107 protein-coding genes, 1 other RNA gene and 2 pseudogenes (2 of these 110 running past the window's edge) are annotated in these 115343 nt (G+C 46.3%); 94 read left to right on the top strand and 16 right to left on the bottom strand.

The genetic code is table 11. From position 1 onward, the window contains the following. On the top strand, positions 1–642 hold the 3' end of the coding sequence (locus tag AC6I2O_RS12055) for a glycoside hydrolase family 13 protein (RefSeq protein ID WP_497742763.1). It extends 990 nt beyond the left edge of the window; the window shows 642 of its 1632 coding nt (coding positions 991–1632); its start codon lies beyond the left edge, outside the window; the stop codon is at positions 640–642. 70 nt (positions 643–712) lie between these two features. On the opposite strand, the gene AC6I2O_RS12050 is transcribed toward AC6I2O_RS12055, so the two are convergent. Further along, a complete protein-coding gene (locus AC6I2O_RS12050; protein WP_497742762.1) occupies positions 713–1747 on the bottom strand; it encodes a 3-deoxy-7-phosphoheptulonate synthase in 1035 nt (344 codons plus the stop codon). A 286-nt stretch (positions 1748–2033) separates the two neighbouring features. On the opposite strand from AC6I2O_RS12050, the gene AC6I2O_RS12045 reads away from it, so the two are divergent. The 21 genes from AC6I2O_RS12045 to AC6I2O_RS11945 all read left to right on the top strand — a co-directional run bounded on the left by AC6I2O_RS12045 (position 2034) and on the right by AC6I2O_RS11945 (position 24344). After that, positions 2034–2549: a precorrin-2 dehydrogenase/sirohydrochlorin ferrochelatase family protein gene (locus AC6I2O_RS12045; RefSeq protein ID WP_497742761.1), complete on the top strand. Its 516-nt coding sequence runs from the start codon at positions 2034–2036 to the stop codon at positions 2547–2549. Positions 2550–2602: 53 nt separating this feature from the next. Further along, positions 2603–3106, top strand: coding sequence for a ribonuclease HI (rnhA, locus tag AC6I2O_RS12040; protein ID WP_120391714.1), 504 nt, complete (start codon positions 2603–2605; stop codon positions 3104–3106). Positions 3107–3223: 117 nt separating this feature from the next. After that, positions 3224–3370: a vanadium nitrogenase gene (locus AC6I2O_RS12035; protein ID WP_497742760.1), complete on the top strand. Its 147-nt coding sequence runs from the start codon at positions 3224–3226 to the stop codon at positions 3368–3370. A 126-nt stretch (positions 3371–3496) separates the two neighbouring features. After that, on the top strand, positions 3497–6139 hold the full coding sequence (gene alaS / locus AC6I2O_RS12030; RefSeq protein ID WP_497742759.1) for an alanine--tRNA ligase: 2643 nt from the start codon (positions 3497–3499) through the stop codon (positions 6137–6139). A gap of 145 nt (positions 6140–6284) precedes the next feature. Then, positions 6285–6461, top strand: coding sequence for a 30S ribosomal protein S21 (gene rpsU, locus AC6I2O_RS12025; RefSeq protein ID WP_006864570.1), 177 nt, complete (start codon positions 6285–6287; stop codon positions 6459–6461). A gap of 93 nt (positions 6462–6554) precedes the next feature. Beyond that, on the top strand, positions 6555–8090 hold the full coding sequence (gene cls / locus AC6I2O_RS12020; RefSeq protein ID WP_120391712.1) for a cardiolipin synthase: 1536 nt from the start codon (positions 6555–6557) through the stop codon (positions 8088–8090). A 63-nt stretch (positions 8091–8153) separates the two neighbouring features. Then, positions 8154–9416, top strand: a complete 1263-nt coding sequence (locus tag AC6I2O_RS12015) for a D-alanyl-D-alanine carboxypeptidase family protein (RefSeq protein WP_120391711.1) — start codon at positions 8154–8156, stop codon at positions 9414–9416. A gap of 173 nt (positions 9417–9589) precedes the next feature. Further along, positions 9590–10387, top strand: a complete 798-nt coding sequence (locus AC6I2O_RS12010; protein WP_147412264.1) for a metallophosphoesterase — start codon at positions 9590–9592, stop codon at positions 10385–10387. Positions 10388–10580: 193 nt separating this feature from the next. Continuing rightward, positions 10581–11363 carry a segregation and condensation protein A gene (locus AC6I2O_RS12005; protein ID WP_120391709.1) on the top strand — a complete coding sequence of 261 codons (783 nt, stop codon included), beginning with the start codon at positions 10581–10583 and terminating at the stop codon, positions 11361–11363. A 93-nt stretch (positions 11364–11456) separates the two neighbouring features. Next, positions 11457–12026 (top strand): SMC-Scp complex subunit ScpB, encoded by a 570-nt coding sequence (gene scpB, locus AC6I2O_RS12000; protein ID WP_497742758.1) that lies wholly within the window; start codon positions 11457–11459, stop codon positions 12024–12026. 218 nt (positions 12027–12244) lie between these two features. Continuing rightward, positions 12245–13477: a cytosine permease gene (gene codB, locus AC6I2O_RS11995; RefSeq protein WP_497742757.1), complete on the top strand. Its 1233-nt coding sequence runs from the start codon at positions 12245–12247 to the stop codon at positions 13475–13477. A 69-nt stretch (positions 13478–13546) separates the two neighbouring features. Beyond that, complete coding sequence (locus tag AC6I2O_RS11990) at positions 13547–14515, top strand: nitrilase-related carbon-nitrogen hydrolase (protein WP_120391706.1); 969 nt, start codon at positions 13547–13549, stop codon at positions 14513–14515. Continuing rightward, the gene (locus tag AC6I2O_RS11985) at positions 14515–14739 is read left to right on the top strand and encodes a DUF5789 family protein (RefSeq protein ID WP_120391705.1); all 225 of its coding nucleotides are present in this window, start codon (positions 14515–14517) and stop codon (positions 14737–14739) included. The genes AC6I2O_RS11990 and AC6I2O_RS11985 overlap by 1 nt, the downstream gene beginning before the upstream one ends. 28 nt (positions 14740–14767) lie before the next feature. Then, entirely contained in the window at positions 14768–16006 is a 1239-nt protein-coding gene (codA, locus tag AC6I2O_RS11980) for a cytosine deaminase (RefSeq protein ID WP_120391704.1), read from the top strand. A gap of 24 nt (positions 16007–16030) precedes the next feature. After that, positions 16031–17383 (top strand): MATE family efflux transporter, encoded by a 1353-nt coding sequence (locus AC6I2O_RS11975; RefSeq protein WP_120391703.1) that lies wholly within the window; start codon positions 16031–16033, stop codon positions 17381–17383. A gap of 65 nt (positions 17384–17448) precedes the next feature. After that, on the top strand, positions 17449–18693 hold the full coding sequence (locus tag AC6I2O_RS11970; protein ID WP_497742756.1) for a D-alanyl-D-alanine carboxypeptidase family protein: 1245 nt from the start codon (positions 17449–17451) through the stop codon (positions 18691–18693). Positions 18694–18811: 118 nt separating this feature from the next. Beyond that, a complete protein-coding gene (locus AC6I2O_RS11965; RefSeq protein ID WP_120391702.1) occupies positions 18812–20248 on the top strand; it encodes an acyl-CoA carboxylase subunit beta in 1437 nt (478 codons plus the stop codon). Positions 20249–20262: 14 nt separating this feature from the next. Next, the gene (locus AC6I2O_RS11960) at positions 20263–21147 is read left to right on the top strand and encodes an OadG family protein (RefSeq protein WP_497742755.1); all 885 of its coding nucleotides are present in this window, start codon (positions 20263–20265) and stop codon (positions 21145–21147) included. A gap of 18 nt (positions 21148–21165) precedes the next feature. Next, entirely contained in the window at positions 21166–21528 is a 363-nt protein-coding gene (locus AC6I2O_RS11955) for a biotin/lipoyl-binding carrier protein (RefSeq protein ID WP_497742754.1), read from the top strand. Between the two features lie 40 nt (positions 21529–21568). Further along, on the top strand, positions 21569–22726 hold the full coding sequence (locus AC6I2O_RS11950; protein ID WP_497742753.1) for a sodium ion-translocating decarboxylase subunit beta: 1158 nt from the start codon (positions 21569–21571) through the stop codon (positions 22724–22726). 205 nt (positions 22727–22931) lie between these two features. Next, the gene (locus AC6I2O_RS11945) at positions 22932–24344 is read left to right on the top strand and encodes an oxaloacetate decarboxylase subunit alpha (protein ID WP_120391699.1); all 1413 of its coding nucleotides are present in this window, start codon (positions 22932–22934) and stop codon (positions 24342–24344) included. Positions 24345–24517: 173 nt separating this feature from the next. Here the strand turns inward: AC6I2O_RS11945 and AC6I2O_RS11940 are convergent, their stop codons facing one another. Continuing rightward, entirely contained in the window at positions 24518–25405 is an 888-nt protein-coding gene (locus tag AC6I2O_RS11940) for a YitT family protein (RefSeq protein WP_497742752.1), read from the bottom strand. A 253-nt stretch (positions 25406–25658) separates the two neighbouring features. Between AC6I2O_RS11940 and AC6I2O_RS11935 the strand changes: the two genes are divergently transcribed. The 20 genes from AC6I2O_RS11935 to smpB all read left to right on the top strand — a co-directional run bounded on the left by AC6I2O_RS11935 (position 25659) and on the right by smpB (position 45824). Beyond that, a complete protein-coding gene (locus tag AC6I2O_RS11935) occupies positions 25659–25862 on the top strand; it encodes a PLDc N-terminal domain-containing protein (RefSeq protein ID WP_120392299.1) in 204 nt (67 codons plus the stop codon). A 1-nt stretch (position 25863) separates the two neighbouring features. Beyond that, positions 25864–26760, top strand: a complete 897-nt coding sequence (locus AC6I2O_RS11930; RefSeq protein ID WP_497742751.1) for an ABC transporter ATP-binding protein — start codon at positions 25864–25866, stop codon at positions 26758–26760. Next, on the top strand, positions 26757–27518 hold the full coding sequence (locus tag AC6I2O_RS11925; RefSeq protein ID WP_497742750.1) for an ABC transporter permease: 762 nt from the start codon (positions 26757–26759) through the stop codon (positions 27516–27518). The genes AC6I2O_RS11930 and AC6I2O_RS11925 overlap by 4 nt, the downstream gene beginning before the upstream one ends. A 179-nt stretch (positions 27519–27697) precedes the next feature. Then, positions 27698–28372: a thiamine diphosphokinase gene (locus AC6I2O_RS11920; protein WP_497742749.1), complete on the top strand. Its 675-nt coding sequence runs from the start codon at positions 27698–27700 to the stop codon at positions 28370–28372. A 106-nt stretch (positions 28373–28478) separates the two neighbouring features. Then, positions 28479–29183, top strand: a complete 705-nt coding sequence (locus AC6I2O_RS11915; protein WP_120392295.1) for a response regulator transcription factor — start codon at positions 28479–28481, stop codon at positions 29181–29183. Then, positions 29167–30885, top strand: coding sequence for a sensor histidine kinase (locus tag AC6I2O_RS11910; RefSeq protein ID WP_497742748.1), 1719 nt, complete (start codon positions 29167–29169; stop codon positions 30883–30885). Before AC6I2O_RS11915 ends, AC6I2O_RS11910 begins: the two co-directional genes overlap by 17 nt. Positions 30886–30991: 106 nt before the next feature. Further along, a complete protein-coding gene (locus tag AC6I2O_RS11905; RefSeq protein ID WP_147412287.1) occupies positions 30992–32173 on the top strand; it encodes a hypothetical protein in 1182 nt (393 codons plus the stop codon). Positions 32174–32306: 133 nt separating this feature from the next. Further along, on the top strand, positions 32307–32846 hold the full coding sequence (locus tag AC6I2O_RS11900; RefSeq protein ID WP_497742747.1) for a hypothetical protein: 540 nt from the start codon (positions 32307–32309) through the stop codon (positions 32844–32846). An 87-nt stretch (positions 32847–32933) separates the two neighbouring features. Continuing rightward, the gene (locus AC6I2O_RS11895; RefSeq protein ID WP_497742746.1) at positions 32934–33350 is read left to right on the top strand and encodes a hypothetical protein; all 417 of its coding nucleotides are present in this window, start codon (positions 32934–32936) and stop codon (positions 33348–33350) included. A 345-nt stretch (positions 33351–33695) separates the two neighbouring features. Beyond that, positions 33696–34433 carry a basic amino acid ABC transporter substrate-binding protein gene (locus tag AC6I2O_RS11890; protein ID WP_497742979.1) on the top strand — a complete coding sequence of 246 codons (738 nt, stop codon included), beginning with the start codon at positions 33696–33698 and terminating at the stop codon, positions 34431–34433. Between the two features lie 125 nt (positions 34434–34558). Continuing rightward, entirely contained in the window at positions 34559–35254 is a 696-nt protein-coding gene (locus tag AC6I2O_RS11885) for an amino acid ABC transporter permease (RefSeq protein ID WP_120392331.1), read from the top strand. Continuing rightward, positions 35241–35984, top strand: a complete 744-nt coding sequence (locus AC6I2O_RS11880) for an amino acid ABC transporter ATP-binding protein (RefSeq protein WP_497742745.1) — start codon at positions 35241–35243, stop codon at positions 35982–35984. Before AC6I2O_RS11885 ends, AC6I2O_RS11880 begins: the two co-directional genes overlap by 14 nt. Before the next feature lie 200 nt (positions 35985–36184). Further along, positions 36185–37561, top strand: coding sequence for a GH25 family lysozyme (locus AC6I2O_RS11875; protein WP_120392289.1), 1377 nt, complete (start codon positions 36185–36187; stop codon positions 37559–37561). Beyond that, positions 37543–37764 (top strand): hypothetical protein, encoded by a 222-nt coding sequence (locus AC6I2O_RS11870; RefSeq protein WP_120392288.1) that lies wholly within the window; start codon positions 37543–37545, stop codon positions 37762–37764. The genes AC6I2O_RS11875 and AC6I2O_RS11870 overlap by 19 nt, the downstream gene beginning before the upstream one ends. A gap of 2 nt (positions 37765–37766) precedes the next feature. Next, a complete protein-coding gene (gpmI, locus tag AC6I2O_RS11865) occupies positions 37767–39308 on the top strand; it encodes a 2,3-bisphosphoglycerate-independent phosphoglycerate mutase (RefSeq protein WP_120392287.1) in 1542 nt (513 codons plus the stop codon). 285 nt (positions 39309–39593) lie between these two features. After that, the gene (locus tag AC6I2O_RS11860; RefSeq protein ID WP_120392285.1) at positions 39594–41045 is read left to right on the top strand and encodes a S1C family serine protease; all 1452 of its coding nucleotides are present in this window, start codon (positions 39594–39596) and stop codon (positions 41043–41045) included. A 300-nt stretch (positions 41046–41345) separates the two neighbouring features. After that, positions 41346–42674: a phosphopyruvate hydratase gene (gene eno, locus AC6I2O_RS11855; protein WP_120392284.1), complete on the top strand. Its 1329-nt coding sequence runs from the start codon at positions 41346–41348 to the stop codon at positions 42672–42674. Between the two features lie 57 nt (positions 42675–42731). After that, positions 42732–42959, top strand: coding sequence for a preprotein translocase subunit SecG (gene secG / locus AC6I2O_RS11850; protein ID WP_120392283.1), 228 nt, complete (start codon positions 42732–42734; stop codon positions 42957–42959). 134 nt (positions 42960–43093) lie between these two features. Then, positions 43094–45286, top strand: a complete 2193-nt coding sequence (gene rnr / locus AC6I2O_RS11845) for a ribonuclease R (protein WP_120392282.1) — start codon at positions 43094–43096, stop codon at positions 45284–45286. Positions 45287–45356: 70 nt separating this feature from the next. Further along, a complete protein-coding gene (smpB, locus tag AC6I2O_RS11840; protein WP_120392281.1) occupies positions 45357–45824 on the top strand; it encodes an SsrA-binding protein SmpB in 468 nt (155 codons plus the stop codon). 141 nt (positions 45825–45965) lie between these two features. Here the strand turns inward: smpB and ssrA are convergent. Further along, positions 45966–46305, bottom strand: a transfer-messenger RNA (tmRNA) gene (ssrA, locus tag AC6I2O_RS11835). A gap of 130 nt (positions 46306–46435) precedes the next feature. On the opposite strand from ssrA, the gene AC6I2O_RS11830 reads away from it, so the two are divergent. The 20 genes from AC6I2O_RS11830 to AC6I2O_RS11735 all read left to right on the top strand — a co-directional run bounded on the left by AC6I2O_RS11830 (position 46436) and on the right by AC6I2O_RS11735 (position 69939). After that, positions 46436–47419 carry an ABC transporter substrate-binding protein gene (locus tag AC6I2O_RS11830; protein WP_497742744.1) on the top strand — a complete coding sequence of 328 codons (984 nt, stop codon included), beginning with the start codon at positions 46436–46438 and terminating at the stop codon, positions 47417–47419. Next, positions 47391–48125 (top strand): ABC transporter permease, encoded by a 735-nt coding sequence (locus AC6I2O_RS11825; RefSeq protein WP_120392280.1) that lies wholly within the window; start codon positions 47391–47393, stop codon positions 48123–48125. Before AC6I2O_RS11830 ends, AC6I2O_RS11825 begins: the two co-directional genes overlap by 29 nt. 106 nt (positions 48126–48231) lie before the next feature. Next, on the top strand, positions 48232–49734 hold the full coding sequence (locus AC6I2O_RS11820; protein ID WP_497742743.1) for an ABC transporter substrate-binding protein: 1503 nt from the start codon (positions 48232–48234) through the stop codon (positions 49732–49734). 42 nt (positions 49735–49776) lie between these two features. After that, positions 49777–50712: an ABC transporter permease gene (locus AC6I2O_RS11815; RefSeq protein WP_497742742.1), complete on the top strand. Its 936-nt coding sequence runs from the start codon at positions 49777–49779 to the stop codon at positions 50710–50712. Positions 50713–50726: 14 nt separating this feature from the next. Next, positions 50727–51584, top strand: a complete 858-nt coding sequence (locus tag AC6I2O_RS11810) for an ABC transporter permease (RefSeq protein ID WP_497742741.1) — start codon at positions 50727–50729, stop codon at positions 51582–51584. A 16-nt stretch (positions 51585–51600) separates the two neighbouring features. Beyond that, the gene (locus AC6I2O_RS11805) at positions 51601–52713 is read left to right on the top strand and encodes an ABC transporter ATP-binding protein (RefSeq protein ID WP_497742740.1); all 1113 of its coding nucleotides are present in this window, start codon (positions 51601–51603) and stop codon (positions 52711–52713) included. Further along, on the top strand, positions 52703–53668 hold the full coding sequence (locus AC6I2O_RS11800) for an ABC transporter ATP-binding protein (protein ID WP_120392276.1): 966 nt from the start codon (positions 52703–52705) through the stop codon (positions 53666–53668). Before AC6I2O_RS11805 ends, AC6I2O_RS11800 begins: the two co-directional genes overlap by 11 nt. 311 nt (positions 53669–53979) lie before the next feature. Beyond that, the gene (locus AC6I2O_RS11795; RefSeq protein WP_120392275.1) at positions 53980–54660 is read left to right on the top strand and encodes a response regulator transcription factor; all 681 of its coding nucleotides are present in this window, start codon (positions 53980–53982) and stop codon (positions 54658–54660) included. Positions 54661–54666: 6 nt separating this feature from the next. After that, entirely contained in the window at positions 54667–56184 is a 1518-nt protein-coding gene (locus AC6I2O_RS11790) for a sensor histidine kinase (protein ID WP_497742739.1), read from the top strand. Between the two features lie 29 nt (positions 56185–56213). Then, a complete protein-coding gene (locus AC6I2O_RS11785; RefSeq protein WP_497742738.1) occupies positions 56214–57542 on the top strand; it encodes a BaiN/RdsA family NAD(P)/FAD-dependent oxidoreductase in 1329 nt (442 codons plus the stop codon). An 86-nt stretch (positions 57543–57628) separates the two neighbouring features. Further along, entirely contained in the window at positions 57629–58312 is a 684-nt protein-coding gene (gene cmk / locus AC6I2O_RS11780) for a (d)CMP kinase (RefSeq protein WP_120392272.1), read from the top strand. 45 nt (positions 58313–58357) lie between these two features. Next, complete coding sequence (gene ispH, locus AC6I2O_RS11775) at positions 58358–59206, top strand: 4-hydroxy-3-methylbut-2-enyl diphosphate reductase (protein ID WP_120392271.1); 849 nt, start codon at positions 58358–58360, stop codon at positions 59204–59206. Then, the gene (rpsA, locus tag AC6I2O_RS11770) at positions 59194–60297 is read left to right on the top strand and encodes a 30S ribosomal protein S1 (RefSeq protein WP_120392270.1); all 1104 of its coding nucleotides are present in this window, start codon (positions 59194–59196) and stop codon (positions 60295–60297) included. Before ispH ends, rpsA begins: the two co-directional genes overlap by 13 nt. 375 nt (positions 60298–60672) lie before the next feature. Continuing rightward, entirely contained in the window at positions 60673–62598 is a 1926-nt protein-coding gene (locus AC6I2O_RS11765) for a hypothetical protein (protein ID WP_497742737.1), read from the top strand. Positions 62599–62630: 32 nt separating this feature from the next. After that, positions 62631–64568, top strand: coding sequence for an alpha/beta hydrolase family protein (locus tag AC6I2O_RS11760; protein WP_497742736.1), 1938 nt, complete (start codon positions 62631–62633; stop codon positions 64566–64568). 42 nt (positions 64569–64610) lie between these two features. Further along, positions 64611–66155 carry a prolyl oligopeptidase family serine peptidase gene (locus AC6I2O_RS11755; RefSeq protein WP_497742735.1) on the top strand — a complete coding sequence of 515 codons (1545 nt, stop codon included), beginning with the start codon at positions 64611–64613 and terminating at the stop codon, positions 66153–66155. 16 nt (positions 66156–66171) lie between these two features. Further along, positions 66172–66543: a hypothetical protein gene (locus tag AC6I2O_RS11750; RefSeq protein WP_497742734.1), complete on the top strand. Its 372-nt coding sequence runs from the start codon at positions 66172–66174 to the stop codon at positions 66541–66543. Between the two features lie 319 nt (positions 66544–66862). Next, positions 66863–67339 (top strand): MarR family winged helix-turn-helix transcriptional regulator, encoded by a 477-nt coding sequence (locus tag AC6I2O_RS11745; RefSeq protein ID WP_497742732.1) that lies wholly within the window; start codon positions 66863–66865, stop codon positions 67337–67339. Next, positions 67314–68651 (top strand): MATE family efflux transporter, encoded by a 1338-nt coding sequence (locus AC6I2O_RS11740; protein ID WP_497742730.1) that lies wholly within the window; start codon positions 67314–67316, stop codon positions 68649–68651. The genes AC6I2O_RS11745 and AC6I2O_RS11740 overlap by 26 nt, the downstream gene beginning before the upstream one ends. A 175-nt stretch (positions 68652–68826) precedes the next feature. Continuing rightward, entirely contained in the window at positions 68827–69939 is a 1113-nt protein-coding gene (locus tag AC6I2O_RS11735; RefSeq protein ID WP_497742729.1) for an aldo/keto reductase, read from the top strand. Between the two features lie 153 nt (positions 69940–70092). Here AC6I2O_RS11735 and AC6I2O_RS11730 read toward each other — a convergent pair whose 3' ends face one another. The 7 genes and pseudogenes from AC6I2O_RS11730 to AC6I2O_RS11700 form a co-directional block, all read right to left on the bottom strand. Beyond that, positions 70093–70884, bottom strand: a complete 792-nt coding sequence (locus AC6I2O_RS11730; RefSeq protein WP_497742728.1) for an RnfABCDGE type electron transport complex subunit B — start codon at positions 70882–70884, stop codon at positions 70093–70095. A gap of 14 nt (positions 70885–70898) precedes the next feature. After that, complete coding sequence (locus AC6I2O_RS11725) at positions 70899–71480, bottom strand: electron transport complex protein RnfA (RefSeq protein ID WP_120392262.1); 582 nt, start codon at positions 71478–71480, stop codon at positions 70899–70901. Further along, positions 71477–72157, bottom strand: coding sequence for an electron transport complex subunit RsxE (gene rsxE, locus AC6I2O_RS11720; RefSeq protein WP_120392261.1), 681 nt, complete (start codon positions 72155–72157; stop codon positions 71477–71479). The genes AC6I2O_RS11725 and rsxE overlap by 4 nt, the downstream gene beginning before the upstream one ends. A gap of 11 nt (positions 72158–72168) precedes the next feature. After that, a complete protein-coding gene (locus tag AC6I2O_RS11715) occupies positions 72169–72522 on the bottom strand; it encodes an FMN-binding protein (protein WP_497742978.1) in 354 nt (117 codons plus the stop codon). A gap of 261 nt (positions 72523–72783) precedes the next feature. Next, a pseudogene (locus AC6I2O_RS11710) lies at positions 72784–73710 on the bottom strand (RnfABCDGE type electron transport complex subunit D); the annotation flags it as partial. Positions 73711–73723: 13 nt separating this feature from the next. Then, positions 73724–75058 (bottom strand): electron transport complex subunit RsxC, encoded by a 1335-nt coding sequence (gene rsxC, locus AC6I2O_RS11705; RefSeq protein WP_120392260.1) that lies wholly within the window; start codon positions 75056–75058, stop codon positions 73724–73726. Between the two features lie 3 nt (positions 75059–75061). Beyond that, the gene (locus AC6I2O_RS11700) at positions 75062–75823 is read right to left on the bottom strand and encodes an FMN-binding protein (RefSeq protein WP_120392259.1); all 762 of its coding nucleotides are present in this window, start codon (positions 75821–75823) and stop codon (positions 75062–75064) included. Between the two features lie 400 nt (positions 75824–76223). Here AC6I2O_RS11700 and AC6I2O_RS11695 point away from each other — a divergent pair, with 400 nt between their 5' ends. Further along, positions 76224–76892: a helix-turn-helix domain-containing protein gene (locus AC6I2O_RS11695; protein WP_120392258.1), complete on the top strand. Its 669-nt coding sequence runs from the start codon at positions 76224–76226 to the stop codon at positions 76890–76892. A gap of 62 nt (positions 76893–76954) precedes the next feature. On the opposite strand, the gene AC6I2O_RS11690 is transcribed toward AC6I2O_RS11695, so the two are convergent. Together AC6I2O_RS11690 and AC6I2O_RS11685 are read right to left on the bottom strand one after the other, a co-directional pair. Then, positions 76955–78097, bottom strand: coding sequence for a ribonuclease H-like domain-containing protein (locus AC6I2O_RS11690; RefSeq protein WP_120392257.1), 1143 nt, complete (start codon positions 78095–78097; stop codon positions 76955–76957). A 17-nt stretch (positions 78098–78114) separates the two neighbouring features. Further along, entirely contained in the window at positions 78115–79185 is a 1071-nt protein-coding gene (locus AC6I2O_RS11685) for an FAD:protein FMN transferase (RefSeq protein WP_497742727.1), read from the bottom strand. Between the two features lie 162 nt (positions 79186–79347). Between AC6I2O_RS11685 and galE the strand changes: the two genes are divergently transcribed. Next, positions 79348–80364, top strand: coding sequence for a UDP-glucose 4-epimerase GalE (galE, locus tag AC6I2O_RS11680; protein WP_497742726.1), 1017 nt, complete (start codon positions 79348–79350; stop codon positions 80362–80364). A gap of 52 nt (positions 80365–80416) precedes the next feature. Next, positions 80417–80563 carry a hypothetical protein gene (locus AC6I2O_RS11675; protein WP_497742725.1) on the top strand — a complete coding sequence of 49 codons (147 nt, stop codon included), beginning with the start codon at positions 80417–80419 and terminating at the stop codon, positions 80561–80563. A gap of 68 nt (positions 80564–80631) precedes the next feature. Here the strand turns inward: AC6I2O_RS11675 and AC6I2O_RS11670 are convergent, their stop codons facing one another. Then, complete coding sequence (locus tag AC6I2O_RS11670) at positions 80632–81147, bottom strand: DUF6512 family protein (protein WP_497742724.1); 516 nt, start codon at positions 81145–81147, stop codon at positions 80632–80634. 227 nt (positions 81148–81374) lie between these two features. On the opposite strand from AC6I2O_RS11670, the gene AC6I2O_RS11665 reads away from it, so the two are divergent. The 20 genes and pseudogenes from AC6I2O_RS11665 (at position 81375) to AC6I2O_RS11570 (ending at position 104363) form a co-directional block, all read left to right on the top strand. Then, positions 81375–82067 (top strand): iron-sulfur cluster assembly scaffold protein, encoded by a 693-nt coding sequence (locus tag AC6I2O_RS11665; RefSeq protein WP_120392253.1) that lies wholly within the window; start codon positions 81375–81377, stop codon positions 82065–82067. Positions 82068–82085: 18 nt separating this feature from the next. Continuing rightward, a complete protein-coding gene (locus AC6I2O_RS11660) occupies positions 82086–83096 on the top strand; it encodes a GGGtGRT protein (protein WP_120392252.1) in 1011 nt (336 codons plus the stop codon). A 609-nt stretch (positions 83097–83705) separates the two neighbouring features. Then, complete coding sequence (locus tag AC6I2O_RS11655) at positions 83706–83930, top strand: helix-turn-helix domain-containing protein (protein ID WP_120392251.1); 225 nt, start codon at positions 83706–83708, stop codon at positions 83928–83930. A 78-nt stretch (positions 83931–84008) separates the two neighbouring features. After that, complete coding sequence (locus AC6I2O_RS11650; protein ID WP_497742722.1) at positions 84009–85280, top strand: AAA family ATPase; 1272 nt, start codon at positions 84009–84011, stop codon at positions 85278–85280. A gap of 18 nt (positions 85281–85298) precedes the next feature. Beyond that, complete coding sequence (locus tag AC6I2O_RS11645) at positions 85299–86042, top strand: retron system putative HNH endonuclease (RefSeq protein WP_497742721.1); 744 nt, start codon at positions 85299–85301, stop codon at positions 86040–86042. Between the two features lie 38 nt (positions 86043–86080). After that, positions 86081–86547, top strand: a pseudogene (locus tag AC6I2O_RS11640) (TOTE conflict system archaeo-eukaryotic primase domain-containing protein); the annotation flags it as partial. Positions 86548–87023: 476 nt separating this feature from the next. Then, entirely contained in the window at positions 87024–87221 is a 198-nt protein-coding gene (locus AC6I2O_RS11635; protein ID WP_497742720.1) for a hypothetical protein, read from the top strand. 19 nt (positions 87222–87240) lie between these two features. Further along, positions 87241–88317: an immune inhibitor A domain-containing protein gene (locus AC6I2O_RS11630; protein ID WP_120392247.1), complete on the top strand. Its 1077-nt coding sequence runs from the start codon at positions 87241–87243 to the stop codon at positions 88315–88317. 11 nt (positions 88318–88328) lie between these two features. Next, positions 88329–88997 (top strand): Ig-like domain-containing domain, encoded by a 669-nt coding sequence (locus tag AC6I2O_RS11625; RefSeq protein ID WP_497742719.1) that lies wholly within the window; start codon positions 88329–88331, stop codon positions 88995–88997. A gap of 51 nt (positions 88998–89048) precedes the next feature. Next, the gene (locus AC6I2O_RS11620) at positions 89049–89762 is read left to right on the top strand and encodes a hypothetical protein (protein ID WP_497742718.1); all 714 of its coding nucleotides are present in this window, start codon (positions 89049–89051) and stop codon (positions 89760–89762) included. A 2-nt stretch (positions 89763–89764) separates the two neighbouring features. Beyond that, the gene (locus AC6I2O_RS11615; protein WP_497742717.1) at positions 89765–90889 is read left to right on the top strand and encodes a hypothetical protein; all 1125 of its coding nucleotides are present in this window, start codon (positions 89765–89767) and stop codon (positions 90887–90889) included. A gap of 35 nt (positions 90890–90924) precedes the next feature. Further along, positions 90925–91602, top strand: coding sequence for a hypothetical protein (locus tag AC6I2O_RS11610; RefSeq protein WP_147412285.1), 678 nt, complete (start codon positions 90925–90927; stop codon positions 91600–91602). Further along, entirely contained in the window at positions 91592–93499 is a 1908-nt protein-coding gene (locus AC6I2O_RS11605) for an ABC transporter substrate-binding protein (RefSeq protein WP_497742716.1), read from the top strand. The genes AC6I2O_RS11610 and AC6I2O_RS11605 overlap by 11 nt, the downstream gene beginning before the upstream one ends. A 3-nt stretch (positions 93500–93502) precedes the next feature. Next, complete coding sequence (locus tag AC6I2O_RS11600; RefSeq protein ID WP_120392241.1) at positions 93503–94501, top strand: ABC transporter permease; 999 nt, start codon at positions 93503–93505, stop codon at positions 94499–94501. Then, positions 94498–95484: an ABC transporter permease gene (locus tag AC6I2O_RS11595; protein WP_497742715.1), complete on the top strand. Its 987-nt coding sequence runs from the start codon at positions 94498–94500 to the stop codon at positions 95482–95484. The genes AC6I2O_RS11600 and AC6I2O_RS11595 overlap by 4 nt, the downstream gene beginning before the upstream one ends. Continuing rightward, positions 95477–96460 (top strand): ABC transporter ATP-binding protein, encoded by a 984-nt coding sequence (locus AC6I2O_RS11590; RefSeq protein WP_120392239.1) that lies wholly within the window; start codon positions 95477–95479, stop codon positions 96458–96460. Before AC6I2O_RS11595 ends, AC6I2O_RS11590 begins: the two co-directional genes overlap by 8 nt. After that, positions 96450–97427, top strand: coding sequence for an ABC transporter ATP-binding protein (locus AC6I2O_RS11585; protein WP_120392238.1), 978 nt, complete (start codon positions 96450–96452; stop codon positions 97425–97427). Before AC6I2O_RS11590 ends, AC6I2O_RS11585 begins: the two co-directional genes overlap by 11 nt. An 84-nt stretch (positions 97428–97511) precedes the next feature. Continuing rightward, a complete protein-coding gene (locus AC6I2O_RS11580; protein ID WP_497742714.1) occupies positions 97512–100883 on the top strand; it encodes a lipocalin-like domain-containing protein in 3372 nt (1123 codons plus the stop codon). Positions 100884–100965: 82 nt separating this feature from the next. Continuing rightward, positions 100966–102708, top strand: coding sequence for an ABC transporter ATP-binding protein/permease (locus AC6I2O_RS11575; protein WP_497742713.1), 1743 nt, complete (start codon positions 100966–100968; stop codon positions 102706–102708). Next, positions 102705–104363 carry an amino acid ABC transporter ATP-binding/permease protein gene (locus AC6I2O_RS11570; protein WP_497742712.1) on the top strand — a complete coding sequence of 553 codons (1659 nt, stop codon included), beginning with the start codon at positions 102705–102707 and terminating at the stop codon, positions 104361–104363. The genes AC6I2O_RS11575 and AC6I2O_RS11570 overlap by 4 nt, the downstream gene beginning before the upstream one ends. 47 nt (positions 104364–104410) lie before the next feature. Here the strand turns inward: AC6I2O_RS11570 and AC6I2O_RS11565 are convergent, their stop codons facing one another. Genes AC6I2O_RS11565 through AC6I2O_RS11555 form a run of 3 tightly spaced genes read right to left on the bottom strand, consistent with a single transcriptional unit; the run spans position 104411 to position 108351 of the window. Beyond that, on the bottom strand, positions 104411–105157 hold the full coding sequence (locus tag AC6I2O_RS11565; RefSeq protein WP_497742711.1) for a response regulator transcription factor: 747 nt from the start codon (positions 105155–105157) through the stop codon (positions 104411–104413). Beyond that, positions 105154–106647, bottom strand: coding sequence for a DUF3502 domain-containing protein (locus AC6I2O_RS11560; protein ID WP_497742710.1), 1494 nt, complete (start codon positions 106645–106647; stop codon positions 105154–105156). The genes AC6I2O_RS11565 and AC6I2O_RS11560 overlap by 4 nt, the downstream gene beginning before the upstream one ends. 57 nt (positions 106648–106704) lie before the next feature. After that, the gene (locus tag AC6I2O_RS11555) at positions 106705–108351 is read right to left on the bottom strand and encodes a sensor histidine kinase (RefSeq protein ID WP_497742977.1); all 1647 of its coding nucleotides are present in this window, start codon (positions 108349–108351) and stop codon (positions 106705–106707) included. A 173-nt stretch (positions 108352–108524) separates the two neighbouring features. Between AC6I2O_RS11555 and tatB the strand changes: the two genes are divergently transcribed. The 9 genes from tatB to AC6I2O_RS11510 all read left to right on the top strand — a co-directional run. After that, a complete protein-coding gene (gene tatB / locus AC6I2O_RS11550) occupies positions 108525–109034 on the top strand; it encodes a Sec-independent protein translocase protein TatB (protein WP_497742708.1) in 510 nt (169 codons plus the stop codon). 40 nt (positions 109035–109074) lie between these two features. Then, positions 109075–109254 (top strand): twin-arginine translocase TatA/TatE family subunit, encoded by a 180-nt coding sequence (gene tatA / locus AC6I2O_RS11545; RefSeq protein WP_497742707.1) that lies wholly within the window; start codon positions 109075–109077, stop codon positions 109252–109254. Positions 109255–109271: 17 nt separating this feature from the next. After that, the gene (tatC, locus tag AC6I2O_RS11540) at positions 109272–110024 is read left to right on the top strand and encodes a twin-arginine translocase subunit TatC (protein WP_120392230.1); all 753 of its coding nucleotides are present in this window, start codon (positions 109272–109274) and stop codon (positions 110022–110024) included. Between the two features lie 154 nt (positions 110025–110178). Next, positions 110179–111441, top strand: coding sequence for an MBL fold metallo-hydrolase (locus AC6I2O_RS11535; protein ID WP_120392229.1), 1263 nt, complete (start codon positions 110179–110181; stop codon positions 111439–111441). Between the two features lie 111 nt (positions 111442–111552). After that, positions 111553–113157, top strand: coding sequence for an MBL fold metallo-hydrolase (locus AC6I2O_RS11530; protein WP_497742706.1), 1605 nt, complete (start codon positions 111553–111555; stop codon positions 113155–113157). A 196-nt stretch (positions 113158–113353) separates the two neighbouring features. Beyond that, the gene (locus tag AC6I2O_RS11525; RefSeq protein WP_497742705.1) at positions 113354–113575 is read left to right on the top strand and encodes a spore coat associated protein CotJA; all 222 of its coding nucleotides are present in this window, start codon (positions 113354–113356) and stop codon (positions 113573–113575) included. Further along, positions 113575–114138 (top strand): spore coat protein CotJB, encoded by a 564-nt coding sequence (locus tag AC6I2O_RS11520; protein WP_497742704.1) that lies wholly within the window; start codon positions 113575–113577, stop codon positions 114136–114138. Before AC6I2O_RS11525 ends, AC6I2O_RS11520 begins: the two co-directional genes overlap by 1 nt. Further along, positions 114138–114767: a manganese catalase family protein gene (locus AC6I2O_RS11515; RefSeq protein ID WP_497742703.1), complete on the top strand. Its 630-nt coding sequence runs from the start codon at positions 114138–114140 to the stop codon at positions 114765–114767. The genes AC6I2O_RS11520 and AC6I2O_RS11515 overlap by 1 nt, the downstream gene beginning before the upstream one ends. A 146-nt stretch (positions 114768–114913) precedes the next feature. After that, on the top strand, positions 114914–115343 hold the beginning of the coding sequence (locus AC6I2O_RS11510) for an FtsW/RodA/SpoVE family cell cycle protein (RefSeq protein WP_497742702.1). 806 nt of this gene lie beyond the right edge of the window; the window shows 430 of its 1236 coding nt (coding positions 1–430); the start codon lies at positions 114914–114916; its stop codon lies beyond the right edge, outside the window.

Raw genomic sequence — 115343 nt, 5'->3', positions numbered from 1 at the left:
CGTGTCGCATCCGCAAAGATGCTTGCCACACTTCTTCATGGGATGAAGGGAACGCCTTATATTTATCAGGGTGAAGAAATTGGCATGACGAATATGCCGTTTCATAGTTTTACAGAGTTCCAGGACATCGAGAGTCTCAATATGATACAGGAACGTCTGGAAAAGGGATATCTTCCGGAGGAGATTATGAAGTCCCTTCGGGCAAAATCACGGGATAATGCCAGAACACCGATGCAGTGGAACAGCGGATTGCAGGCAGGCTTTACAGAGGGACAGCCCTGGTGTCCGGTAAATCCAAATTACAGAGAAATCAATGCAGCGCGGGCGCTGGGGGATCAAGATTCAATCTTTTATTATTATCAAAAGCTGATCAATCTGCGTAAGACAGAGGATATTTTGATTTACGGAAGCTATGAGTTGCTTTTACCGGAAGACGAGAACATCTATGCCTATATGAGAGCATGGCAGGGAAAGAAATGGCTGATTGTCTGTAATTTTTACAAAGAGCCGGTTCCTTTTTCTTATGAAGGGACAGGAAGAACAATTTTGTCAAACTACAAGGAGAACAGCAGAACGATTCAAAATCTGAACAACAGGAATCTTCGTCCATACGAAGCCGCAATATATGAGCTGGAAATGTAAAATCTTTGTGGACAGGCAAAAGATTGACAGGAAAACGGCAAGGCTGCAGCATTAATGCAGCAGCCTTATGTCAGCATTCTTTATAGATATCATAAATCAGCTTCTTTGATTTTTCCCATCCAAGGCACGGATCGGTAATAGACTTGCCGTAAATGTGGGACTCTGCGCCGATTTTCTGGCAGCCGTCTTCAATATAGCTTTCAATCATAAATCCTTTGACCAGACTTTTCAGTTCCGGATTGTAGTTTCTGCTGTGCAGAACTTCTTTTGCAATTCGTATCTGCTCGAGATACTGCTTGCCGGAATTGGAATGATTTGTGTCGATGATCGCCGCAGGGTTCTTCAGGCCGCGCTGTTTATACATTTCAAGGAGGAGCTGCAAATCCTCATAATGGTAGTTCGGAATCGAATTACCGTGTTTGTTTGTCGCACCTCGAAGGACGACATGCGCCAGTTCATTTCCGTCTGTGTTGACATCCCAGCCGCGGTAAATAAAATTGTGCTTTGCCTGCGCAGCGACAACGGAATTCAGCATAACGGAGAGATCTCCGCTCGTCGGGTTTTTCATACCGGCGGGAACATCCATGCCGCTGACGGTCATACGATGATGCTGATCCTCGACAGAGCGTGCGCCGATTGCCACGTAGGAGAGCAGATCGTCGAGGTAGCGCCAGTTTTCCGGATAGAGCATTTCATCGGCGGCGGTAAGGCCTGTCTCTTCGATTGCCATTGCGTGTAGCTTGCGCATGGCGACAATGCCGGCGAAAACGTCCGGTTTCTTTTCAGGATCTGGCTGATGCATAAGCCCTTTGTAGCCTTCGCCTGTGGTGCGCGGTTTGTTTGTGTAGATTCTGGGAATCAGAATGATCCGGTCGCCGACCTGATCCTGTATCTTTGCAAGACGCTGCATGTAATCCATAACGGCATCTACATTATCCGCAGAGCAGGGACCGATGATCAGGAGAAATTTATCGGATTTTCCGGTAAACACGTCCCGAATCTGGGCGTCCCTTTCTTTTTTGATAGAAATAACCTTCTCCGGAAGGGGGTACTGCTTTTTAACTTCTGCCGGAATCGGCAGTTTTTTTACGAAATTGATTGCCATAATTGCATCCACCTCTGCTGTAAATAAATGGCGGCAGGGAGCAGATCTGATGTCTGTTATCTGTCCGCCGACTTCAGTATAGTATAAACTGTAGAAAATTGCAAAGTAATTTCTAAGGTATTTGAAAAGCAACCGCAGTTCAGCGTGTAGAAGGCAGGAGAGCAGGCGTCTGTACTTTTGGGTTTCCATTTTAAAAACCGTGTGGTACAATAAGATCGCCGGTGCGGGATTACAAATTTCAGAGCCTCGCACTGGGTATGATTTTACAAAAGAATGGAGCAGCAAAATGAAAAAGCACTATTTTCCGATGTTTATTGATCTTTCAGATAAAAAAGTGGTGGTGGCGGGAGCTGGGACGATTGCAAAACGGCGTATTCGTTCGCTGATTGAGTTTACCGATCATCTGGTAGTGATTGCACCGGAAGTCAACAAAGAATTAAAAGATCTTGAGGCTGAGGGAAAGCTTACGATTCTGCGGAAGCGTTACGAAAGGGAAGATATTTATGACGCATCCATGGTAATCGCGGCCACGAATGACAAAAAGCTGAATCATGAAATCTATACAGCCTGCAAGTGCCTGGGGATTCCGGTCAATGTCTGTTCGGACAAGACGAAATGTGACTTTTATTTTCCTTCCCTGGCTTTGGGTGATGATTTTGTGGCAGGTATCAGTACGAGTGGCCGGGATAACAAAAAATCCCGCGCAGCTGTTCGAAAATTTCAGGAGTCTCCTGGTCTGAGAAACCCTGCAGAAGCTGCCGATAAGACGAAAGGGCAGGACATTGCGGATCAGGATGAATGATACAGGATTGTTAGACTCAGATTAGCATGAACATGCGGAAAGGAAAAAAGACTATGTTCGTAAAAATATTTACAGACGGTGCTGCACGCGGCAATCCGGATGGCCCGGGGGGCTATGGAACGGTTCTTCAGTATACAGATTCACAGGGAAAGCTTCACGAGAGAGAATTTTCCCAGGGATATAAAAAGACAACGAACAACCGTATGGAGCTGATGGCAGCGATTGTTGGCCTGGAAGCCTTGAATCGACCGTGCGAGGTGGAGCTCTATTCGGATTCCAAATATCTGACCGATGCGTTTAACCAGCACTGGATTGAGGGCTGGATTCGAAAGGGTTGGAAGCGCGGCAAAAACGAGCCGGTTAAAAATACAGATCTCTGGAAACGACTGCTGGCGGCAAAAGAGCCGCACACAGTTCGGTTTATCTGGGTGAAGGGGCACGACGGACATCCCGAAAACGAGCGCTGCGACACACTGGCTACTTCTGCCGCTGATAAAGGGCCGGAATTCCTGCTGGATGATACGGAGGGGCTGTACGGAAGGATGGAAAACAGTTGAAAACATTGATATCGTGTGCTATGATAACAGGTATCGTCAGTTGAAGAAAATAATTTTTGGCAGGTGAAAGCCGGCTTAACACTGCGGTTTTACAGAGCAGAGAAAGGAAGAGGGAGAATGGCGGCATTTATAGGAGAATTTATAGTTGAACTGGTAAAATTGCTTATTCTGGCAGGTGTTTCTCTTGCAGCAATTTTCTGCGGGAAAAAACTGCGTGACCGTAAAGATGCAAAGACTGCTTCCGGTACAGATAGCAAGAATTAGTGCAGTACACCAAAAGGATTTGCAGAATTTTGCAAGGAAAGCAATAAGTTTTAAACAAATATTGCATGATATAATTATGATATGAAATGAAGAAATAAGAATGAAAGAAACGTTGGAGGAACGATCGTGAAGAAATACGGGGTGAATGAGTTACGAAAAATGTATCTCGACTTTTTCAAAAGCAAAGATCATCTGGTGATGAACAGCTTTTCTCTGGTGCCGCACAACGACAACAGTTTGCTTCTGATCAATGCAGGTATGGCGCCGCTGAAGCCATATTTTACTGGGGCGGAGATTCCGCCAAAGCGTCGCGTGGCTACGTGCCAGAAGTGTATTCGTACCGGAGATATCGAAAATGTCGGAAAAACAGCGCGCCACGGCACGTTTTTTGAGATGCTGGGCAATTTCTCTTTTGGGGATTACTTCAAAAAAGAGGCAATCAGCTGGTCCTGGGAGTTTCTGACAGAGGTTGTGGGACTTGATCCGGAGCGTCTGTATCCGTCTGTTTATCTTGAGGATGACGAGGCGTGGAATATCTGGCATGAGCAGGTAGGAATTCCAGAGGAGCGCATTTTCCGTTTTGGGAAAGAGGACAACTTCTGGGAGCATGGCGCGGGACCGTGCGGACCGTGTTCCGAGATTTATTATGACCGTGGAGAAAAGTATGGCTGCGGAAAGCCGGGATGTACAGTAGGATGTGACTGTGACCGGTATATTGAGGTCTGGAATAATGTATTTACCCAGTTTGAGAACGATGGGGAAGGTAATTATGAGTTGTTGAAGCAGAAAAATATTGATACCGGTATGGGTCTGGAGCGTCTGGCTGTTGTTGTGCAGGATGTGGATTCCATTTTTGATGTGGATACGATGCAGAACCTGAGGGATAAGGTTTGTGAATTTGCGCATACTGTATACAAGACAGACGAAAAAAAGGATGTTTCGATTCGTCTGATTGTAGACCATATCCGTTCGTCAACGTTCATGATTTCAGATGGGATCATGCCGACAAACGAAGGCCGCGGCTATGTGCTGCGCCGTCTGATCCGCCGTGCAGCGCGCCACGGACGTATGCTTGGCATTCAGGGCAGCTTTTTGCCGAAGCTGAGCGAGACGGTGATCGAAGGTTCCAAAGACGGTTATCCGGAGCTTGAGGAAAAGAAAGATTTTATTTTCAAGGTTCTGGCACAGGAAGAGGAGAAATTCAGCCGTACGATCGACCAGGGTCTGAGCATTCTCTCCGAAATGGAAGCGGAGCTTGCAAAGAAGGGGCAGAAAGTTCTGGAAGGCAGAGACGCGTTTGTATTGTATGACACCTATGGATTCCCGCTTGACCTGACAAGAGAAATCCTGGAAGAAAAGGGTTATACTATTGATGAGGACGGCTTCAAAGCCTGTATGGAAAACCAGCGTCAGATGGCCCGCAAGGCGAGAGGTACAACGAACTATATGGGCGCAGATGCCACAGTATATGACCAGATACCGGCAGATGTGACAACAGAGTTTACGGGGTACAATTCCCTTACGGATGAATCAGAGATTACGGTTCTTACCACGCAGACTGAGCTGACAGAAGCACTCACAGAGGGCATTCGCGGTACGGTGATTACACGGAAGACCCCCTTTTATGCGACGATGGGCGGGCAGGAAGGCGACAAGGGCGTGATTTCCTGTGAATCCGGCAAGTTTATTGTTGAGGATACCATCCACCTGCTTGGCGGTAAATACGGACATGTAGGCTATATGGCAGAGGGAATGATAAAGACCGGAGATCTTGTGACTCTGACGGTAGATGCGCAGGGAAGAAAGAACACCTGCAAGAACCACAGCGCAACACATCTGCTTCAGAAAGCCTTAAAAACAGTGCTTGGTTCCCACGTAGAGCAGAAGGGTTCTCTGGTGAACCCGGACAGGCTTCGTTTTGACTTTGCTCATTTCCAGGCCATGACTCCGGAGGAGATTGCGCAGACAGAAGAGATTGTGAACCGTGAGATTGCGGCCGGGCTGAAGGTTCAGACAGATATCATGGGGATTGCAGAGGCGAAAAAGACAGGCGCAATGGCTCTGTTCGGCGAAAAATACGGCGATGAGGTGCGGGTTGTATCCATGGGCGATTTTTCCAAGGAGCTGTGCGGCGGTACTCATGTGGGAAATACCGCAGATATCGCGGTGTTTAAGATTGTTTCTGAGTCCGGAATCGCAGCTGGTACCCGCCGTATTGAAGCGCTGACCGGCGACGGAGTGTTTGGATATTATAAGACGGCAGAGCAGGAACTTCATGAGGCTGCGAAGCTTCTGAAAACAACGCCGTCCGGCATTCTTGAAAAGATTTCTGCACTGCAGGCGGAGCTGAAGGCTGTGATGAGCGAAAATGAGTCGCTGAAGAGCAAGCTGGCCAAGGATGCGCTTGGCGACGTCATGGATCAGGTTTGTGAGATTGAAGGCGTGAAGCTGCTTGCATCGAAGCTGGAGGGCGTGGATATGAATGGCCTTCGTGATCTGGGCGATCAGCTTCGCGAGAAGCTCGGAGAGGGCGTTGTACTTCTGGCAGCTGTAAATGACGGCAAGGTTAATCTGATGGCAGCAGCCACGCCGGGAGCGATGGAGCGCGGCGCCCATGCCGGCAATCTGATCAAAGGAATTGCAGCGCTTGTTGGCGGCGGCGGCGGCGGACGTCCAAATATGGCGCAGGCAGGCGGCAAAAATCCGGATGGTATTGACGCAGCGCTGGAAAAGGCAAAAGAAGTTTTGAAGGATCAGATCAGCCGTTAAAAAGTTTTCATCTTTTTTAAGTAAATTCTGGAAAAAGAGTTGACGAAAACAGAAATTATGGTATACTACTTAATAGTGCAATTAAAATACCCAGACAGTTGTATTGTGCACAATCTGCAACTGGAGGGAGGTTAGGTGTGAGACAATGTCAAATGTTATCGTAAAAGAAAACGAGACTCTGGACAGCGCTCTTCGCCGTTTCAAAAGAAACTGCGCGAAAGCTGGTATCCAGCAGGAGATTCGTAAAAGAGAGCATTATGAGAAGCCGAGCGTAAGACGCAAGAAAAAGTCTGAAGCGGCTCGTAAGCGTAAATTCAATTAATGTGCAGTAAAATCCCTGGTCATTTTCTATGGTCAGGGATTTTTTCAAACTATAAGCGTACGTTTGTTGGGAATGGCAGGAGAGGTGAGTTGGATGAAGAAACCATCAAAGCGTTTATTGGGAAGGATTGTTTCAGTTGCGATTGCCGTTTTGCTACAGGTGATCTGGATTATTTTTGCAGTTCTCGTATTGAAGAATCGTTTTCCGTTTATCGCTTCCCTGATTGAATTTATCAGTCTGGTGGCGATTCTGTGGCTTGTGAGTAAAGACATCAATCCGGCTTACAAACTGGCCTGGACGATTCTGATACTGGCTGTTCCTGTGGCTGGAGCGGTTATTTATCTGCTGTTTGGAAAATCAAGGCTAGGCAGAGATATGCAGGATAAGCTCGATGAATCCTTTCATGAGGCAGCCGGGTATCTGGTACAGGATGCTGAGGTAAAGCAGAGCCTTGAAAATGAGAGCAAGGCAGCGCATTGTCAGTCCTCCTACATCTATAATAATGCCGGATTTCCAGTTTATCGTAAGACGAAAACACAATATTTTCGTGTTGGTCAGGAACTTTATTCTACGCTGCTGCAAAAACTGAAATATGCAGAGCATTACATTTTCATGGAATATTTTATCATTGACGACGGAGAGATGTGGCAGGGAATCCTTGATATCCTTGCAGAAAAGGCGCGTCTGGGTCTGGATGTGCGGCTCATTTATGATGACTGGGGCTGTGCCAGCACGATGCCGCAGGAGTTTCAGCTGTCGCTGCAGCGGCGTGGCATTCGCTGTGAGGTGTTCAATCCGCTTGTGCCAATTCCGTCTGTGCTTCTGAATAACCGTGACCACCGGAAGATCACGGTCATTGATGGCTATATCGGATTTACCGGAGGCATCAATCTGGCAGATGAATACATCAACCGGAAGGAGCGTTTTGGCTACTGGAAGGATACGGGTATTATGCTGGAAGGGGAAGCGGTCTGGAGCTTCACGGTCATGTTTTTGCAGATGTGGAGTGTTCTGGCGCGTGAAAAGATCCAGTTTAAAAAGTATCTGCCTCACGAATGGCACGAGCAGGATTTTGAGGATGACGGATTTGTACAGCCTTATGGCGATACCCCGCTGGATCATGAGACTGTCGGAGAATCAGTCTATCTGAACATCATCAACCGCGCGAAAAAGTACGTTTATATTTTTACACCGTATCTGATTACGGATAATGAAGTGACAACGGCGCTTTGCCTGGCTGCAAAAAGCGGCGTGGATGTGCGGATTGTTACCCCTGGGATTCCGGATAAGAAGCTTGTATTTTTGCTGACAAGATCATATTACGACAAGCTGCTTGACTGCGGTGTCCGCATCTTTGAATATAAGCCGGGATTTCTGCACGCGAAGTCGTTTGTCTGTGACGACCGGATTGCGACGGTCGGAACGATCAATATGGACTACAGGAGTCTGTATCTGCATTTTGAATGCGGAGTCTGGATGTATCATTCCGATGCAGTGATGCAGATTAAAGAGGATGCATTGAATATTTTGGGAGAATGCCGCGAGATCAAGGCAGACGATTGCAAAAACAAGCATGTCGCCATACGGATCGGGCAGAGTATTCTGCGGCTTTTTGCTCCGCTTCTGTAGTTTTGCAGAATATTTTGACCGGATGCTAATATAGTGTTAGTAAAGGGTTGACAGGCGGTAGCTATGAGAAAGTGGATTGCAGGTTTTTTGGCAGTATTAGTTTTGATCGGATCGGGCGCAGATGTGCGTGCAGTCGGATCAACAGAGTATGTAGCGGCTGGCATGCGTGCGGCCGTGGCAGGAGAGTATTTATCAGCCCATCAGGCAGAGCGGATTCAGGAAGAGGCCGCGGTACCTGACGGGCTGTCACAGCTTCAGACGCCTCATGCGTGTGTTCTGGAAGTATCCACCGGAAAGGTATTGTATGAGAAGGATGCAGATGTGAAGGTACATCCGGCCAGCGTTACAAAGGTGATGACAGTGCTGCTGATTTTTGAGGCGCTGGAGCAGGGGAAGCTGGCCTTGACGGATGAGGTTGTGACGAGCGCGCACGCGAAATCTATGGGTGGGTCGCAGGTGTTCCTGGAAGAGGGCGAGGTACAGACGGTTGAGACAATGCTGAAATGTATCATTATAGCTTCCGGAAACGATGCAGCGGTGGCAATGGCGGAGAAGCTTGGCGGAACGGAGGAAGCCTTTGTCGGAAAGATGAACGAGGAAGCCGGACGGCTTGGCATGGCAAATACGCATTTTGTGGACTGCTGCGGACTGACGGATTCGACGGATCACTATACAACGGCCCGGGATGTGGCGCTGATGTCGCGAGAGCTTTTGCAGCGCTTTCCGCAGGTGACGGAATATTCGACCGTGTGGATGGAAGACATAACGCATGTGACAGCGAGAGGGAGCAGTACGTTTACATTAACCAATACGAACAAACTGCTGCGGGCTTACAACGGCTGTGACGGATTGAAGACGGGGAGCACGAGCATGGCAAAATACTGTCTGAGTGCGACTGCGAAACGGGATGGCATTCGTCTGGTTGCTGCGGTCATGACATCACCGGATTCGAAAGTAAGATTTCGAGAGGCGGGACAGCTTCTGGATTATGGTTTTTCAAAGTGTTCGATGTATTACGATGAGAATATGGAGAAACTTGCACCGATAGAGGTAAAAGGGTCTCTGGAAAAGGAAGTTCCGGTGAAATATCAGAATGAATTTTCTTATCTGAGTACGGAAGGAGAGGATTTTTCCGCGATTGAAAAATCCATTCAGTGGAACGAAGAAATTGCGGCGCCGTTGTCTGCGGGCGATGAAGTGGGGGCGTACGTCTATACGCTGAATGGCAAGGAGATCGGACGTGTGCCAATTGTCATGGAGCAGGACGTAAAGAAGGCCGGATATCCGGATTATTTACAGGAACTGTGGAGCGGCTGGATGCTGTAAAGGTTTCAGTTAAAAAAGAAAAAGATTTGCATGAGACGTGAAATATGATATGATACTATGTATGTGATGAATTTAGGTGCGTCAGATGCAGTTGACGGTATGCCAGTTCCGTGTGGGGACAGGGATTGGGACTGCAACTGTAGGCTGACGCCAGGAAAGGACACGTGCATTCCATGTCAAATTTCAAGGTGACACGATACCGGGTGCGTATAGGAAATGAGAACAGAGTTCTGGAACGGCCTTTTTCGGCAGTTTTTTTGAGTGATCTTCACAATGTGAGTTATGGAGAAAACAATCGCCTTTTGCTGCAGGAGATTCGGAATGAGAATCCAGCACTGGTTCTGGTTGCGGGAGATATGCTGACGGCCGGACGGGAGACGCAGATGGACGCGGCCGTTTCTCTGATGAACGAACTTACCAAGCGCTATCAGGTTTACTATGCGAACGGGAATCATGAACACAGGATGAAAGAAAAGCCGGAGAAATACGGCGCTTCTTATGAGCGATACTCGAATACGATAAAGAGCCTGGGGGTTCATCTGCTGGAAAATGGCAGTGAACGGTTGGAGATACAGAGAATGGCTTTGCGGATCTGGGGACTGGAGCTTGATCAGACTTATTTTCGCAGAGGCGGCCGTTCAGTTCTGACCGCTTCTAGGATTGATGAGATGCTTGGCAGGCCGGAGGAAGGCTGCTTTCACATATTGTTGGCCCATCATCCGGCTTATTTTGATGCGTATGCGTCCTGGGGAGCTGATCTGACGCTTTCCGGACATTTACACGGAGGCATGATTCGTCTGCCTTTTGTGGGAGGGCTTGTCAGCCCGCAGATGCGGCTGTTTCCCAAATATGACAAAGGGCTGTATACAAAAAAGGGAAAGAAGCTGATCGTAAGCGCAGGGCTTGGGAATCATACCGTAAATATACGGATCAACAATCCTCCGGAACTGGTGGTAATTGACTTTGTGTAAAGCTACGAGCAGTGCCATTCACGGGAAAAGAGGTGCGAGGGATGCTTGCATACATCGCACCTTTTATCCTGTGAATGATTCGGCGACAGCCGACAGCGAAAAACGTCGTTTTGAGCTGAGCACTGCGGAACAGAGCCTGGGCAAAACCATTTTGCCGGTGCACTGAAAAATACATACAGAGAGGAATCCATATATGGGCATACCGGTGAAGCTGCAGGTCTTTGAGGGACCTTTGGACCTGCTTTTGCACCTTATTGAAAAAAATAAAGTAAATATATACGATATTCCGATCGTGGAGATCACAGAGCAGTATATGGAATATATCAAGGAAATGCAGTCCGAAAATCTCGACGTGATGAGCGAGTTTCTCGTTATGGCAGCTACGCTGCTGGATATCAAGTCGCGGATGCTGCTGCCGCCGGAGGTGACAGAAGAAGGCGAAGAGATTGACCCGCGTGCGGAACTGGTTCAGAAACTTCTGGAATATAAAATGTATAAATATATGTCGTATGAGCTTCGGGAGCGGCAGGAGGATGCAGCCTTTCATCTTTTTAAGGAACCGACGATTCCGGATGCGGTAAAGGCTTTTCGGGAACCGGTTGATATCGGTAAGCTGCTCGACGGCGTGACGCTTCAGAAGCTGCATGCGCTGTTTCGGGATATTCTGCGACGGCAGGATGACCGTGTGGACCGGGTGCGCAGCAGCTTTGGAAACATCCGCAGAGAAGAGTTTGACTTAAGTGAGACGATGCATTTTGTAGAGCATTATATAGTGGAGCATGCAAACTGCAGATTCCGGGAGATTCTGACACTGCGAAGCGGAAAAATGTACATGATTGTGACCTTTTTGACGCTTTTGGAGCTTATGAAAGAAGGAAAGGTTGAGGTAGAGCAGCCGGAGACCTTTGCAGATATTTCAATCCGATACACGGGAAAAGAAGGCGAGACGAGCGAGTTGTCCGGGGATTATGACTGATGCAGTTACCGTACATCGGTAAACTGTGCGGACAGAGTTTGCAATGGCAGAATTTGGTATATGAAGTTGAAACTGAGAAACGGAGAAACTAGCGTGGACAGAAGAAAAGCTGAGGCTGCGATTGAGGCCATTCTTTTTGCAATGGGAGAAGCAGTTGAGATTGAGAAAATAGCAAAGGCAATTGAACAGGATAAAGAGACGACACGGAAAATCATTTATCATATGATGGAAGGCTACCGTGAGGAAGGACGAGGAATCCAGATTATGGAGCTGGAAGATTCCTATCAGTTGTGTACAAAAAGTGAGATGTACGAATATCTCATCCGGGTGGCAAAGCAGCCACGTAAAATTGTACTCAGCGATGTGGTTATGGAGACCCTCTCGATTATCGCGTACAAGCAGCCGATCACGAAGCTAGAGATTGAAAAAATCCGTGGTGTCAAATGTGATCATGCGGTCAATAAGCTTGTGGAGTACGAGCTTGTTACGGAGCTTGGAAGACTGGATGCGCCGGGAAGACCGATTCTGTTTGGAACCACAGAGGCATTTCTCAGACATTTCGGTGTGAATTCACTGGAGGATCTTCCGGAGATCAATCCTGTGCAGGTGGAAGACTTTAAGGCAGAGGCAGAGGAAGAAATTCAAATGAAACTTGATGTGTAGTGTTCGTACGAGGAAGGGAGAGAAAACGCGGGATTTCACTGACATATTCTGACAATAAAATGGATTTTTCGACTTAATATTTTATAAAAAGAAATGTTTTGACAAATAAAAGGTTTGTGAATATAATAACTCTGATAAACAAAGGTGTTGGCATGCGCTGCTGACACCTTTGTTGCGAAGAACTGAAAACAAAAAGCATAAGAAAAAGGAGAGAGACAGTGGGAAAAGAAGCTTCTAACAAGAAAGACATTGATTTTGCGCTTCAGGCGGTGCCGAGCGATCAGAGAAAAAACTTTGGCTCTATGTTTGTAATTATGATGGGCTTTACTTTTTTCTCAGCCAGCATGAGTGTGGGTGGACAGCTTGGCGTGGGATTGAATTTATCAAGTTTTATATGGGCCATGATTCTAGGTAATGCCATTCTGAGTGTTTATACGGGGTTACTCGGCTACATAGGATGCAAGACGGGATTGACGCTTGACCTTATGGCGAGACGTTCTTTCGGAAAGAAGGGTTCTTATTTGCCGTCAGCTTTGATTTCATTTACGCAGATGGGCTGGTTTGGCGTAGGTCTTGCAATGTTTTCCATTCCAGTGGCGGAGCTTACAAAGTTGCCGGTTTGGTTATTCATTCTCATTGCCGGTGTTCTGATGACGAGTTCTGCATACTTCGGAATTAAATCACTGGAGCTTGTGAGCTGGATTGCGGTTCCGTTGATTGCAGTGCTTGGGTTTGTATCTGTTGGCATGGGGATTTCGGAAGTTGGCGGAATTGGACAGGTATTTCGTGAAAATCCGGATACGCCGATTACGTTTGCAACAGCTTTGACTCTGGTTATTGGTTCTTTTGTAAGCGGCGGTACGACGACACCGAACTATACGAGATTTTCCAAAACGAATAAAATTGCAGTTATTTCTACGATTATCGCATTCTTTATCGGAAATTCACTGATGTTTGTTTTTGGAGCAGTTGGCGGAGCGGTAACAAATACTCCGGATATATTCTATATTATGATTGCACAGGGACTGACAATTCCGGCTATCGTGATTCTGGGACTGAATATCTGGACAACGGCAGACAATGGTCTGTATTCCTGCGGACTTGGTCTGTCCAATATTACAAAGCTTCCGAAGCAGCCGATGGTTCTGGTGAGCGGTCTGATCGGAACAATTGCTTCCGTATGGCTGTACAACAATTTCGTTTCATGGCTCAACTTCCTAGGCGCGGCGATTCCACCGGTAGGCGGTGTTGCAATCGTTGGCTATTTCCTGCATAAGGCAGAGTACGAGAAGAAGGATGAATCACAGCTTCCGGAGGTAAAGTGGCATGCCGTTCTTGCCGTAGTGGCAGGTGCAGCAGTCGGGCTGTACGCACCGGGTATTTCTGCATTGAATTCGATTCTTGTTTCCTGTATTGTTTATGCAGTTGCGGATAAATTTTTGCAGAAATAATACAGATTTGAATCTGAGCGGGTTTGGGCAAATTGGGGATAAAATGTAGAAAAGGCAGATGGAGGAGAAATGGACAGAGGTAATGTATTTTCTCTGAATGGAAAAATTGAGACAGAGTGTCTGAGCGTGGTCGGTGCACAGTATGCGCCGATCGGCGCTGTTTCTATGACAGATGTGGACCGTAATCTGAATACGCTTCTGAATTTTATGGATCGGGCATCCGGTGCTTTTCCGGGAACAGATCTGATCGTGGCGCCGGAAGCATGTTTACAGGGATTTCCACAGTCCGGCTGGGAGAACGCGCTGCTGACACTTGAAGCGCAGCAGGTAAAAGCGCTCTGCGAGAAATGTGCGGAACTGGAAATGTGGGGTGTGTTTGCATTTTTATTGAAATCAGAGCTGCCCGGTGCGTTTACAAACACAGCAGTGCTGGTGGATGACAAAGGGAAAATTCGGCATACATACGATAAAATGAATCCGTGGATTCCGTTTGAGACTTCGCTTCCAGGCGAGTCATGTACTGTTTGTGACGGGCCGAAGGGCGCAAAGATCGGACTAATTATCTGTGCGGACGGCGATTATCCGGAGATATGGAGAGAGGCAGCTGTAAACGGCGCCAATGTAATCATAAGGCCCACACACTATATGGACCCGTGGCAGAACGCGTGGGAGATTACCAATAAGGCAGGGGCTTATTTCAATCAGGTTTACGTAGTGGCAGTCAATGCGTCCGGCACGGCAGAAAATGAGAATTACTCCTGCTTTGGAAGAAGTATGATTCTCGGACCGGACGGAAATATTATCTGCGAGGGCGGAAATGGAGTTCCGTCCATGATTAAGGCGAACCTGTATCCTGGTATTATCGACGCAATGAGAAAGCAGGCAGTGCACTCAGCGCCGATGTATTCGTACGATCATCGTGGTGCGAGTAGCAGGAAATATGCCGGAACGGGCAGAGGGACAGAGGATTACCGGTCTTATGCCGGAACAGACCAGGAAGTTGGCAGCGGTCAGATTGATACAAAGGGGGAGCAGTGATGGAAGAAAGACCATTTAAGGGAATGATTCATCTGCTTCACAAACGGATGAACGGAATCACGTATCCTGCGACAAAGCAGGAGATTATCGAGCAGATCGGGGCTGAGAGGGTGAAGGTCGATGCTGTGACGGAAATGACCGTACAGGAGATCCTTGAGCCGGTCAAAATGGAACAATACGAATGCGCAGCGCAGTTTTACTGCGCTTTGCTTGGAAGTCTTTGAGTTTGGAAGCCTTTGAGAGGAGAATGTTATGCTGATTAAAAATATCCATATTGATGGAAAGGAAATGGCAAATGACATTCGCATTACGGATGGAAAATTTACCGAGATAGGAGAAAATCTGAACGCGGGGCCGGGCGAGGAACTTGTGGATGGAACGGATTGTATGCTACTTCCTCCGATGATCGAGTCGCACGTACATCTTGATACGTGCCTGACAGCGGGCGATCCGGCTTGGAATATGTCCGGAACGCTGTTTGAGGGGATTGAGTGCTGGGCAAAACGTAAGGAAAAGCTGAGCAAAGAGGATGTCAAGGAGCGTGCCAGGAGGGCATTGCGCATGCAGGCGGCAAACGGCGTTCAGTATGTGCGGACGCATGTTGATATTACCGATCCGACGCTGACGGCTCTGGAGGCCATGACAGAGCTGCGGGAAGAAGTAAAAGATTTTATGACGATTCAGATCGTGGCATTTCCGCAGGAGGGTATTTTAAGTTATCCGAACGGGAAAGAGCTTCTGGTGAAGGCTGTTGAAATGGGAGCGGATTGTGTCGGTGCGATTCCACATTTTGAATTTACACGAGAATACGGCGTGGAGTCTGTAAATTTTGCACTGGAGCTTGCTGCGAAGTATGACAGACTGGTGGACGTTCACTGTGATGAAATTGATGACGAAGCTTCCAGAGGTCTCGAAACAGTGGCGTGCCGTGCACTGGAGCTTGGTCTGTTTGATAAGGTAACGGCAAGCCATACAACGGCGATGCATTCTTACAACAATGCATACGTAAACCGGCTGATGCGTCTGCTGAAGATGAGCCGGATCAATTTTGTTTCCAATCCGCTGGTCAATACGCATTTGCAGGGACGCTGTGATACGTATCCGAAGCGCAGAGGTGTGACGCGTGTGAAAGAGCTTCTGGCAGAAGGGCTGAATGTTTCCTTTGGCCATGATGACGTATTTGACCCGTGGTACCCGCTTGGTACCGGTAATCCGAGAGACGTCGTGTTCCTGGGACTTCATGTCTGCCAGATGATGGGGTATGAAGAAATACTGGATTCCTACAAGCTGGTCACATACAATGCGGCCAGGACGCTTCATCTCGGAGACAGTTATGGAATCCGGGAAGGGAACGATGCGGATTGTATTATCCTGAATGCAAAGAATTTTTATCAGGCGCTGAATGAGAAGAGCAGCGTTTTATATTCTTATAAGAAGGGAAAGCTTCTGTACCGGGAGACACCTGCAAAAGGGGAGCTCCTGTTTTCATAAAGTTTATAAAGACAGGTGTAAGAAATGGAAAGAAATTTGACATCAGGCAGCGTATGGAAAAATATTAGTTACTTTTCACTGCCGTATCTGCTGGCATACTTTTTGCAGACATTGTACGGAATGGCTGATCTTTATATGATTGGCCGTTTTGGAACAGTGGCGCAGACGACGGCTGTTTCGATCGGCAGTCAGGTGATGCACATGCTGACCGTAATGATCGTCGGACTAGCAATGGGCTCTACCGTAACGATCGGAAAAGCTGTTGGAGCAAAGCATCCGGAGCGTGCCGCGTCGGCTGTTGGAAATACAGTTACACTGTTTCTGGGGATTTCTGTCGTGATTACGGCAGGACTGCTTTTTCTGGTTCAGCCTATTGTTACGGTCATGTCGACGCCGCCTGAGGCGGCAGACGGAACGGCAGCTTACCTGACCATCTGCTTTATCGGTATTCCATTTATTACTGCCTATAATATTATCAGCTCCGTTTTTCGGGGGATGGGCGATTCCAAAAGTCCGATGTATTTCGTTGCGGTTGCCTGTGTGGCAAACGTTGTGCTGGATTATCTCTTTATCGGCGTGCTGGGGCTTGGCCCTGCTGGGGCGGCGCTTGGTACTGCTCTGTCGCAGACGATCAGTGTGTTAACGGCTCTCTTTGTGATTTTCAGAAGAAAAACCGGTCTGAGTCTGAAAAAGGAACATTTTCGTCTGCAAAGAAAATCAGCAGGAGCAATGCTGCGCATCGGTATTCCAGTAGCGTTGCAGGATGGGTTTATTCAGATTGCCTTTATTGTGATTACAGTCATTGCAAATCGGAGAGGACTCAGTGATGCTGCGGCAGTTGGAATTGTGGAGAAGGTGATCGGAATTTTGTTTCTGGTACCTTCTACGATGCTCTCTACAGTTTCTGCGCTCTGCGCACAGAATATTGGCGCAGGGAAACATGACCGGGCAGCGTCGGTTCTGCGCTACGCGCTTTGCATCTCTGTGGGCTTTGGACTCACAGCTTCTGTTTTGGTACAGTTTATCAGCGGGGCAGTGGTTGACTGCTTTACGGACGACGCACAGGTGATTTTGCTGGGAGGTCAGTATCTGCGCGGGTATGTCTGGGACTGTATGTTTGCGGGAATGCATTTTTGTTTCAGCGGATATTTCTGCGCGTATGGGAGAGCTGGAATTTCGTTTCTGCATAATTTCCTTTCCATTGTCTGTGCCCGGATTCCGGGAGCGTATCTTGCGTCGAACTATTTTTCGGATACGTTATTTCCGATGGGACTTGCGGCTCCCGCAGGCTCTCTGCTTTCTGTTGTGATCTGTACCGTAGCTTTTTTGCGACTGAGGCGGCAGCGTCCGGCAAAGGCGTGTTTTGAAAATGAGTGATAGGCGCCGCATCTGATGCATACAATGTTGGAGAACTACCGGACAACAGGAAAGGTGACGGATGTATGAAAAAGAGACGCGTATTTTATACAGTGGTTAGTCTGATCTTGAGTTTTCTTCTGATGAGTACAGGATCAGAGGCAGGTACAGGCAGCACGGATTTGATGGTTTACACAACTGCTTCGGCAGACACAAAAGAGGATACTTTAGGTCTTTACGCCCGCGGCGCCGTTTTGATGGATGGTGACAGCGGGCGTGTTCTTTATGGAAAAGAGGCAGATACGCCGCTTGCAATGGCGAGCACTACAAAGATTATGACCTGTATTGTGGCACTTGAAAAGATGCCCGGAGATACCGTGTGCACTGTGTCCGGGAATGCATCTGCACAGCCGCAGGTAAAGCTTGGCATGGTAAAGGATGATACGTTTTACCTGAAGGATCTGCTGTATTCCCTGATGTTGGAATCACACAATGACACGGCAGTGTGTATCGCAGAAAATGTCAGCGGAAGCGTGGAAGCTTTTGCCGCGTGTATGAATGAAAAGGCCAGGGAGATCGGATGCGAAAATACGTATTACATTACCCCGAACGGACTGGATGCCGAGAATGAGGGAGGGGCGCATCATACGACTGCCCGTGAACTTGCGTTGATTATGCGGTACTGTCTGACGGGGTCTCCGAAAGCAGAGGAATTTTTGGAAATCACGGGTACGCGTTCCCATGCTTTTACAAATATAAAAGGAAACAGAAATTATTCTTGTACAAACCACAATGCGCTTCTGACGATTCTGGACGGGGCGATTTCTGGAAAGACCGGCTTTACCGGGAAGGCAGGATATTGCTATGTGGGAGCGCTGGAAAAGGAAGGAAAGTTGTTGATTGTTTCACTTCTTGCCTGCGGATGGCCAAACCACAAGGGTTATAAATGGGTCGATACGAAAAAACTGATGAGCTATGGATTGGAAAATTACGAAAAGAAACAGGTTCTGGATGCAAGCCTGGTAACGGAATCGGTTCCTGTTGAAAATGGGCAGAAGGACTTTGTAAATACGCGTCAGATTGTGGAGGAGGACTTGGAGATACTGATGAAAAAGGAGGAGGGCATACGGACCGAGCTCGAGCTTGCTCCATCCGTTACAGCGCCGGTAAAAAAAGGGCAGCAGGTCGGAAATGTACACTATTTTCTGGAGGATACAGAGGTGGCAGTGTGTCCGGTAACTGCTTCGGAGGATGTATACGTACGGGACTATTTATACATTCTGGAACAAGTTGGAAACGCATTTTTCCTGCGTGTTTCCTTAGCTGACTGAGCCCTTCTGACCGTGTGAAATTTCTGACGAAAAAGCTTGCTTTTTTCAGGGAAACACGCTACTATAGAATCGGCAGAAATTGGTTAACATTATTAATAGAGCAATGGAGGGCTGAAGAATGAGTAATACAGCACAAAGCTTAGCAGGCAAAAGAATTGCTTCTTTGCTTGATGAGAACAGTTTTGTTGAAATCGGCGGATATGTAACTGCCAGAAGTACTGATTTCAACATGCAGCAAAAAGAGACACCGGGAGACGGCGTTGTGACCGGATATGGTGTGATTGACGGACACCTGGTATACGTATATAGTCAGGATGCGTCTGTACTTGGCGGTACGATTGGCGAGATGCACGCAAAGAAGATTACAGGACTTTATGACCTGGCTCTGAAGATGGGCGCTCCGGTAATCGGCTTACTGGACTGTGCAGGCCTGAGACTTCAGGAAGCAACAGACGCACTGAATGCATTTGGTGAGATCTATCTGAAGCAGACAATGGCATCCGGTGTGATTCCGCAGATTACCGCAGTATTTGGCAGATGTGGCGGCGGCCTTGCACTGGTACCGGCACTGACAGATTTTACTTTCATGGAAGGCAAGAAAGCAGAGCTTTTTGTTAATTCTCCGAATGCGCTTGACGGCAATTCAAAAGAGAAATGCAACACAGCTTCCGCACAGTTTCAGAGTGAAGAAGCAGGTCTTGTTGATTTCGTGGGCACAGAGGATGAGATCATGGGCCAGATCCGTGAACTCGTATGTATGCTTCCGGCAAACAACGAGGATGACCAGTCTTATGAAGAGTGTACAGACGATCTGAACCGCGTAAGTGCAGATCTTGCAAACGCAGCAGGCGACACGAGCATTCTTCTGTCCAATATTGCAGACGACAATAATTTCGTAGAAGTAAAATCTGCCTATGCACAGGATATGGTTACCGGTTTTCTCCGTTTGAACGGAACAACCGTTGGTGTTGTTGCAAATCGTACAGAGGTATACGGTGAAGATGGTACACTGGTGAAATCCTTTGACTGTGTGCTGAGCGCACAAGGCGCAGCCAAGGCAGCAGAGTTTGTAAATTTCTGTGATGCGTTTGAAATTCCGGTACTTTCTCTGACAAATGTTGCAGGCTTCAAGGCATGTAAATGCTCTGAGAAGAAAATTGCAAAGGCAGCAGCAAAACTGACTTACGCATTTGCCAATGCAACAGTTCCGAAGGTAAACGTTATCATCGGAAAGGCATTCGGTAGCGCATATGTTGCTATGAACAGTAAGGCAATCGGAGCTGACATGACGTTTGCATGGAGTCAGGCTCAGATTGGTATGATGGATGCACAGCTTGCAGCCAAGATCATGTATGCAGATGCGGATGCAAAGGTTATCAACGAAAAGGCAGCTGAATATGCAGCACTTCAGTCAAGTGCTCTGGCAGCAGCAAAGAGAGGATATGTAGATAACATCATCGAAGCAGAAGATACGAGAAAATACGTAATCGGTGCTTTTGAGATGTTGTTCACAAAGAGAGATGATCGCCCGGCCAAAAAGCACGGAACAGTTTAAGCGAGGTGAATCACATGAAGCGTAGATTAAGTGCAGTATTACTTGCATTCGGACTTACCGTGTCTGCTTTTTCCATGGGCGTATATGCGGCAGAGGCAGAGACGAAAGCTACGGAGCAGGTAACAGAAGCAGTGACCGAAGCAGTGACCGAAGCGTCATCCGAGGCTGCACAGAACGAAGGTGCAGAGCAGTCGTCAGATGCACAGACGGAAGGAACGCAGCAATCAGAAGCAGACGGACAGGCTCAGATGACACAGGAGGATGCTGTAAAAGCACTTTTGGCTAATCAGCTTGTTGCAGTCAGCGCGTTGACAGACGAGCAGCTGGATCAGATGTTGGAAGGTTCCGATCTGTCAGGAGCTGCGATTGCAGCTAACTGGAAATCTGTAAAAGAAGAGCTCGGCGCGTTTGTTGAAGTGACGGATGCAGAGCTGAACGCAGAGGGAACAGAAATTACCGGACATGCAAAATATGAAAAAATCGGTGAAGGCACAGAAGTTGTTGTTACGTTTGCCGTAAATCCGGAAACACAGAGCACCACACTGAACTGGGATATCCAGTATCCGATGGGCGTCCTGATGCAGCGTGCTGCGATGAATACCGTGATGGGTATCGGAATCGTGTTCCTGACCCTGTTATTCCTCAGCTGGCTGATCGGACAGATGCATTTGATTCCGGATATGATCGAAAAAATGTCCAAGAAAAATGCACCGGCAGCACCGGCTCAGGCTCCGGCAGCAGTACCGGCAGCACCGGTTGTTGAGGAAGACTATACAGATGACCTTGAGCTGGTTGCTGTTATTACGGCAGCGATTGCAGCATCAGAGAATACATCCAGCGATGGATTTGTAGTCCGTTCTATTAGAAAATCAAATAAAAGAAATTGGCAGAGAGCATAAGTACAGGAGGAAAGATTCATGAAAACTTATACAATTACAGTAAACGGCAATGTATATGATGTAACAGTAGAAGAGGGCGCTGGTTCAGGCGCACCGGCAGCAGCTCCGAAGGCAGCACCGAAAGCGGCTCCGAAAGCAGCTCCGGTAAAGGCAGCAGGCGGCGCAGGCGCAGTAAAAGTAGCAGCTTCCGTACCGGGCAAGGTATTTAAGGTAGAAGCAAGCGTTGGACAGGCAGTAAAATCCGGTGATCCGATCGTAATTCTGGAAGCTATGAAGATGGAAATCCCGGTTGTTGCTCCGCAGGACGGTACCGTTGCTAGCATCGACGTAACCGTAGGTCAGGCAATTGAGTCAGGAGACGTTCTTGCTACCATGAACTAAGCCGCGACTTGTCTGAGAATACGAACTGGGAGGTAATAAAATGTCTTACATTACAAATACGTTGTCCAACCTGCTGGATCAGACGGCGTTCCTGAATCTGACATGGGGCAACTATGTCATGATTGCAGTGGCGTGTGTGTTCCTGTACTTGGCAATTAAGCATGGCTTTGAACCTCTGCTGCTCGTTCCGATTGCATTTGGTATGCTGCTTGTAAATATCTATCCGGATATTATGGCACAGCCGTATGTCGATGCGAACGGCATTGAGCATGCAGGCGGTCTTCTCCACTATTTCTATCTGATGGACGAGTGGAGTATTCTTCCGTCCCTGATTTTTATGGGTGTCGGCGCGATGACAGACTTTGGTCCGCTGATCGCAAATCCGAAGAGCTTCCTGCTCGGTGCAGCAGCGCAGCTCGGTATCTATATGGCATATTTCCTTGCAATTTTCCTTGGATTCAATGGAAAGGCAGCAGCAGCTATCTCTATCATCGGTGGTGCAGACGGCCCGACTTCGATCTTCCTTGCAGGTAAGCTGGGACAGACAACGCTGATGGGACCGATCGCTGTAGCGGCGTATTCTTATATGTCTCTCGTGCCGATCATTCAGCCGCCGATCATGAAGCTTCTGACAACAGAAGAAGAGCGGAAGATCAAGATGGAACAGCTTCGTCCGGTATCCAAGCTGGAGAAGATTCTTTTCCCGATTATCATTACAATCGTAGTTTGTATGCTTCTTCCGTCCACAGCTCCGCTCGTAGGTATGCTGATGCTCGGTAACCTGTTCCGTGAGAGTGGTGTTGTAAAACAGCTGACAGAGACAGCATCCAACGCTATGATGTACATCGTTGTTATCCTGCTTGGTACTTCTGTAGGTGCTACGACGAGTGCAGAGGCATTCCTGAATATGAACACAATCAAGATCGTTATTCTTGGTCTTGTGGCATTTGCTTTTGGTACGGCAGGTGGTGTCCTGTTCGGAAAGATTATGTGCAAGGCAACTGGCGGAAAGATCAATCCGCTGATCGGTTCTGCAGGCGTATCTGCTGTACCGATGGCAGCGCGTGTATCTCAAAAGGTAGGTGCAGAAGCAGATCCGACAAACTTCCTGCTGATGCACGCTATGGGACCGAACGTGGCCGGTGTTATCGGTACTGCCGTAGCAGCCGGAACATTCATGGCTATATTCGGGGTGTAAGCACTTAGCGAAAGCAAGGCGACAGCCGTAGCTTGAGGTTAGTGCGAACCCCGTTCTGTGCAACTTAGCGAAGGCAAGCTATAAAGCGAAGCCTGAGGTTTAGTGTACAGAACATCCTTAGATGCACTTAGCGAAAGCAAGACGGCCGCCGCGGCTTGAGATTCGTGCGGCGACCGCACATGGAAAATAAATCAGGAGGAATAACATGGCTGGAAAAGCAAAAAAACCAATTAAAATTACTGAAACAATCCTTCGTGACGCCCATCAGTCTCTGATTGCTACGAGAATGACAACAGAGCAGATGGTTCCGATTATCGATAAAATGGATAAAGTTGGCTATCACTCAGTAGAATGCTGGGGTGGAGCGACATTTGATGCATCTCTTCGTTTCCTGAAGGAAGATCCGTGGGACAGACTTCGTAAGTTCCGTGACGGATTCAAAAATACAAAGTTGCAGATGCTGTTCCGTGGACAGAATATTCTCGGATACCGTCCGTATGCAGACGATGTGGTAGAGTACTTCGTACAGAAGTCTATCGCAAACGGTATTGACATCATCCGTATTTTTGACTGTCTGAATGACCTGCGCAACCTGCAGACAGCAGTTACCGCAGCAAACAAGGAAAAAGGACATGCACAGGTAGCGCTTTCCTATACTCTGGGCGATGCTTATACGCTGGATTACTGGAAAGAGATTGCAAAGAGAATTGAGGATATGGGAGCAAATTCCATCTGTATCAAGGATATGGCTGGCCTGCTTCTTCCGTATACGGCTACTGAGCTGGTAACAGCCCTGAAAGAGACCGTAGATATTCCGATTCAGCTTCATACACATTACACATCAGGTGTTGCTTCCATGACTTACCTGAAAGCAGTAGAAGCTGGTGTTGACGTCATTGATACTGCAATGTCACCGTTTGCACTTGGCACTTCTCAGCCGGCTACAGAGGTTATGGTTGAGACATTCAAGGGTACAAAGTATGACACAGGATTTGACCAGCAGCTTCTTGCAGAGATCGCTGATTACTTCCGTCCGATTCGTGACGAGGCTCTTGACAGCGGCCTGCTGAACCCGAAGAATCTTGGCGTAAATATCAAGACTCTGCTCTACCAGGTACCGGGCGGTATGCTTTCGAACCTGACTTCTCAGCTGAAGGATCTCGGTGCAGAGGACAAATATTACGAAGTACTCGAAGAGGTACCGCGTGTGCGTAAAGACCTTGGCGAGTGCCCGCTTGTAACACCGTCTTCTCAGATCGTTGGTACACAGGCTGTTATGAACGTCATCCAGGGCGAGCGCTACAAGATGGTTCCGCAGCAGACGAAGGATGTTCTGTCCGGAAAATACGGCGCTACCGTAAAACCGTTCAATCCGGAAGTGCAGAAGAAGTGCATCGGCAACGCAGAGATCATTACCTGCCGTCCGGCAGATCTGATTCCGGACGAGCTGGATACGCTGCGCGGCGAGATGGCTCAGTGGTCCGAGCAGGATGAGGACGTTCTGTCCTATGCTCTGTTCCCGCAGGTAGCTACAGACTTCTTCAAATACAGAGAAGCTCAGAAGAAAAAAGTAGATCCGAATATGGCAGACAATGCAAATAAGGCATATCCGGTGTAAGTAAAAAAGAAATGAAAGAAATATAAAAATAGAAGACCACTGTCCTGGGTTTGTCGGGAGAGTGGTCTTTTATTATGTACTGGAGGCATAGCGAAATTAATTGCTATTACAATATGCGTCCCGTACGAAGAGCCAGAGATTACCAATACCATTTATTTTGCGGTATGTGGTTCCTAGTCTATATTTGCAGGGAAAATATCAGCCACTTCGTTGATGGCAATATAGGCTTTCGGATCGTGTGTATGTACCAGTGTTTTCATGCGGCTGATCTGAAAGCGATTGACCACAAAGTAGATCAGAGTTTTTTCAGAATCCGAATAGTACCCTCTGGCACTTAGTGTTGTGATTCCGTTTTCGAAGGTATCGGATAGCGCTTTGCAGATTTCCTGCGGTTTCGTTGTAATGATAAATGCGGCTTTAGATCGGTCAAAACCTTCCACACAGAAATCAATTGTCTTGGAAGCAGCTGCATAGGTTACGATGGAGTATAGAGGAAGAATCCAACTGCCCAGGACAATGCCGCAGATTACATAAAGTATGATATTGTAGAGCATGACAAAGCTTCCCAGGCTGAGACCGAGTTTCTTTGCAAACATAACACCGATGATGTCGACACCGTCAATGGCTCCTCCAAATCGTACGGTCAGACCGCTGCCGCATCCGGAAATTATGCCGCCGAAAATAGCACACAGAAACAGATCCTGTTCAGCAAGCGGTGAGGCGATGGTTACATCTACGGGGAAAATATCAGTGATCAGCCATGCCGTTACGGAGTAGACAAATACTGCATAAAGAGAATAGGCGGTAAAAGAAGCACCCTGCTTTTTGTAACCGTATAGAAAAATGGGGATATTGAGCAGGAGCAGGATAAGAGAAAGACTGCACCAGCCAGGCGTCTGCTGGGAGATCAGCATGGAAGTACCCGATATGCCACTGTCAAATAGCTTCACAGGCGCAAGAAACATGGTAACGCCGCATGCATTGATGACTCCGGCCAGGGTCAGGGCAAAAAGGTTCAACGAGTTCAGTGTCTGAAGTATGTTTTTTTGTTTTTGTATCACGTTTGTTCCTCCTTGTTGTCTGGTCTGTTTTATTATAGAGTAGTCTGGGCATGTTTGGCAATATGCAAATAGAATCCTTCGGAAGCAGGTAGAAGAATCTCTGTAATCTTGTAACAGACAAAAAGTTTCCTGACGGTAGACTTTATTGACTGAAATATCGGGCAGTTCCATTGAAGGAAACTGTGTCTGTTGTTATAATATTGAAAAGACTGCTTTTTGATTCATGTTGCTATTTGTGAAAGGGGGAAAAGGAATGTCTGAGATCAGAGAATTACTGCCGTTTCTGATTCCACTGGTGGCGATTCAGATGGGGCTGCTTGGTTATACACTTTATCATATTTTGACGCACAACACATATAAACGAGGGAGCCGCGGGCTTTGGATTGCCGTTACGGTGATTGGCATGGAATTTATTGGGCCTATCCTGTATTTCCTTTTGGGAAAGGAGGAGAGCTGATATGGAGATGCTGACACTTTCTCACGTGACAAAGCGTTTTGGAGAAAAACAGGTGCTGCGGGACGTTACATTTTCGGTTCCGGAGCACACGGTATTTGGCTTTGTAGGGCAAAATGGTGCAGGAAAGACGACAGCCATGAAGCTAATTCTTGGATTGCTTCAGAGGGACGGCGGAGCTATTTTTGTAAACGGGATGCCAGTTCATTATGGGAACACTGCGACTAATCAATTTGTCGGGTATTTGCCGGATGTTCCGGAATTTTATTCCTATATGACTGCACCGGAGTATCTGCGTTTTTGTGGGGAACTCTTTGGCATGTCGGAAAAGGAAATTAAAATTCGCAGCGAAGAGCTACTGCATCTGGTGGGACTCGAGAAAGAGAAGCATCGGATCAAAGGCTTTTCCCGTGGTATGAAACAGCGGCTTGGTGTGGCACAGGCATTGTTTGGAAGGCCCAAGCTCCTGATCTGCGACGAACCGACTTCTGCATTGGACCCTCTGGGCCGTAAGGAGCTGCTGGATATTTTGGTAGCAGCCAAGGAGCAGACAACTGTACTTTTTTCCACGCATATTCTTTCTGATGTCGAGCATATCTGTGATGAGATGGCTTTTTTGCACAATGGAACTATTGTTTTGCAAGGCTCCTTGGAAGAAGTGCGTCGAAGAAAACAAACGGTTGCGATGGAACTGGAAACACAGCGGCCAGAGGATGCGCAGCTTCTTTTGGCGGCTTTTCCGTTTCTCAAGTTAACCGGACGCAGCGGTCTTTTGCTGGAGGACACAGAGCGATTTCCGGATGTGTTGCGTTTTCTTGCGGATACGAAACTTGTACCTGTGCGGATGGAACAGCAGGAGGCTTCGCTGGAGGAGCTGTTTTTGGAGGTGGTGGGTAAATGAAGGCATTTCTCAAAAAGGAATGGATGGAATGGAGCCGTACCGGACGGCTTTTGATTCTCCTGTTGATTTTTTCTCTGTTTGGGGTAATGAATCCAGCTCTGACTAAACTGACTCCCTGGCTGATCGAAGCGCTTTCGGAGTCTCTGGCTGATACAGGGCTTGCAATCACATCTGTTAAGATAGATGCCATGACTTCCTGGACGCAGTTTTACAAAAATATTCCAATTGGGCTTCTGGTGTTTCTTCTGCTTGGGAGCGGAAGTTTTACTGCAGAATACCAGAAAGGGACGTTGGTTCCTGTAGTCACAAAAGGACTGTCGCGGCGGAAAATCCTGTCGGCGAAATCGCTGATGCTTTATCTCATGTGGACAGTATTGTATGTTCTTTGTTTTGGAATTACGTTTGGATATAACGCATATTTCTGGGACAACAGCATTGTTTCGCATTTCGCGTTTGCTGTATTATTCACCTGGCTGTTCGGCATATGGACCATTTCGCTTCTGATATTTTTTTCATCGGTGGTTCAGAGCAGTACAGAAGTGCTTTTGGGAACCGGAGGGGTTGTTGCGGGAGCTTATGTGCTGCATATGTTTCCAAAGCTCAGTACGTTTCTTCCGGTGAGACTTATGGATGGCATGTCTTTATTGCAGGGCATCCGCCAACCGGCAGATTACTATATTAGCATGGCAGTCGCAGCAGTAATGATTTTTTCCTTTATGATACTGGCGACAGTCTGTTTTGATCGAAAATATTTATAAGTTTCCTATGGACAATGAGGAGAGGGCGGAGCTTTTGCTTCGTCTTTTCCTTTTTCTGGCAAAAGGCTGGTTTGCAAGACAGGTTGGTTGACTGTGGATATAAGATGGTACATAATAGTAGAGAAATTCGAGTACTTATAGAACAACGCAGAGCAAAACTGGGAAAGGTGTATACTGAGATGACAAAAAAGACGTGTTTTATTGTTGGAGCTGGCGCTTTTGACGGACTGGAGCGAAAACCAGAGCCGGAAGATTTGGTGATAGCTGCAGACGGCGGATATACTTATTTAAAAGAGCTTGGAATCGTTCCGGATGTCCTGCTGGGTGATTTTGATTCTCTGAAAAAGGTGCCGGAGCATGAGCATTTAGTGCGACATTCCCCGATCAAAGACGATACAGACATGGCATTGGCCGCGGCATATGGGATGGAGCAAGGATGCAGACGGTTTTTCCTTTATGGAGGGCTGGGAGGGAGGCTGGATCACTCGATTGCGAATCTGCAGCTTCTGATGGGGCTGTCCCGGGCCGGGATGGAAGCATATCTGATCGGTCAGGGAAATATTCTGACTGCAATCACACAGGAACGGGCGGAATTTGACGCTTCGGCTGCGGGCATGTTTTCCGTATTTTGCCTGAGTGAACCGGCAACTGGTGTGTGGGAGCGTGGGTTTCAATATTCTCTGACAGACGCGACGCTGAGCTGTGACATTACGCGGGGAGTCAGCAATGAATTTACGGGACAGCCAGCTTATATCGAGGTGCGGGACGGGACGCTCGTGCTTCTCTGGGATGTGGGAAACGGGCTTCCTAAAGAACGCAGAAAGATTCCGGCAGATTTGCAACGAAACTTGTAACTCCATGTAAACTACACATTTGTATGTTATGAAATAGAACATGTTGCAATGTAACGAAAATGTGTGAGGAACGTATTTTGCGTTGAACTGGACGGAGGAAAATGTGATGTATCGTGTTTTGGTGATGGAAGATGAGGAGGATATTCAGGAAATACTGAAAAACTATCTGGTGGCAGAGGGATATGATGTAGTGCTGGCAGAAGACGGGGTGGATGGGATCATGAAATTTCACAAGGACAGGTTTGACCTGGTTCTTCTTGATATTATGATGCCGAAAATTGACGGATTTGGAGCATGTGAGCTCATTCGGCAGGAATCCGACGTACCTGTTATTATGCTGACCGCGTTGGATGAAGAAGAGTATCAGATTCGGGGGTTTGACCTGAGGGCGGATGATTATATCACAAAGCCTTTTTCAGCGCCGGTACTGATGCGGAAAATTGCAGCTGTGCTGCGCAGAGCGCATCGGGAAGAGGAAGTGCAGCAGATTTTTTATAAAAAGATGCGCATGGATCTTGCAGGATACCGTGTGTATGTACAGCAGCCGGAAGCGAGTGAGGAAACGGGGGCGCCGTTTGTGTGGACAGAAGTTGACCTTACACAGAAGGAATTTGAGTTGCTGCATGTGCTTCTGATCAACAGAGGACTTGTGCTTACGCGGCAGAAGCTTTTGAATCTGGTGTGGGGCGAAGACTATTTTGGCGAGGAACGGATTGTGGATACACATATCAAAAATCTACGTAAAAAGCTGGGACAGAATTATATCAGTACAATAAGAGGGGTGGGATACCGCATTGATAAAGAAAATTAGGAGCAGCCTGACGATTCGGATCTGTCTGCTTATGAGTGTATTGCTGCTGATGGCCAGCGGCGTTACCTATGCGGCAGTAGCGAAATTTCTCCCGGTATTTTATTCGAACCGTCTGGATGAAAATCTGGATGAGCTGTCCCGTGAACTGACTGAGAATTTGAGCAGCTACCAGTCAATCGAGGAAGCAATGGCAACGCTTCAGCTGTTTACAGCAAGTACAGAGATGCCGGTAGCGGTTTTGAACCAGAACGGAATGCTTGTGTGGCCGCGCCGCAGTACATTTGAGCTGAGTATCGGGTCTGTGGTGCATGAACAGGACGTGATCTGTGAGACCGAAAGATTGGAGGATGCTGTCTCAGAAGGCACCGTGGGAATCGTAGCAGAAGCGGAATATATGGGGGTGGAGTCAGAAGAAAGCAGCGCTGGAGAGATAGAGACAGAACAGGAAATTAAAAGTGCGGAAGTTCTGACAATGGGGACAGAGGATATAAATACATCAGAAAAATGGGATGGCGTGATCACACAGTTTCTGGAAGGCGATGCGGTTGCCGCGGAATATACGTGGAGTGGGGATGGAACTTACAGCCTGATATCGGATGCGGAGCTTTCCGGTTTTGCTGGAAAGGATGCGTCTGCAGTGAAATCCTATGATCTGAGACTTGGGGATATGGATTATATGATGCTGGTTGCAGGAGATATGCAGTCCGTCAATCAGGCGATGGAAATTCTGTATCAGATTTTTCCATATATTTTCGGATTAGCAATATTCATGGCATTTTTATTTGCAGTGGTGGGCTCGTTTTATCTGACTGCTCCTGTAGTACGGCTGAGCAGGATTTCCAGAAAAATGGCAGCGCTTGATTTTACGGACAAATACCGGGGGACAAGAAAGGATGAACTTGGGGAGCTTGGGCGAAATTTGAACGAGATGGCGCGAAATCTTTCTGGTACACTGGAAAACCTGAGTCTGGCAAATAAAAAGCTGAAATCAGATATTGAGCTGGAACGGGAACTGGAACGGAAGCGGATTGCATTTTTTTCAGCTGTTTCTCATGAACTGAAAACACCGATTACAATCCTGAAAGGCCATATCTCAGGAATGCTGCGGGGAATCGGCGCATACCGTGACAGGGATCATTATCTGCTCCGTTCCCAGGAGACGACAGAAAAAATGGAAGAGATGGTGGGAGAGCTTCTGACGGTATCGCGCATGGAAAGCAATACCTTTGTGACACAGATCGTGGATTTGGCAGAGCTTCTGCGCGAACAGCTTGCAGAGATGACAGAGCTGATTGAAATGCAGGGACTGGCTTTGATGGTGCATGTGCCGGAGCATTTATACGCAGAGGTAAATACCAGTATGATGGAAAAGGTGTTCCGAAATCTTCTGACGAACGCAATCCGTTACACGCCGGCAAATGAAGGAAATGAAATCCGTATCTTTTTAAAGGATGGGCCGAAAGGGATTGTATGCCGGACAGAAAACACCGGAGTGCAGATTCCGACGGAATCAATTGAGCATCTGTTTGATGCATTTTACCGCGTGGAGTCATCGAGAAGCCGCAGGACAGGCGGCAGTGGTCTTGGGCTTTATATTGTGCGTATGGCGCTGGAACAGCATGGCGCGCGTTATGGCGTTGAAAATATAGAAGATGGCGTACGGTTTTTCTTTGAAATTCCAAGGTCCATGAAAACTACATAAAAACCACAAAAGGACTCCAAATCAGGCTGTTATGATCGTTTCATCAAATCAAACAGAGGGCGGCAAACATACTTGTATCGGATGCGGCCCGGGAAAGGAGTTCATTATGAAAAGAAAAGCAATTTTGGCATTATTTGCAGGAACAGCGGCGTGTGCCGCAGTAGCCGGAGGGCCGCTTGGAGGCATGGTTCATGCACAGACCTGGGGAACATCATGGGAAGGAAAAAACGGAACGATCAACCGCTATGTGACAGAGGCAGGGAGCTTTGAAACATCTGTGGATGAGTATGTTTCGGAAAAAGAATCGGATGGAGAGATTACCTGTGCGGAAGCTGCGGACGCAGCGGTTCAGGTGATGTCTGATGAGGAACTGAAAAAGCTGAAACAGTGGGGGCAGATTGAGTTACAGGAATCACTCGCATATCTGAAAGAGTACGGAGTGGTATATGATACAGAGCAGGATGCGATTCTGTACCGTGGGAAAAAGGTGCGCTGGCTGGTTGACCAGGGGATGGATCAGAGCTGTACGGCATATCAAATGCCGGATGGCGAGATTGACCTGTATACAGAAAGAGACGCCAATTATCGTGTCACAGGTGTCAGGACAGCGACACAGGAGGAGTATGACAGAAAGACAAAACAGGACGAGATGGCTAAAAAAAGTTTGGCAGACGCCGGCGTGACGATCTCGTATGTGGGAGAAGCTGGGGAGCCTATACAGGAAGATGCAGTATGTACGTATTGCTCGGAAAATGCGGATGGTACGGTCACGTATACGTTCCAGGTAGCAGATCAGGAGAATAGAGACAGACATACATTCCAGATAAAGGATAAAGAGAACAGCGGTATGCACATCTATCATGCAGACCCAGACGCTGTTTTGGGGTTTGAAGAGGCAGTGGAAGAGGAAAGCGAGGTTATGACAGAAGATGTGCTTTCCGGACGTCAGGTGCAGTCAGAGAAAGAGGCGACGAGTTCGGTAAGTGTGGCAGAAGGAAACGCTTCCGGATGGATGGAGGATGATCAGCGCCGGCAGGAATATAAGGCAGCAGGAATTGACTGCGATGATAAAGACGGCGCCTGGATGTGGAATGGAAAGCCTGTTTACTGGCTCGTCGATGAAAACGGCAGTATGTATCAGAATGATTCGGCCAGCGAGGAAAAAATCTATATTCTTGTAAAACGGGATACAGACGGAACGATTCTGGAGGCGAAACAGATTACCGTGGAAGAAGTCATTGCCGCGCATATTTTGGAAAAAGAGCAGAAGAAGGAAACACAAAGATAGGCTATAGAAAAAGAGAATGGGGACATAATTTCCCTTGACACTTTGCAGCTGTATTTATTAAGATAAATTTAATAGAATCATATAGAGCGACAGTCTTAAAAATGCAAAACACGGCAGAAAGGCAGGGGAGATTATGGAAACCAGACGATCAGAAGAACAGATACATCAAAGAGAACCATTATCAAAAGAAACATGGTTAAAAGAGGCAGATCAAAAAGAAGAAAAACGGGAAACAGTAGATGGAGACGAAAGGCAGAAAACAACATACCAGAAGAAATCCTACAAACTGTTTATCGCGTGGATGGCATTTTTTACAATGGCGCTGTATGTATGCGCGGTAAATGAAGTAAATTTTTTCGGGCTTGGGATGGTACGTACCAACTGTATTGTCCTGTATGTGTTGCTGGATCTGCTGATGCTGCTGATTTACGCAATGCAGAGCATTTACTGGATTAACGGCATGACGTATGAACAGGCCGCTGCGGCATCGGCCGATGAACGCAGGCGTTATGCATTCCGGCATCTGAGGATCTTTTTGGCGGCGACGGTGCTGTATATTGGTTACTGTTGCATACCCGCTTCGGTGCTATTTCTGGGAGGCATCGGAGATTCGATTGTGGCAGGCGGTATTCTGTGCGCTGCGGCGATTTGGACCATTCCGATTCATTTATGAGCCTTTTGAAAAAATTTTTTTGCTTGTCCTTGTGCGTTATGTGTCTTATAATGAGAACAGGATACAGAAATGCAGGGAGGACCGCAGATGCATGGCAATCTGGTAGGAAAAAAGATTTCCAAAGCAAAGTTCATATGGCTGTTGGTTTTTCTGCTCTTTTTGGAGCTGGCTGTTATTTCCGGCAGAATCGGGATGACTACATTTCTGCCGCTGGATGCAGAGAGACAGACTGCATCTGCTGTTATCACGGGAAGCCGGCCAGATACCCTCGACGCCGTACTGTCATCGGCTGCAAAGGGGGCAGGAGAGATCCTGCACACAGCAAGGCAGGAGCAGAGAATACGCACCAGGACAGTTTCCAGAGCAAATGTATTTTTGTGTGGTTTGTTTTTGCTATGTCTGTACCATGTGATTCGGCAGATGCTGTATGCGCTGTCGGATAACAGACCATATCGAAAATCAAAGTACATACTCAGTTATATTTACCGACTGGCTTATCTATAAGCAGGACGCCTTTCTTTCAGAAATAAAATTGCAGGAAGGAGGGGCATAATGGTCGGCAATATACTAATTGGCGTGGTGATGGTTATTGCATGCGGTCTCACATTCTGGTGCTGGTGGCATGACAACCATAAATAAATAGAAGCGAATGAACATATTGATCGTAAGTCCGGAATATACCATTATATTCCGGGCTTTCTTTGTTGTGATTTATGCAAAATAACGATTGACACAGGATTTGAATAGTGGTATGGTAAAATTCATAAAAATTCAATAAGATTTATTATTATTAACTATGAGGAGGGCTATATTATGAAAAAATTAGCGGCAGCAGCGCTTGCAGGCGTTATGGTTCTGACTTTTGGAATGACAGCTATGGCAGAAGGTGATGTCCTGGTGATGGCTACGAATGCAGAGTTTCCGCCATATGAGTACCGTGAAGGCGATGACATTGTAGGAATTGATGCAGAGGTAGCTGGACTGATCGCAGAGAAGCTTGGCATGGAGTTGCAGATTGAGGATATGGCGTTTGATTCCGTACTGGCAGCAGTTCAGACCGGAAAGGCTGATATTGCTATGGCAGGTATTACTGTGACAGAAGACCGTCAGATGATGGTAAACTTCACAGATACCTATACAAAAGCGACACAGATGATTATCGTTACGGAAGACAGTGAAATTGCAAGTCCGGATGACCTGACAGGCAAGACAATCGGCGTACAGCTTGGAACGACCGGTGATATTTATGTAGATGATATTGAGGATGCAACGGCAGAGCGTTTCAGCAAAGGCTTTGAGGCTGTGCAGGCACTTCTTCAGGGTAAGGTTGACGCAGTTGTGATCGACGGCGAACCGGCAAAGGTATTTGTTTCACAGAATGAAGGTCTGAAGCTTTTGGATGATCCGTTTACTGAGGAAGAGTATGCAATCGCAATCTCTAAGGACAACGAAGAGTTGCTTGAGAAGGTCAATACAGCACTGAATGAGCTGAAGGAAGAGGGCGAGTTCCAGAAGGTCATTGACAAGTACATTGCAAGCGACGACGCTGCAGAGGCTGAGACAGAAGCTGCCACAGAGGCAAAATAATTTGCAGCGGCAGAGGCGTGCGAAATTGCAGGAGGAGCCGCAGTAAAACAGGAAACCTGAATAAGTAAAAGAGAGAATGGGAGCGCCCGGAGAAAATGCGGGGGCTCCCGTGAAAGGTTATGGATATGTTACAGAATTTACAGGATCGATTTTATCTTAATTTTATTGCGGATGACCGGTGGAAGTATTTGGTAAACGGCTTAAAAACAACGCTGACTGTTACTTTTTTTGCCGTGCTGATCGGTATTCTTCTTGGCTTTCTGGTAGCCGTGGTTCGCTCCACCTGTGAAAAGACAGGGAAGTTGAAGATTTTGAACGCTGTGTGTAAGCTTTATCTGACCGTGGTTCGCGGTACGCCGGTAGTCGTACAGCTGTTGATTATTTATTTTGTTATTTTTGGTTCCGTGAAGATTGACAAGACATTTGTGGCCATTCTGGCTTTCGGACTAAATTCCGGCGCTTATGTGGCGGAGATTATCCGCGGCGGAATTATGTCGATTGATAACGGACAGTTTGAGGCTGGCAGGAGCCTTGGCCTGAATTATGTGCAGACAATGATTTATATCATTTTCCCGCAGGTATTTAAAAATGTCCTGCCAGCTCTCGGCAATGAGTTTATTGTGCTTTTAAAAGAGACTTCCGTAGCAGGTTATATTGCTCTGGAGGATTTGACAAAGGGCGGCGATATCATCCGCAGCCGTACATACGATGCATTTATGCCGCTGTTGGCGGTAGCTGCGATTTATCTTATCATGGTGCTTGTATTCAGCAAACTGCTGGGAGCTTTAGAGAGGAGGCTGCGGAATAATGAACGGAGATAAGGTACTCATTAAAATAGAGAATCTTCAGAAGAGCTTCGGCTCGCTTGAAGTTCTGCGCGGTGTGACAACAGAAATCCGCCAGGGAGAAGTTGTGGCAATTATCGGGCCTTCGGGATGTGGCAAATCGACGTTTCTGCGTTCCTTAAATCTTCTTGAGGAGCCGACAGGCGGAACGATTACCTTTGAGGGAGTGGATATCACCGACAAAAAGGTGAATGTGGACCGGATGCGACAGAAGATTGGCATGGTGTTTCAGCAGTTCAACCTTTTTCCACATATGACAATTCGCAAGAATATCATGCTGGCTCCGGTAAAGCTGAAGCTCATGACAGAGGAGGAGGCTTCGAGGAGAGCAGACGAACTTCTGGAGCGAATCGGACTTCCGGATAAGGCAGATCAGTATCCGAATATGCTTTCCGGTGGACAGAAGCAGCGTGTGGCTATTGCGAGAGCGCTTGCGATGAATCCGGATGTGATGCTGTTCGATGAACCGACCTCGGCGCTTGATCCGGAGATGGTGGGAGAGGTACTCGATCTTATGCGTGAGCTGGCAAAATCCGGTATGACAATGATTATTGTTACGCATGAGATGGGATTTGCAAAAGAGGTTGCGACCAGGGTTTTGTTTATTGATGAGGGAAATATAAAAGAAGAAAATACACCGGAAGAGTTTTTTGCTCATCCGAAGAATCCGAGGTTGAAGGATTTCCTTTCAAAAGTACTTGTCTGATTTTGTTTTTTCATGTAGAATAGCAACGATTGGATGATTGCGAAACGGGATAGGAGATAGGACGAACCAGGGGAAACTGTACAAAAACGGGGTTCCGATAAGAGAAGTCACCCCCTATTTTGTACAGCTTCCCCTGGTTCTTACTTTGAAATCACGCTTTGCAGTTGCTCCGTATCAAAAATAAAAATCAGGGGGAAAAGATGCAAGCAGGCAGGGGAGAAAAAAAGAATTTAGTTTGGATGCCAGTGTTGACAGGGATTTTCCTTGCAGTACTGGTTTTGTTTGTGGGGCAGAGTGCGCGCGCGGCGCTGCCGGAGCCGGTGGTCAAGGGGATTGATGTGTCAAGATGGCAGGGAGACGTTGACTGGGCGAAGGTGAAGGAGGACGGCGTCAGTTTTGTCATGCTGGGGATTGGAAGGTACCGGGATGGGAAGGGAATTCCCGATCCGAAGTTTGAATACAATATCCAGAATGCGTTGGCACAGGGAATCGAAGTTGGCGTTTATCTGTACTCTGAGGCGCATAACGAAGAAGAAGCGCGTCGCGAGGCCGATTTTGTGCTGGAGCAGATAGATGGATATCGTATCTCTTATCCGGTGGCTTTTGATATTGAAGATAATATTCACAGAGTTATGACGACGCAGCAGCGGACAGATATTACGATCGCATTTTTGGAGGTAATCGAGAAAGCAGGGTACTATCCGATGATATATGCGAGCGAGAGCTGGCTGACGTACAGTATGGATTTGTCGCGCCTGACAAAGTATGACAAATGGGTGGCGCGATGGAAAGGCGAGCCGGTGTTCGAGCCGGTTTCCATGTGGCAGTACAGCAGCACGGGAAGGGTGGCCGGTATAGCCGGGGACGTAGACCTGGATTACAGTTATAAGGATTATACGAAGATTGTCGCACCACGGACGACGCCGGCTTTTCGATTGCCGAAAGAGACGTATGGCTGGCGGCAGGAGGGGAAATACTACTGTTATCTGGATGAGAACGGACAGAAGGTGACGGATGCTTTCCGGGTGATCGACGGCAAGACGTATTATTTTAATTCCAATGGCTATCGTGTGACAGGATGGAAAAAGATCGGCGGGAAATATTATTATTTCTGGAAAACGAAAAATCCGGGCTCCATGAAGACAGGCTGGCATAAGGAAAAAGGGAATATGTATTACCTGGACCCCGCTACGGGCGCTCGGGTAACGGGCTGGCTCACAGTGGGAGAACGGAAGTATTATCTGAATAAAAAAGGAATTGTCCAGAAGGGCTGGCTGGCGTTTGGGAAGACCCGGTATTATATGAATCCGAAGAATGGTCGGATGTGTAAGGGCTGGGTGAAGATAAAAGGCAAGTACTATTACTTCAGATCCAAAAATGGACGTATGGTACAGGGCTGGCTGAAAGTAAATGGAAAGCGCTACTATATGAATTCTTCCGGCGTAAGGCAGACGGGGTGGAAGAGAATTAATAAAAAATGGTATTATTTCCATAAAAAGACGGGAGAGATGAGAAAGAACTGCAAAATCGGCAGATATCGGATCGGTTCGGACGGCGTATGCAAAAACCGAAAATAGGGGACAGAAAAACAGCAGCTCGGGCGTGTTGCGTAAGGCGTCCGGATAGCCTGCTGATTGGGAGCGGCAAAATCGCGTTGCAATTCAGAATTAGGAATGGTATACTGTACGCGGCAGCAGGAAGGGCGGCAGAATTTACCGGAATCGGAAAAGATTTCTGTATTGCCCGTTTCAATGAAAAAATAGATGAGCAAGGAGAATGACAATGAGCAAGAGACCAACAGTTTTAATGATTCTTGACGGATATGGATTAAATGACAGAAAGGACGGAAATGCGATTGCACAGGCAAACAGACCGGTGATGGATGAATTGATGGCAACGTGTCCGTTTGTAAAGGGAAATGCCAGCGGTCTGGCAGTCGGACTCCCGGATGGACAGATGGGTAATTCTGAGGTAGGCCATCTGAATATGGGCGCAGGCAGAATTGTGTACCAGGATCTGACCAGAATTACAAAGGCGATCGAAGACGGCGATTTCTTTGAAAATGCAGAGCTGAAACGAGCAATGGAAAATGCAAAGGAGCATGATTCCAGTCTTCACATGTATGGCCTTCTGTCTGACGGCGGCGTGCACAGCCATAATACGCATCTGTATGCGCTGCTTGAGATGGCAAAGCGTTATGGTCTTGAAAAAGTTTATGTACACTGTTTCCTGGATGGCCGTGACACACCTCCGGCATCCGGAAAAGATTATGTGCAGGCTCTTGCTGATCAGATGCAGGAGATCGGCGTTGGCGAGATTGCAACTGTAATGGGGCGTTATTATGTAATGGACCGTGACAACCGCTGGGACCGTGTGGAAAAGGCATATCGCGCGCTGGCTTATGGAGAAGGCGAGCAGGCTACTTCCGGTGTGGAAGCAGTTGCGCAGTCTTATGCAAAGGATGTGACGGATGAGTTTGTTGTTCCGACCGTTGTGATGAAAGATGGCGCGCCGACTGCAACGATTCAGGATCATGATTCTGTAATTTTCTTTAATTTCCGTCCGGACCGTGCAAGAGAGATCACACGTGCTTTTTGCTGTGATGATTTTGCAGGTTTTGAGCGCGGTGCGCGCAGACAGGTGGTATATGTATGCTTCACAGAGTACGATGTGACGATTCCGAATAAGACAATCGCTTTCCCGAAGGTTTCTGTGACGAATACCTTTGGCGAGTATCTGGCTGCGCACGGGCTGAAGCAGGCAAGAATTGCCGAGACAGAAAAATATGCCCATGTAACATTCTTCTTTAACGGCGGCGTGGAAGCACCAAACGAGGGAGAGGACAGGATTCTTGTAAACTCTCCGAAGGTAGCCACCTACGATCTTCAGCCGGAAATGAGCGTATATGCAGTCTGCGATAAGGTAGTGGATGCAGTCACATCCGGCAAGTATGATGTGGTGATTACGAATTTTGCTAATCCGGATATGGTAGGCCATACCGGTGTGATGGAAGCTGCGGTTAAGGCAATTGAGGCGATTGACGAGTGCGTGGGCAAAGTCGTTGAAGCTGTAAAACAGACCGGCGGCCAGATGTTTATCTGTGCGGACCACGGCAATGCAGAGCAGCTCGTTGACTACGAGACAGGTGCTCCGTTCACGGCTCATACGACAAATCCGGTTCCGTTCATCCTTGTGAACTGTGACGAGAAGTATACGCTGAAGGAAGGCGGACGTCTGGCGGATATTGTTCCGACGCTGATCGAGCTGATGGGCATGGAGAAGCCTGCTGAGATGACAGGAGAATCACTTTTGATTGAGAAATAAAAATCGAAAAATAAAAATCGAGAAATAAAAACGTAAAAGTAAAAATTGAAATGGTGTTTGAGAACACGGCTGCTGACTGGAAATTATTTCCGGTAAGCAGCCTTTGTTTCTGTACGGAATCTGGAAAATGCGGCTGGAGTCTGGCACGGTGAATCAGTGCGTCGCAAATTTTGGTTTTGATAAGAAAGACACAAAATTGCTACGGGTTTTTCACATTTCGGACACAAAAGAACGATATAGTAGGAACATCAAAAGAAGAACGGAAGACAGAAAGGGGATTTCTTCATGAATGGATTTAGAGATAAAAAAGATGAGAAGTGTAAAATGAATGCATGGAAGCGTTACGGTATGATTTTTATGGCCGGGCTGCTTATTACAGGAAGCGCAGCAGGTGCAGGGGCATTCCTTTACAAGGGCAATGTGCAGGCAGAGGAGAAGCAGGAGGTTTCCCTGAATATTGCAGACCGTGATGTTGAAGAAGAGACACAGGAGGATGCAGAAGAGGAAACAGAGGCACAGACAGAGCAGCCAAAGAAGTCTTTCAATAAAATTGAAAACGTTGAGACGGGAGATACAGCGATTGTGACAACAGACGTTTCAGATATCGTGGAGAACTGTATGCCGTCGATTGTTGCGATTGATACAAAAGGCGTGGAAGAAGTACAGATGTATTATTATGGTACTCAGAAATATGAGGTGAAAGGGGCAGGTTCCGGTATCATCGTTGCACAGAATGATGATGAGCTTCTGATTGCGACGAACAGTCATGTGGTGGTGAATGCGACAGAGATGTCAGTCTGCTTTACCGTAGATGCTGAGGACCCGGCTGATCTCGTGGTTCCTGCCAAGATCAAAGGTATGGATAAAGGGTATGAACTGGCTGTGCTAGCAGTTAAGCTGGAAGATATCCCGGATGAGGTCAGAAGCCAGTTGAAAATCGCATCGCTTGGCAGCTCTGAAAAAACAAAAGTAGGAGAGGCAGCGATTGCCATCGGCAATGCACTTGGATACGGACAGAGTGTTACCAGCGGAATCATCAGTGCAAAAGACCGCGAGGTTACAATTGACAATTTTTCAAAAGAACTGTTTGTGACAGATGCATCTATTAATTTTGGAAACAGCGGCGGAGCACTCCTGAATGCAAAGGGTCAGGTGATCGGTATCAATGTGGCCAAGGAAGCTGGAGACGGTTCAGAGGGCATGGGCTATTCCATTCCGATTGATACTGCGATTCCGGTTCTTGAAAATCTGATCAATAAAGAGACAAGAGATCTGAAGAGCAATGCAGAACGAGGCTATCTGGGTGCAACGGTGGTTGATGTTTCCTCAGATGCCAAGGAGCTGTACAGTATGCCGGAGGGTGCGTTTGTCTATGAGGTGAGCGAGGACTCAGCAGCAGAAAAAGCAGGAATTAAAAAGGGTGATGTCATTACAAAATTTGACGGCGATACGATAACTGACAAGGACGAACTGATTGACAAGATCAGCTACTTTGCGGTAGGCGAGACGGTGACGCTTGAAGTGCAGACGGCAAATAACGGCGAGTATGTGAGCCGTGAAGTGGAAGTGACGCTGCAGGAAGGAGTCGGCGTACAGACAGAAGCAGAAGAAGAGCAGGGCGCCGACGATCAGAATAACAATGACAATGACATTCCGCAAAATGAAGAGATACCGGAATTCAATTTCCCGGGCCTGGAAGGATTTATGTTCGGCAATGGAGAAAATGGAATTTTCTAGTCAATTGTTCAGATTACTGTATTTGAAACAATATGCTCTTTAAGGATACTGGGTGAGAGGTCAAACCTTCTCACCCTTTTTGTTTTTGCGAGACAGATGATTCTGACAGATGAAGGTTACGAATACCTTTGGAGCAGGGAGAATGTACAGGGTTTAAACGTGTCATCACAATTTTGGGTGATATGACCGTGTAGGAAAATTGTTGTATAAAAATTTGTGCAGGAATTGCCAGACTGAAAAATATGATATGGGAAATACTATTTCAAGATGAACTGAATAGAACGCAGGAGGTTTTGCAAAATGTGTAATTATATGCCCATTACAGATGTTTATGCACGGGAGATTCTGGATTCCAGAGGAAATCCTACCGTGGAAGCAGAAATTATGACAGAAGACGGAAGCGTCGGAAGGGCAGCAGTGCCGTCCGGCGCTTCCACTGGCCAGTACGAGGCTGTGGAGTTGAGAGATGGTCAGGAGCGTTATCTAGGAAAAGGTGTGGAACAAACCTGCCATTATGTAAATACCGTACTTGCAGATGCCATTATTGGTGAGAATGTGTACAATCAGGCTGCCATTGACCGGATTTTATGCCGCGAAGACGGAACAAAGAATAAAAAAAGGCTCGGGGCAAACGGGATTCTGAGCGTTTCCATGGCAGCAGCGTCGGCAGCCGCACGCTCTTTGGACCTGCCGCTTTTTCGGTATCTCGGCGGTATGCACGCACACAGGTTGCCGGTACCGATGATGAATATTTTAAACGGAGGCTGCCATGCGGATAACACCGTGGATTTACAGGAATTTATGATTATGCCGGTAAAGGCAGACAGCTTTGCACACGGATTGCAGATCTGCGCGGAAATTTATCATACGTTAAAGGGTATGCTCAAAAGCCGCGGTCTTTCCACCGGGGTTGGAGACGAGGGCGGTTTTGCTCCGGACCTGGAGGATGCGGCGGCTGTTTTGTATTTGATATCGGATGCCGTAGAAAAAGCCGGTTATCAGATGGGACGTGATATTGTCATTGCGCTGGATGCGGCGGCAAGCGAGCTTTATGACGAGGAGAAAAAAACGTATTTCTTCCCGGGAGAAAGTAAAATGAAAGGCACGGACGTGTATCGGAGCACAGAGGAGATGATCGCTTATCTGGAGGAACTCTGCCGCCAGTTTCCGATTGCCTCGATTGAGGACGGATTGGATGAGAATGACTGGGAAGGCTGGCAGACGCTGACCAGCCGACTTGGAAGCCATGTGCAGCTTGTGGGAGACGATCTGTTTGTGACCAATTCGGAGCGTCTGCAAAAAGGAATTGATCTGGGAGCTGGAAATGCGATTTTGATTAAAGTGAATCAGATCGGTACACTGACGGAGGCCTTTGATGCAATTGAGCTGGCACATCGAAACGGTTACAGGACTGTAATTTCCCATCGTTCCGGCGAGACAGAGGATACGACGATTGCAGATATTGCGGTTGCAGTAGCAGCAGGACAGATCAAGACGGGCGCACCCTGCCGCAGTGAGCGGGTGGCAAAATATAACCAGCTTCTTCGGATTGAGGATGCAGTCGGCTTTTTTGCCAAATATGAAAATCCTTTTGGAAATAAGTGTCTTTTTTGCGAAAAAAACAGTTGAAATCTGCTATATCCTGTGGTAAACTTAGCTTGTTTGACATAGGAGGTGTAGTTTACTGTGAGGATATTTTTAACGATTATTTTTATATTAGTATGTATTGCATTGACTGTGATTGTTCTGGCACAGCAGGGAAAAGACGCAGGCCTTGGAGCGATCGGTGGAATCGGAGATACCTACTGGGGTAAGAATAAATCACGTTCCATGGAGGGCAGGCTCGTTAAGTTTACAACACTGCTGGCAGTGCTGTTTATTGTGATTGCAGCAATTTTGAACCTGAACTTTTAAGAGACAGAGGACTGATGCGATAGCACCAGTCCTTTCTTTTTCTGTGAATCAGAAAGGCATGACTGAAAAACACAGCCTTTTTGAGATATTTGAGACATTTTTTGATACCAGAACCATGCTTGGAAAGGAAGGATATGACAGAGACAAGGGAACAGTTTGAACGGCGGAAAAAGGTGCTTTATGAGATGATCTGTGACAAGCAGTATTTTCCGATGAAAATAAAAGAAATTGCAATCTTTCTCAATGTTCCGCGGGAGAAGCGGCAGGATTTGAAGGAAGTTCTGGATGCACTGATTGTGGATGGAAAGGTGGAGTTGACTTCCAAAGGAAAATACCGGAAGGCTTGCCGGAAATTTGTGGAGGGTACGTATATTGCGCATCCGAAAGGCTACGGCTTTGTGGAGGTAGAAGGAAGGGAAAGCGATATTTTTATTCCAGAGGATGCGTCAGGAGGAGCCATGCACCGGGATATGGTACAGGTGGCGATTCTGAGAAATCCAGAGGAAGGACGAAGCGAGGGCACTGTTGTAAAAATTCTGGAACATGGTGTGCATGAGCTGATCGGAACGTATCAGAAGGCGAAGAGTTATGGATTTGTGCTGCCGGATAACAGACGGATCACTTCAGATATTTTTGTGCCGCAGGAATTCAGCAAAGGAGCAATGGACGGGCATAAGGTGCTGGTGGAGCTTACGTCATACGGAGAGAAAGGAAAAAATCCGGAAGGTAAGGTAAAGGAGATCATCGGGCATGTAAATGACCCTGGTACGGATATTCTTTCTGTTGTGTATGAGTATGAACTGCCGAATGAATTTCCAGAAAAAGTGATGCGTCAGGCAGAAAGAACACCGGAAGAAGTGACGGAGGCAGACTGCGCGGGAAGAAAAGACTTGCGGGATGTCCTTATGGTGACGATTGACGGCGAGGATGCAAAGGATTTGGATGATGCCGTTTCTCTGACTAAGAACGGAGATTTTTATGAGCTCGGCGTGCATATTGCGGACGTGGCCAATTATGTGCAGGAAAAAAGTGCCCTTGACCGGGAGGCGCTTCATCGGGGGACAAGCGTTTACCTTGCAGACCGGGTGATTCCGATGCTGCCGCACAGGCTGTCAAACGGGATTTGTTCACTGAATGCGGGAGTGGACCGTTTGGCGCTCAGCTGTCTGATGAGGCTTGACCAGAATGGGAAAATTGTAGATCATGAAATCTGCGAGTCGGTGATTTGTGTGAACCGGCGGATGTCCTATTCGGAGGTACTTGGAATTCTGGAAACGCATCAAAACGGGCAGGCACAGAATGTTCAGAAACATCATGAAGATAAGCTACAGGAGCTTCAGAAGGAAGAGGAGCTTCAGAAAGAGTATGGAGACGTGCTCCCCATGCTATTGGATATGGAGCAGCTGATGAGGATGCTTCGTGCGCGCCGCAGAAAACGTGGCTCAATTGATTTTAATTTCCCGGAGGCAAAGGTGGTGCTCGACGCAAACGGAGTTCCGCTTGAGATAAAGGCTTACACTGCAAATACGGCAACGCAGATCATTGAAGAGTTTATGCTGGCAGCGAATGAAACAGTTGCACAGTATTTTTACTGGCAGGAGATTCCATTTCTGTACCGGACACATGAGGCGCCGGAGGAGGAGAAGCTTCAGAAGCTGGCCTCTTTTATCGCAAGCTTTGGGTACGGGATGAAGGGAATTTCCGATGAGATTCACCCGAAGGAGTTACAGAAGCTTCTTGCGCGGATTGCAGATACGCCGGAGGAGATGATGATCAGCAGACTGACGCTGCGCTCGATGAAGCAGGCGCGTTATACGACGGAGGATGTCGGCCACTTCGGACTGGCTGCGCCACATTACTGTCATTTTACGTCTCCGATCAGACGGTATCCGGATTTGCAGATTCATCGTATTATCAAAGAAGTACTGCGCGGGAGAATGAATCAGGCGAAAACAGATCATTACCAGGAGATTTTGCCGCAGGTGGCGGAAAGCTGCAGCAAACTGGAACGCCGTGCAGATGAGGCGGAGCGTGAGACGATCAAGCTGAAAAAAGCGGAGTATATGATGGAACACATCGGGGAAGAGTTTGATGCAGTGATTTCCGGAATTATGTCTTATGGCATGTACGCTGAACTGCCGAACACAGTGGAAGGATTGATTCATGTCAGCCGCATGTACGATGACCGGTATTATTACAGAGAAGAGACGTATGAGATGTATGGCATTGACACGGGGCGTGTTTACCGTCTGGGCGATACGGTGCGGGTTCGCGTTCTGGATGCGGACAAGACAACAAAGACCGTAGATTTTGAGATGGCTTTGTAAAAGTGATAGGCCGAAAAAGCTGAATTAGATTCACAGAAGTGGTATTATTTAGAAAAGAGAGGGGAAAAGTATGGGAATATCGTCGACCAAACTGATTGCAAATAATAAAAAAGCGTACCACGATTATTTTATTGAAGATAAATATGAGGCAGGCATTTCCCTGCATGGAACAGAAGTAAAATCCCTGCGTATGGGAAAGTGCAGCGTCAAAGAATCCTTCCTCCGCATTGAGAATGGAGAGGTGTTTATCTACGGCATGCATATCAGCCCTTATGAGAAAGGAAATATTTTCAATAAGGACCCGCTGCGTGTTCGGAAGCTTCTGATGCACAAAGCGGAGATCAATAAGATTACCGGAAAAATTGCCGAGAAGGGGTATACGCTGGTGCCGCTTCAGGTTTACTTTAAAGGAAGTCTTGCCAAGGTGGAGATCGGTCTGGCAAGAGGGAAAAAGCTTTATGATAAACGTCAGGACATTGCGAAAAAAGATCAGCGGCGCGAGGCAGAGAAAGAGTTTAAGGTGAAGAATCTTTATTAAATTGGAGGAAAGAGGGCGAACAAAATTTCCAGGCAACCATTCCCCTCTTTTTTGAGATGTGCAGTTCTGGTAAAAAAGTATAAAAAATATCCCCGACAGAAGAGTTGGTTTTGGAAAAACCGTTCTGTCGGGGATATTTTTGTATGGAGTAGACGAGAATCGAACTCGTGTCCGAAAGCCAATTCACTGTCCTTCTACTATCATAGTCGGTTGTTTGACATTCCCTCCGGCAGACGGAAACAGACATCCTTCTGCTTTTAGTAGCTTCATGATACGCCCGCATGTGCAAAGCTTAGCATACGTCGTTTCCTGCATAGTCGATGCCTGGGTCTTAAAGTGCAGGTGCTCTAAGTCAGACAGCTGCCATTAGGCAGCGATTGCTAAATTGTCTTCAGCGTTTATATTTAGGTTTGTGATTTGACGCATCACCTGCGGATAGCTTCTCCAGCTTCATAACCCCCGTCGAAACCTTTACTACCCCGGGATTACTGTTCTATCATATGCGTTACGGATGGTTTTGTCAAGGAGGATGTTTCTTGACTTTTAAGAAGCGGGCGTCTACAATGAATTGTCTAAAAAAGAAAAGGAACAAAAACAGAGAGGTGATTATCATGAAAAAAAGGATGATATCTGTATGGCAGGCAACATTTTGCATGGCGCTGCTTTTGGGAAATGCTGCTGTTGCAGGGGAGGCCGGACGCGTCGGGTCTTTGAAGGGGCCGACTTCTATGGGGCTTCTTTCGTTTATGGAGAAGGAGAAAGAGGCGGAGGAACCGAATTTTACGTTTGAGATGATGACGGCCGCTGATGAGCTCTCTGCAAAGTTTATAAAGGGAGAAATTGATTTTGCTCTGATACCGGCGAATATGGCAAGTATTCTGTATCATAAGACAGAGGGAAATGTTCAGGTGGCGGATATTAATACACTGGGCGTACTTTATCTTGTGACCGGCCGTGAGGATATCCGCTCCGTGGCAGATCTGCAGGGAAACACGGTTTATATGACCGGAAAAGGGCAAACACCGGAATATGTACTGAGGTATCTTCTGGAGGCAAATGGTCTGGCGGAAGAGGATGTTACGGTGGAATTTAAATCCGAGGCCACAGAGGTGGTTTCGGTGCTCGCACAGGAACCGTCGGCGATTGCAGTGCTTCCGCAGCCCTTTGCAACGGTTGCATGTGCGAAAAGCGGAAATAAGAATATGGTACTGTCTGATCTGACTAAGGAATGGGATGCGGTTGGAACGGGCACGCTGGTGACAGGGGTCACGGTTGTGAAAAAGGACTTTGCACAGGCAAACCCGGAACTAGTGGAGCAGTTTTTGGAAGCGCATGAGGCGTCGGCAGCATTTGTAAATGAAAATCCGGCGGAGACAGCGCGGCTGACTGTGTCCTACGGGATTATGGAACAGGCAGAGGCAGCGGAGATGGCAATTCCAAAATGCAACATTACATATCTGGATGGAAAAGATATGCAGGAAGCGCTGACCGGTTATCTGCAGGTGCTAATGGAACAGAATCCCGATTCCATCGGCGGAACTATTCCGGGAGAGGATTTTTATTATAATGAAAACGGGAAAGAAAATAAAAATTAGTGCGGTTCTTTTCTGGCTTCTGAACTGGCAGATTGCTGCTCTGATCTGGAAGGATTCGATTGTTTTTGTGGGGCCAGTGGATATGATGAGAGCGCTAATTGATCAGGCTGGGAGCAGCAGTTTCTGGATTTCAATTGCACGGTCGTTTCTGTGCATTATGGGAGGTTTTCTCGCAGCTTTTGCGGCAGCGGCTTTGCTGGCAGTACTGACCGCCGTTTTTCCAGTACTCGGGGCTTTGCTGGAACCGGTTGTAACGCTGCAAAAGTCTGTGCCAATGGCATCTTTGGTTGTTTTATTTCTGATTTTGGTTGGTTCGAGGTATCTGTCGGTGGCAGTCGTATTTTTCATGGCGTTTCCGATTTTGTACACGAATATTGGGGAAGGGATTACACACGCGGACCCGGCTATGCTTCAGATGGCAGAGGTCTTCCGGATGCCTCTTCGCAGCAGGTTTCTGTATATTTACCGTCCGGCGGTTTGGCCGTTTCTTCTGGGCGGCGGGAAAATTGCGGTCGGGATGAGCTGGAAAGCAGGAGTGGCGGCAGAAATCATCGGGGTACCGTCCTATACGATCGGAGAGCATCTGTATCTGTCAAAAATCTACCTGAATACAGACAGCTTGTTCGCATGGACACTGGTTATTATTGTACTGAGCGTATTTACTGAAAAAACTTTTCTCTGGGTTTTGCGGAAAACACAGATTTAAGGCTTTCATGAGTGAATAAATTAGTTCTTTACATTAAGAAAGCGTTTTGGTAAAATCGGACTAACGGATTTGATCTGTAAGTCTGATTTTTTGGGAGGTATTACTTATGAAAAAAAGTTTATATTTATTAGCAGCCGGAGCGGCAGCTCTGACACTTACCGTACCAGGCATGGCGATTGCAGGGGAAGCGGCAGGAAATGATACTCTGAATGTTGTTGTTACCGATGATGCAAGCCAGTTTAACCCAGGTGTTACGAATACATACTCAGATATTATGAGTCTGTATCAGATTTATGAGCGTCTGGTGTATTATATTGACGGCGAGCCGGTTCCGCAGCTTGCAGAGAGCTGGGAGGCGAGCGAGGACAAGCTCACTTATACGTTTCATCTGAGGCCGGATACCTATTTCCAGAATGGAGAGAAGCTGACGGCAGAGGATGTTGTTTACAGTATCAACAGACGCTGTGAGGAGTCGCCGTCTACTGCATCAAAGTTTGCGTCTGTCACAGCGCTGGATGAAAACACGGTAGAAATAAAACTGACCAGAATCTGTGAGAGTATTTTCTCCAGCCTGGCTTCTCCGGGAATGGGGATTTTGTGTAAATCCTACTGTGAGGAAAATGGAGACGATGCGTTCCTGAAGCCGAACGGTTCCGGTGCATACCAGCTGAAGGAATGGGTAAAAGGAAGCCAGATTCAATTTGAGGCGTTTGAGAATTATGGCGGCGGCAAGGCCCCGATCGAATATCTCAATTTCAACATTATCACGGACAGTTCAACGGCGCTGATTTCTCTGGAAAACGGCGAGAATGACTTTATGCTGAACCTGTCTGCCTCTGATTTTGCACTGGTAGAGGGAAATGAGGAACTGACTGTACAGACGGCGCCGTCACACAGCCAGGCAGGATTGGTTTTAAATGTGCAAAACGGCGTGACGGCAGATGAAAATGTCAGAAAGGCAATCGCATGTGCAATTGACCGTGACGCGGTAAATGTAGTCGGATTTGATGGAACAGGAACGGTTGCAACCGGTTCTTTCGAAGATTTCCTTTATTATGACGGCGAGGACTATACGTACAGCTATGATCCGGAGAAAGCAAAAGAATATCTGGCGGCAAGCGAATATGCAGGCAGCGATATCACGGTGACAATCAAGACGAGCGATAATTACGGCGATATTGTTCCGCAGGTGATTCAGCAGAATCTCGCAGAGATCGGAATTACCGCGAATATTGAATCCATGGATATCGGGTCACAGAGTGAGGACTGGCTGAACGGCAATTTTGAGATTATTTATCAGGCAGGCTCTGAGATTACTCCGGATTTGAGTGAGTCTCTGTATAGCGCTTATTATTCTGCAAATGTATGGAGCGCGTCTGCATGGAGTGATGGAAGATATGATGGGCAGCTGGATGCGATTATGGCAGAGACAGATACTCAGAAGCGCACGGAACTGTGCTGTTCCTTGCTGCAGGAGATCATGGCAACTGCAAATGAGATTCCTCTGGTTGTAAAATCAGGAAATATTGTATACCGCACTGGTTTGCAGAATACCTATGTGGACCCGAACGGCATGTTCTACTGTTTTAAAGACTTCAGCTGGGAATAGGATTGACGGCACACTCAATAAAGAAGAGGGATGTTTTCTGAGATGAATAAATATATTGCAAAACGGCTGGTGATGATGATTCCGATCGTTCTTGGCGTCACATTCCTTGTGTTTTTTATCATGTCCCTGCTTCCGGGAGACCCGGGACGTATGATTCTGGGCATGGGAGCGAAGGCAGAGGATGTGGCGGCCTATAATCACAGGCTGGGGGTGGACCGCCCGTTTCTGGTGCGGCTGGTAAGTTATATCGGGGATTTGATGCACGGAGATTTTGGAATTTCCTACCGTTCTATGCGTCCGGTAAGTGAGGAGATTGCAGCCTGCTTTCCATATACCCTGAAGCTGGCATTTGCGGGGAGCATTGTTGCTTATCTGATTGGTATCCCGCTGGGGCTTTTTTCAGCGATCCATCAGAATTCTCCGCTGGACTTCGGGGGGACGTTCGTATCCATGCTGCTTGCTTCGATCCCACAGTTCTGGCTTGGGCTTATGATGATCCTGCTGTTTTCGCTGCACTGGAAAATCCTTCCCACGAGTGGGATTGGCTCATTCCGCAATTACATAATGCCTGTGCTTGTTACGGCGCTGCCAGAGGCGGCGATTATGTCAAGGCTGACCAGAACGTCAATGTTGGATTGTATCAGTCAGGATTACGTACGTACGGCGCGTGCGAAAGGGCTTCCGCGTGCAAAGGTCATCTGGAAGCATACGTTTAAAAATGCCCTGCTTCCGATTATTTCGACGCTGATTACTTCGTTTGGCGTGTCTCTTGGCGGAACAGTGGTGGTGGAAAATATCTTTTCCATCCCCGGCATTGGAAATCTGCTGCTGACGGCTATAAAGGCGAAGGATGTGCCGATTGTGATGGCCTGTACCATTCTTCTGTCCTTGATTTACTGCATTTTTATTCTGCTTGCGGATATTGTGGTGGCCGGTATTGACCCGAGAATCAGGCAGATTTATCTGAAAAAAGGGTAAGGCGGTGGATGGACATGAGAAAAAGAAGAGGTGAGAAGGCTGCGGATTTCTGCCGGAAATTTTCACGCAATAAGGCTGCTGTGTTTGGCTTTGCAGTTGCGGTGGTTTTTATTCTGGCAGCGCTGTTTGCAGATGTGATCTGCAGCTACGATAAAGTGACCACGCAGAATATTGTGGAACGGCTTCAGTCGCCAAGTGCGGCGCACTGGTTTGGAACAGATCAGCTTGGCCGGGATATTTTTGCCAGAATCATCCACGGTGCACGTGTTTCGCTTGGGGTGAGCTTTCTGGTTGTGGCTATTTCTGTGCTGGTCGGAGGAATTGCCGGAAGCCTGCTCGCACTGACAGGCGGAAGGATTGATAATCTTGTCATGCGTCTGATTGATGTGATCAGCTGTATTCCGGGATTTCTTCTGACTTTGGCGCTTGTGGCGGCCATGGGAAGCGGCATCCGAAATCTGATGCTCGCAATGTGCATCCGGATGTCTGTTGGTTATATCCGGGTTATCCGTTCATTTGTACTGTCTGTGGTAGGGCAGGATTTTATTGACGCAGCCAGAATATCCGGGATGTCGACGCGGAAGATTGCAGTTACGCATGTCCTTCCGAATGCGCTGGGAATTATTATTGTAGAGGCGGCAATGTCCCTGTCAAATACCATTCTGTCCATTGCAGCGCTCAGTTTCCTGGGGCTTGGCATTCAGCCGCCGGCTCCGGAATGGGGCGCGATGCTGAATGAGGGAAGAGAGTTCATCCGTACATACCCGCATCTGATCATTATACCGGGGATTGCAATTGCGCTTTCGGCTCTGGCTATGAATCTGATGGGAGACGGAGTCAGAGATGCTCTGGATCCGAGAAGCGGACAGTAGAGAAGGGGGAAAGCGGATGAAGGGCAGTTACAAGTTGGCCGTACGTCAGTATAAGAAACGCTGCAAAGCAGAAAAACGCAAAGATTATACGTATGCGGCTGAAATGGAGAAAAAAGAGAATATTATTGAGGTACGCGGTCTTCAGACCTGGTTTTACACAGATAAAGGGATAGTAAAAAGCGTGGAGGATATTTCTTTTGATATCCCGGCCGGAAAAACAGTCGGTCTCGTAGGTGAATCCGGGTGCGGCAAATCAGTGACCAGCCTTTCTGTTATGCGGCTTTTGCCGGAACCCAAGGGGCAGATTGCAGGTGGAGAGATCCGTTTCTGTCCGGGGGACGGAAGCGGGGCGATTGATCTTGCAAAGACACCGGAAAAAAGGCTGGAGCAGCTGCGGGGCTCGCAACTTGCAATGATTTTTCAGGAGCCGATGACCAGCCTGAATCCCGTATTTTCAATTGGAGACCAGCTGGATGAATGTGTACAGAAGCAGCATCCGGAGGCAGATAAAAAGAAAAGGCGGGAAATGGCAGACGAGCTGCTGAAAAAGGTCGGAATCACACGAAAAGGAATTTATGATAATTATCCCTATGAGCTCTCAGGCGGTATGCGCCAGCGAGTTATGATTGCCATGGCGCTTGCAGGTGATCCAAAGCTTTTGATTGCAGATGAACCGACCACGGCGCTGGATGTGACCATTCAGGCGCAGATTCTTGACCTGATGAGAACATTGAAAGAAGAAATCAATTCCTCTGTTCTGCTGATTACGCATGACCTTGGCGTGATTGCAGAGATGGCTGATTACGTGATTGTCATGTATGCGGGAAAAATTGTAGAGCAGGGAACAGCGGAGGAAATTTTTGAGCATACGGCGCATCCTTACACAAGGGGGCTGATGCAGTCAAAGCCGGTTTTGAATCAGCAGACAGAGGAGCTGTATTCCATTCCGGGAAATGTACCGGATCCGCTAAAAAGGCCGGAGGGTTGCTATTTTTCGAATCGGTGTCAGTATTGTACTGACCTTTGCCAGAAAGAATATCCGGGCATGCAGATGCTTTCAGAGACACATCAGGTGAGCTGCCACTTTGCAGGCAGACTGACAGAGGGGAGCGCAGAGCATGGAAGGTAAGATATTGCTGGAAGTAAAAGATCTGAAAAAATATTATATTCCAAGGGGAAGAAAGAAAGCAGCAGTGCGTGCGGTTGACGGCGTAAGTTTTCAGATACCGGCAGGAACGACCTACGGGCTGGTCGGTGAATCCGGGTGCGGAAAGACGACGGTCGGGAAAACGATTCTGCACTTGGCGGAAGCAACCGGGGGACAGATTTTGCTGGACGGGCAGGACATCGTACCGTACAGGGGGAAAGAGCTGCGAAGACTCTGGATGCGGGTGCAGATGATTTTCCAGGATCCGTTTTCTTCTATGGATCCCAAGAAGACCATTTATCAGATTGTCGCAGAGCCCCTGAAGGAATTTGGGCTGTGCCCGGCAAAGGAAGTCCGTGAGCGCGTGGTGGAGACGCTGGAGAGCTGCGGAATGTCGGAGGATTGCCTTGACCGGTATCCGCACGAGTTTTCAGGCGGACAGCGGCAGAGGATCTGTATTGCAAGGGCACTGATTTCGGGACCGGAATTTATTGTCTGCGATGAACCGGTATCGGCGCTGGATGTTTCCGTGCAGGCGCAGGTGATTAACCTTTTGAAAAAGCTGCAAAAGGAAAAGAGAATGGCCTATCTGTTTATTTCACATGACCTGTCGGTGGTAGAGCACGTTTCAGATTACGTGGGAGTCATGTATCTTGGCAGGCTGGTTGAGACAGCGCCGAAAAAGGAGCTGTTTTCGAACCCGCGTCATCCGTATACGCAGGCGCTTCTGAGCGCGGTTCCGGTGCCGCAGCTGCACCGTACGCAAAAACGGATTGTGCTGGCCGGGGATGTGCCGTCTGCGGACGCTCCGCCTTCCGGCTGTCCTTTTCATACGAGATGCCGGGAATGCCAGGAAATCTGTAAAACGCAGGTGCCCAAGAAGCGGGACTGTGGAAACGGACATGAGGTATGGTGCCATTTTGACTTTGGAAAATAGTAAACAAGAATAAAAAACGGTACTTTGCCGGCTGCTTATGGCTGGCAAGGCACCGTTTTTTTGTGCAAACATCAGGAACTGCTGTGAATATTCGTCTGGCTTTATTGCCGGCTTGCAAAATCGGAGCAAATATCGTACGATGAGTGAAAAAAGAAATTTGGCGCCAGGGTTCACATATTTATCATAAATATATGGTATATCATACAGAGAGGTTTTATATCTTGTCAGACGGCAAGGCAAAACTGTGATCTGTGATGAAAGCCTGTGACAGAACGTTGCAGTGAAAATAAGGAAAAAGGAGCGAAATGCGGATGGAACGTTTAAAGGTGCTGGTGGTAGACGATGAGGCAAGGATGCGCAAGCTTGTGCGAGATTTCCTAGTGAAAAAAGAGTTTGAGGTGATAGAGGCTGAGGATGGAGAACAGGCGGTGGACCTTTTTTTTGCGGATAAGGATATTGCGCTTGTGATTCTCGATGTGATGATGCCGAAGATGGATGGATGGCAAGTATGCCGCGAGATTCGTGGTTACTCAAAAGTTCCGATTATCATGCTGACAGCGAAATCCGACGAGCGGGACGAGCTGCTCGGATTTGAGCTCGGTGTGGATGAATACATTTCCAAGCCGTTCAGCCCGAAGATCCTCGTGGCGCGGGTGGAAGCGATTCTGCGCCGCACAGGAGGGATTGTGGCGGATGATATTTTGCGGGCCGGGGCGATCGAGCTGAACAAGGCTGCGCATGAAGTGAAAATTGACGGGAAGAATGTAGATCTGAGCTATAAAGAATTCGAGCTTCTGACGTATTTTATTCAGAATCAGGGAATTGCGCTCTCAAGAGAGAAGATTCTGAACAGTGTGTGGAACTATGATTATTTCGGAGATGCCAGAACGATTGATACACATGTGAAAAAATTGCGCAGCAAGCTTGGGGAGCGCGGCGATTATATCAAGACAATATGGGGTATGGGGTACAAATTTGAAGTGGAAGGTTAAAGCGCGATGAATATTTCCATTCGTAAACAACTGACTGTTATTTTTATCGGGCTGATGGCATTGCTGTTTCTGGCCAATTATCTGATTAACACCTTCTTTCTTGGGGATTTTTATTCCGTGCGCAAACAGGATGCACTTGAGGCAGCTTATGAGACGCTGAATAATAATATTTCAGATGCCGGAAGCATGGGGGAGGCCAGCCTGCATGAATATGAGGAAATCTGTAATGCAAACAGTATTTTTTCTATCGTGACTGACGAGGATTACCGAAGGCTGATCTGGACAGATACGACTTATAAAGAAACCGATTATGTGAGGATTATGCTTGGCCGTCTGAACGGGTACCGGATCGGACTCGATATTGCAGATGAGGATTCCATTCTGAAGCAGACCGACAATTATACGATACAGAAAAAATACGATTCTGCGGTGGCAATCGACTATCTGGAAATGTGGGGAACGTTGGACAAAGGGTTCTATTTTATGATGCGTATCAACATGGAGAGCATCCGGGACAGTGTGCGTATCGCGAATGAGTTTGTGATGTATATCTGTCTTGCCGGTGCGCTGCTTGCTGGAGTCCTCGTATGGCTGATCTCAAAGCGTGTCACAAAGCCGCTCGGAGAGCTGACAGAGCTTTCCAAACGGATGGCAGGGCTTGATTTTGATGCAAAATATACAAGCGGCGGAAGCAACGAAATCGGTCAGCTTGGCAGATATTTTAACCAGATGTCCGAAAATCTGGAAAAAGCGTATTCGCAGCTTCTTGTGGCGAATAATGAGCTTCAGAAGGATATTGAAAAAAAGGAAAAGATTGACGATATACGGAAGGAATTCCTCTCGAACGTCTCGCATGAGCTGAAAACGCCGATTGCGCTGATTCAGGGCTATGCGGAAGGTTTGCAGGAATGTATCAATGACGACGAGGAAAGCCGGGAATTTTACTGTGAGGTGATCATGGATGAGGCTTCCAAAATGAATACGCTGGTGCAGAAGCTTCTGACATTGAATCAGCTGGAATTCGGCAGGGACACTCTGGAGATGGAACGGTTTGATATCTGTGACCTCATTCAAAATAAAATTCAGGCTGTGGCGATTCTGGCACAGCAAAAAGGGGCAGAAATTCAATTCTCAGGGGACAGCTCTGTTTATGTGTGGGGAGACGAGTTCAAGATTGAGGAGATTCTGACAAATTATCTGAGCAATGCGCTGAATCATGTGAGCGGAGAGCGGAAGATACGCGTGCAGGTTCGTCCGGAGGGGGATGTGGTGCGTGTGAGTGTTTACAATACCGGAGAGTTGATCCCGGAGGAAGACCTTGACCTGATCTGGGATAAATTTTATAAGGTTGATAAGGCGCGGACGCGTGAGTACGGTGGAAGCGGTGTCGGCCTGTCGATTGTGAGGGCGATCATGGAGTCGCATCATCAAAAATACGGTGTGCAGAATCTTGCGGATGGTGTGGAATTCTGGTTTGAACTGCAAAATGGAACGGTGTGCGCAGGCGAGACAGGAAATGCATAATAGGATATCAGGGTGGAAGAGGGAAAAGGATGAGCAAAATAGCGATTGTCGGCGGCGGAGCCGCCGGGATGATGGCCGCAGTGACGGCGGCGCAGAACGGGCATGAGGTGAGTCTGTTTGAGAAGAATGAGAAGCTTGGGAAAAAGCTGTATATCACGGGCAAGGGACGCTGTAACCTGACCAACGACTGCAGTGTGGAGGAGCTTTTGCAGGCGGTCTGTGTGAATCAGAAGTTTTTATACAGTGCGTTTTACGGATTTACGAGTCAGGATACAATTGATTTTTTTGAAGAGTCAGGGCTTTCTACAAAGACAGAGCGAGGGGGCCGAGTGTTTCCGGTATCCGATCATTCTTCGGATGTGATCGCAGCTCTGGCAAAGAGAATGCGGCAAAGTAAAGTAAAAGTATTTCTGAATACAGAGGTAAAAGAGCTGCTGTATCGCCCCTGGAAAGAAGCAGCAGGCACACAGGTAAATGCAGAAAATGCAAAGAAACAAAAGAAGGGCCGGAACAGAAACACAGAATGTGTCCAGCGCGTCTGCGGTCTGCGTCTGGCAAACGGACAGGAAATAGAAGCAGATGCAGTGATTGTTGCTACAGGCGGTATTTCCTATCGGACAACCGGTTCAACCGGGGACGGGTACCGGTTTGCCGCAGAAGCGGGTCACAGGGTTACGGAACTGTCGGCGTCGCTCGTTCCGATGGAAACAGAGGAGCCATGGGCGCCGCAGATGCAGGGACTTTCTCTTAAAAATGTGGAGGTATCTGTATTTGACGGCAAGAAAGAGCTGTATCGGGAATTCGGGGAAATGATGTTTACACATTTTGGCGTGACGGGGCCCCTGATCCTGACCGCCAGTACTGTGGTGCAGGCAAGGCTTGCGAAGCATCCGCTGCAGCTGTACATTGACCTCAAGCCAGCGCTGACGTTGGAACAGCTTGATGCCAGAATTCTGCGGGAATTTGAATCAGGAAAAAACAGGCAGATGAAAACGATCCTGACGTCGCTGTTTCCGGCCAAAATGATTCCGGTCATGCTTCAGAGAACAGAGATACCGGCAGACAAACCGGCTCATGACATTTCGAGGGAAGAGCGCGGACGCCTTGTGATGCTCACAAAACATTTCCCATTGACTCTGACCGAACTTCGCGGCTATAATGAAGCGATTATAACAAGAGGCGGTGTGAATATCAGGGAGATAGATCCGGGTACTATGGAATCCAGACTGGCAAAGGGTCTTTATTTTGCGGGAGAGGTGCTTGATCTGGATGCAGTTACAGGAGGATTTAACCTGCAGATCGCGTGGTCAACCGGATATGCGGCAGGAAGCGCTGCCGGGATGGAAGCACTGGAATAATCGAAAACAAAGACCATCAGAAACAACGTAATTGTGAGCAAAGCAGTCACAAACAAAACAGCCGTATAGAAGCAGGAGGAAAAAAGGTGAGTTTTAATATAGCAATTGACGGTCCGGCAGGAGCAGGAAAGAGCACAATCGCAAGAAGGGCGGCAAGAGAGCTGGGGTTTATCTATGTAGATACGGGGGCAATGTACCGCGCTATTGCGCTTGGGCTTTTGCGCCGCGGAACGGATGTGGAAGCGGAACAGGAATTGATGGACGCGCTTGCGGGGATTGAAGTGAGTATTGGATATGAAGGAGAGGAGCAGCAGGTGTTTTTGAACGGGGAAAATGTCTCTGGTTTGATTCGCACTGAAGAGGTGAGCGCTATGGCAAGCGCTTCAGCTGCAAAACCGCAGGTGCGTGCCAAGCTGACGGATCTGCAAAGAGGCCTGGCCCGCCGGGAGGACGTGCTGATGGACGGAAGAGACATCGGAACCATGATTCTTCCGCATGCCCAGCTAAAGATTTATCTGACAGCCAGTGTGGCAACAAGAGCGTCAAGACGTTATAAGGAGCTGCAGGCACGCGGACAAGACTGTACGTTAGAGGAAATAATAAAGGATATCGAAGCGCGTGATTACCGTGATATGCACCGTGAGACGGCGCCGCTTTGTCAGGCAGAGGATGCCGTGCTGGTTGATTCTTCTGATATGACGATTGAAGAAGTTGTGGAACAGATTGTAACTTTGACACGGGAACGGATGGAGTCACATACAGAAGGATAAAATGCCGGGGCGTCTGCCCCGGTGTGTTGGCGTGAAGGAGACAGTATGGAGGTTATTGTAGCAAAGACTGCAGGTTTTTGTTTTGGGGTAAAACGGGCTGTGGATCAGGTATACCGGCAGCTGGAAGAAGGCCAGGGGCCGATTTATACATACGGGCCGATTATTCATAATGAAGAAGTGGTGCGGGAGCTTGCCGGCCGAGGCGTGCAGATTATAGAGGACGAAAAAGACCTGGAGGCAATATCCGGAGGAACCGTAATTATCCGTTCTCACGGTGTGCCGAGAAGGATTTATGAGGTTTTGGAAAAGAAACAGCTGCATGTGGTGGATGCCACGTGTCCTTTTGTAAAAAAAATCCATCGCATCGTTTATGAACACAGTAAAAAAGGTGCAGACGTGCTGATCATCGGGAATGACGGGCATCCGGAAGTAGAGGGGATCAAGGGCTGGTGCACCGGCAAAGTAACTGTGCTCGGGACACAGAAAGAGGCAGAAGAATTTTGTGCGGATAAAAGCAGTCCGCTTTGTATCGTTTCTCAGACGACATTTAATTACAAGAAATTTGATAAATTAGTTGAAATTATTTTAAAAATGGGTTATGATAGGATAGATATTTTGAATACGATATGCAGTGCTACAGAAGAGCGGCAGTCAGAGGCGCGCAAGATCGCGGCCCGGGCAGATGCCATGATTGTGATCGGAGGCAGCCACAGTTCGAACACTCGCAAGCTGTATGAGATATGTCAAAAAGAATGTGAAGATACTTACTATATACAAACACTTAAAGATTTGGATATTCGGCTATTGCCATCCAGGGGTTGCGTAGGTATTACAGCAGGGGCATCGACCCCAAATAATTTGATTGAGGAGGTTTCAAAACAATGCCAGATTTAAGTTTTGAACAAATGCTGGAAGAATCATTAAAAACAATTCATAATGGAGAGGTAGTCGAAGGCACTGTTATAGATGTCAAAGAAGATGAAATCATCTTAAACATTGGATATAAGGCTGACGGTATTATTACCAGAAGTGAATATACAAATGAGCCGAACGTTGACCTTCGCAAACTTGTTCAGGTGAATGATACAATGGAAGCAAAGGTACTGAAGGTAAATGACGGTGACGGACAGGTATTATTGACCTATAAGCGCCTTGCAGCAGAGAAGGGCAACAAGAGACTTGAGGAAGCATTCAACAGCCAGGAAGTGCTGACCGCTCCGGTTGTACAGGTACTCTCCGGCGGACTTTCCGTTGTTGTAGAGGAAGCAAGGGTATTTATCCCGGCAAGCCTGGTATCAGATACGTATGAGAAGAACCTTGAGAAGTATGCAGGTCAGGAAATTGAATTCGTGATTACAGAGTTCAATCCGCGCAGAAGAAGAATTATCGGTGATCGCAAGCAGCTGCTGGCAGCGAAGAAAGCAGAGATGCAGAAAGCACTCTTTGAGAGAATCGCAGTTGGCGATGTAGTAGACGGTGTTGTGAAGAATGTCACAGACTTTGGTGCATTTATTGATCTTGGCGGAGCAGACGGACTGCTTCACATTTCCGAGATGTCATGGGGACACGTTGAGAACCCGAAAAAGGTATTCAAGGTCGGCGATGAGGTAACTGTTCTGATCAAAGATATCAATGGCGACAAGATTGCGCTCAGCATGAAATTTGAAGATCAGAATCCGTGGCTGAATGCAGCTGAGAAGTATGCAGCAGGCAACGTAGTAGAAGGCCGTGTTGCGAGAATGACAGATTTTGGTGCATTCGTTGAGCTGGAGCCGGGCGTAGACGCACTGCTTCACGTATCACAGATTTCTCATGATCATGTAGACAAGCCATCCAACATCCTGAGTGTTGGCCAGATGATTGAAGCAAAAGTTGTTGATTTCAATGGCGAAGATAAGAAGATCAGCCTGAGCATGAAAGCTCTGGAGAGCGCTCCGGTACAGGAAGATGTCGTATACGAGGATGAGGCTCCGGTAGAAGAGTAAGGATTGTTTCTGAAACAATTGAAAAAGCGAAACTGATTTTAACAGTTTCAGGTTAAGCGAATGAAAGGGAAAGCATATGCTTTCCCTTTTTTTGCGTTCATTTTTACAGTATAAGTTATAAACCTATAACTATTCTTTTGGAAAAAAATACAATTTTTCAGGAAAAAAATGAACAAAAAAATTAAATATAAAAAAATAAGGAAAAAACAGTACAAAATACGGAATTATCTTGATTTTTCTTCCGCTTTTTTGATGATAAAATGTGAAAACAACATAGTGTACGGGAATGTAAAAAAGGAAGGAGTAGGAAAAACAAAAGCTGGAAGTAAAAAATTGAAACGTGAATAGAATGCAGGAAAGAGAAAGGAGATTCATATGAAAAAAGGTTTGGCATTAACTTTAGCAGCGGTTATGACATCAAGTATGATTACTGCACCAAATGCCCTGGCATTAAATTATTCAGGCAGCCAGGGGAATGAAGCAACGTTTGAAACACTTCAGGAGGCACGGATCAGCGGTCCGGAGGCTGTAAAGGATTTGGAGACAAATCAGGGGAAAATGTATGTTTCACATCCAGTATTGGATGGTTATACAGAAGGAACAACGTATGTGTACCGCTCACCGAACCTGTTTGGCGGCCGTGCGGCAGCCAGGCTGAATACAAATATTCTCGTATTCTCTGACAAGCATTTTGAGGATAAAACAGCTGCACAGGAGTATTTGAAGGAACTTGGAGTCACAGATCTCATTGATCAGGCAACCGGAAGTGCAATTCTCGTAACTCCGGCAGATCCGGAGGCAGGATTTGGCGCTGCGGATCAGAAAAATTATTATGCATTACAGACAGCGATTTGCTCTCAGAAAGCAGGGGGCAAAGATGCGGAAGGAAATGATGTAAGTTATTCTGATGCCGAATATTTTGGCGGCTACGGTTACATTTATGCAATCGGTATAGATGGCGGCGCGACATTTTTGAATAATTACATAGCCGGTTCCTTTGATTATGTAAGCCGTATTGCAGGCATGCTTTTGATCAATGGCGACATGGATTCGATCAGCCGTGTTGCTTCTCTGGTGCCGACATATCTGGTGAATGCTCCGGAATCTGTTGTTGAGAAGTACAAGGCTGCCAATGACGTGAATGCTTCTGACGTTACAGCAAAGACTGCTGTTTATTTTAATCAGGAACTGCCTTTGCAGAAGGTGGCAGTGGCCTTGCAGGAAAAGACTGAAGCAGAACATATCGCAGATGCGTATTATGATATGTTTATCAAGGCAATGCGCGTGCCGGTTGTGCAGAGAGGGCTGTATACGGCAGGAACACCGTGGCAGGGATACAATTTTGATCAGGCGCCCTATTCGCTTTGTGACCGCAATGCGGTGATTGATGGTGTGACTGAGGATGGAATCCATGTAATCCGTCACGATGAGGAAAGATTTGCTGAGATTCAGACAGAAGGCGGCGAATATCTTCAGACATGGTTTGAGTACCTTCCTGAGGAAGTTTTGAATCATACGGCGCCAGCAGGCAGTGTGCCTTTGATTCTGGCAAATCACGGCGGCGGCGATGATCCGCGTCTGTTTGTAGATGAAATCGGGCTTCTGGAGCTTGCAGGAAAAGAACGTTTCGCAATGGTTGCTCCAGAACATCAGTATATTGGGTTCACGCGTACGGAGGATGGAATGAAAGAGGGTATTTTACCGCAGGCGCTTCCGGAACTTGTGAAATACATGCTTGAGACGTATCCGGAACTGGATGCTTCCCGCGTTTATGCGACTGGCTATTCTATGGGCGGCGGTGCGACGTTCCGGGGAATCAGCGGAGATGCTTCTCTGTTTGCAGCAGCAGTTCCGATGGCAGCATCCGGTTACGTTCCGACAGAGGAAGAGGCAGCTCAGTACGATACGCTGGATATGCCGATTATGCTGACCACTTCTTCGTTTGACCTTGCCGGGGCTTTCAATCAGGCAGCAGGAACCATTGCAGAGGGGTATCAGACGCAGATCAATCTGTATCTTGGATTTAATGAGATGAATTCGATCGACTTTGATTTTGATACGTATGATCTGGTTGGTTTTGAGGCGGACAGAACGGTGAAGACGACGCTCAACAAAGAGTACGAGAACACGACATGGTATCTGAACAATGATGCAGGTGTGCCGATGGTAGCGGTGAGCTATACGGACAGCCTTGTACATGCATTGTATCCGGAGTACGCAAAGCTTGTATGGAATTTTGCAAAGCATTATTCCAGAAATCAGGAAACAGGAGCCATTGAGTACAATCCTTTTGTAGATTAAAGTTTTTCAAATATTGATAAGGAGGGTTATAAATGAAAAAACAAAAATTATTCGCTTGTTTGCTGGCGGCAGGAATGGTAATGTCAGCAGAAAGCCAGGTAATGGCAGGAAACTTTACTGGTGAATTAGGAAATGAAGCGACGTTTGAGACGTTACTGGAAGCCCATGAGAATGCACCGGCCGTAGTGCAGGGGATCGTGGAGAATGAAAGCAAAACCTTTGTCGGTCATCCGGTATTGGAGGAATATCCGGACGGAACGACGTTTGTTTACCGCTCAGCAAATCAGTATGCAGGACGTGCGGCAGCCCGCTTGAATTCCAATATTATTGTTGCAGCCGGGCAGCATTTTGCTGATAAGGATGAGGCGTTCGCGTATCTGAAAGAGCTTGGCGTAATTGACATTATTGATCAGGCAACAGGAAGCGTTGTTCTTCTCACACCAGAGGGGGAAACCTTCGGACAGGCAGATGTAAAAGATTATTATTCACTGCAGACCGCAATGCTTTCACAGAAAGCCGGTGGGACAGATGACGAAGGAAACCCGGTTTCCTATGCGGATGCGGAATACTTTGGCGGATATGGCTATGTGTACTATATTGGAATTGGCGACGGCGCAACGTTTTTCAACAACTATCTTTCCGTAGAGGAAGATTTTGCCGGAAGAATTGCAGGCGCACTGCTGGTTGACGGGGATATGCACAGAATCCGCAAGCCGGAAGTCATGGTACCGGTATATCTTGTGAACGGAAAAGACGAGGTTGTTGAGAAGTACAAAGAAATTAACGGAACAGATGCAGTTGCACGTGATGATGAAAAGGAAGTGCACTACAATCAGGCATGGCCGCTGCGCAAGGTTATTGTGGAGGAACAGGAAAACCCGGATCTGGCAGAGCTTATCAAGTCAGCGTATTATGGAATGTTTATTAAAGCAATGCGTGTGCCGGTACTTCCGCAGGGAATTAATAGCGGCGGAACGGAATTCGCAGGTTACGGCTTTGATGAAGCGCCATATTCGCTGTGTGAACGCAATGCACTGATTGATGGAAAAACAGAAGATGGAATTTATCTGATCGAGCATCAGATGGATGATGACCGCTTTGCTGATCTAGTAACAAAGGAAGAGCAGAAAACTGTGGATGGCGCCGTTTATGCACCAGCAGGAGAATATCTGGATGTATGGTATGAGTATATTCCCGAAGAAGTGCTCAATGGAACAGCTCCGGAGAAGTCTGTACCGTTGATTCTTGGCAGCCATGGATTCGGCGATGATGCACGTGTATTTGTAGAAGAAAATGGTCTTCTGAATCTTGCCGGCAGAGAGAGACTTGCTGTGGTAGCGCCGGATCATCAGGTAATCGGTGAGATAGAGGGAGAGGCGCTGATCAGACTTGTGAAGTATATGCTCGAGACCTATCCGGCACTCGACCCGAGCCGCGTGTACGCGACAGGTTATTCTATGGGCGGAGGCACAACATATACTGTTGGATTCGAGGAGCCGTCTCTGTTTGCAGCAATTTCACCGTGTGCAGGTTCACCGGTGACGATTACAGAAGAGCAGAGAAGCAATTTTGACAGTGTAGATCTGCCGTGTCTTTTCACACTGACTACTTGGGATACCGCAAGACGTCTGGAAGCTATGGAAGGAAATATTAATGAGTTTGAGCAGGGCATTGTTGAACTGTGGTGCAACCTGAACGGTATTGAACTTCCTGCGTATGATTTTGAAGCTTATCCATATTTCGGTCAAAAGGGAGACAAGCTGATCGTAGATACTGTAAATGATGAGTTTGAAAAAGATACCTGGTATATGAATAATGAAAACGATGTACCGATGGTTGCCTTTACACTCATTCAGGGACCGGTTCATGCTTTGTATCCGGAATATGCAAATATCGTGTGGGATTTCATGAAACATTATACAAGAAATGTGGAAACAGGAGAAGTGATTTACAATCCACATACAAATTAAGAACTATTCGAAATGTAGTATGACAGGAAGGAGTTTATATTTATGAAACATTCCATGAAAATAGCAGCCGTACTGGCAGCTGCGATGGTGTGCGGACTGAGTGCAGGCGCAGAGGAAATACCGAAATATGAACAGCATTTTGCGAATGAGGCAACATTTGAAACTCTGGAAGAGGCGCACCAGAATGGTTCAGCTGAACTGAATGCCCTGACCGGAAAGGATTATATGCCGGACCCGGCGCTGGATACGTATACGGCAGGTACAACATACGTTTACCGTTCTGCGGGAATCTTTACGAATGCGAGCGCAGCTTACCGTATGAACACGAACGTGTTGGTATACTCAGATCAAACCTTTGAAAGCAAAGAGCATGCACTGGATTATCTGAAAGAACTGGGTGTGACAGATTTGATTGATGAAGCATGCGGTAGTGCAGTTCTCGTTACGCCGGCAAATCCGGAAACAGGTTTCGGGGCAGCAGACCAGTATGATTATCTGAAACTTCAGTCAGCTATGTGCAATCTGGGATTTTCTGTTCGCGATGCAGATGGAAACGCAACCTACTATGCGGACAATACGTATTTCGGAGGTCTGACCTACCGGTATTTGATCGGAATTGACGGAGGAGCAGATTTCCTCTGTGATTACGTTTCTGGCACGCTCGATTATGTGAGCCGCGCGGGCGGTATGCTGCTGGTGAATCCGTCCATGAACAAGGCAATTGATGTGGCAGGCGAGGTTCCGGTATATCTAGTAAACAGCCCGGATGAAGTATTTGAGAAATTCCAGCAGGCCAATGGAGCATATGCTTCTGAGGAGAATGCAGATCAGATGGTATATTTTAATCAGACCTTCCCGACACGCCGCGTTATGGTTGCAAAGGATGGAGAAAAGACACTTGCAGAATACGTAAAAGACGCTTACTATTCTATGTTTGTAAAAGCAATGCGCACGCCGGTCGTAAAAGCAGGCTTGTTTGTCGCAGCGAATGAATTCAGCGGCTACAGTTGGAATCAGGCTCCGTACACACTGACAGAGCGCAATGCGGTTCTGAACGGCGTTACGGCAGACGGCATTCATGTGGTAGAGCATTATGAGGATCGTTTTTCAGCAATGAAAGCAGAAAACGGCGAGTATTTGTCCACCTGGTATGAGTTCCTGCCAGAAGAGGTACTGGATGGAACAGCAAAGGAGCACAGTATTCCACTGATTCTCTGCAACCATGGAGGCGGAGACGACCCGGTACAGGCTGTGGATGAGCTAGGAATGATTACAATTGCAGGAAAAGAAAGAATTGCCCTCGTTGCACCGCGTTATGCGACCGATATGCCGGGTAATTCCATGATGGGCCCATCCCCGTTCGATGTAAATGGTGAATCTTTACCGGCCCTGGTACAGTACATGCTCGATACTTATCCGGCTCTTGACCCGGAACGCGTTTACGCAACAGGCTATTCCATGGGCGGCGCAGCGACTGTATGGTCCGTGGAATGTGCTCCGAAGCTCTTTGCTGCAGCAGTTCCGATGGCAGCAGGCACACCTTGGGGGCTTTACGTTTCCGACAGAGGAGGAAGCTGCTGTATTTAACGAATGCGATGTGCCGATGATGTTTACTACTTCTGAATTTGACCTGCCGAGCGCAATTGATCAAGCTGCTGGAACAATCGGAGAGGGATATCAGGACTGCATCAAGAGATTTGCTGCTTTTAATGAGATGGGCGAATTGAACTATGATTTCGAAGCATATCCGTTTGTTGGATTCAAAGCGGACAAGATTGTTACAACGATCCTGAATGATGAGTATGAGAATAAGGCATGGTATCTGAATAATGAGGCAGGCATTCCGATGATCTGCGTGAACTACACAGAACTGCTGCCGCACGGCCTGCATCCGGATTACGGCACACTGGCATGGAACTTCATGAAGAACTACAGTCGCGATGCTGAAACAGGCGAGATCATTTATGCAAAGTAAAAAGAATTCCTAAATGAGCAGGAATGAGGCATGGCAGCACACATGTGTTGAAAAGATGACAGAAATTGTATCCGAATAGAGTGGTATAACGTGTTTAAAATGGTCAGAAACGAGAGATTCGTTTCTGGCCATTTTTTGCGGTATAGGGAAACTTCTTCTTGCCCATTTTTTCGTAGGAAGGTTCTTGACATTAATCCGAAATCGGATTATAATTGCTGTTGCAAATCCGAAATCGGATTATATTTTAAAGTGTGAGTGCAGAAACAGTTAACATTTGTATCAGCTGAATTTCATTTTGAAAAGAGGAGGACGTACTGGTATGGTATACGAAGAGCGGCGGGAACTGAAGGAGTTTAACAGTCTGTTTAAGGAAATGATGGATTTATACTATGAGACAGCGCTGCGCTCGGGAATCTCAAACAGTGCCTATGACATTTTTTATGCCATGGTCGAGATGGGAGATGGGTGTCTACAAAAGGATATTGCCGATTATTATCATATGAGCAGAACAACGGTGAATTCCTCTTTGAAAAAGTTGGAGGTACAGGGGTATATTTTTATGGAAAAGGGGGGCGGGAAGAATAAGCTTTTGCACTTGACGGATAGAGGAAAACAGCTGGTGCAGGAGCGGATTATTCCTGTTATGGATATGGAGAACAGCATTTTCGGGGAGATGAAAAATGGGGATGGAAGGGAATTTCTGCGGCTCCTTAAGGAATATGTGACAATTTACAGAAAAAAGATGAAAGAAAGAGAGGAAGAAACAAGGTATGAAAAAAAGGGTTCAACTGTCTGACCATTTTACATATGGGAGACTGATTCGGTTTGTGTTTCCGTCGATTATGATGATGATTTTTACTTCGATCTACGGAGCGATTGACGGACTGTTTGTGTCTCAGTTTGCCGGTAAGGAAGCGTTCACTGCGGTAAACCTTATTATGCCGTTTGCAATGTTGCCTGGAGCATTTGGTTTTATGCTTGGAACAGGGGGCAGCGCTGTTGTCGCGAAGACGATTGGAGAAGGCAGAAAGGAACGGGCAAACGAATACTTTTCAATGATGGTCTATGCGTCTATTGCAGGAGGCATCCTGCTTGCTGTAGCCGGGGGTTTGACGGTGCCTCTGGCAGCCAGGGCATTTGGGGCGCGTGACGCGATGCTGGATGCATGCGTTATTTATGGCCGTATTCTGTTTGCAGCGCTGCCGATGTTTATTTTGCAAAATATTTTTCAGAGCTTTCTTGTGACAGCGGAAAAACCATCGTTCGGACTTGCGGTCACTGTGGCGGCAGGGCTTACAAATGTAGTGCTGGACTATCTGTTTGTGGCAGTTTTTCAGTGGGGAATCGAAGGCGCGGGTATTGCGACCGGAATCAGCCAGGCAGTAGGGGCAGTGATTCCGCTTGTTTATTTTATCCGCAAAAATGACAGTCTGCTGCATCTGATCAGGCCTGTGTTTTATGGACGGATACTGTGGAAATCGAGTCTGAACGGTTCTTCTGAGCTGATGACCAATATTTCGATGTCACTTGTGAATATTCTGTATAATTATCAGCTGATGCGGTTTACAGGAGAGGATGGGGTGGCCGCATACGGTGTGATTATGTACGTAAACTTTTTCTTTGTAGCTGTTTTTGTAGGGTATTCTATTGGAACTGCGCCGATTGTCAGTTTCCATTACGGAGCAGGTAATCAGCAGGAACTTCGCGGCATTTTCAGCAAGAGCAATGTTCTCATGGTGGGATGCGGCGTGGCAATGGTGCTGTTGGCATTGGGACTTTCCAGTCCGCTGGCACACGTGTTTGTAGGATATGATGTGGCACTTATGGAACTGACAAGACACGGATTTGCAATTTACAGTCTTTCCTTTGCTGTGATGGGAATGAATATATACGGTTCTGCGTTCTTTACAGCATTAGGCGATGGACTCGTGTCTGCATTGATCTCCTTTTTGCGCACACTCGTATTCCAGCTGGCATCAGTTCTTGTTCTTCCGGTATTTTTTAAGGCAGACGGAATCTGGATGGCAGTTGTCATATCTGAAGTACTGGCGCTTTCCGTTACAGTTATGCTTCTGTTCAAAAAACGCAGTACCTATCATTACTTTTAAAGTTATCAGGAATTGCAGTATCCAATTGCAAGATCCTTTCGGAAGAAGATTTGCTGATATACATGAGTTTTTGTAGAAAAGGAGAAGTTTTCATGGTAAAATAAATATATTTTTGAATGCAATTTTACAAATAGGGAAGCAATGCTTTTGAAAACACGATGCAGAGGAGAAAAATATGATGGACGGTGTAAAAAAGAATTTTGGATTTGGCTACATGCGTCTGCCAATGATAAACGGAGAGGTAGATGTAAACGAAACGAATAAAATGGTTGATGCTTTTATGGACAGCGGTTTCAATTATTTTGACACAGCACATGGCTATTTGGACGGGAAAAGTGAACAGGCGTTGAAAACCTGTCTCACAGATCGCTATCAGAGAGATCAGTATATCCTGACCAATAAACTTACGGATGTCTATTTCAAAAAAGAAGAAGACATCAGACCTTTTTTTGAGCAACAGCTAAAGATCTGCGGTGTGGAATATTTTGATTACTACCTTATGCATTCACAGGGGGCAAAGAATTTTGAATTTTTTAAAAAATGCAGAGCGTATGAAACTGCATTTGCACTGAAAAAAGAAGGTAAGATAAAGCATGTAGGTATTTCTTTCCACGATACGGCGGATGTTCTGGAACAGATTCTAACAGAATATCCGCAGGTGGAGGTCGTGCAGATTCAGTTTAATTATGTGGATTATGACGATCCGGCCGTGCAGAGCCGGAAATGCTATGAGGTCTGTCGGAAGTTTGGGAAGCCGGTAATTGTCATGGAACCGGTCAAGGGCGGCAATCTGGTAAATCTGCCGGAAGTTGCAAAGACCGTTCTAGATGACCTTCAAGGCGGCAGCCCTGCAAGCTACGCCATCCGCTTTGCCGCGGGCTTTGAGGGAATTGACATGGTATTGTCCGGAATGAGCAATTATGAACAGATGACGGATAACATCAGTTACATGAAAGATTTTAAGCCTCTGTCAGAAAAAGAAATGAAGGCAGTGAACAAAGTACAGGAAATCTTCCGTTCTATGCATTTGATCCCCTGCACGTCCTGTCGTTATTGCGTGGCAGGATGCCCGAAACAGATCGCCATTCCCGATCTGTTTGCCGTCATGAATATGAAGCAGATTTACCATGACTGGAACGCAGACTATTATTATGACATACATACCAGCGGTAGCAAGCCAAAAGCCTCTGACTGTATCAAATGTGGAAAATGCGAAAAAATTTGCCCGCAGCATCTTTCGATTCGGGATTTACTGACGGACGTAGCAAATGAGTTTGAAACCAAATGAGCGTGAATCTTCGAAGGCTATTCAAAAAACAGTGTCCGGGCAGCCGGGGCAAAATAAGAGGCGACTTGTTTGCTGGAACCTCATTTTTGCCCCGGCTGCCCGGACACGTCCGTTTTCATGCTTTAGATCTATATTTTCATCAGTCCCAAGAAATTAGCTGCGCTTAGCAATCACTTTCACCGGACAGTTTTCCGCACATGCGCCGCATCCGACACACTTTTCATAGTCAATATGAGAAATGTTATCACTTACATGTACAGCGTACGCTTCACATTGCTTTTCACAGATCCTGCATCCGATGCATCCGGCAGTGCATACCTGTTTAACGGCAGGGCCGCGATCACGATTCGAGCAGCGGACAGCGTATGGGGCCTGATCAGGAATCAGTTCAATCAGATGTTTCGGGCAGGCCGCAATACATTTGCCGCAGGCGCGGCATTTTTGGCTGTCCACACAGGCAACCCCATCTTTGACCATAATAGCGCCAAACGGACAGACAGCAGAACAGGTACCAAAACCCAGACAGCCGTAGTCACAGGACCATGGCGAAAGTCCGCTTGCAACGGCAGAAGCACAGTCATGGATTCCTACATAATTTGCCCGGTGCTCCACGTGGCCGCAGTCGCCGGAACATTTGACGAAGGCAGTCATCTTTTGAGGTTCTTCTGTTTCCACACCTATAATATTTGCAATTTTTTCCGCAACTGCAATGCCTCCTACCGGACAGCCGGATACAGACGCTTCCCCTTTTACGATAGCGGCAGCAAGCGCATCACAGCCGGCAAAACCGCAGGCTCCACAGTTGTTGCCCGGCAGATATTCACGTACGGCGATTTCCTTTTTATCTACTTCTACCTTAAATTTTCTATCGACCGAGATCAGGAGAAGTCCCATCAGGAGGCCGATTGCGGCTACCAAACCGGTAGCAATAAGAATTTGCTGCATAAGTACCTCCTTTTTTAAAGTGACAGATTACCGAACCCCATGAAAGCGATTGCCATAAGGGCTGCCGATAAAAGGACAACGGGTGCACCGCGAAATGGAGCAGGAATGCTTTCTTCGTCGATCCGTTCCCGGATTCCGGCCAGAAGGACGATGGCGATGGTATATCCGATTGCCGTGCCGATACCGGCTGTGATACTCTCGGCAATTCCGTAACCGTTTTGCACATTCGTGAGAGCAACACCGAGTACGGCGCAGTTGGTAGTAATCAGCGGCAGATAGATGCCGAGCGCCTGGTAGATTGCCGGAGATGTTTTTTTGAGGAACATTTCTACCATCTGAACGAGCGTGGCAATGACCAGGATAAACACGATCGTATTCAGATAATCCAGATGAAGCGGTGCAAGAATGTAAGTATGGAGCAGGCTCGTCACAGCGGAAGAGATTGTCATAACGAAAATAACGGCGCCGCCCAGACTGGCAGATGTTTTTATCTGCCTGGAAACACCCAGAAAGGAGCAGATACCAAGAAACTGGCTGAGCACGACGTTATTGATCAGCGCAGTGGTAATGATAATCATGATAAACGATGGATTCATGCCTCTGTATCCTCCTTTGTTTTGTCTTCACAGAATTTTGCACATGAGGTGCAGCAGCCGTCACAACCTTCCACTTTCTTGTTCGCGGCTGTTTTGATGTTGCATGCGTTCAGTACAGCAACCAGGATTGCCATGACGAGGAAAGCACCGGGCGCTTTGACAAAGATAGAAATCGGTTTACAAAATTGTGGGAGCGCCATACCGAAAACGGTTGAGGCTCCGAGAAATTCGCGGACAAGGCCGATTACCGTGAGGGCAATCGTAAAACCAAATCCCATGCCGACACCGTCCATAACAGCAAGATCAGGTGTCACTTTGTTTGCGTAAGCTTCGGCACGGCCAAGGATGATACAGTTTACAACAATCAGGGGAATATAAATTCCGAGGGAGCGGTAAAGATCCGGTACGTATGCCTGCATGCCAAGATCGACTACGGTAACGAGTGAGGCTACGATAACAATATAGGCCGGAAGGCGTACCTGATCCGGAATGATATTGCGCATCATGGATATGATCAGATTGGAAAAGATCAGTACCACGAGTGTGGAAAGGCCCATTCCCAGGCCATTGATTGCAGAAGTTGTGACAGCAAGCGTCGGACACATTCCGAGCATCAGAATGATGGCCGGGTTTTCTTTTATAATACCGTTAAAAATTCGTTCTGTATATTGATTCATATTCTGTCCTCCTACTGTGTGTTTGCTGCAAAAAAGGCAAGTGCAGCATTGACTGCGTTAACGACAGCACCCGAAGAGGTGGAGGCGCCTGATACTGTGTCGATATCCTTGTCCGTAGTGGACCCGCCTGTTTTGTTCAGGGTAAAGGCGCTGGTTTTAACGCCGGAAAACTGGTTCTTGAAGGCGTCCTCGCCGCATAGCATTCCCATTCCGGCAGTTTCGTTCAGTTCCGTAAAGGCAATGCTGTTTATGGTGCCATCCGGCGCAATCCCTACGGAGAGTGTGATATTGCCCTCAAAACCATCACCGCTTGTGACACTGATGACATAACCTGCAAGCGAACCGTTGTCCGAATAACCGGCCATCGCTTTGTTGATATATGTTTTTCCAAATTTCGTATCAAAAACGTCTCCGTTTAATGCTTCGATTGCAGCAGTCATGTCTTCCTCTGGCAAAAAGGATGTGGCAGACGGGCATACTTCCTGGTAAGAGGCGGCGTTTGCAGCTTCCTTTTGTTTGTCGATCCGGTCTTTTGTGAGCATGTATACGCTGCTCAGAGCCAGACCGGAAATCAGAGTGATTACGGTGAGATTGACGGCAGCTTTCGGAAACTGTTTATCTTTGTATTCGCCGTTTTTGTACCCAAGCGGTTTGGGAACAGGAAGCTTGTCAATAAATGGAACGAGCATATTTGAAATGAGGATTGCGTAGCTGAAGGAGTCAGCAGCCGTGCCAAATACGCGAAACAGTGCGGCCAGAATTCCCATGACAGCCCCGTAGAGTATTTGACCACGGGAGGTGAGGGGACTGGTGACGGGATCGGTAGCCATAAAAAATGCTCCCATGAAAACGCCGCCGCCGCAAAGGTGTGCCAGTAAAAACAAGGGGTCAGTGCCATGTCCGCCAAACACAGCCATAAAAGCAGTGAAGGCAGCCACACAGGAAAATGGGATTTCCATGGTAATTCCGCCTGCACACCACAGCAGCAGCCCGCCGATCAAAAGTGCAAGCGCTGAACCGCCGATCACTCCGTTTGTGAAACCGAGATAAAGCTGTGATATGTTAATCATTTCACCGGAACGCATGGCAGCCAGCGGGGTGGCGCCGGAGATACCGTCCACGGAAAAGTCGGTCATAACACTTCCGAAAGAAAGCAGAAGGAAGCATCTTGCAGTAACGGCCGGGTTCATGAAGTTTTTGCCGAGACCTCCGAAGAAGCATTTTACAAATAAAATAGCAAACATACTGCCGATGACCGGGATGTAAAGGGGAATGTGGGGCGGGAGGGAGAGGGCCAGTAAAAGACCGGTTACAGCGGCGCTTCCGTCCTTGATTGTGTTTGGCTTCTTTGCAATATAATCAAATACAAATTCTGTCATAACTGCCGAGAAAACAGAAACGGCAACGATGAGAAATGCATGCAGTCCATAACGGTAAATACCGAAAAGTGTTGTGGGCATAAGCGCGAGCATGACATCCAGCATTACAATTCCTGTTGTCAGTTTGCTGCGCATGTGCGGACCGGAAGAAACATTCAGTAATTTATCATTCATCTCGTCAGCTCCCTCACTTTCTTTTGGCTGCCATGACAGCAGCTTTGGTCTGTTTGAAAAGCTGCATCAGAGGGCGTTTCGCTGGACATACGTATGTACAGGAACCGCAGGCGATGCAATCCAGACCGTAAAGTCGTTTTTCGTATTGTTCATAGTCAAGGCGCTGTGCCGCTTCGGCCATTGCCTGAGGAAGCAGGTGAACGGGACAGGCACGCATGCAGCGTCCGCAGCGGATACATGCGGTTTCCTGGGACTGTGCAAATTCTACTTCATCATCGGCAAGCACTGTGAGCGCGTTGTTATTTTTGCATACCGGAATCTGAAGTGTGGTGAGTGCAACGCCCATCATCGGACCGCCGAATAATGCTTTTTTTACGTGACTGTCTTTTTTTATGCCTCCGGCGGCTTCCAGAAGCTCTTCACAGGAAGTACCGATCCGGACTTTCATTGTTCTTGGGGCAGCAACGGCATTTCCAGATACCGTAAAATAACGCTCGATCAGGGGCTCGGATTTGTGTACTGCATGATAGATGGCATTTAAAGTAGCGACATTGCATACGATGCAGCCCACGTCCGCAGGAAGCTGGCCGAAATGCAGATCACGTCCGGTGATAACAGAAATCAGATTCCGTTCCCCGCCCTGCGGATATTTTGCCATAACCGGCTGTACCGAAATCAGTTTTTCTCCGGCACAGACGGCTTCCATGGAACGGATGGCTTCAGGCTTGTTGTTTTCAACAGCGATTACACCTCTTGCATTGGGGAAGAGCTGAAGTACAATTCGAAGACCTTCGAGAATGCCACGGTTTTCATTTTGCATCAGAAGGTCGTCGCAGGTGATATAAGGTTCGCATTCCGATCCGTTGGCGATGACATAATCAATTGCCTCCGGATTTTTGCAGGAGAGTTTTACGTGAGTTGGAAAACCAGCTCCTCCAAGACCGATGATCCCTGCTGCCTTAACAGCATCGAGGATATCTTTACTGGAAAGTGTGCCATTTTGCGGAGTTCTTCCGATACCAGGGATCTGACTGTACTGTCTGTCATTTTGGATGACAATGCAGGTAGCCCTTGCTCCGGAAGCGGTGCGGCGCTCTTCAATGGCTTTTACTTTTCCAGAGCAGGAACTGATAATATTTGCAGATACAAAACCATCCGCTTCAGCGATAATCTGTCCGGCAAGTACAAAATCTCCCTTGGACACAACCGGCTTTGCAGGTTTCCCGATGTGCTGATTGATCGGGAATACGAGATCGCCTTTTGGGAAAAATGTTGTGACTGCCTTTCCAAGCGAAAGGGTTTTGTGTTCGGGAGGATGAATGCCACCCCGAAATGTTTTAAGCTTCATATGCTACCTCCTTATCCTGGCAATAGAGCCGGATTCTATTTCAGATTCATTCTCTGACTCAGTTTCGGATTTCGTTTTGGGTTTCGTTTTGAATACTATTTTATTTTCAAATACGCTCTTGAACTCAGTTTGGTTTTGCGTTTTTGCTTTTCGCTCCTGTGCCTGCGTGATGCAATCATTGAGTGCTTCTTTGAACGCATCAGAGGTAATGGTCGCGCCGGAAATGCCGTCAAATTCGGCTGATTGGGCAGCAAGTGCTTTCCGGATCAGAACTTCACCGGATTCTGCACCGATTCTGGATGTTTCGCCTGAAACGTCCGTCGAAATTTTGATAATTTTGTTTTCACTAAAAATAGTTGACACGGTAATATCACTGGAAATACCGGAAGCGGAAGCACGATAGGTGCCAGGTTCAAATTTTGCAGTGGTCGAATCGGAATTTCTGCCGGATTTGGTTGAAGATTCCGATTCGGTTTCTGATTGTGGCTCAGGTTCGGTATTCGTTTCCGTTTCCATTTCTGATTCTGTTTCATTGATAATTTCTATTTCAGGAGTGGGAAATGTTTCTATTTTGATATTACTGGAATCTGTTGAGTTGACAGAAGCTGTTACCTGGGCAGCATCACCAGAAGGATTGTTTTCTTTTAGCTGGATGTTATTCGTAGTATAGTCTCCAATGCTCAGGATTCCGAGACTTGCCGCAATGATGGCCCCTGTTGTCAGTCCTTTCAGGAAGGTTGTTTGCGATATTGTTTCCTTTCCCATTTTTCTTTTCCTTTCCGTTTCCTGGCTTTTCGTGAATGTTTACCGAAAAGGCGATGCCATTCGTGTAAATCGTCGGTTGCCAGATGCTAGATTGTTAAAAGTTAGGCAAAATACACAATAAACTCTCTTTAGAATAGCAGAGTTTGTTTTTTTTTTCGCCAGATAATTTTTGGTATTTAGTGGATAATATTTGTTTATTTGAGAAAAATATACAATGATTATGAGAGAAAAATAGAAAAGATGCAAAGAGAATTCTGGTAATATTCGCTAATAACAGGATTGACAAAAGAAGTACGGAATGATATGGTTACTTCTATTGATTTTATAGATATCCGGAACAGGAAAATCGAAATTTTAAATATTATGACTGCTGGTTATAGGTGTGGGAACGGAGCGTTACATGGAAAATGTGATGAAACGATATGAACTGGAAGAGAAGATTTTACAGGGCATCCGGAAAGGAAACCTGCATCAGGTACTTCAGACGCTTCACTTGAGAAATACGTTGGGGGAACCAGGCAGGCTGGAGGACAGACTGACAGATTGGAAGTATGATCTGATTCGGTTTATGGCTGTTATATTTCAGGAATTTCGCAGGCTTCATGTGATAGATTTACAGTTGGATGATATATATTCAGACTTTACGCAACAGCTGTATTTTGCGGTGTGTGTGGAGGATTGCAAAAGGATAGCGGAGGAGACTTTGACGCGGTTGTGTGAATTGAACTCACTGCGAGCCATTTACGGGTATTCTCCATTAGTGCAAAAAATTATTCAGAAAGTGGATATGGATTTGAGCGAAGGGCTGACGTTACAGTATTTTTCGGACAGTTTGAATGTCAATCCATCGTATTTGTCTCATTTGTTTCGGAGGGAGACAGGAATGACGATAACGGATTATGTGACGGATCAGCGGATGAAATGTGCAGCGGAGTTGCTGTTGACAACACGGAATCCGGTAAAAATAATCGCAAAGCAGGTGGGAATCACAGATGTGCATTATTTCAGCCGCCTGTTTAAGAAAAAAACGGGGAAAACGCCTTCCAGATATCGGGAAGAGCAGGGATAATAGTAAAATCGTTCCTTTGACGGCTGTTGTCCGGAAAACTCGTTTCTGCTGCTTTGACATATTCAAGCAAGCAGTATTCGGAGAACTGCAGAAAGATATGTTTTCTGCAGGGGGGTATGTTCGATAAATGATTCATTGCAGATAAAATACAGTTGATTTTCTTCATAAGAACGTTTGAAAATGGGGGATACGATTTCTTCTGGTTGCGGGAGAAAGGTACCGCTTTTTTTTATGTAACAATTTGAAGCCTTGGCTGGTATGCGGCAGGTTTTGTCCACAAAAGAAGCGACGCTTTTGTGGATCGCCTGATCTTCGTATGGCAGATAATAATAATTTTTATAATCTGAAAAGAAATGAAACAGGGTTCCCTGATAAACGGGAAGGGACAGGGTACCGTGCGCGCCTTCCACGGTCAGGGCATAATCAGAATAAAAGGATGTGGCAGAAAGACGATCAGGTGCGCTTTTTTGTCCACTGAGAGAAAAAGGGATGGGGACAGCAGTTGACAGAGTGAAGGTAAGGCAAAGCCTGATCGTTTCCCGGAAGCCGCAGAAGGTGACTGATGAAATGTTTCCGTCCCGAAGCGCAAGATAAGCAGCCATGCAGGTAAGCTTTGTCATTCCGAGCATATCATCGTGGTTGTGTAAGAGCAGAAGCGTTTGCAGGCGTGCAGAGTCAGACCGTGGATTGTCGCTGTTACGTCGGCTGTCGGTATATTGGCGAAACAGGCATATCATGTCCTTTCCGGTCAGCTGATCGGTGCGTTTCCAGCCAAGGAAAGTCTCCAGGGTTTGCTGCTTCATGTTTTCGAGTGACAGCAGCTTACCGAGAGGCCGGAAGATGCGGTACAGGTCAAGAGAACGGAGGTGCTCAAGGGAATGAGGCAGATGCAGGATTTGCGCTTTTTTGATGAGATAGGGAAGATCAAAGGTGCTGCCGTTAAAATGAATCAGAGTCTCATATCTGTCGGCTGTTTCCAGAAAGATACGAAGCAGCAGGCATTCATCTTCCGGTTCTTCTGCCAGAAGCTGCGTCAGTTTCCAGCAGTCATTTTCCTGATACAGCATTCCGATCAGAAATAAGAAAGAGGATTGAGGAGAAAATCCGGTTGTTTCAATATCAAAAAAGAGGCTGCTCTTTGGAGAGTAGCCCAGAAATTCATGGTAAGTAGCAAAATGATCAATGTTTTCTGTAATAATAATCATTAAATTTCGGTTCCTTTTTAATTTTTGTTTTGTGGAAATCCGCTGGAATAATGGATTTCTTTTTCTTCTGTAAGAAACATTGCTTCTGCATAGTCGAGAGACTCAATCAGTTCCATGCCTTTGTCGAGGCCCAGAACGAAACAGGTGGTGCTCAGCGCGTCGGCGTCAGCAGAAGAATCGGACAGGATTGTGACACTTTTCAGGCCGTTTTGGACAGGATATCCCGTATGTGGATCGAGAATATGATGGTAAACAGTACCATTTTTTTCGAAAAATCGTTCGTAGGTACCAGAAGTTACCACTGACTGATCGTCAATTTTTACAATTGAAATGATGTCGGAAGCTGTCAGGAACGGATCGCGGATGCCGATGTTCCAGAGCTGTCCGTCCGGTTTGGTGCCGATGGTCAATACATTGCCGCCCAGGTTGATAAAAGCGCTGGTAATTCCTTTTTCAAGCAGAAATTCTTTGATTCGGTCTGCGATATAGCCTTTGGCGATGCCGCCGAGGTCAATGGATGCATCAGGATCATCAAGAGTTACCGTGGTTCCGTTTAAGTGTAATCCAGAGATACCGATATGTTTGCCGGCCTGCGCAATCATATCGTGGGATGGGACATTTCCAGGATTATTCTGAAAATCCCAGAGGTCAATATACGGAGCAATTGTGATATCAAAAGCGCTGTCAGACAAAGCGGCATAGTCGAGTGCCAGCGCAAGGAGTTCTGCCGTTTCATCATGAACTTCCACAGTTTGACCACCACTGTGGTTGATATTCCAGACATCGCTTCCCTCACAGGTGCGCGAGAGAATTGCTTCATATCGGGCCATTTGTGCAAAGGCTTCTTCAAGGATTGTTTCGTCCTGTGTTCCGTCGAGCCGTATTGTCACAACCGTATCGAAATAAAATCCGGTGTCTGAAATGGATGCAGACGTTTGGGCGAAAGCCGTATCGGTAAAGTAAGCGCATGCAAAATAGAAAAGCAGCCCACTGACAGCGAGATAAATTTTAAAAGAAAAGTTGCCGGAAATACACAGTTTGGAATGTTCTTTTATGGATAAAATGATACGGAAAAACGAATGTTTCATAAATGGCTCCTTTGGATGAGACTGTTATAAAACGGTTTTCTACAGGCAAGTTTATCACGCAGCAATTTTTATGTAAAGAAAAAGGTATTTCTTTACAAATCATTTTTTTGAAGTATAATGAATGGGAAGCTATGGAAAAGTCAGATCGCAGGAGGTTATATTATGGCAGTATTGGTTACTGGCGGAGCTGGTTATATCGGCAGCCATACGTGTGTGGAACTTTTGAATAACGGCTATGAAGTTGTAGTTATGGACAATCTCTACAATTCCAACGAAAAGGCTCTGGAACGCGTGGAGCAGATCACCGGGAAAAAGGTTACATTCTACAATGTAGACATGCTGGACCGGGAAGCAATGAATGAGATTTTTGAAAAAGAAACGATTGATTCTGTGATTCATTTTGCAGGCTACAAGGCAGTAGGCGAGTCGGTCCGCAAACCTCTGGAGTATTATCACAATAACATTACAGGTACCCTGAATCTCTGTGATGTTATGAGGAACCATGGAGTAAAAAATATTATTTTCAGTTCCTCAGCAACTGTTTATGGAGATCCGGCCTTTGTGCCAATCACGGAGGATTGTCCGAAAGGTCAGATTACGAATCCTTATGGACAGACGAAAGGCATGCTGGAGCAGATTCTGACAGACCTGCATGTGTCTGACCCTGAATGGAATGTAGTGCTGCTTCGTTATTTTAATCCGATCGGAGCCCATAAGGCAGGCATCATTGGCGAAGATCCGAAAGGAATACCGAATAACCTTGTTCCTTATATTGCACAGGTGGCAGTTGGCAAGCTGGAAAAGCTCGGCGTGTTTGGAGACGATTACGATACACCGGACGGCACCGGAGTGCGTGATTACATCCATGTGGTAGATTTGGCAAAAGGCCATGTAAAAGCGATGAAGAAGTTTGAAGATCAGCCGGAGGTACGTATTTACAACCTTGGTACCGGCAACGGCTACAGTGTACTTCAGGTGCTTCATGCGTTTGAAAAGGCATGCGGAAAGACACTTCCGTATGAGATGAAACCGAGACGTGCGGGAGATATCGCGACCTGTTATGCAGATCCGGCAAAGGCGAAGGCAGAGCTTGGCTGGGAAGCAGAGTATGGAATTGAAGAAATGTGTGAAGATTCCTGGAGATGGCAGTCTATGAATCCGAACGGATATAACGAATAAAGGAAGAATAAATTTCTTCCGGACCGTGCATCCTATCACTGAGGTGATGGTGATGGACAAAAAAGAATTGGAAAAGCAGCAACAGAAAAAATCAAACGAAAAATTCAACAGTATCACGCAGAAAGTCAAGGTGGAGAACCAGAACCAGACACATAATGTCCGGAAAGAGGGAACGACACCAATCAATCAAAAACGATAGGGCGGCCAGGCGGCCGCCTTTTTATTAACATTACAAAAGAGCATATTGGCCATCATAGGACTGTAGCCTCATTTGGAAATAGCAGTAGGATCAGCAAACAGACTAATTTCCGGAGGATCATATGTAAATATAAGAAAGCATATCATAAGAAAGAACACAGCGGCACATAAAAGAAGCGAATAATTTTGTGCTCTGCAAGATATAGCAAGTCGGTATACGGCATAGAATGCGATCACAACGCTTAATACGAAAGTGATGATATCCAGAACAAGAAAATTTTGTCCAAGTATCCCGGTATACGTGTAGAAAATAACCGGTATTAACAGCGTGCCCAATAAGATACCAGACAGAGATGCAGAAGAAATACAAGGGTAGGCTCTTTTAAGGTTTGGAATTATGACGAGAAAATATAGAAGCATTGGAAAGAAAACAAGCTTCATGTGTTCCCAGGTGGATTCATTGACAGGAGTAAACAATCCAACTATAAAGTTATGATCTGACCACTCAAAGAAAAAATGAGAGAGTGTTCCGAGTATAATAACAAAGATTGTTCCAATAATGGTATATGATTTTAACTGATTCATTTTATCACCCCAATTAAAGTATAGATCAAGTACGGAAATTTTATTCGCAGTGAAGGTAATATTTTAGAATTAGAAGGCATCTCGAATCATGACCTTTTCTGTAAACATGCGTATTTTCAGGAATTGACTTCTATAGTATTTTGTGAGAGAATAAGGCGAAAAATAATTCGCAGTTGTCCAGCTGGCACTGGGCAATTACATATTTTACAACTGAAAGGAGTATTATAATGATTTATTCACGCGAAGTAGAAGAAATGTGCCCGGTTGCACAGGGCGTTCATCATGGCGCTGCTCCGATTCCGGAAGAGGCAAAATGGGTACAGGTGAAGGAAGTTAAGGATATTTCCGGTCTGACACACGGTGTGGGCTGGTGTGCTCCGCAGCAGGGAGCCTGTAAACTGACCCTGAACGTTAAGGAAGGTATCATCCAGGAGGCTCTTGTTGAGACAATCGGCTGCTCTGGTATGACGCATTCTGCAGCTATGGCATCAGAGATTCTGCCGGGTCTGACGGTCATGGAAGCGCTGAATACAGACCTTGTATGTGATGCAATCAATACAGCTATGAGAGAGCTTTTCCTTCAGATCGTTTATGGCCGCAGCCAGTCCGCATTTTCTGAGGATGGGCTTCCGGTTGGAGCTGGTCTTGAGGATCTTGGAAAGGGACTTCGTTCCCAGGTTGGTACGATGTACGGTACATTGAAAAAAGGTCCGCGTTATCTGGAAATGGCAGAAGGATACGTTACCGGTATTGCTCTCGATGCGGATGATCAGATCATTGGCTATCAGTTCGTAAGCCTTGGAAAGATGACAGATTTCATCAAAAAAGGCGACGACCCGAATACCGCATGGGAAAAGGCCAAAGGACAGTACGGCCGTGTTGCTGACGCAGTGAAGATTATTGATCCGAGAAAAGAGTAATTAGGGAGGTAATGAAAAATGGCTTTATTTGAATCATACGAGAGAAGAATTGACAAAATCAATTCTGTTTTGAATAGTTATGGCATTGCTTCCATTGAAGAAGCAGAGAAGATCACAAAAGACGCTGGTCTTGATGTTTACAATCAGATCAAGGGCATTCAGCCGATCTGTTTCGAGAATGCATGCTGGGCATACACGGTAGGCGCAGCAATTGCGATTAAAAAAGGCTGCAAGAGAGCAGCAGACGCAGCAGCGGCAATCGGCGAGGGACTTCAGGCATTCTGTATTCCGGGTTCTGTAGCTGATACACGTAAGGTTGGTCTTGGACATGGAAATCTTGGCAAGATGCTTCTGGAAGAAGAAACAGAGTGTTTCGCATTCCTGGCAGGCCATGAGTCTTTCGCAGCAGCAGAGGGTGCTATCGGTATCGCAGAGAAAGCAAACAAGGTTCGTCAGAAACCGCTGCGCGTTATCCTGAACGGTCTTGGAAAAGATGCTGCACAGATCATCGCAAGAATTAACGGCTTCACTTTTGTTGAGACAGAGTATGATCCGTATACAAACGAAGTAAAAGAAGTATCCCGCAAGTCATATTCTGAGGGACTTCGTGCAAAGGTTAACTGCTACGGCGCAAACAGCGTCCCGGAAGGTGTAGCAATCATGTGGAAAGAGGGCGTAGACGTTTCCATTACAGGTAACTCCACCAACCCGACACGTTTCCAGCATCCGGTTGCAGGTACATACAAGAAGGAATGCAACGAGAAGGGCAAGAAATATTTCTCCGTAGCATCCGGCGGTGGTACAGGACGTACGCTTCATCCGGATAACATGGCAGCAGGACCGGCTTCCTACGGTATGACAGATACTCTGGGACGTATGCACTCTGATGCACAGTTCGCAGGTTCTTCCTCCGTACCGGCTCACGTAGAGATGATGGGTCTGATCGGTGCAGGTAACAATCCGATGGTAGGTATGACGGTTGCAGTAGCCGTTTCGATCGAGGAAGCAGCTAAGGAAGGCAAGTTCTAAAAAATGCCGTAAAATAAGGGATTTTTAAAGTGAGTGGGAGTAGCCAAAAGTATGGAAATACAGGCTACTCCTACACTATTTGTACACTACTTGTACACCCCATATGGGCACAAGGAACATTTGCAGTTTTAAAACGAGAACATAAACTGAATAAGATGACAGAAAAGAGGCCTTCAGAAAGCGACAGAGGAATGCCTCTTATCAGCAACAGCATTGAAACTAAAAAGACTGGTAAAAGCGGTGTGAATAACTGTATTTACCAGTCTTTTTTAATCCATAGATCAAGAAAATCGGATACGGATATTTTCGAAGGAATAACAAGTTGTCCTGCTTTTTAGGGGGGTGCGGAAATAATATAGGATTGCTATTCTAATATTTTACTCCTGAAACTTCCGAAAAATGAGTCTTTCGGAAACCTCTCGGGTTAACCTAGTATATCATTATTTAAAATAAGAATGTAATAAAGTTATAATCTTGTGAACATAAATTATTGATGTATTGAGACTCTTATGCTATGCTGTAAGCAGTGTTCTGTACTTGGAAACAATGCAGATAATGGAGAAGAACAAGTTAAAAGAATAAACTTGTAGTTACATAAGAGGTAGATGTATGAAAGTAAATTATAACAAGCTTTGGAAAATGTTAATTGACAAGAAAATGAATAAGAATGCTTTGCGTCATGCAGTCAGCATGAGTCCTAATACAATGGCTAAGATGGGCAGAGACGAGAATGTATCTCTGGATGTATTGGTGCGTATCTGTGAAGTGTTGAAATGCGATATTGGTGACATTATGGAAGTGATACCCGATGCAGAGGAAGAAAAAGAAAGGTAAGATATGGTTGAAAAGTATATTATAAGGGACATATCCATGAAATATTCTGGAAAACATATAAGAAGGAGATGATGGAAAATGTTTTTAGAAAAGGTTAGTTTAAAGAATTATAAGGCGATCGAAGAAATCGAAATCGATCTCCAGCCGGGAACCAACCTTCTGATAGGTGATAATGGTACTGGAAAAACTTCTGTGCTGGATGGTATTGCGATTGCTCTTAGCGGACTCTTTGTAAATGTACAAGGAGTCAGCGCAAAAAATATACCCAAAGAAGACGTTCATATTGTTGTAAACCGGGTGGGCGATAATTCTCAAATGGTTTCTTATTGTGAGCCTGTTTCGGTAGGATGCAGTCTAAAAACAGATTCAGATGATTACACCTGGAACCGTATTAAGGAGCAAATATCCTCTACACATACAAAAACTGATGACCGTAAAGTATGTGCGTGGATGAAAAAGCTTACAAATAAACCAGGTACTTCACTGCCGCTTCTCAGTTACCAGAGTGCGGCTAGAGTATGGAAAGTAAGACGTGGAGACTTTGGAAATGAATTGAAGAAAAAACTGGATGACAGACGATGCGGATACATTGGCTGCCTGGATTTTTCTATGGATGTAAAAGCAATCCAGCAATGGTGTATGAACCAGGAAATTGCTACAGTCAATAAGGGCAGAAAAATTTGTGAATATGAAACTTTTAAGAAAATAATTGCTGTTTTTATGAAAGAAATAAATGAACTTGAAAATATGCCGGAAATTTATTACTCAGGTCAGTTCAAAGAACTGGTTTATAGGGATGACAAAGTAGAAATGGCGATCTCTAAGCTGAGTGCGGGATATCAATCTTTATTATGGATGATGATGGATCTGGCATACAGAGTGGCACTTATAAATCCTGATCTTAGTAATCTTTCGGAAGTTAAAGGAATCGTTCTTATTGATGAAGTTGACATGCACCTTCACCCAAAGTGGCAGTGGAATATCATCAAAGCATTAAATGCATCGTTTCCTAATGTACAGTTTATTATAGCGACACATTCGCCAATTGTGATTTCATCTGCCAAAAACGCGAATTTAATTTTCCTTGATGATAAGAAGACTGCGACCTATCTTCCAGATAGCTATGGATATCCGGTAGAGGATGTGCTGCTGTTCAGACAGGAAAGCGTATCAAGGCCTAAGAATATTAAGATTCATATGGATGCGGTTGATGCGGCACTTGAAGATGACGATTTTGATAAAGCAGATGAAGCATTAGGAAAACTTAAAGCTGTTTTAGGTGAGGATAATACGGAATATAAGAGAGTTGCAGGGATTATTGATGATGCAAAGCTGATCAGTAATCTTTAATCTGACGGAGGTATACGTATGATTTTTATAGAAAAGGAAGGACTATCGTCTTCTGTAAAGGAGCGTATTATCGGGATTAGAAAGAGTGAAGCCTGGAAAGCAATCGAGGAAGGTAATACTACAGCTATCAGAAATATTTTTAATAATGATTTCCCGAAGGATGAAGTGAAGCGTATTCTCATTCACGAGCAGCATGGATTATGTGCTTATTGTATGAAACGAATAAAAGACGACAATCATTCCAGAGTGGAGCATTTGGTGCCGCTCAGTAAGGACAAGGAAAATGCCATTAACTACAGCAACATGCTTGGTGTATGTGATGGAGGAGAGAAAGCAACGGGGCAGCAGGGAAAGGTTCTTTGTTGTGATGCATACAAGAAAGAAAACGAGTTATTTTTGAGTCCGCTTAACAAAGTACAAATGGATAAAATCGCATATAAGCCAGACGGAACAATCCATACAAATCCGTTTGACAAAGATATGGAAACGGATATCAATGAGACATTGCATTTGAATGGTATAAGAAAGGCAGATGGAACCATCAGAGATACTGCCACTGAAGTATTAAAAGGCAGAAGAGATACCTATGAAAGAGCAAAACTTATGATGGATAAGTTGAATAGAGAGGGAAAGTGCAATTCAATTACGTTGAAAAAACTGATGGAGACTCTCTCTAGTAAAGAAGAACGTGAAGAGTATGTTGGAGTAAAAATTTTCTATTTTACAAAGAAATATAAATCGTTTGTAAGGCGTGGATTATAGACAATCATTCTGACCTATACATAAGGAATGCTGTTATCATGAATACAGAAGCATATAATCTGGTTTCGCTTCGAAAATTAGTATGGATCCTTCAGGATGAAAAATAAGAGATTAAAAGAACAACTGGAAGAAGCAAATATTTCGTATGAGACAGAAAATGCATTTAGTGAAAAAATTGAAAGTTATAGAAGAATATGATCTGTATTAGGATGAACGTATTCTGAATAAAGACATTTTGAAAGATTTAGCCAACCAGTATTTGCAATGTTCTGGGGAAGAACCGATGTATATGCAAAGAGATGGGCAAACGGTGGGTATTTTTCTCTGTGAATAATCGATGGAATGACAGAATGTTATCCATCCCACGGCAAGCAGGAACGGAAATCTGATAGCACTGCCATTACAGGGAAGAGCACTCAGGAATGGAAATAGTGCTTTCGTGGGTAAATACTGGAATGCGTACCCCAATCAGAGTGACATTCTGTTAAATCAAACAAAGAAACTTGGAATTTGAAACGGAAAGATGTAAGGCTGAAAATGTTGAATCAAGAGCTTTTGGGAATTACCCAAAGGCTCCATTATTTTTAAAGGGTAAGTTCTTGGTATCAGGTTTTACTTGACGATGTAAAATTAGTGTGATAGTATAAAAAGGCGTTAGATAAAACTAACTGTTTGCGGGCTGCGGCTGAAAGTTTCCATTCATATATAATGATTTAAAGAAAAATCGGCAGAAATGCCGATTTATAATTTGTTATGAGTTAGTGAAGACTAATATATATTAGCATAGAATAACTCTAAACTATTTACCGATAACGAAAATGAGTCAATAGATTTTCAGCGCATTTCGAGAAGAGAAAGGGAGACATTTCGATATGAAAAAATTCTTGATAGGAATGGCTATGGTGACCGGTATGTGCTGCATGTGGGGGATGGATCAGAAAGTAAGGGCAGCTGAAATGCAAATACTCCCGGACGTTTTGAATGGTCGGACGTTTATTTACGATGAGCTTGAATCGGGGGAAGGATACGGCAGAGGACATTGTGTTTACCTATACGGATGCTCCGGTTTCATATGATGCAGAGCATGCAATGGGGACTTACACACTTTCTCTTTATGATGCAGACGTGTTTGTAATTCCCGGCGTCGACGTATCTGCTTCCGAGAAGCGGGAATATTGATCCGGCAAGCGGGTATGGAGTGTACTGGACGGCAGGGACTACACTGGAGTTTATTGAAAAGGTCGAACGGGAACAGGAAGATACAGTGGTGTATGAGCCGCAGGATGTCAGTGGAAAAGAGGCGCCTGTTGTGCGTGCATTTGAAAATGGAACCGTGATGCTACAGCAGAGCATGCCGTCTCTTGGAACTGCAAGGCCGTTGGTACTTTTAATTGATTTTCCGGATTACAAGAGGCCGCGGTTTATTACGGCAGAAGGAATCGAAGAGGCATTATTTGGACTGTCAAACAGAACTTCGCTCAGTGCATATTATTACAGGTCTTCCTATGGAAATCTGACGATTGATGGGACCGTGCTGGACTGGTACCGCATGAAAAAAGAGCGAGGCAAGTACGAATCGGATAAAGAGATCATGGAAGAAGTGCTGAATTATTTTATTCAGGAAGAGGGACTGAATCTGACGGAATATGATGCAGATAAGGACGGTGTTATTGATTCTCTTTATGTCCTCTGGGCAGGAAACATGGACAACGATACGGGGATGTGGTCCTGCGCATACCGGTCCTCCTGGATGAATTCTCCGCAAGAATGGGATGCAAAAGTGACAGGGTACATTTTCGTGCCGGGAACGACAGTCTGGTCATCGGTGCCGCCGCTTGTATGCAATGTCAATTCTCTGACGCACGAGACAGGACATTTGCTCGGATTAAATGATTATTACAGTTATGATACGAAAGAGAGAACCAGATACGGGAACGCATATACCGGAGGAGCCTTAGAAGGCGGACTTGGTGGAATGGATATGATGGATTCCAACACAGCGGATCATAATGCATTTAGCAAATGGCTGTTAGGATGGGTTGATCCGGAAGTAATCGAATATCTGGATATTGCTTCGCTAAACGAGGCGGAGCACGTTTACACGCTTCGGCCGTCAAATGAGAGAGGAGACGCGATCTTTGTAAAATTAAAGGATTCGGATTCGCTGTTTACAGAATTGTTGGTGATTGAGGTCGTCAGCCCAACGATGAATGCAGGAGAGCTGACACGACTTAAGGAGCCTGTTGTGAGAGTTCTTCATATGACGCTTCTTTAGATGAAGGAGAATTGGAAGGAAACTGGAATGCATTTGGATTCAAATATGATAACTCTTATACGAGTACGAAGTTCATCAGTGCTCTTGAAGCGGATGGAAAAGATGAAATATTGAATTATCTTACGATGGGTTCAGGCAACAAAATTTCTTATGATCCGAAGGATTACTATCTGGCAGGAGATCAGATTACACCGGAGACTTATCCGAATACGAACGGATACGATGCCTATGGAAATGCAACGGTTTATAATGGCCTGGCGATTACGGTTGCATCAATATCGGAAACGGGAGAGGCCGTAATCAGACTGAGCTATGAAGAACGGACGAATAGTCTATCGATTGAAAGCGTCACGCCGGAGCCGGTAATTGTTCCCTGCCGGGAGAGCGAGATTGTGACGATTCCGGCGGATACGCAAGAGATTACCGTGACATTCGACCGCATGATTGCAGCGGTTGATGAAGATTTGTTTTCAAAGATTATAGTTGCGTCAGGAAACCAGCTGTTGAACGAATACCATGTTGCGACAGATGGAAGAGAGATGCGCATTGTGTTTGATGAAGCGCTGGAAAGCAATTGCGATTATACGCTGGTAATTCCGGCTGGGATTGTAAAAAGCACAGAATCACAGTCAGTAAGGAATAACTTTAACAGTATCTTTGGATTTATAACGGGAGTGTAAAATCCGAAATACAGATAGAAAAGGATTTATCAATAAGAGGAGGAAAAGAAGATGAATCGGAAAAAACTTTTTGTGACAGGAATGGCAACACTTTGCGTACTGGGCGTCCCGGCGGCTGCAGGCGCACAGGGAAAGGTACCGGAAAGTATTCAATTTGAGGAAGCGGCACATTTGATTCCGGGGCTTGGGAGCACATATGACGCAGCGGCAGCTCTTGAAATTTCAGGGGATGATGCAAATGAAGAGATTATTTTTTCTACGTATGATGATTCGGTTGCAGAGGTTTCCGGAGAAGGTGTGATTACAGCGACTGGATATGGAGTTACGACAATAATTGCAACTTCTGCAGCGGATGAGACTGTCTCGGCAAGTATGGATGTGGCAGTTTATGATCTGTTTGGCACATACTCCGGTGTGAAAAAAATTGAAGCAATGGGATGTGATGTTGCTGTTGATATTGTATTGAAGGAGGATGGCACTTATTCTTACTACAGGGCGCCGATGGAGGTTGCGTTAAATGGCGGCGGAGAGATGCCGGCTCTGGAGGCAGAAGGAACTTATGTGATGGCAGGCACGGAGATTACTTTTACAGATGATGTTTTGGGTGAGTATACGGCTGTGTTTCTCATTTCAGATGAGAAGGGATGTCTCACGGGCAAGCTCCCGACAGGCGGTGCCGCTACAGAGATGGAGCTTGTAAAAGTGGAAGAAGAGGATACGGAAGAAGAAAGTACTGAGAAAACAGAGGAAGATACGGAGAAATAGAGATGGGAAAATCAGCTGGCAGATATTTGGGAGGTCTGATGGCGGCAGTTCTGGTTTTGGGTATGACAGGCTGCGGACAGTCAGAAGAGAAAAAAGCAACGGATACGAAAGAGGTTGCCAATGATTATTATGTTGATCTGACGGAGCTTGGAATGAATCTGACTATTTATCTCCGTCTGGAAGAAGATGGAAATTTCCTGTTTTCCAATACGGTTGATTTTGCCACAAATAAGAGTTCAGGAACGTTTCAGGAGTCCGAAGACGAGTACATTATGGTGTATGAGACCGTTAACGGAGAAGAAAAATCAGTATCTGACGGTTTGACGAGCAGTTTTGTTGTGACGGAGGATGGAAGCCTTGATTTTACCGGCTGTGATTATATTTACTACGGTTCTGCAAAGGCTACGACGACTTCGGACGATAATCCAGATGCGCAGTTGATTGCGGTTGTTATTCCGGAAGATTATGATGCGCCGGATACGGAATCAGAGTTTCAGGTCGGAAGCTATGAAGCGGCGGATATGGCAGAAGACGGTGTGACGTATCTGCATACGGTTGCTTTCTACGAAGACGACAGCTATATGCATATGATCCGCTATGAGCAGGATGGTCAGATGTGTTTCTGGTATGAAACAGGAACGTACGGTGTTAACACCACGCAGCTGGCCCTGGAGCCGGACGGTGGTTCCCGGATTTCCTGCGATGTCGTAGATGCTGAAACATTACAGGTGTCCGTGTATCCTGATACAAACGCGCAGGAGAGAGAAAAACTGGAGTTTACAAGGATAGAGGAACCGTCTGTGATCGCAGAGCTTTCCGGAAACGGAGAGGTGACGGGAGAGAATGAAACCTTTGATGTGAAGGTAAAGGTGTATGCAGACGGAAGCTACGAAGCAACGGCGGCGGATTTTACAGAGACAGGAATTCTGTCAATTAATACGGCTAACGGTTATATCAAACAGTATCCGGATCATCCGGAGACATCTGTGCGTGGATTGAAACAGGTAGCTACCGTGCCGGCCGGAACATGTTCCTGTGAAGGTGGAAAGCTTACTTTTAACGGGCTTCGGGTGCGTAAATCAGCGGGGCTGGCAAGATATGAGTGCACAGTAGTTGCAGATAAATGATGAAAAGGAAAACAGAGCAGAAATGGGAGGAACCTATGGAATCATCACAGAGATTTTTTGACTGGGCTTTTAAGAAAAGAGCAAAGCATGTTATTGATATGTACAATGGCGTAATGGGATCAAAAGAACAATTGTTTTTGAATTTCTGTTCCCATGAACCGGCATTTGTTTCCTATGGGCCGGCAGGACCGAATGCAAGTATAAAAGGCGTTGGCTTTCTGCCTAAGGATGAATATCTGGAAGAGACGCTGGAGGCATATGTTGCGCATATCAAAACGTATGATCCGGAGGATAAAACATACGGGCAGCGCGGTATGGAACTTCTGATCAAATACATGTATGGCGAAGATGCATATGACAGAGTAGATTTATCAAAGCTGGGCAGTCTGGAGATGGCAAAGTCACACACATGGATCAATTATCAGGTAAATAAGGAGGCTGCATTGATTTTTCATCAGCCGCCTGGTATTTCCTACAAATTAAAAGGAAAAGTGGAAATTTACGATGAGAACATTTCAGGAAAGAGAGAACTGTACCAGCAGTTTATCAATGCGCAGCATGACGTCTATCATACACCAGATATGACCAGATGGCTGAGTTATCCGGCCTACATTTTCCGGATTGAAGAAATTTATGACAATTCTGCATCCAAAAACGGATTTGGAAAACAGCTGGCATATCCGGTTTCAGAGGTGACAGGCGTTGAAGCGTAAAAGCTGCCGTACAGGAAACTGCGGTTTCCGTATGACAAGAAAAATAGCGGCGCTGTCAGTGATATGCCTGCTGATCGTGAATCTGACAGGTTGCAGTACCTCTATTGATACACGAAAGACCGATGATTCCTCCAGTTTGTATGTAGGCTATGTGGGAACCTCATTTCCGTCTTCTTTTATGCCATGGCTTTCGAGAGACGGGATTGCACCGACGGTAGCGAGCATGCTGTATAATACGCTGTTTTCGTATGATGATGAAACGGGAACGTTTGAAGCTCTCACAGCAAAGCAGTGGTGTTATGTGGATCTGGAGGGAAAGCCGCTAACAGATGACGGGACGTATGACGGGGCCATTGACTATCAGGCAGTAGAGGAATATTACAGTGGAACATCAGAAGACTACATGGTTGTGAGGCTGGAGCTGTTTGATAATATTTACTGGTCAGACGGCGAAAAGCTTACGGTAGAAGACGTATATTATACGTTTGATGTGGCGACTGATAATGCACTCAGCAATCATGCCGGTGCATTGGCCTGGACAGCAGATCTGTTGCATGAGTCTTCAAAGGGAGAACTGGTAAAGCAGGGAATGTTTACTGCAGGACATCCGGATTACAGCGGTACTTTTCCGATTGAAGAAGGGGAAGAGGATACCGTTATGTATCTTCTGGTAAACAAAGTGCTGGGAGCAGTGACAACACTTTTTAACACGATTCTGATTTTACCGGAACATATTTGGGAACCGATGGTCAGTGAACAGCAGCAGCTGAACAACAAAAACCCCCAGGGTGAATTTTTGGAACAGTATCAGAACCCTGTAGGGAGCGGGCCGTGGATTTTGAACCGGGAGGAGACAAACAGTCAGTTGATTACACTGGATCGCAATCCGAATTATCATCTGACGGATGAGGACGGAGGGCCGCTGTATAAAGTCGATAAAATTAAGCTGATGCTTTATCTTGATTCCAATACGGCGATTTTTGCTTTCCTCAAAGGATATGTGGATATTCTGGATTCGGCTGTCAGCTCCGACTATCTGACACTTTTTGAAAAAGAAGAAAACATTTATATTTCCCGTTCACCCGGCACATCGGTTACGTCGCTGGTTTTGAATGTGAATCCGTCGGATCCATATAAGGAAGGAATGAAAGTTCTTCTTCAGGATGTAGACTTTCGGAAAGCAGTGGCACTGGCAATTAATCAGGATGAACTTGTGGATAAAATTCTGAATGGTGCAGGAACGACGGTTTCGGCAGGATTGATTCTTTCCTCCAATGAGCTGCTATATAACGCAAATTCCGATATTCTGTCCGGTGATATGGAGGAGAAAATTGCGCAGTCCAATGAAATACTGGATAGCATATGTCCAAAGAAGGATGAAAGTGGTTACCGTATTCTTGATGGGGCACGGATTTCTTTTGAGATACTGGCGTCTGCCGGTCAGCAGGATCTGATTGCTTATTTGCAGAGGCAGTTCCAGAAAATCGGAATTGAAATACAATTTAAAGCGTCCGGTTCGACGCCGGAGACCACGTATCTTTATTCGAGTAATTTTGATATGACAGTACAGGCGGTCATTTTGTCTATGGCGAATGCAGATACCATGTACAGAGCTCATTTTGTGACAAGAGAACGTTCGTCTAATTATGGAAAATACCAGGATGAAGAAATGACAGAATTGATTGAACAGATGCGTTATACCCTGAATCAGGATCTGAAGGTGGATTTGATTTATGAGCTTCAGGAAAAGACTGCGCAGGCGTATTATAAAATTCCGCTGTATTCTGCTGAGGTGCTGTCTGTAGCGCGGACAGACCGGTTTTCCGGCTACCAAGTAGTTCCGGGACAGACGGTGTTTCATACAAAGACGTTGTGTGCACTGAAAAAGGTGGAGTAAAGAATGGGAAAGATCTATATAGTCAAACGAATTTTGTATACCGTTTTTGTGTTTGCAGTCGTAGTGACGCTGTGTTTCTTTATTCCGCGTATTGGAGTGGACGATCCCTGTTCCCGTTATTATCCGGCACAGGGAAACATGTCCGATGCACAGTATGAGGTGATCAAGGAACTTACCAGGGAGCAGTACGGGCTGGATGGAACGACCTGGTCACAGTTTTGCAGATACATATCAAATTTATGTAAAGGCGATCTGGGAACGTCTTACCAGTCAGGAAGTCCGAAGGTTATTGATCTGATCTTTGCCAGACTTCCGTGGACGCTTGTATTGTCGGTATCCAGTATGCTGATTTCTCTTTTCTTCGGTATGTTGATCGGCGCATTCTGCGCCTGGAAACGAGGCGGATGGCAGGATCGGGCGCTGATGAACGCATCTACCATTACAACTGCGTTGCCGGCTTTCTTTCTTGCATTGCTTCTTGCATTTTTTCTGGGTTTTCAGTGGGAGATATTCCCGGCATACACAGACCAGAACATGGTGTCTTCGTTTAGATGGAATGCAAAAAGTGTGCTGAATGTTGCATATAATGCGGCTCTTCCTGTGATCAGCAGTGTCATTGGCGGAATCATTTCTTATGCTCAGAGTACACGAAACAGTGTGATTGCGGTATCCAATGAAAATTTTATTATTACGGCAAAGGCGAAGGGCGTTTCCAATACTGCAGTTATTTACAAGCATACGCTGCGTAATGCCATGCTGCCTATTGCCACCAGTCTCGGAATGAGCATTTCCGGTCTGATTGGCGGTTCGGTGGTGATTGAACAGATTTTCAACTGGAACGGTGTAGGTACACTGTTCCTAGAGGCGAATAACACAAATGATTATCCTCTTATGATGGGGATTATGATATTTTTATCCGCTTTTGCGCTGGTGGCAAATCTTGTTACAGATTTATGTTACAGTTTGCTGGATCCTCGTGTAACGTTAGGGGAGAAGAGATGAAAAGTAAAGTTGAAAATTTAAAAATACTGAAAAATAAGAGCGGAGCATTTGTCAGAAAGATCTGGAAGCACAGGCAGGGAAGAATCGGTATGATCGTTGTTTTGCTGCTGGTTCTGACTGCGGTATTCGCAAAATGGATTGCACCATATGATCCTTATGACGTAACGCAGCGTGTTGACAAAGGGCTTTCCCCGAGCCTGACGCATCTGCTGGGGACATCCATTACGACGGGACAGGACGTGTTCAGCATGCTGATTTATGGAACAAGGGTATCTTTAAGCGTCGGCATCATTACGGGACTGGCGATTGCAGTGCTCGGCTCTGTTCTTGGTGTGGCTGCAGGCTATCTGGGAGGCATTGTGGATATGGTACTGATGCGTATCGTGGATATCATGATTGTGATTCCGACTTTGCCGCTTACGATTGTGATTACAAATATTTTCGGGCACAGCTACGTAGTCATTGTGCTTGTATTTGTACTTTTCGGGTGGCAGAGCCTTTCCAGAGTTGTGCGCTCCCAGGTACTCCTTTTGAAAAATTCCGATTATGTGAAGGCGGCGGAGCTGGCCGGGGCGGGAAAAAAGTACATTATGTTTCGGCATATTCTTCCGGGCGTTTCCCATCTGGTTGTAATGAACACTGCGCTTACGTGTGCGGGGATTATGATCGCAGAAGCAGGACTGAGTTTCCTGGGACTTGGCAATCCAACTGCAATCAGCTGGGGAAAAATGCTTGCTGATGCGCAAAGCGGCGGCTCGATGCTGTTTGGACACTGGTGGACGATTCTTGCACCGGGAATTGGAATTTTTCTGTCTGTGTTTGCATTTATGCGCCTCGGACTGGCAATTGAAGAAATTCTGAATCCGAAGATGAAGCGAAAAAGCGGAGCGTATGTGATGCATCGGCAGCTGAATCATCGTTATCTGGAAGAGGTTTTCCAGTCTATGAATGATGTGGAGACAGGAGGAACCGCAGATGAGTGAAAGAGTACTTGATATCAGAAACCTGAAAGTGGTTTTTCCAAATGAACTTGGAATCATCCGTGCGGTAGAGGGGATAGACCTGGAAATTGAGAAAGGAAAATGCGTTGCTCTTGTGGGAGAAAGCGGGTGCGGAAAAAGCGTTACATCCCTGGCGTCCATGAAACTGCTGGGAAATTCAGGCGCGATTGTGCGTGCAGACAAAATGGAGCTGTGCGGTACAGACATACGGGAACTGAGCGATAAAGATATGCAGGATTTCCGAGGCAAAAGAATTTCCATGATTTTTCAGGATGCACTGTCAGCATTAAATCCTGTAATGACCATAGGGAAACAGCTGGATGAGATATTTATCAGACATTTCAATGTATCAAAAAAAGAAGCGAAGGAACATTCCATAGAGGCGTTAAAGCTCGTGGGTGTGCCAGATCCGGCGGTTCGCTACAAGGCCTATCCGCATGAATTGTCAGGCGGCATGCGTCAGCGCGTTTTGATTGCCATGGCGTTTGCATGTAATCCGGATCTGATCATCGCGGATGAGCCGACGACAGCCTTGGATGTGACCATTCAGGCGCAGGTGCTGGATCTGTTATCCGATCTGCAGAAAAGCCATCATAAGGCATTGCTGCTGATTACACATGATTTCAGCGTAGTAGTACATATGGCAGATGAAATCTGCGTGATGTACAGTGGTAAAATTGTGGAAAAAGCACCGGCAAAGGAATTATTTCGTGAGCCGTTGCACCCGTATACAAAAGGTCTGATTGGCTCAGTGGCAAAGATGGAGGATAAAAAGGGCAAATTCATCCAGATTCCGGATTCCTTGCCAAATCCGATGAATAAACCATCCGGATGCTATTTTCATCCCAGATGCGCCTGCGCGACAGAGAAATGCAAAACATATATGCCGCCTTTGCGGACTTTGGAAAATGGACGGCAGGTACGATGCTGGATACAGGAGGAAGCGCATGAGCCATAAAAATAAAATTCTGGTAGAGTCCTCCGGGCTTTGTGTCAATTTTCCGGTAAAAAAAGACGCGTTATTTTCAAAACCAAAGTATTTGCAGGCAGCGACAGATGTATCGATACAGATTCACCGCGGGGAAACGTTCGGCCTGGTGGGAGAGAGCGGATGCGGGAAATCGACATTTGCCAATGCGACGCTGGGACTTTTGAAGCCGAGCGCAGGGAAGGTGCTGTTTGACGGCCAGGATATCAACGAATTGCCGACGCAGCAGTTTCGGGAAATGCGCAAGCGGATGCAGAAGATTTTTCAGGATCCGGGGTCTTCCCTGAATCCGAGATTTACAGTATTTGAACTGATCGCGGAACCGTTAGTGATCCGCGGCGGTTATACGCTTTCGCAGCAAAAAGAGATGGTTGTCAGAATGCTGGAAAGTGTAGGGTTAAGTGAGGCTGATCTGTATCGGTATCCTTCTGATTTTTCCGGAGGTCAGCAGCAGCGTATTGCAATTGCCCGGGCTCTGATTCTGAGGCCGGAGTATCTTGTCTGCGATGAACCGGTCAGCGCATTGGACGTATCGGTACATGCGCAAATACTGAATCTACTGATGGATATGCAGAAAAAAATGGGAATTACGTATTTATTTATCTCTCACAATCTGGCTGTAGTGAAAAAAATCTGCGATCGGATGGCGATTATGTATCTCGGGAAAGTCGTAGAATATGGCGATTCAGAAAAGATATTTGCGAATCCGCTTCATCCATACACAAAGGCGCTGATCTCTGCCGTTCTTTCCATTGATGTGAATTCCGACCAAAAACGGATTACGCTGAAAGGGGATGTATCGAGCCCAATTAATCCACCGGTAGGCTGTCGCTTTTGTAAGCGTTGTCCCGCCGCACGTGCGGATTGTGAGACAGAAGAGTGCAAACTGACGGAAGTGGAACCCGATCATTTTGTAGCGTGCAGATTTTGTTGTTGATTTGAAATTAGAGTATTTTGCAAAATATCGTTATCGTTTGGTATTTTGTAATTGCTAAATAAAAAGAAAGAAGAGGAGAAAATTATGTTTCATGTAAAAAAACGTTGCCATGGCGTGGGAATGATGCTGGCTGCGCTGCTGATGCTTTGCATTGCCGTTTTTTCGGGCAGCTTTGTCGCATTCGCAGCAGAGGATGAGGGATATACTTTAACTTACCTGCTGGACGGGGAAGCATTTACGGAGCAGAAGTATCAGCAGGGCGAGACGCCGGAAGCACCGGAGGCTCCGGAAAAAGAAAAGTTTGTGTTCACGGAGTGGAAAAATCTTCCGAAGGTTATGCCTGCACAGGATATGACGGTAACAGGCAGCTACAATTTTGCCGGAACGATTGTGACAGATCTGGAAAATATTTATGAATGTGAACTGGTCGTTTCAGAAGATCTGGCAGTAACGATGTATCTGCGCATTGATGAGGAGGGGAATTTTGTATTCTCCCGTAATACGGATTTTTCTGATACGGAAAAGGGCGCTGGAAAAATGTTCAAACAGACACCGGCAGGAGATCTGGAGGCAGGTGCATATTCTGTAGACATCAGCTGGTCACCGATGGCGGAAATGTTTGCGCCGGTGCTTGATATCGACACAGAGAATATGACTTTTATACTGTATAGTGCATCAGATCCGGATACAGAAAAAGGAAACGGTTCGATTTCTTTTGAAGATGATGTGTACACGATGCATTTTGCGGATGGGGAAAACACAACAGAATTTACTTATGAAGACGGTGTGATTACATTTACTTCTAAGTTATGGTATGGTTCTGCAAGCTTTAACAGTGAGGACGAAGCAGGAAATTTCGTACCGTATACAGCTAAGCTGGAAGAAGAAGCGGAGGCGGAAGCAGAAGAGACGGCTGCAAAAGAGACAGGCGCAGAAGCGGAGCCGGAGGAAACAAAGTATTACTTCGTATACTATATTGTAAACGGAGAACAGGTAGTGGAAGGCGATTATATCTCAGAATTTGAGATTGGCGAAGATGGAAGAATTATTTTTGTATCTCCATTCTGGTTTGGAGCTACAGAGCCAAAGTTTACGGAAGAAGGCAGTGAAGAAGTGGCCTATCCGGAGTTTATGATCTCGGAGGAGAAACTGATTGCGGATATTGACAAAGAAGCGATTATCAGTAAATCAATGGCTCTGAATGCAGAGAATGCGGCAGATTCTGTTGGAAGCAAAGATGGAGCTTCTGCTTTTAAGACAGGAACCTACGGCGGAACGTACAGCACAACGGCGATGGGAAATCCACTGGTGTATGCGTGCACGATTACATTCAATGCAGATGGAACATATTTTTACAGTGTAAAGTTTCATGTAATGGGATCTGATTATAATGAAACAGACAATGGAACGTATACAATCAATGGAAGCTCGATTACGCTGACCGGTGGAAAAAGCATGTCCGGAAGTATCAGTGGAAACACAGTAACGCTGACAGGATATCTTTCTTCCTTTGCTTTTTCTCCGGCTACGGTTACTTTTACGTATGGCTATTCTCCGTCTGTGAGCAGCAGCCCGGCAACTACGCCAGATAATGGAAAAGAGAGTGAAAAAGAAACCGAAAGCAATGCGGATCCGGTTGTGAGTGCGGAAGGACTTGTTGGTGGAAAGTATGCAGTAGACATCAGCTGGTCTCCAATGGCATCGATGTTTTCGCCGATCCTTGATATTGATGCAAAAAATATGACGTTCAATCTCTATAATAAGGGCGCATCAGGAACGAGCCGCGGAAGCGGAACGATTAAATATGCAAAAGGCGTATTTACACTGAATTATACGACAGGAAAGAAAACGAAATTTACTTTTAAAGATGGCGTGATTACATTTACATCCAAGTTGTGGTACGGATCGGCAAGCTTCAATAATGAGAACGCATCAGGTAAGTTTGTGCCTTATACAGCTACATTGATGGGGACAGGAACTGCATCAGAAACGGAAAAAGAAACAGAGAAACCGGTTGAGACAGAACCAGGCGGAAATGAGACAGCAGTACTGAAAACTGGTACTTACAGTGGAACTTACACAAAAACTGCAATGGGATCACAGGTGGTTTATGCATATTCTATGATACTGAATGCAGACAGTACTTACCGTTATTCTGTCACATTCAATATGATGGGAAATGAGTACAACGAGTCAGAGAATGGTACTTATAAGGTTGATGGAAGTACTCTTATGCTGGTAGCAGCGGATGGCACACAGATGGCTGGTACCGTGAACAGCAATGGAACAATTTCTGTGACAAGGAAGGTTTCTTCTTTTGCAGCGGATACGGTTGCTCTGAATTTTGTTTATGGCGATGTACCGGAAACGAATGAGAGTGAGTCTGAGAAGGAATCCGAAAAGGAAACAGAAAATGAAACAGAATCCGAAAAGGAATCTGAGAGCGAGGCAGAAGGAGAAACAACCGCACTGGCAAGCGGAAAGTACACGGTGGATATCAGCTGGTCTCCGATGGGAGCAATGATTACTCCGGTACTGGATATTGATGCGGCAGCTATGACCTTTAACGTATATGGCGAGAGTGCTCCGGACGCGAGCAAGGGCAGCGGAACGATTACATGCGCAGCAGGCGTATATACGCTGAATTATGAGAATGGAAACACGACTACGTTTACCTATGCAAAGGGCGTGATCACATTCACTTCCAAGCTGTGGTATGGGGCGGCAAGTTTTAACAATGCAGATGACAATGGGAATTTTGTGCCGTATACCGGAACTGTTCATGGAAGCGGAAATGAGCCGGGGACAGGGGAAGGTGAAACTGCTGTACTGGCAAGCGGAAAATATGCGGTAGATATCAGCTGGTCTCCGATGGGCGCAATGATGTCGCCGATCCTTGAGATTGATGCATTAGCTATGACGTTTGATGTATATAATGCAAGCGCACCGGAAACAAGCAAAGGAAGCGGAACGATTACGAGTGCAGAAGGCGTGTATACTCTGAATTATGAGAGTGGAAATACGACTACCTTTACGTACGCAAACGGTGTAATTACATTTACTTCGAAGCTGTGGTACGGAGCTGTGACTTTTAACAATGTGGATGACGATGGAAACTTTGTGCCATATACGGGAACGATTGGCGGAGACGAGTCGGGAGCTGCCAAGACAGTAGAGAACCGGACTTATGCAGCGAAGCGGAAAGCACAGGAAGCAGAGAACACAGAGGCAGAAGGAGAGACTGAGCCGATGACAGAAGCGGCAATGGAAACTGAGGCAGCAGCAACAGAGACAGAAACGGAAACTGAGGCAGCAACAGAGACCGGTACGGAAACTGAGGAGGCAGCAGAGACAGAAACGGAAACTGAGGAGACAGCAGCAACAGAGACGGAGACAGAAACTGAGCCGATGGCAGAAGTGACAACGGAGGCAAATACGGAAACAATAGCTGAATAAGGATAACAGATAAACAACCTTGGAAACGTTTTGATCTTTTTTCTGAGGTTGTTTATCTAGTATATATTGAGAGGTTAAAAACATGATGATTAATAAGCGCCTGATCAATACAGTCAGTGAGAGCAAAAAGTATGTGAGAAATAATGTTGTTCTGCAGTGGTGTTCTCTTGCCGCGAACATTACCATGATGGGATCTGTTAGCTGGCTGATTGCGGGAATTTATAAACAGGATGTGACGCAGCGGCAATTTCTTACGACAATAGCAATTGCGGCGACGGCGGTTTTGGTTCGCTGGTTTTGCTCGGAGGGCTCAGCAAGGATGAGTTATCTTTCGTCCAAAGCAGTGAAAAAAACACTTCGGCAGATGATTTATGAAAAATTGCTCCGGCTGGGAACTTCTTATCTTGAGCAGGTTCATACATCGGAAATAATTCAGGTTGCTGTGGAGGGCGTTGATCAGCTGGAAACATATTTTGGCGCATATCTTCCACAGTTCTTTTATGCTATGCTGGCGCCGTTGACACTCTTTGGCGTATTGTGTTTTGTGAATATACCGTCTGCGGTCATTTTGTTAATCTGTGTGCCGATGATTCCACTGGCGATTGCGGCAGTGCAGACCTGGGCAAAGAAACTGCTTGCAAAGTATTGGGGACAGTATACTGCGCTTGGCGATACTTTTCTGGAAAATCTGCAGGGTCTTACTACAATGAAAATCTACCAGTCGGATGATTTTAAGAATCAGCAGATGAATGAGGAGGCAGAAAAGTTCCGCAAGATTACAATGAAGGTTCTGACCATGCAGCTGAATTCTATCACCATTATGGATCTGATTGCCTATGGAGGGGCAGCTCTTGGAATGATTATGGCTGTTACACAGTATAAAGCCGGTAAAGTAGAGCTTGCAGGCGCATTGTTTATTATTCTTCTTTCGGCAGACTTTTTTATTCCTATGCGTCAGCTGGGGTCCTTTTTTCATGTAGCAATGAACGGAATGGCGGCGAGTGATAAGATTTTTCGCCTGCTGGATCTGCCTGAGGAATCGCAGGGACATAAGAAAAAGATAACGGATGACACCAGCATTGTATGCGAGAATCTCTGCTTCTCTTATACAGAAGACAGAGAAGTGCTTCAGAATGTCCAGATGAATTTTAAACAGGGAAAGCTTACGGCAATTGTGGGAGAAAGCGGTTGTGGAAAATCCACAATTGCAGCTGTTTTGATGGGAAGGAACAAAGGATATAAAGGCAGTGTGAAAATCGGACATAATGAGCTCAGGGAGATCGAAGAGACGAGTCTGCTGAAAAATTTTGTATACATCAGCCATCACAGTTACCTGTTTAAGGGAACTGTCAGAGAAAACCTGCTTATGGGGAATCCGGATGCTTCAGATGAAGCGCTCTGGCGGGCGTTGGAACAGATGAATCTTGCAGAATTCCTGAGGTCCGAACAGGGGCTTGATACGGAACTTACAGAAAATGCCGGGAATTTTTCCGGCGGGCAATGCCAGCGCCTGGCTCTTGCAAGGGCGTTGCTATTTGACGCTAAGGTTTACATATTTGATGAGGCCACATCTAATATTGACGTGGAGAGCGAAAATGATATTATGGAGCAGATTTTTGAACTGGCAAAAAGAAAAACTGTGATTCTGATTTCGCACAGACTTGCAAATGTTGTACCGGCGGATCAGATTTATGTAATGGACAAAGGCTGCCTGGCAGAAGTCGGCACACATGAAGAATTGTTGAAAAACCATGGAATCTATGCGGAATTGTGGGATACCCAGGCAGATCTGGAGCAGTATGGGAGGGGAGGAGAAAACGCATGAAGAAGAGAAGTGGATTTCGTGTAATGCTTGATCTGATTGGGATGGTAAAACCTCTGACCGGTTATATGCTGCTTGCTATACTGATGGGGCTTTGTGGCCATCTTTGCGCTACGTTCATTACAGTGCTGGGAGGTTATGCCTTATTGAATGCAATGGGATTGGAAACAATGTTTTCTTTAACCTGTATTTTTTTGACGGCAGTACTTCTCGCGGCATTTCGGGGTATTTTACGCTATGCAGAACAGTCTTGTAATCATTTTATCGCATTCAAGCTGCTGGCGTTGATACGCGATAAAGTATTTCTGGCACTTCGAAGACTTTGCCCGGCAAAGCTGGAAGGAAAAGATAAAGGAAATCTGATTTCAGTTATCACATCTGACATAGAACTGCTGGAAGTTTTTTATGCGCATACCATTTCGCCGATTGTGATTGCAGTACTGTTCTGCGTGGTGATGTGTTTCTACCTTGGACAGTTCCATCCGGCGCTTGGTTTAATCGGACTGGGGGCATATGTCGTGGTAGGGGTGAGCATTCCGCTGATGATTTCGAAGCAAAATGGAGATACAGGAATGAAATTTCGCCAGAAATCCGGTGAACTCAGCAGCTTTGTTCTGGATAGTCTGCGGGGACTTTCTGAAATTCAACAATACGGTACAGGCGCCGTACGTTTGGCTGCCATGAACGGGCGGACCGACGGGCTTTCAAAAGAAGAAGAGCAGATGAAGCGGGTAACCGGAAGAAATACAGCGCTTACGAATACAGCGATTCTGCTGTTTGATTTGTTGATGATTTTTACGGCAGTGGAGCTGTGCAGGAATGGGGCGATTGATTTTGCAGGAATGCTGCTTGCAGTATTAGCTCTTATGAGTTCATTCGGGCCGGTTGTGGCTCTGGCAAATCTGGGGAGTATACTGCAAAATACATTTGCGGCAGGTGAGCGTGTGTTGGATATTCTGGAAGAAACGCCGGTTGTTGAGGATGTGTCCGGATTTCCGGAGGTTGATTTCAGGGGGGCTCAGGCAGAGCATGTCACGTTTTCCTACAAGGACGAAACGATTTTATCAGATGTGTGTGTTGAGATTCCAAAGCATGCGGTGATCGGAATCTCCGGACGAAGCGGCAGCGGAAAGTCTACATTTTTAAAGCTGTTGATGCGTTTCTGGAAAACAGACAAAGGAAATATCGGGATCTCAGGACAGGATATTAATGAGATAAATACGACAAATCTGCGGGCGATGGAAAGTTTTGTGACGCAGGAAACGTATTTATTTCATGACAGTATAAAAAATAATCTGAAGATTGCAAAGTTGTCTGCTACGGATGAAGAACTGGTGCGTGCATGTAAAAAAGCATCCATTCACGACTTTATCATGAGTCTGCCAGAAGGGTATGATACAGAGGTTGGCGAACTGGGAGATACGTTGTCCGGCGGAGAGAGACAGCGAATCGGTCTGGCCAGGGCATTTTTGCATGACGCCCCGTTGTTGCTGCTGGACGAGCCTACCAGCAACCTTGACAGCCTGAACGAAGCGGTTATTTTGAAGTCACTTTATAAAGAGCGGGAAGGAAAGACCGTGGTTCTGGTATCGCACAGAGCGTCCACAATGCGGATTACAGATCAGGTATATTCGGTAGAACATGGAAGGATCAGCTAAAAACAGGGCAGCTGCGCAAAGGGAGATTTTGCAGCTGCCCTGTCTCTTTATATTTTTTCTGCGGTGTCGTGTATTTTCCTGTATTCCCGCGGAGACATCCCGGTTTTCTGGCGAAAGACAGTAGAGAAATAGGAAAGCGTTTCATAACCGCAGCTCTGGCTGATTAGGCTGATCGGAAGATTGGTCTGGAGCAGAAGCTTGCGCGCAACGCTCAACCGTTTTTTCTGTATATATTCAGAAAGCGTATCTCCGGTTTCTTTTTTAAACATTGTGGAGAGATATTCCGGATTGAATCCGAAGGATTCGGCCAGGGTGCTGCGGGAGATTTCTTCCGCTAGGTGCTGCTCAATGTATTGCTGGATATGCAGGACCGACTCAGAAACAGAAGGGGATGTTTTGTTCTTGGGCGTCTGCGCGGTCTGTCCGTAATAGAGGGCCATGGATTTGGTAATTGAATGCTCAAGTTCCAGTTTGTCAACCGGCTTCAGTAAATACTCTGAGACGCCCAGGCTGATGGCCCGCTTGGCATAGTCAAAATTCGGGAAACTGCTCAGAATGATACAGACACAGTTCGGATAAGCTTTTTTTACCCAGGAGATCAGAGTAAGGCCATCACCATCCGGCAGTTCGATGTCACTGATCAGAAGAGCAATTTGTTTGGAGCGAAACTGTTCTATGGCTTCTGTCATAGAATAGGCGCCCAGTACTTGTTGAAAAGAAAGCTTTGCCCAATGGATGGAATCCTTTAATCCCTGCACAATGGGAACATTGTCATCTACTAACAATACATTCATGGTTTCTGTGTATTCCTCCATGTTTCATACTGATTTTTGAGTTCCGCCTGTACTTCAGCGGCACCCGCCTTTTCCATTTCGTTCAGCATCTGTGGCAGATAGACGGTAGGGTCCAGCATGCCGGTTTCAAGACCATAAGCGTAAGTATCGGCGATTTCATTTAATGCATTATTTTGCCATGCGACGACACTGTCATCAAAGCGAAATCCAAGAGAAGCATCCCGGCGGGCTTCGTTCTGATAGATTTCATTTTTTTTCCACAGATCGGGATCATTTCCGTTCCAAATATAAGAGAGTGTTTGATTTGGAAAGGACCAGCCGATGTTTGGATAATAACCGGAATTTTCTGCGGTCATACCCTCTGGGAAATCAATTGTGCCATTCGGAAGAAGCACATAATGAGTATTTTCTATGCCATAAAGAAAGAGATTTATGAGCTCCGGGTTGGTATAAATTTCGTACAGAAACTGCATGGATTCTTCCGGATGGTTACTGTTTTTCATGATACCCCATGACGAAATTTCAGCAGATGAATTTGTGACGCGCGGCTCCATGAGAGGAACGCTGACCAATTCGCAGCCGGAGCTCACATTTTCTTCCCATTCAATTCCGGGTTTGCAGGCACAAAAGTAAGAAAAAAGCTTTCCAGTCCGCATAAGTTCGGAGCCTTTGAGATTTTGAAGCGGGAGCTCCTCCGGAAAATATCCGGCCTGATTCCATTTGTACAGCATCGTAATCCATGACAGATATTCGTCTGTTGTGTATTTATTGACAATTTCTTCTTCTGCAGTTGGCGCTATAGTAAAAATGCAGTTTTTTACGGCGTCAAACTGATGGTATCGGAGTAGAAAACCGGAATGTGTCCAAAGTGGCGCTGTCATGATAAGGTCTGGTTCGTTCTGGCTGAGTTTTTCAAAAAGTGTGTCGAGATCCTGGATTGTCTGGATATTTTCAGGGTCAATCGCATATTTCTCTAAAATATCTTTTCGAAACACAATCCCAAAGGAAGCTACATAATCAGCTTTGGATGGAAGGGTGTAGAGTTTGCCATTTCGTCTCGTATGTTCTATTTCTTCTTCGGTTGCAATTTCGCAAATATCCTGTTCCCAGATGGGCAACAGGGGATCAAGATCCAGACAGAGGTGTTCGTCTTCAGTCGTTGTGGATACGTCGATTGTGATGCCTTGTTTTTCAAGCTGCTCCATTTGCCGTTTTCTGTCAATGATTAATGCAGGATAAAACTGTACATGAAACTGACGTTTTTCCCACATCAATGCGTCGGCATGGGCAGCAATCAACTCAAAATCATCCGGGATAAAAAAATCATAGGCAATCATAACATTGATTGTGACAGGTTCTTCAGCTGCTATGGAATGACAGGTGGACAGGAGACATAGTATAACAGCTAAAAAAGCTGTATTTTTTCGGATTCTTTTTTGTTTCTGTTTTTGGATACGGATAGGCGTGATCCGGTTATACAGGAGTTTCATAAAATTTATTCCTTTCTGGTAAAAGAGGTATCGATCGATTGTCATTTCTTTTTAAAATCAGGTATTTTCAGAAAACGGGAGCAGGATTGTGATCTGTGCTCCGCCCTGCTTTTGGTTGGCAACATGCAGGCGCGCCCTGCCATGATATAAAATGGTCAGGCGCTGGTTGACGTTGTACATGCCGATACCAGCGTTTTTCCTGGACAGGAGGCCTTTTTCCGGGTGCGGTAACTGTGAGAGCAGTTCTTCTGAAAAACCGACGCCGTTATCCGTTACCTGCAACATCAGGAAATCTGTTTCCTGTTTTTTTATGAGCTGTCCCGTTATCGTGATTTTGATTTCACTGGTACGGGCGTATTTCAGGGAATTTTCCACAAAGGTCTGCAAGGAAAGAATAGGGATTTCCGTTTCATATAATTCCTCCGGTACGTTTATGATATAAGAAAAAACTGTCTGGTGTTTCATACGGTGGATTTCCAGATAGTTTTTGATATGTTCGAGTTCTTCCGCCAGGGATACCAAATGCTCCTGATAGAGCAGATAACGGAAATGGCGGGAAAGAAAGAACGTCATTTTCTGTGTCATTTCAAAGTCATGTGATTGCGCAAAGCCCATAATGGTATTCAGGCCGTTTAAGATAAAATGGGGCTTGACCTGTAATTGTAAAAGCTGAAGCTTTGCTTCCTGTTCAAGCAGTTTCTGCTCATAAATACCTATTTTTAAATGGTCAATTTCTCTTGTCATTGCATTCATGGCTGTATATACCTCACGCAGCTCCAGAGCCGTATTCTCGGCGATGGTATACTCGGAGAAATCACCGCTTTTGATGCGGTTCATCTGTGTGACGAGTACTTGTAAAGGGCGGATTAAAAGGGTGACAAGAACACTGAGATAAAGGAAAAACAGCAATATGGCAAAGGCAATCAGGAAAAACAGGACGAGGCGAAGCTGATGAAACACGGAAAAAAGCTCACTGCGGTCCAGGACAGCAGTCAGAAAGAAGGCGTTTTTGTAAAATGACTGGCGGATGATAAGCGGAGAGCTGGTTTCGGATGTTTCGTATTTCCAGATATTGTTTTCATCTTCAAGGAACAGGCTGGTGAGACCGTCAATCTCCTGGTTACGGATGGCTGAAAGCAGCTGTTGTGTATGAATCCAACAGCCCCACAAAGTATTTCCGCTTCGCTGAGTAAGCATCAGATACGGATCTCCATCGAGCATAAAAGCCTGATAGCCCTGACGGAAAGGATTTTCTTCTGCCGTAAGCGAACAAAGAAAATCTTGTATATATTGCGCTGCCTGGCACTGTTTGGAATAGTCGCGGTCTCTGTTTCGTATAAAACGAAACTTTTCATTGTGCAATACAAAGATACCATCTATCTGCGAATAAGTATAAATATCTTCCGAATAGTAGGCATTTAAGTCTTGCATTGCCTGAAGCTGCTCTAATTCCGAACCGGATTCGATTTTCGAAAGAAACTGTGTGGGAACCGTACGGTTGGCGACATAACTGTGAATATTCTCCAACGTAACTTCTATTTCTGAGGCGTACGGAAGAAGCAGCTGCTGGTGGGAGAGCGTCAGCTGTTGCTCAAAGGAGTTCATGGCAATCAAAATCCCTGCAGTAAGCAGACCGATAATCGGAACGGTAAAAAGCAATGCCCAGAACACTAATTTACTATATATTGAATGAAAAACTGTCATTTTTATCAAAAAAACCACCTCTTTATAAAAATCCTTATCATTTTATCATAAAGAACAAATATATTCAAAAGTTTTCCCAACATAATTGGAAGAAATTTCACTTGTTTCCACCTATACTGTTGTCATAAATGCTGCAAAGCCGTTGCGCACAAAAAGGAGGGATTAGAGGAAAGATGAAGATCGGGTTTCAGGAACTTCTGATCGTATTCATTGTTGCACTGGTAGTAGTCGGGCCGGATAAGCTGCCCTATTATGCGAAGAAATTCGGGCAGGCTATGGCGCAGTTCAAAAAATATACTGCCGAAGCAACAAAAGAGATCAGGGAAAATGTGGTGGAACCGCTGCAGGAAGCGCAGAGGCCGCTTCGAGAGGCAATGGAACCGTTTGACGAGATTAGCCGTGAAGTGAAAGGGAGCGTGAATGAAGTAAAAGCTTCGTTTTCTGATATCGGGAAACCGGTGAAAAACGGCGGTTTCCAGAGAAAGGAAAAAACAGAGAGTGTTACGGAACATTCACAGAATGAATCAGAAAAGTTGCAGAATGCACCGGAAGATCTGCATAACGAATCAAAAAAGCAGGATAATGCAACAGAAAATCTGCAAAGCGAATCTATAGATTCTATGGACATACAGACGGAGCTGAAAAATGGATCCGCGAATTCGGAAGCGCCCTGCGAGGCGTAAAAACAGAATAAAATATATGAGATAGAAAGGAATAGAGATTATGAAGATAGGTACGACGGAGTTATTAATTATTTTGGCAGTTGTTTTACTGATATTCGGACCGTCCCAGATTCCGAAGCTGACGAGGATGGTTGGACGGAGCGTAAAAAGTTTTCAGAAAGGAATGACGGAGGAGGGCGAAGGAGATTCCACTTTTGCGGAAGAAAAAGAAACGATCTGAATACCGTCTGAGAGATTATGCGCAAAAAGAAAGAAAGTAATATGTCACTGTCAGGGCATTTGAGAGAACTGAGAAACCGTGTGGTGATCTGTGTTGTCTGTCTTGTCTTTACGTTTCTGGTGGGCCTGCATTTTGCACCGGATCTGGTGGAGCTGCTCACCGGGATGGGGGAGCAATACGGTTATCAATACGTATATATCGCACCGCAGGAGCTTCTGATGCAGTACTTTTCGGTTGCCCTGATTGCTGCACTTTGTATCGCTTTTCCGGTTATTGCATACAACATCTGGGCATTTATGAAGCCCGGACTTCGGAAAAACGAAAATTTTCTGATACGGGCAGCGCTCGTATGCGGGTTGGGCTGTTTTGTGATAGGTGTTTTGTTTGCCTACTATATCATGATACCGTTCATGCTTCATTTTCTGATTGATCTGAGCCGTGGAAGTGATATTACGGCATCGATCAGTGTACAGAGCTATCTGACGTTTCTGTTCAGTATCTTTCTGATTTTCGGAATTATTTTTGAGCTTCCTGTAATGTCGGTGGTTTTGACTCAGGTGGGTATTCTGAAAACGAAATGGATGAGAAAGGGACGGAAGCTGATTGTTATCTGTATTTTTGTGATTTCAGCGCTGGTGACTCCACCTGATATTGTATCACAGATTATGGTGGCAATCCCTATGATTGCGTTGTATGAGGTAAGTATCCTGATCAGCAGTGCGCTTCTGAAGCTGAGAAAAAAGAAGCAGCAGGATGAAGAGGATATATAGTTTTTGACCTACATGCGAAAGCATGACCTGGAACCAGGTGATTTGGCGATAAGTTTAAGATGAGCCGGCATAACGCCGTTACTCATATACGAGTTCTCAAAACCAGACTGTTGTAACTTAGGTGTGACTTACAAATTTCAGGAGGTACTATTTTATGGGAAAAACTATTTCAAGAAGAGATTTTTTGAGAGGAGCAGCGGCGGGAACCTTAAGTGTGGCTGTACTTGGAGCAGCAGGTATGAGCGCCGGTGCGGCAGAGCAGGAGAGTAAGGCAGGACTTGCCCCTGTTTTTGACGGTTACGGAAGCAAATATGAGTATGGCCATTTTACCGTGGAAGCAACGGTAATTGACGCAAACAGTGAGGAGCACAATCCGAATCCGTCGTTCAGTCTGTATCACATCATGGACTATACGAAAGAAGTTCCGTATGCTGACAGCATGGATACGAACGGCGCCACAAACGACAACAACACAGCCAGTATGTATCTCATTACATCAGGAAAAGATGCACTTTTGGTTGATTTAGGCAATGGTCCGGCTGCTACGGCCATGCATTTTGGGGAGGATGCAGAGGATGCGGCAGTTCTGGAAAAAATCAATACAGAATACCGGGACCTGATTCTTTCTCTTACAGAGGACCGGAATTTGAAAATTGCAATCACGCACAAGCATGGCGATCATGTGGGATATTCCACAGCGTTTGAAGGACTCGGCTATACGGTTCTTTTTCCGGAAGGCGATGTGGATGATAAGATTAAAGAGCGTTTTGCATCATATGAGTTCCAGACCTTTATGCCGGGTGAATTTACGATTCAGGTAGGCGAAATTGCGTTGGATACGATTCTCTGTCCGGGCCATACAGACGCATCTACTATTTATGTAATCAATACGCCGCTGATTACTTATAATTATGACGCAAGCAACGCTACGGCAACGTATTTGTCTCTGATCGGGGATGCGATCGGCTCCGGATCAAGCGTATGGATTTTCAGCCTGGACGGATTGAATCAGCTTAATGAAGGAATTGACGCTGTCGTAGAAAAACTGGAAAGCTACACTTCTTTTGATGCCGGCCTTGGCGCAGGAGAAGAGACAGGAGCCAAAATGCTGTTTCTGGGAGGACATGGCTGGCAGTATGTCAACCGTTTCGGTACGATGAATATGGATATTGAGTATGCAAAGAGCATGCAGAACCTGATTCATATTCTGTCTGATGCAGATAAATGGCAGTATGACGGTGTGGATGGCCTTACCATGGAAGACTGGATGAAACGCGGCTACGTTGCACTCAAGAGTGTTGGTGCTTTTGGACGTTATACGTGCTATTTCGGAACTACGCTTACTTCCGCTGCAGCGATCACAGGACCGTTGGATGCGATGAAAGAATACGCTGGCATAGCAGAGAAAGAAAATTAATCAGGAAAGCAAGTTACGCAACGTTTTCGGATATTAAAATTTTTTGATGCTATTTTGAAAAACACGGTCTGAACATTTGAGAGCTTGGTTGAAACTAAAGGAGGATTTTTTATGCAGTTATCAAGACGTGATTTTTTAAAGGGAGCTACCGCGATGGCGCTTGCGGCCGGAACGCTGGGGCTTGGAACTATGGCTTTTGCAGAAGAGAATGGAGAAGATACCGTTGAACTGAAGATCGAAAGCTCAGAGGAATTGGCAGCTAAATTCACAGCAGGTAAGAGCGGAGATATGGAGTACTGTGCGTATGATCCGTCCGGGGATGTAAAAGAGCTTCCAGAGTCTGTTCCGCTTGTAGTATTTCTGCATGGCGAAGATGGAAAGGGTGCAAATGGTACACAGCTAACTGCAAACCGTGGCGCAACATTTTTTATGGAATCAGCGCAGCTGAATAAAAATGCTACGTATATTCTGGCGCCGCAGTGTCCGGCAGACGACTGGTCCGGTGAAGAAACGCTTGCTGCTGTAAAGCAGATGGTGGAGGAGTACTGTGCGGCGAATCCGAAGATCAATAAGGACCGTATCTACATCCAGGGAATGTCCATGGGTGGAACGGGGGTATGGGCGATGCTCCTGACCTATCCGGATTTTTTTGCCGGTGCAATGCCGATGTGCGGCGAGGCGCCGGAGCGTTTCTATGGACAGAAGGGTGTATTTGAAGCACTGGCAAACATGCCGATCTGGGCATTCCACAATGCGGATGACGACGTTGTTCCGGAGAAGGCAACAGCAGATGCGGTTGCAGCACTGCAGGAAGCAGGAAGCGGAGCCGTGAAATACGAGGTATTCAGCGCCGGTTCTATCACACCTGCACATAATGTATGGGAGCGTGTATACAGCATCGGAACACCGTATAACTGGCTGTTCAGTCAGGATCTTGCACGTACCGATCACGGTAAGAACGCACCGAATATGCTGTTTACACATAAGGTATTAAACGATAATGTGACAGAGATTCGTGACTACGATCTGGACAGACTGTATGTTATTGATTTTGGAAAAGAGGTACTCGTGGTTGACAGCGCAATGGGCGGTTTTGGACAAGCGGATTTGTACGCTTATCTGGCAGAGAATGTTTTGACAGACCCGAAGGCTGAAATGGACATTTTTGTCACACATCTGCACGGCGATCATATTCTTGGCATTCCGTCGTTGATGGCTTCCGGAAATGTCCGTAAAACATACATCCATCCGGCAGACCGCGCAGGTTTCGTTGAAACGATGGATAAATCTGGCGTATCAGAGGATTCACTGAATATTCAGGAAGTAAACGATGGCGATATGATTACACTTGGCGACGAGGCAATGGAAGTAATTCTGGTTCCGGGGCATACGGATGGTTCGATCTGTCTGTATTATAAGAATTATATTTTCTCCGGTGATGCAGTTGGCTCTGGCGATTTGTGGTTGTTTGGAACATCATTTGAAGATTACCGCCCGTCTGTAGAGCATTTCATGGCAGATATTGCAGCGCGGGGGCAGGAATATGAACTTCTGACGGGTCATTTTGAGAACCTGAATCCGTTTAGTGTACAGTATGTACGTGATATGGTACTGCTTGTCAAATATATGCTGGCAGGACAAATTGAGGAGGGTGTTTATACACGGCGTGAAGGAAAATATGCGACTTACGAGTCCGCAAATATTTTTTATAGCTAAAACGCCTAAATTATAAAGGCAATGAGTATCGCAGGCAATCATCCGTTTGGATGGTTGCCTGTTTTTTGATTGTGGAAACAGAATTCTAATTTTTCGGCTCTGCGGTACTTCTGGGCACTTTGCAGATAATAACGTTTTCAGAAAACAGTCATATTCTGATAATGAAGTATATCTTTTGAAAAGGAGAGGAGCGCGTATGTCAGATATGAGAAACGCCGGCTGTGAATGCGGAGTTTTCACAAATTGCCGGGTAAATGAAGTCTATCATCATATGGCAGAGGCGAATGCGCCTCTGGCAATGGGATATGTGCCGTATCAGAGTTGGGATACAACGTATGATGTGTGTCAGGCACTTGCTGCTGGAACTATTTTTCCGTGCCTTGATAAGCCATTTTGTGGGAGAGGGGGTAAATGCTGATGAACCGAAATGCTTGCTGTACACAGAATATGGGGCCGCATGGCGCCAGAAATAATATGGGCCAGGCGCGCTGCGCGATGCCAGTGAAGGAGCCGGTGCGTCCGTGTATGGAAAATCGCATGGGCCAGAATCGTCCGTGCATGGAAAATCACATGAATCAGAATCGTCCGTGTATGGAAAATCGCATGGGCCAGAATCATCCATGTACGGAAAATCATATGAGGCACCACCATCAGGATATGGGACAGGACAGAATGTCGTCGCCGTGCACTTGCGAAGACGACTGGAAACAGGAAGTACCGACAGGAAACCAGAAAAAGCTTTTGTGCTATATTGATGAAGTAAGCTTTGCGGTATACGATGCCCTGCTTTATCTCGATACGCATCCGAATGATGATGCAGCGCTTCACTATTTTAATCGTCACAATATGAAACGCAATTTTGCCCTGGAAGAATACGCGAAAGCCTATGGTCCGCTGAACATCGGCACCATGGATGATGACGCAGGTCGTTCCTGGGAGTGGGCTTGTCAGCCATGGCCGTGGGAAGGGGGGAATTGTTAATGTGGTTTTATGAAAAAAGACTTGAATATCCGGTAAACATTACGACTCCGAATGCAAAACTCGCACAGTTTATCATGAGTCAATATGGAGGTCCAGATGGAGAAATCAATGCCTCCCTGCGCTATCTTTCGCAGCGTTTTGCCATGAAAAACAGGATAGCGATGGCGACTTTGACAGATGTAGGTACAGAAGAGTTGGCACATCTGGAAATTGTAGCTACCATAGTGCATCAGCTGACAAGAGATCTTTCAATGGAAGAGATTGAAAAGAGCGGTCTTGGACCGTATTATATTGATCATACGATCGGTGTGTGGCCTCAGGCAGCTGGCGGTGTTCCGCAGAATGCATGTGAATTCCAGAGTAAGGGAGATCCAATTACAGATTTGTTTGAGGATCTTGCAGCAGAGCAAAAGGCGCGCAGCACATATGACAATATTTTGCGTGTTGTAAAAAATACACCGGAAGTTGCTGACCCGATTCGTTTTCTGCGTATGCGGGAAGTTGTGCATTTCCAGCGTTTCGGTGAAGCTCTCCGCTCCGTGCAGGAAGATCTTGACGCCAAGAATTTCTATGCATTTAATGCCAGCTTTGATGCGCCTGTTTCCTGCCCGCCAGGGAATAAGCAGTGAGTAATACAAAGTGCTAATAAAATGATTTAAATTTGAGACTGCCGCTTTTGTATAGAACGGCAGTCTCTTTTTTTAAGAAATTCCCGCAACTACTGGAAAAAAAGAATCGAATATGGTATGATTACCGGGTGATTTGTTGAAGAGGTATGAATAGAAGGTGTTATATGGCGGCAAGAAGCAGTAATCTGCGCCCGGTTCCGAAAAGCAGAAGTACGGGAAAAACGCAGAATTCCAATCGAAAATATGTGCGGCGTGTCCTGAGTACAGAACGGGATTATTTCGATTATAATCTTCTGGCAATCGTAATTTTGCTGACATGTTTCGGACTAGTTATGCTGTACAGTACAAGTGCTTATGAAGCAATGCTGGAATCAGCGGGCGACGATATGGCTTATTTCAGAAAGCAGGCAGTGATCAGCGTGGGAGCTCTGGTTCTGGCGCTTGTCGGCTCTCAGATTGATTACCATTTTCTGGCACGGTTTTCGGTTCCGATTTATGCCGTGTCCATGTTTTTTTTGTTTATCACAAAATTTATCGGGCGGGAGGTAAACGGTGCGAAGCGCTGGATTTATTTCG

It is taken from the genome of Blautia sp. St.27G3, assembly GCF_059728505.1.
This window is presented reverse-complemented; position numbering and strand designations above follow the sequence as displayed.

Bases quoted from the DNA above. Each gene is read 5' to 3' on its own strand.
- AC6I2O_RS12050 (WP_497742762.1), bottom strand. From the start codon at position 1,747: ATGGCAATCAATTTCGTAAAAAAACTGCCGATTCCGGCAGAAGTTAAA.
- AC6I2O_RS12045 (WP_497742761.1), top strand. From the start codon at position 2,034: ATGAAAAAGCACTATTTTCCGATGTTTATTGATCTTTCAGATAAAAAA.
- rnhA (WP_120391714.1), top strand. From the start codon at position 2,603: ATGTTCGTAAAAATATTTACAGACGGTGCTGCACGCGGCAATCCGGAT.
- AC6I2O_RS12035 (WP_497742760.1), top strand. From the start codon at position 3,224: ATGGCGGCATTTATAGGAGAATTTATAGTTGAACTGGTAAAATTGCTT.
- rpsU (WP_006864570.1), top strand. From the start codon at position 6,285: ATGTCAAATGTTATCGTAAAAGAAAACGAGACTCTGGACAGCGCTCTT.
- cls (WP_120391712.1), top strand. From the start codon at position 6,555: ATGAAGAAACCATCAAAGCGTTTATTGGGAAGGATTGTTTCAGTTGCG.
- AC6I2O_RS12015 (WP_120391711.1), top strand. From the start codon at position 8,154: ATGAGAAAGTGGATTGCAGGTTTTTTGGCAGTATTAGTTTTGATCGGA.
- AC6I2O_RS12010 (WP_147412264.1), top strand. From the start codon at position 9,590: ATGTCAAATTTCAAGGTGACACGATACCGGGTGCGTATAGGAAATGAG.
- AC6I2O_RS12005 (WP_120391709.1), top strand. From the start codon at position 10,581: ATGGGCATACCGGTGAAGCTGCAGGTCTTTGAGGGACCTTTGGACCTG.
- AC6I2O_RS11990 (WP_120391706.1), top strand. From the start codon at position 13,547: ATGGACAGAGGTAATGTATTTTCTCTGAATGGAAAAATTGAGACAGAG.
- AC6I2O_RS11985 (WP_120391705.1), top strand. From the start codon at position 14,515: ATGGAAGAAAGACCATTTAAGGGAATGATTCATCTGCTTCACAAACGG.
- codA (WP_120391704.1), top strand. From the start codon at position 14,768: ATGCTGATTAAAAATATCCATATTGATGGAAAGGAAATGGCAAATGAC.
- AC6I2O_RS11975 (WP_120391703.1), top strand. From the start codon at position 16,031: ATGGAAAGAAATTTGACATCAGGCAGCGTATGGAAAAATATTAGTTAC.
- AC6I2O_RS11970 (WP_497742756.1), top strand. From the start codon at position 17,449: ATGAAAAAGAGACGCGTATTTTATACAGTGGTTAGTCTGATCTTGAGT.
- AC6I2O_RS11965 (WP_120391702.1), top strand. From the start codon at position 18,812: ATGAGTAATACAGCACAAAGCTTAGCAGGCAAAAGAATTGCTTCTTTG.
- AC6I2O_RS11960 (WP_497742755.1), top strand. From the start codon at position 20,263: ATGAAGCGTAGATTAAGTGCAGTATTACTTGCATTCGGACTTACCGTG.
- AC6I2O_RS11955 (WP_497742754.1), top strand. From the start codon at position 21,166: ATGAAAACTTATACAATTACAGTAAACGGCAATGTATATGATGTAACA.
- AC6I2O_RS11950 (WP_497742753.1), top strand. From the start codon at position 21,569: ATGTCTTACATTACAAATACGTTGTCCAACCTGCTGGATCAGACGGCG.
- AC6I2O_RS11945 (WP_120391699.1), top strand. From the start codon at position 22,932: ATGGCTGGAAAAGCAAAAAAACCAATTAAAATTACTGAAACAATCCTT.
- AC6I2O_RS11935 (WP_120392299.1), top strand. From the start codon at position 25,659: ATGTCTGAGATCAGAGAATTACTGCCGTTTCTGATTCCACTGGTGGCG.
- AC6I2O_RS11930 (WP_497742751.1), top strand. From the start codon at position 25,864: ATGGAGATGCTGACACTTTCTCACGTGACAAAGCGTTTTGGAGAAAAA.
- AC6I2O_RS11925 (WP_497742750.1), top strand. From the start codon at position 26,757: ATGAAGGCATTTCTCAAAAAGGAATGGATGGAATGGAGCCGTACCGGA.
- AC6I2O_RS11920 (WP_497742749.1), top strand. From the start codon at position 27,698: ATGACAAAAAAGACGTGTTTTATTGTTGGAGCTGGCGCTTTTGACGGA.
- AC6I2O_RS11915 (WP_120392295.1), top strand. From the start codon at position 28,479: ATGTATCGTGTTTTGGTGATGGAAGATGAGGAGGATATTCAGGAAATA.
- AC6I2O_RS11905 (WP_147412287.1), top strand. From the start codon at position 30,992: ATGAAAAGAAAAGCAATTTTGGCATTATTTGCAGGAACAGCGGCGTGT.
- AC6I2O_RS11900 (WP_497742747.1), top strand. From the start codon at position 32,307: ATGGAAACCAGACGATCAGAAGAACAGATACATCAAAGAGAACCATTA.
- AC6I2O_RS11895 (WP_497742746.1), top strand. From the start codon at position 32,934: ATGCATGGCAATCTGGTAGGAAAAAAGATTTCCAAAGCAAAGTTCATA.
- AC6I2O_RS11890 (WP_497742979.1), top strand. From the start codon at position 33,696: ATGGTTCTGACTTTTGGAATGACAGCTATGGCAGAAGGTGATGTCCTG.
- AC6I2O_RS11885 (WP_120392331.1), top strand. From the start codon at position 34,559: ATGTTACAGAATTTACAGGATCGATTTTATCTTAATTTTATTGCGGAT.
- AC6I2O_RS11880 (WP_497742745.1), top strand. From the start codon at position 35,241: ATGAACGGAGATAAGGTACTCATTAAAATAGAGAATCTTCAGAAGAGC.
- AC6I2O_RS11875 (WP_120392289.1), top strand. From the start codon at position 36,185: ATGCAAGCAGGCAGGGGAGAAAAAAAGAATTTAGTTTGGATGCCAGTG.
- AC6I2O_RS11870 (WP_120392288.1), top strand. From the start codon at position 37,543: ATGCAAAAACCGAAAATAGGGGACAGAAAAACAGCAGCTCGGGCGTGT.
- gpmI (WP_120392287.1), top strand. From the start codon at position 37,767: ATGAGCAAGAGACCAACAGTTTTAATGATTCTTGACGGATATGGATTA.
- AC6I2O_RS11860 (WP_120392285.1), top strand. From the start codon at position 39,594: ATGAATGGATTTAGAGATAAAAAAGATGAGAAGTGTAAAATGAATGCA.
- eno (WP_120392284.1), top strand. From the start codon at position 41,346: ATGTGTAATTATATGCCCATTACAGATGTTTATGCACGGGAGATTCTG.
- rnr (WP_120392282.1), top strand. From the start codon at position 43,094: ATGACAGAGACAAGGGAACAGTTTGAACGGCGGAAAAAGGTGCTTTAT.
- smpB (WP_120392281.1), top strand. From the start codon at position 45,357: ATGGGAATATCGTCGACCAAACTGATTGCAAATAATAAAAAAGCGTAC.
- AC6I2O_RS11830 (WP_497742744.1), top strand. From the start codon at position 46,436: ATGAAAAAAAGGATGATATCTGTATGGCAGGCAACATTTTGCATGGCG.
- AC6I2O_RS11825 (WP_120392280.1), top strand. From the start codon at position 47,391: ATGAAAACGGGAAAGAAAATAAAAATTAGTGCGGTTCTTTTCTGGCTT.
- AC6I2O_RS11820 (WP_497742743.1), top strand. From the start codon at position 48,232: ATGAAAAAAAGTTTATATTTATTAGCAGCCGGAGCGGCAGCTCTGACA.
- AC6I2O_RS11815 (WP_497742742.1), top strand. From the start codon at position 49,777: ATGAATAAATATATTGCAAAACGGCTGGTGATGATGATTCCGATCGTT.
- AC6I2O_RS11810 (WP_497742741.1), top strand. From the start codon at position 50,727: ATGAGAAAAAGAAGAGGTGAGAAGGCTGCGGATTTCTGCCGGAAATTT.
- AC6I2O_RS11805 (WP_497742740.1), top strand. From the start codon at position 51,601: ATGAAGGGCAGTTACAAGTTGGCCGTACGTCAGTATAAGAAACGCTGC.
- AC6I2O_RS11800 (WP_120392276.1), top strand. From the start codon at position 52,703: ATGGAAGGTAAGATATTGCTGGAAGTAAAAGATCTGAAAAAATATTAT.
- AC6I2O_RS11795 (WP_120392275.1), top strand. From the start codon at position 53,980: ATGGAACGTTTAAAGGTGCTGGTGGTAGACGATGAGGCAAGGATGCGC.
- AC6I2O_RS11790 (WP_497742739.1), top strand. From the start codon at position 54,667: ATGAATATTTCCATTCGTAAACAACTGACTGTTATTTTTATCGGGCTG.
- AC6I2O_RS11785 (WP_497742738.1), top strand. From the start codon at position 56,214: ATGAGCAAAATAGCGATTGTCGGCGGCGGAGCCGCCGGGATGATGGCC.
- ispH (WP_120392271.1), top strand. From the start codon at position 58,358: ATGGAGGTTATTGTAGCAAAGACTGCAGGTTTTTGTTTTGGGGTAAAA.
- rpsA (WP_120392270.1), top strand. From the start codon at position 59,194: ATGCCAGATTTAAGTTTTGAACAAATGCTGGAAGAATCATTAAAAACA.
- AC6I2O_RS11765 (WP_497742737.1), top strand. From the start codon at position 60,673: ATGAAAAAAGGTTTGGCATTAACTTTAGCAGCGGTTATGACATCAAGT.
- AC6I2O_RS11760 (WP_497742736.1), top strand. From the start codon at position 62,631: ATGAAAAAACAAAAATTATTCGCTTGTTTGCTGGCGGCAGGAATGGTA.
- AC6I2O_RS11755 (WP_497742735.1), top strand. From the start codon at position 64,611: ATGAAACATTCCATGAAAATAGCAGCCGTACTGGCAGCTGCGATGGTG.
- AC6I2O_RS11750 (WP_497742734.1), top strand. From the start codon at position 66,172: ATGATGTTTACTACTTCTGAATTTGACCTGCCGAGCGCAATTGATCAA.
- AC6I2O_RS11745 (WP_497742732.1), top strand. From the start codon at position 66,863: ATGGTATACGAAGAGCGGCGGGAACTGAAGGAGTTTAACAGTCTGTTT.
- AC6I2O_RS11740 (WP_497742730.1), top strand. From the start codon at position 67,314: ATGAAAAAAAGGGTTCAACTGTCTGACCATTTTACATATGGGAGACTG.
- AC6I2O_RS11735 (WP_497742729.1), top strand. From the start codon at position 68,827: ATGATGGACGGTGTAAAAAAGAATTTTGGATTTGGCTACATGCGTCTG.
- AC6I2O_RS11730 (WP_497742728.1), bottom strand. From the start codon at position 70,884: ATGCAGCAAATTCTTATTGCTACCGGTTTGGTAGCCGCAATCGGCCTC.
- AC6I2O_RS11725 (WP_120392262.1), bottom strand. From the start codon at position 71,480: ATGAATCCATCGTTTATCATGATTATCATTACCACTGCGCTGATCAAT.
- rsxE (WP_120392261.1), bottom strand. From the start codon at position 72,157: ATGAATCAATATACAGAACGAATTTTTAACGGTATTATAAAAGAAAAC.
- AC6I2O_RS11715 (WP_497742978.1), bottom strand. From the start codon at position 72,522: ATGGCCGGTTATTCGGACAACGGTTCGCTTGCAGGTTATGTCATCAGT.
- rsxC (WP_120392260.1), bottom strand. From the start codon at position 75,058: ATGAAGCTTAAAACATTTCGGGGTGGCATTCATCCTCCCGAACACAAA.
- AC6I2O_RS11700 (WP_120392259.1), bottom strand. From the start codon at position 75,823: ATGGGAAAGGAAACAATATCGCAAACAACCTTCCTGAAAGGACTGACA.
- AC6I2O_RS11695 (WP_120392258.1), top strand. From the start codon at position 76,224: ATGGAAAATGTGATGAAACGATATGAACTGGAAGAGAAGATTTTACAG.
- AC6I2O_RS11690 (WP_120392257.1), bottom strand. From the start codon at position 78,097: ATGATTATTATTACAGAAAACATTGATCATTTTGCTACTTACCATGAA.
- AC6I2O_RS11685 (WP_497742727.1), bottom strand. From the start codon at position 79,185: ATGAAACATTCGTTTTTCCGTATCATTTTATCCATAAAAGAACATTCC.
- galE (WP_497742726.1), top strand. From the start codon at position 79,348: ATGGCAGTATTGGTTACTGGCGGAGCTGGTTATATCGGCAGCCATACG.
- AC6I2O_RS11675 (WP_497742725.1), top strand. From the start codon at position 80,417: ATGGACAAAAAAGAATTGGAAAAGCAGCAACAGAAAAAATCAAACGAA.
- AC6I2O_RS11670 (WP_497742724.1), bottom strand. From the start codon at position 81,147: ATGAATCAGTTAAAATCATATACCATTATTGGAACAATCTTTGTTATT.
- AC6I2O_RS11665 (WP_120392253.1), top strand. From the start codon at position 81,375: ATGATTTATTCACGCGAAGTAGAAGAAATGTGCCCGGTTGCACAGGGC.
- AC6I2O_RS11660 (WP_120392252.1), top strand. From the start codon at position 82,086: ATGGCTTTATTTGAATCATACGAGAGAAGAATTGACAAAATCAATTCT.
- AC6I2O_RS11655 (WP_120392251.1), top strand. From the start codon at position 83,706: ATGAAAGTAAATTATAACAAGCTTTGGAAAATGTTAATTGACAAGAAA.
- AC6I2O_RS11650 (WP_497742722.1), top strand. From the start codon at position 84,009: ATGTTTTTAGAAAAGGTTAGTTTAAAGAATTATAAGGCGATCGAAGAA.
- AC6I2O_RS11645 (WP_497742721.1), top strand. From the start codon at position 85,299: ATGATTTTTATAGAAAAGGAAGGACTATCGTCTTCTGTAAAGGAGCGT.
- AC6I2O_RS11635 (WP_497742720.1), top strand. From the start codon at position 87,024: ATGGTCGGACGTTTATTTACGATGAGCTTGAATCGGGGGAAGGATACG.
- AC6I2O_RS11620 (WP_497742718.1), top strand. From the start codon at position 89,049: ATGAATCGGAAAAAACTTTTTGTGACAGGAATGGCAACACTTTGCGTA.
- AC6I2O_RS11615 (WP_497742717.1), top strand. From the start codon at position 89,765: ATGGGAAAATCAGCTGGCAGATATTTGGGAGGTCTGATGGCGGCAGTT.
- AC6I2O_RS11610 (WP_147412285.1), top strand. From the start codon at position 90,925: ATGGAATCATCACAGAGATTTTTTGACTGGGCTTTTAAGAAAAGAGCA.
- AC6I2O_RS11600 (WP_120392241.1), top strand. From the start codon at position 93,503: ATGGGAAAGATCTATATAGTCAAACGAATTTTGTATACCGTTTTTGTG.
- AC6I2O_RS11595 (WP_497742715.1), top strand. From the start codon at position 94,498: ATGAAAAGTAAAGTTGAAAATTTAAAAATACTGAAAAATAAGAGCGGA.
- AC6I2O_RS11590 (WP_120392239.1), top strand. From the start codon at position 95,477: ATGAGTGAAAGAGTACTTGATATCAGAAACCTGAAAGTGGTTTTTCCA.
- AC6I2O_RS11585 (WP_120392238.1), top strand. From the start codon at position 96,450: ATGAGCCATAAAAATAAAATTCTGGTAGAGTCCTCCGGGCTTTGTGTC.
- AC6I2O_RS11580 (WP_497742714.1), top strand. From the start codon at position 97,512: ATGTTTCATGTAAAAAAACGTTGCCATGGCGTGGGAATGATGCTGGCT.
- AC6I2O_RS11575 (WP_497742713.1), top strand. From the start codon at position 100,966: ATGATGATTAATAAGCGCCTGATCAATACAGTCAGTGAGAGCAAAAAG.
- AC6I2O_RS11570 (WP_497742712.1), top strand. From the start codon at position 102,705: ATGAAGAAGAGAAGTGGATTTCGTGTAATGCTTGATCTGATTGGGATG.
- AC6I2O_RS11565 (WP_497742711.1), bottom strand. From the start codon at position 105,157: ATGAATGTATTGTTAGTAGATGACAATGTTCCCATTGTGCAGGGATTA.
- AC6I2O_RS11560 (WP_497742710.1), bottom strand. From the start codon at position 106,647: ATGAAACTCCTGTATAACCGGATCACGCCTATCCGTATCCAAAAACAG.
- AC6I2O_RS11555 (WP_497742977.1), bottom strand. From the start codon at position 108,351: ATGACAGTTTTTCATTCAATATATAGTAAATTAGTGTTCTGGGCATTG.
- tatB (WP_497742708.1), top strand. From the start codon at position 108,525: ATGAAGATCGGGTTTCAGGAACTTCTGATCGTATTCATTGTTGCACTG.
- tatA (WP_497742707.1), top strand. From the start codon at position 109,075: ATGAAGATAGGTACGACGGAGTTATTAATTATTTTGGCAGTTGTTTTA.
- tatC (WP_120392230.1), top strand. From the start codon at position 109,272: ATGCGCAAAAAGAAAGAAAGTAATATGTCACTGTCAGGGCATTTGAGA.
- AC6I2O_RS11535 (WP_120392229.1), top strand. From the start codon at position 110,179: ATGGGAAAAACTATTTCAAGAAGAGATTTTTTGAGAGGAGCAGCGGCG.
- AC6I2O_RS11530 (WP_497742706.1), top strand. From the start codon at position 111,553: ATGCAGTTATCAAGACGTGATTTTTTAAAGGGAGCTACCGCGATGGCG.
- AC6I2O_RS11525 (WP_497742705.1), top strand. From the start codon at position 113,354: ATGTCAGATATGAGAAACGCCGGCTGTGAATGCGGAGTTTTCACAAAT.
- AC6I2O_RS11520 (WP_497742704.1), top strand. From the start codon at position 113,575: ATGAACCGAAATGCTTGCTGTACACAGAATATGGGGCCGCATGGCGCC.
- AC6I2O_RS11515 (WP_497742703.1), top strand. From the start codon at position 114,138: ATGTGGTTTTATGAAAAAAGACTTGAATATCCGGTAAACATTACGACT.